General features: G+C 71.0%; 101 protein-coding genes, 2 tRNA genes and 1 riboswitch (1 of these 104 running past the window's edge). Of the genes, 59 read left to right on the forward strand and 44 right to left on the reverse strand.

Features of this window, described 5'->3' with window-relative positions:
- Positions 1 to 152: 152 nt before the first annotated feature.
- On the forward strand, positions 153 to 884 hold the full coding sequence (locus RAN62_RS31235) for an AIM24 family protein (protein WP_305788414.1): 732 nt from the start codon (positions 153 to 155) through the stop codon (positions 882 to 884).
- 132 nt (positions 885 to 1016) lie between these two features.
- On the opposite strand, the gene RAN62_RS31240 is transcribed toward RAN62_RS31235, so the two are convergent.
- Positions 1017 to 1358, reverse strand: coding sequence for a metallopeptidase family protein (locus RAN62_RS31240; RefSeq protein ID WP_305788637.1), 342 nt, complete (start codon positions 1356 to 1358; stop codon positions 1017 to 1019).
- 181 nt (positions 1359 to 1539) lie between these two features.
- Positions 1540 to 1968 carry an OsmC family protein gene (locus RAN62_RS31245; protein WP_305788415.1) on the reverse strand — a complete coding sequence of 143 codons (429 nt, stop codon included), beginning with the start codon at positions 1966 to 1968 and terminating at the stop codon, positions 1540 to 1542.
- A gap of 66 nt (positions 1969 to 2034) precedes the next feature.
- Between RAN62_RS31245 and RAN62_RS31250 the strand changes: the two genes are divergently transcribed.
- From RAN62_RS31250 to RAN62_RS31265, 4 genes are all read left to right on the forward strand, one after another.
- Positions 2035 to 2772, forward strand: coding sequence for a hypothetical protein (locus tag RAN62_RS31250; protein ID WP_305788416.1), 738 nt, complete (start codon positions 2035 to 2037; stop codon positions 2770 to 2772).
- A gap of 34 nt (positions 2773 to 2806) precedes the next feature.
- A complete protein-coding gene (serS, locus tag RAN62_RS31255; protein WP_305788417.1) occupies positions 2807 to 4087 on the forward strand; it encodes a serine--tRNA ligase in 1281 nt (426 codons plus the stop codon).
- A gap of 101 nt (positions 4088 to 4188) precedes the next feature.
- Positions 4189 to 5001, forward strand: a complete 813-nt coding sequence (locus RAN62_RS31260) for a Cof-type HAD-IIB family hydrolase (RefSeq protein WP_305788418.1) — start codon at positions 4189 to 4191, stop codon at positions 4999 to 5001.
- The gene (locus RAN62_RS31265; RefSeq protein ID WP_305788419.1) at positions 5001 to 5813 is read left to right on the forward strand and encodes a Cof-type HAD-IIB family hydrolase; all 813 of its coding nucleotides are present in this window, start codon (positions 5001 to 5003) and stop codon (positions 5811 to 5813) included. Before RAN62_RS31260 ends, RAN62_RS31265 begins: the two co-directional genes overlap by 1 nt.
- Here the strand turns inward: RAN62_RS31265 and RAN62_RS31270 are convergent.
- Together RAN62_RS31270 and ddaH are read right to left on the reverse strand one after the other, a co-directional pair.
- On the reverse strand, positions 5810 to 6367 hold the full coding sequence (locus tag RAN62_RS31270) for a bacterial proteasome activator family protein (RefSeq protein WP_305788420.1): 558 nt from the start codon (positions 6365 to 6367) through the stop codon (positions 5810 to 5812). The two genes, RAN62_RS31265 and RAN62_RS31270, sit on opposite strands and share 4 nt — an antisense overlap.
- 74 nt (positions 6368 to 6441) lie before the next feature.
- Positions 6442 to 7269 carry a dimethylargininase gene (gene ddaH / locus RAN62_RS31275; RefSeq protein WP_305788421.1) on the reverse strand — a complete coding sequence of 276 codons (828 nt, stop codon included), beginning with the start codon at positions 7267 to 7269 and terminating at the stop codon, positions 6442 to 6444.
- Between the two features lie 67 nt (positions 7270 to 7336).
- Here ddaH and RAN62_RS31280 point away from each other — a divergent pair, with 67 nt between their 5' ends.
- Together RAN62_RS31280 and RAN62_RS31285 are read left to right on the forward strand one after the other, a co-directional pair.
- A complete protein-coding gene (locus RAN62_RS31280) occupies positions 7337 to 7789 on the forward strand; it encodes an Lrp/AsnC family transcriptional regulator (protein WP_305788422.1) in 453 nt (150 codons plus the stop codon).
- 155 nt (positions 7790 to 7944) lie between these two features.
- Positions 7945 to 9654 (forward strand): beta-propeller domain-containing protein, encoded by a 1710-nt coding sequence (locus RAN62_RS31285; RefSeq protein ID WP_305788423.1) that lies wholly within the window; start codon positions 7945 to 7947, stop codon positions 9652 to 9654.
- 126 nt (positions 9655 to 9780) lie between these two features.
- Here RAN62_RS31285 and RAN62_RS31290 read toward each other — a convergent pair whose 3' ends face one another.
- From RAN62_RS31290 to mobA, 3 genes are all read right to left on the reverse strand, one after another.
- Positions 9781 to 10866, reverse strand: coding sequence for a T3SS (YopN, CesT) and YbjN peptide-binding chaperone 1 (locus RAN62_RS31290; protein WP_305788424.1), 1086 nt, complete (start codon positions 10864 to 10866; stop codon positions 9781 to 9783).
- Positions 10867 to 11130: 264 nt separating this feature from the next.
- Positions 11131 to 11385 carry a DUF6457 domain-containing protein gene (locus RAN62_RS31295; RefSeq protein ID WP_305788638.1) on the reverse strand — a complete coding sequence of 85 codons (255 nt, stop codon included), beginning with the start codon at positions 11383 to 11385 and terminating at the stop codon, positions 11131 to 11133.
- The gene (gene mobA / locus RAN62_RS31300; RefSeq protein ID WP_305788425.1) at positions 11382 to 11984 is read right to left on the reverse strand and encodes a molybdenum cofactor guanylyltransferase; all 603 of its coding nucleotides are present in this window, start codon (positions 11982 to 11984) and stop codon (positions 11382 to 11384) included. The genes RAN62_RS31295 and mobA overlap by 4 nt, the downstream gene beginning before the upstream one ends.
- Positions 11985 to 12359: 375 nt before the next feature.
- On the opposite strand from mobA, the gene fdhD reads away from it, so the two are divergent.
- Positions 12360 to 13187, forward strand: a complete 828-nt coding sequence (gene fdhD, locus RAN62_RS31305; RefSeq protein ID WP_305788426.1) for a formate dehydrogenase accessory sulfurtransferase FdhD — start codon at positions 12360 to 12362, stop codon at positions 13185 to 13187.
- A 104-nt stretch (positions 13188 to 13291) separates the two neighbouring features.
- Positions 13292 to 14965, forward strand: a complete 1674-nt coding sequence (locus RAN62_RS31310) for an alkaline phosphatase D family protein (RefSeq protein ID WP_305788427.1) — start codon at positions 13292 to 13294, stop codon at positions 14963 to 14965.
- Here the strand turns inward: RAN62_RS31310 and RAN62_RS31315 are convergent.
- Together RAN62_RS31315 and RAN62_RS31320 are read right to left on the reverse strand one after the other, a co-directional pair.
- Positions 14944 to 16278: a DUF4192 domain-containing protein gene (locus RAN62_RS31315; protein WP_305788428.1), complete on the reverse strand. Its 1335-nt coding sequence runs from the start codon at positions 16276 to 16278 to the stop codon at positions 14944 to 14946. The two genes, RAN62_RS31310 and RAN62_RS31315, sit on opposite strands and share 22 nt — an antisense overlap.
- A 138-nt stretch (positions 16279 to 16416) precedes the next feature.
- On the reverse strand, positions 16417 to 16920 hold the full coding sequence (locus RAN62_RS31320; RefSeq protein WP_305788429.1) for a GNAT family N-acetyltransferase: 504 nt from the start codon (positions 16918 to 16920) through the stop codon (positions 16417 to 16419).
- A gap of 56 nt (positions 16921 to 16976) precedes the next feature.
- On the opposite strand from RAN62_RS31320, the gene RAN62_RS31325 reads away from it, so the two are divergent.
- The 5 genes from RAN62_RS31325 (at position 16977) to RAN62_RS31345 (ending at position 24289) form a co-directional block, all read left to right on the forward strand.
- Positions 16977 to 17858 carry a fructosamine kinase family protein gene (locus RAN62_RS31325; RefSeq protein WP_305788430.1) on the forward strand — a complete coding sequence of 294 codons (882 nt, stop codon included), beginning with the start codon at positions 16977 to 16979 and terminating at the stop codon, positions 17856 to 17858.
- Positions 17859 to 18036: 178 nt separating this feature from the next.
- Complete coding sequence (gene moaA, locus RAN62_RS31330; RefSeq protein ID WP_305788639.1) at positions 18037 to 19080, forward strand: GTP 3',8-cyclase MoaA; 1044 nt, start codon at positions 18037 to 18039, stop codon at positions 19078 to 19080.
- 166 nt (positions 19081 to 19246) lie between these two features.
- The gene (locus RAN62_RS31335; RefSeq protein ID WP_305788431.1) at positions 19247 to 19495 is read left to right on the forward strand and encodes a MoaD/ThiS family protein; all 249 of its coding nucleotides are present in this window, start codon (positions 19247 to 19249) and stop codon (positions 19493 to 19495) included.
- On the forward strand, positions 19492 to 20946 hold the full coding sequence (locus RAN62_RS31340) for a metallophosphoesterase (RefSeq protein WP_438874573.1): 1455 nt from the start codon (positions 19492 to 19494) through the stop codon (positions 20944 to 20946). Before RAN62_RS31335 ends, RAN62_RS31340 begins: the two co-directional genes overlap by 4 nt.
- A gap of 199 nt (positions 20947 to 21145) precedes the next feature.
- Positions 21146 to 24289, forward strand: coding sequence for a UvrD-helicase domain-containing protein (locus RAN62_RS31345; RefSeq protein ID WP_305788432.1), 3144 nt, complete (start codon positions 21146 to 21148; stop codon positions 24287 to 24289).
- Here RAN62_RS31345 and RAN62_RS31350 read toward each other — a convergent pair.
- On the reverse strand, positions 24286 to 24957 hold the full coding sequence (locus RAN62_RS31350) for a prepilin peptidase (RefSeq protein ID WP_305788433.1): 672 nt from the start codon (positions 24955 to 24957) through the stop codon (positions 24286 to 24288). The two genes, RAN62_RS31345 and RAN62_RS31350, sit on opposite strands and share 4 nt — an antisense overlap.
- Before the next feature lie 155 nt (positions 24958 to 25112).
- Here RAN62_RS31350 and RAN62_RS31355 point away from each other — a divergent pair, with 155 nt between their 5' ends.
- The 4 genes from RAN62_RS31355 to RAN62_RS31370 all read left to right on the forward strand — a co-directional run bounded on the left by RAN62_RS31355 (position 25113) and on the right by RAN62_RS31370 (position 29003).
- The gene (locus RAN62_RS31355) at positions 25113 to 25829 is read left to right on the forward strand and encodes an LppU/SCO3897 family protein (protein WP_305788434.1); all 717 of its coding nucleotides are present in this window, start codon (positions 25113 to 25115) and stop codon (positions 25827 to 25829) included.
- A 92-nt stretch (positions 25830 to 25921) separates the two neighbouring features.
- Positions 25922 to 27118, forward strand: coding sequence for an ATP-binding protein (locus tag RAN62_RS31360; protein ID WP_305788435.1), 1197 nt, complete (start codon positions 25922 to 25924; stop codon positions 27116 to 27118).
- 18 nt (positions 27119 to 27136) lie between these two features.
- Positions 27137 to 27679, forward strand: coding sequence for a DoxX family protein (locus RAN62_RS31365; protein WP_305788436.1), 543 nt, complete (start codon positions 27137 to 27139; stop codon positions 27677 to 27679).
- 163 nt (positions 27680 to 27842) lie between these two features.
- The gene (locus RAN62_RS31370) at positions 27843 to 29003 is read left to right on the forward strand and encodes a glycosyltransferase 87 family protein (RefSeq protein ID WP_305788437.1); all 1161 of its coding nucleotides are present in this window, start codon (positions 27843 to 27845) and stop codon (positions 29001 to 29003) included.
- Here RAN62_RS31370 and RAN62_RS31375 read toward each other — a convergent pair.
- The 4 genes from RAN62_RS31375 to moaC are packed head-to-tail and all read right to left on the reverse strand — an operon-like array spanning position 28990 to position 31593.
- Positions 28990 to 29415 carry a molybdenum cofactor biosynthesis protein MoaE gene (locus RAN62_RS31375; protein WP_305788438.1) on the reverse strand — a complete coding sequence of 142 codons (426 nt, stop codon included), beginning with the start codon at positions 29413 to 29415 and terminating at the stop codon, positions 28990 to 28992. The two genes, RAN62_RS31370 and RAN62_RS31375, sit on opposite strands and share 14 nt — an antisense overlap.
- A complete protein-coding gene (locus RAN62_RS31380; RefSeq protein ID WP_305788439.1) occupies positions 29412 to 30635 on the reverse strand; it encodes a molybdopterin molybdotransferase MoeA in 1224 nt (407 codons plus the stop codon). Before RAN62_RS31380 ends, RAN62_RS31375 begins: the two co-directional genes overlap by 4 nt.
- The gene (locus RAN62_RS31385) at positions 30632 to 31117 is read right to left on the reverse strand and encodes a MogA/MoaB family molybdenum cofactor biosynthesis protein (RefSeq protein ID WP_305788440.1); all 486 of its coding nucleotides are present in this window, start codon (positions 31115 to 31117) and stop codon (positions 30632 to 30634) included. Before RAN62_RS31385 ends, RAN62_RS31380 begins: the two co-directional genes overlap by 4 nt.
- The gene (moaC, locus tag RAN62_RS31390; RefSeq protein ID WP_305788441.1) at positions 31114 to 31593 is read right to left on the reverse strand and encodes a cyclic pyranopterin monophosphate synthase MoaC; all 480 of its coding nucleotides are present in this window, start codon (positions 31591 to 31593) and stop codon (positions 31114 to 31116) included. Before moaC ends, RAN62_RS31385 begins: the two co-directional genes overlap by 4 nt.
- A gap of 585 nt (positions 31594 to 32178) precedes the next feature.
- Here moaC and RAN62_RS31395 point away from each other — a divergent pair.
- Genes RAN62_RS31395 through RAN62_RS31410 form a run of 4 tightly spaced genes read left to right on the forward strand, consistent with a single transcriptional unit; the run spans position 32179 to position 37060 of the window.
- Entirely contained in the window at positions 32179 to 34686 is a 2508-nt protein-coding gene (locus tag RAN62_RS31395) for a putative bifunctional diguanylate cyclase/phosphodiesterase (RefSeq protein WP_305788442.1), read from the forward strand.
- A gap of 23 nt (positions 34687 to 34709) precedes the next feature.
- The gene (locus RAN62_RS31400; protein ID WP_305788443.1) at positions 34710 to 35930 is read left to right on the forward strand and encodes a glycosyltransferase 87 family protein; all 1221 of its coding nucleotides are present in this window, start codon (positions 34710 to 34712) and stop codon (positions 35928 to 35930) included.
- A 1-nt stretch (position 35931) separates the two neighbouring features.
- Positions 35932 to 36348 carry a TFIIB-type zinc ribbon-containing protein gene (locus RAN62_RS31405; protein WP_305788444.1) on the forward strand — a complete coding sequence of 139 codons (417 nt, stop codon included), beginning with the start codon at positions 35932 to 35934 and terminating at the stop codon, positions 36346 to 36348.
- 52 nt (positions 36349 to 36400) lie between these two features.
- Positions 36401 to 37060 carry a maleylpyruvate isomerase N-terminal domain-containing protein gene (locus RAN62_RS31410; protein ID WP_305788445.1) on the forward strand — a complete coding sequence of 220 codons (660 nt, stop codon included), beginning with the start codon at positions 36401 to 36403 and terminating at the stop codon, positions 37058 to 37060.
- A 91-nt stretch (positions 37061 to 37151) separates the two neighbouring features.
- On the opposite strand, the gene RAN62_RS31415 is transcribed toward RAN62_RS31410, so the two are convergent.
- Positions 37152 to 38381: an SUKH-3 domain-containing protein gene (locus RAN62_RS31415; RefSeq protein WP_305788446.1), complete on the reverse strand. Its 1230-nt coding sequence runs from the start codon at positions 38379 to 38381 to the stop codon at positions 37152 to 37154.
- A 136-nt stretch (positions 38382 to 38517) separates the two neighbouring features.
- Here RAN62_RS31415 and RAN62_RS31420 point away from each other — a divergent pair, with 136 nt between their 5' ends.
- From RAN62_RS31420 to RAN62_RS31435, 4 genes are read left to right on the forward strand one after another with little or no spacing between them, the layout of a single operon-like run.
- Positions 38518 to 38904: a YbaB/EbfC family nucleoid-associated protein gene (locus RAN62_RS31420; protein WP_305788447.1), complete on the forward strand. Its 387-nt coding sequence runs from the start codon at positions 38518 to 38520 to the stop codon at positions 38902 to 38904.
- The gene (locus RAN62_RS31425) at positions 38901 to 39230 is read left to right on the forward strand and encodes a hypothetical protein (RefSeq protein WP_305788448.1); all 330 of its coding nucleotides are present in this window, start codon (positions 38901 to 38903) and stop codon (positions 39228 to 39230) included. Before RAN62_RS31420 ends, RAN62_RS31425 begins: the two co-directional genes overlap by 4 nt.
- On the forward strand, positions 39227 to 43939 hold the full coding sequence (locus RAN62_RS31430) for a toxin glutamine deamidase domain-containing protein (RefSeq protein WP_305788449.1): 4713 nt from the start codon (positions 39227 to 39229) through the stop codon (positions 43937 to 43939). The genes RAN62_RS31425 and RAN62_RS31430 overlap by 4 nt, the downstream gene beginning before the upstream one ends.
- Positions 43926 to 44405 carry a hypothetical protein gene (locus tag RAN62_RS31435; RefSeq protein WP_305788450.1) on the forward strand — a complete coding sequence of 160 codons (480 nt, stop codon included), beginning with the start codon at positions 43926 to 43928 and terminating at the stop codon, positions 44403 to 44405. Before RAN62_RS31430 ends, RAN62_RS31435 begins: the two co-directional genes overlap by 14 nt.
- Here RAN62_RS31435 and dnaB read toward each other — a convergent pair.
- The gene (dnaB, locus tag RAN62_RS31440) at positions 44402 to 45835 is read right to left on the reverse strand and encodes a replicative DNA helicase (RefSeq protein ID WP_305788451.1); all 1434 of its coding nucleotides are present in this window, start codon (positions 45833 to 45835) and stop codon (positions 44402 to 44404) included. The two genes, RAN62_RS31435 and dnaB, sit on opposite strands and share 4 nt — an antisense overlap.
- 618 nt (positions 45836 to 46453) lie before the next feature.
- Between dnaB and RAN62_RS31445 the strand changes: the two genes are divergently transcribed.
- On the forward strand, positions 46454 to 51001 hold the full coding sequence (locus RAN62_RS31445; RefSeq protein WP_305788452.1) for a hypothetical protein: 4548 nt from the start codon (positions 46454 to 46456) through the stop codon (positions 50999 to 51001).
- A gap of 100 nt (positions 51002 to 51101) precedes the next feature.
- Here RAN62_RS31445 and rplI read toward each other — a convergent pair whose 3' ends face one another.
- From rplI to RAN62_RS31470, 5 genes are all read right to left on the reverse strand, one after another.
- Positions 51102 to 51551, reverse strand: coding sequence for a 50S ribosomal protein L9 (rplI, locus tag RAN62_RS31450; protein WP_305788453.1), 450 nt, complete (start codon positions 51549 to 51551; stop codon positions 51102 to 51104).
- Between the two features lie 14 nt (positions 51552 to 51565).
- On the reverse strand, positions 51566 to 51805 hold the full coding sequence (rpsR, locus tag RAN62_RS31455; protein WP_007073789.1) for a 30S ribosomal protein S18: 240 nt from the start codon (positions 51803 to 51805) through the stop codon (positions 51566 to 51568).
- A gap of 78 nt (positions 51806 to 51883) precedes the next feature.
- Positions 51884 to 52429 (reverse strand): single-stranded DNA-binding protein, encoded by a 546-nt coding sequence (locus RAN62_RS31460; protein WP_305788454.1) that lies wholly within the window; start codon positions 52427 to 52429, stop codon positions 51884 to 51886.
- A 67-nt stretch (positions 52430 to 52496) separates the two neighbouring features.
- Positions 52497 to 52787, reverse strand: coding sequence for a 30S ribosomal protein S6 (gene rpsF, locus RAN62_RS31465; RefSeq protein WP_225254282.1), 291 nt, complete (start codon positions 52785 to 52787; stop codon positions 52497 to 52499).
- Between the two features lie 289 nt (positions 52788 to 53076).
- The gene (locus RAN62_RS31470) at positions 53077 to 54066 is read right to left on the reverse strand and encodes a hypothetical protein (RefSeq protein ID WP_305788455.1); all 990 of its coding nucleotides are present in this window, start codon (positions 54064 to 54066) and stop codon (positions 53077 to 53079) included.
- Positions 54067 to 54189: 123 nt separating this feature from the next.
- Here RAN62_RS31470 and RAN62_RS31475 point away from each other — a divergent pair, with 123 nt between their 5' ends.
- Both RAN62_RS31475 and RAN62_RS31480 read left to right on the forward strand, forming a co-directional pair.
- Positions 54190 to 54966 (forward strand): deoxyribonuclease IV, encoded by a 777-nt coding sequence (locus RAN62_RS31475; RefSeq protein WP_305788456.1) that lies wholly within the window; start codon positions 54190 to 54192, stop codon positions 54964 to 54966.
- A 441-nt stretch (positions 54967 to 55407) separates the two neighbouring features.
- Positions 55408 to 57945, forward strand: coding sequence for a hypothetical protein (locus tag RAN62_RS31480; RefSeq protein ID WP_305788457.1), 2538 nt, complete (start codon positions 55408 to 55410; stop codon positions 57943 to 57945).
- A 16-nt stretch (positions 57946 to 57961) separates the two neighbouring features.
- Here RAN62_RS31480 and RAN62_RS31485 read toward each other — a convergent pair whose 3' ends face one another.
- The 3 genes from RAN62_RS31485 to RAN62_RS31495 all read right to left on the reverse strand — a co-directional run bounded on the left by RAN62_RS31485 (position 57962) and on the right by RAN62_RS31495 (position 63021).
- Positions 57962 to 59443, reverse strand: a complete 1482-nt coding sequence (locus RAN62_RS31485) for a glycosyltransferase family 87 protein (protein ID WP_305788458.1) — start codon at positions 59441 to 59443, stop codon at positions 57962 to 57964.
- A 140-nt stretch (positions 59444 to 59583) separates the two neighbouring features.
- Complete coding sequence (locus RAN62_RS31490; protein ID WP_305788459.1) at positions 59584 to 62175, reverse strand: transglycosylase domain-containing protein; 2592 nt, start codon at positions 62173 to 62175, stop codon at positions 59584 to 59586.
- A gap of 375 nt (positions 62176 to 62550) precedes the next feature.
- The gene (locus RAN62_RS31495; RefSeq protein ID WP_305788460.1) at positions 62551 to 63021 is read right to left on the reverse strand and encodes a DUF5318 domain-containing protein; all 471 of its coding nucleotides are present in this window, start codon (positions 63019 to 63021) and stop codon (positions 62551 to 62553) included.
- A 154-nt stretch (positions 63022 to 63175) separates the two neighbouring features.
- Here RAN62_RS31495 and RAN62_RS31500 point away from each other — a divergent pair, with 154 nt between their 5' ends.
- Both RAN62_RS31500 and RAN62_RS31505 read left to right on the forward strand, forming a co-directional pair.
- The gene (locus tag RAN62_RS31500) at positions 63176 to 63829 is read left to right on the forward strand and encodes a PadR family transcriptional regulator (protein WP_305788461.1); all 654 of its coding nucleotides are present in this window, start codon (positions 63176 to 63178) and stop codon (positions 63827 to 63829) included.
- Positions 63830 to 63849: 20 nt separating this feature from the next.
- A complete protein-coding gene (locus tag RAN62_RS31505; protein WP_305788462.1) occupies positions 63850 to 64929 on the forward strand; it encodes an inositol-3-phosphate synthase in 1080 nt (359 codons plus the stop codon).
- Positions 64930 to 65197: 268 nt separating this feature from the next.
- Here RAN62_RS31505 and RAN62_RS31510 read toward each other — a convergent pair whose 3' ends face one another.
- Together RAN62_RS31510 and RAN62_RS31515 are read right to left on the reverse strand one after the other, a co-directional pair.
- Entirely contained in the window at positions 65198 to 65677 is a 480-nt protein-coding gene (locus RAN62_RS31510; protein ID WP_438874579.1) for a methylated-DNA--[protein]-cysteine S-methyltransferase, read from the reverse strand.
- Positions 65678 to 65781: 104 nt separating this feature from the next.
- Positions 65782 to 67212 (reverse strand): CCA tRNA nucleotidyltransferase, encoded by a 1431-nt coding sequence (locus RAN62_RS31515; protein WP_305788464.1) that lies wholly within the window; start codon positions 67210 to 67212, stop codon positions 65782 to 65784.
- Between the two features lie 57 nt (positions 67213 to 67269).
- Between RAN62_RS31515 and RAN62_RS31520 the strand changes: the two genes are divergently transcribed.
- From RAN62_RS31520 to RAN62_RS31555, 8 genes are all read left to right on the forward strand, one after another.
- Positions 67270 to 68160 carry a hypothetical protein gene (locus RAN62_RS31520; protein WP_305788465.1) on the forward strand — a complete coding sequence of 297 codons (891 nt, stop codon included), beginning with the start codon at positions 67270 to 67272 and terminating at the stop codon, positions 68158 to 68160.
- A gap of 189 nt (positions 68161 to 68349) precedes the next feature.
- Complete coding sequence (gene murJ / locus RAN62_RS31525; protein ID WP_438874580.1) at positions 68350 to 70113, forward strand: murein biosynthesis integral membrane protein MurJ; 1764 nt, start codon at positions 68350 to 68352, stop codon at positions 70111 to 70113.
- Between the two features lie 117 nt (positions 70114 to 70230).
- The gene (locus RAN62_RS31530) at positions 70231 to 71847 is read left to right on the forward strand and encodes a protein kinase family protein (protein ID WP_305788467.1); all 1617 of its coding nucleotides are present in this window, start codon (positions 70231 to 70233) and stop codon (positions 71845 to 71847) included.
- Positions 71848 to 72153: 306 nt separating this feature from the next.
- Positions 72154 to 72885: an RNA polymerase sigma factor SigM gene (sigM, locus tag RAN62_RS31535; protein ID WP_305788468.1), complete on the forward strand. Its 732-nt coding sequence runs from the start codon at positions 72154 to 72156 to the stop codon at positions 72883 to 72885.
- Entirely contained in the window at positions 72882 to 73859 is a 978-nt protein-coding gene (locus RAN62_RS31540; protein ID WP_305788469.1) for an RsmA family anti-sigma factor, read from the forward strand. The genes sigM and RAN62_RS31540 overlap by 4 nt, the downstream gene beginning before the upstream one ends.
- Before the next feature lie 139 nt (positions 73860 to 73998).
- On the forward strand, positions 73999 to 74958 hold the full coding sequence (trxB, locus tag RAN62_RS31545; protein ID WP_305788470.1) for a thioredoxin-disulfide reductase: 960 nt from the start codon (positions 73999 to 74001) through the stop codon (positions 74956 to 74958).
- A 91-nt stretch (positions 74959 to 75049) separates the two neighbouring features.
- A complete protein-coding gene (trxA, locus tag RAN62_RS31550) occupies positions 75050 to 75373 on the forward strand; it encodes a thioredoxin (protein ID WP_305788471.1) in 324 nt (107 codons plus the stop codon).
- 341 nt (positions 75374 to 75714) lie between these two features.
- Entirely contained in the window at positions 75715 to 76866 is a 1152-nt protein-coding gene (locus tag RAN62_RS31555; protein ID WP_305788472.1) for an N-acetylmuramoyl-L-alanine amidase, read from the forward strand.
- A 188-nt stretch (positions 76867 to 77054) separates the two neighbouring features.
- Here the strand turns inward: RAN62_RS31555 and RAN62_RS31560 are convergent, their stop codons facing one another.
- Both RAN62_RS31560 and RAN62_RS31565 read right to left on the reverse strand, forming a co-directional pair.
- Positions 77055 to 77369, reverse strand: coding sequence for a DMT family transporter (locus tag RAN62_RS31560; protein ID WP_305788473.1), 315 nt, complete (start codon positions 77367 to 77369; stop codon positions 77055 to 77057).
- A 19-nt stretch (positions 77370 to 77388) separates the two neighbouring features.
- Positions 77389 to 77456: riboswitch (guanidine-III (ykkC-III) riboswitch) on the reverse strand.
- A gap of 70 nt (positions 77457 to 77526) precedes the next feature.
- On the reverse strand, positions 77527 to 78192 hold the full coding sequence (locus RAN62_RS31565) for a GNAT family N-acetyltransferase (RefSeq protein WP_305788474.1): 666 nt from the start codon (positions 78190 to 78192) through the stop codon (positions 77527 to 77529).
- A 244-nt stretch (positions 78193 to 78436) separates the two neighbouring features.
- Between RAN62_RS31565 and RAN62_RS31570 the strand changes: the two genes are divergently transcribed.
- Complete coding sequence (locus RAN62_RS31570; protein ID WP_305788475.1) at positions 78437 to 79726, forward strand: aminotransferase-like domain-containing protein; 1290 nt, start codon at positions 78437 to 78439, stop codon at positions 79724 to 79726.
- 8 nt (positions 79727 to 79734) lie between these two features.
- On the forward strand, positions 79735 to 80697 hold the full coding sequence (locus RAN62_RS31575) for a D-alanine--D-alanine ligase family protein (RefSeq protein ID WP_438874574.1): 963 nt from the start codon (positions 79735 to 79737) through the stop codon (positions 80695 to 80697).
- A gap of 60 nt (positions 80698 to 80757) precedes the next feature.
- Here the strand turns inward: RAN62_RS31575 and RAN62_RS31580 are convergent, their stop codons facing one another.
- The 9 genes from RAN62_RS31580 to rpmH form a co-directional block, all read right to left on the reverse strand.
- Positions 80758 to 81531, reverse strand: coding sequence for a hypothetical protein (locus tag RAN62_RS31580; protein WP_305788477.1), 774 nt, complete (start codon positions 81529 to 81531; stop codon positions 80758 to 80760).
- A gap of 1361 nt (positions 81532 to 82892) precedes the next feature.
- Positions 82893 to 83948: a ParB/RepB/Spo0J family partition protein gene (locus RAN62_RS31585; RefSeq protein WP_305788478.1), complete on the reverse strand. Its 1056-nt coding sequence runs from the start codon at positions 83946 to 83948 to the stop codon at positions 82893 to 82895.
- Positions 83945 to 84886 (reverse strand): ParA family protein, encoded by a 942-nt coding sequence (locus RAN62_RS31590; protein ID WP_438874581.1) that lies wholly within the window; start codon positions 84884 to 84886, stop codon positions 83945 to 83947. Before RAN62_RS31590 ends, RAN62_RS31585 begins: the two co-directional genes overlap by 4 nt.
- 837 nt (positions 84887 to 85723) lie before the next feature.
- Complete coding sequence (gene rsmG / locus RAN62_RS31595) at positions 85724 to 86611, reverse strand: 16S rRNA (guanine(527)-N(7))-methyltransferase RsmG (protein WP_438874575.1); 888 nt, start codon at positions 86609 to 86611, stop codon at positions 85724 to 85726.
- A 176-nt stretch (positions 86612 to 86787) separates the two neighbouring features.
- Positions 86788 to 87297: a Jag family protein gene (locus tag RAN62_RS31600; RefSeq protein WP_438874582.1), complete on the reverse strand. Its 510-nt coding sequence runs from the start codon at positions 87295 to 87297 to the stop codon at positions 86788 to 86790.
- Between the two features lie 203 nt (positions 87298 to 87500).
- Positions 87501 to 88526 carry a membrane protein insertase YidC gene (gene yidC, locus RAN62_RS31605; protein WP_305788481.1) on the reverse strand — a complete coding sequence of 342 codons (1026 nt, stop codon included), beginning with the start codon at positions 88524 to 88526 and terminating at the stop codon, positions 87501 to 87503.
- Between the two features lies 1 nt (position 88527).
- On the reverse strand, positions 88528 to 88785 hold the full coding sequence (gene yidD, locus RAN62_RS31610; RefSeq protein WP_305788482.1) for a membrane protein insertion efficiency factor YidD: 258 nt from the start codon (positions 88783 to 88785) through the stop codon (positions 88528 to 88530).
- Positions 88782 to 89138, reverse strand: a complete 357-nt coding sequence (gene rnpA, locus RAN62_RS31615; protein ID WP_305788483.1) for a ribonuclease P protein component — start codon at positions 89136 to 89138, stop codon at positions 88782 to 88784. The genes yidD and rnpA overlap by 4 nt, the downstream gene beginning before the upstream one ends.
- Positions 89139 to 89173: 35 nt before the next feature.
- A complete protein-coding gene (gene rpmH, locus RAN62_RS31620) occupies positions 89174 to 89311 on the reverse strand; it encodes a 50S ribosomal protein L34 (protein WP_305788484.1) in 138 nt (45 codons plus the stop codon).
- A gap of 611 nt (positions 89312 to 89922) precedes the next feature.
- Here rpmH and dnaA point away from each other — a divergent pair.
- The 5 genes from dnaA to RAN62_RS31645 all read left to right on the forward strand — a co-directional run bounded on the left by dnaA (position 89923) and on the right by RAN62_RS31645 (position 97385).
- Positions 89923 to 91719: a chromosomal replication initiator protein DnaA gene (gene dnaA, locus RAN62_RS31625; RefSeq protein ID WP_305788485.1), complete on the forward strand. Its 1797-nt coding sequence runs from the start codon at positions 89923 to 89925 to the stop codon at positions 91717 to 91719.
- Between the two features lie 1928 nt (positions 91720 to 93647).
- Complete coding sequence (gene dnaN / locus RAN62_RS31630; protein ID WP_305788486.1) at positions 93648 to 94781, forward strand: DNA polymerase III subunit beta; 1134 nt, start codon at positions 93648 to 93650, stop codon at positions 94779 to 94781.
- Positions 94782 to 94819: 38 nt separating this feature from the next.
- The gene (gene gnd / locus RAN62_RS31635; protein ID WP_305788487.1) at positions 94820 to 95692 is read left to right on the forward strand and encodes a phosphogluconate dehydrogenase (NAD(+)-dependent, decarboxylating); all 873 of its coding nucleotides are present in this window, start codon (positions 94820 to 94822) and stop codon (positions 95690 to 95692) included.
- A gap of 3 nt (positions 95693 to 95695) precedes the next feature.
- On the forward strand, positions 95696 to 96823 hold the full coding sequence (gene recF / locus RAN62_RS31640) for a DNA replication/repair protein RecF (protein WP_305788488.1): 1128 nt from the start codon (positions 95696 to 95698) through the stop codon (positions 96821 to 96823).
- The gene (locus RAN62_RS31645; protein ID WP_438874576.1) at positions 96816 to 97385 is read left to right on the forward strand and encodes a DciA family protein; all 570 of its coding nucleotides are present in this window, start codon (positions 96816 to 96818) and stop codon (positions 97383 to 97385) included. The genes recF and RAN62_RS31645 overlap by 8 nt, the downstream gene beginning before the upstream one ends.
- A 6-nt stretch (positions 97386 to 97391) precedes the next feature.
- On the opposite strand, the gene RAN62_RS31650 is transcribed toward RAN62_RS31645, so the two are convergent.
- A complete protein-coding gene (locus tag RAN62_RS31650; protein ID WP_305788489.1) occupies positions 97392 to 97958 on the reverse strand; it encodes a hypothetical protein in 567 nt (188 codons plus the stop codon).
- A 616-nt stretch (positions 97959 to 98574) separates the two neighbouring features.
- Between RAN62_RS31650 and gyrB the strand changes: the two genes are divergently transcribed.
- From gyrB to RAN62_RS31680, 6 genes are all read left to right on the forward strand, one after another.
- The gene (gene gyrB, locus RAN62_RS31655) at positions 98575 to 100524 is read left to right on the forward strand and encodes a DNA topoisomerase (ATP-hydrolyzing) subunit B (RefSeq protein ID WP_305788490.1); all 1950 of its coding nucleotides are present in this window, start codon (positions 98575 to 98577) and stop codon (positions 100522 to 100524) included.
- Positions 100525 to 100661: 137 nt separating this feature from the next.
- On the forward strand, positions 100662 to 103172 hold the full coding sequence (gyrA, locus tag RAN62_RS31660) for a DNA gyrase subunit A (protein WP_305788491.1): 2511 nt from the start codon (positions 100662 to 100664) through the stop codon (positions 103170 to 103172).
- 3 nt (positions 103173 to 103175) lie between these two features.
- Complete coding sequence (locus RAN62_RS31665; protein ID WP_305788492.1) at positions 103176 to 104048, forward strand: DUF3566 domain-containing protein; 873 nt, start codon at positions 103176 to 103178, stop codon at positions 104046 to 104048.
- A 404-nt stretch (positions 104049 to 104452) separates the two neighbouring features.
- A tRNA-Ile gene (locus RAN62_RS31670) sits at positions 104453 to 104529 on the forward strand.
- A 37-nt stretch (positions 104530 to 104566) separates the two neighbouring features.
- Positions 104567 to 104695, forward strand: coding sequence for a DLW-39 family protein (locus RAN62_RS31675; protein WP_305788493.1), 129 nt, complete (start codon positions 104567 to 104569; stop codon positions 104693 to 104695).
- 41 nt (positions 104696 to 104736) lie between these two features.
- Positions 104737 to 104809, forward strand: a tRNA-Ala gene (locus RAN62_RS31680).
- Positions 104810 to 105367: 558 nt separating this feature from the next.
- On the opposite strand, the gene RAN62_RS31685 is transcribed toward RAN62_RS31680, so the two are convergent.
- Positions 105368 to 106108 (reverse strand): SDR family NAD(P)-dependent oxidoreductase, encoded by a 741-nt coding sequence (locus tag RAN62_RS31685; protein WP_305788494.1) that lies wholly within the window; start codon positions 106106 to 106108, stop codon positions 105368 to 105370.
- Between the two features lie 144 nt (positions 106109 to 106252).
- On the opposite strand from RAN62_RS31685, the gene RAN62_RS31690 reads away from it, so the two are divergent.
- The 4 genes from RAN62_RS31690 (at position 106253) to RAN62_RS31705 (ending at position 109236) form a co-directional block, all read left to right on the forward strand.
- Positions 106253 to 106834: a TetR/AcrR family transcriptional regulator gene (locus tag RAN62_RS31690; protein WP_305788495.1), complete on the forward strand. Its 582-nt coding sequence runs from the start codon at positions 106253 to 106255 to the stop codon at positions 106832 to 106834.
- A gap of 9 nt (positions 106835 to 106843) precedes the next feature.
- Positions 106844 to 107386, forward strand: a complete 543-nt coding sequence (locus RAN62_RS31695; RefSeq protein ID WP_305788496.1) for a GNAT family N-acetyltransferase — start codon at positions 106844 to 106846, stop codon at positions 107384 to 107386.
- Between the two features lie 103 nt (positions 107387 to 107489).
- Complete coding sequence (locus RAN62_RS31700; RefSeq protein WP_305788497.1) at positions 107490 to 108764, forward strand: class I SAM-dependent methyltransferase; 1275 nt, start codon at positions 107490 to 107492, stop codon at positions 108762 to 108764.
- A 70-nt stretch (positions 108765 to 108834) separates the two neighbouring features.
- On the forward strand, positions 108835 to 109236 hold the full coding sequence (locus tag RAN62_RS31705) for an NUDIX domain-containing protein (RefSeq protein ID WP_305788498.1): 402 nt from the start codon (positions 108835 to 108837) through the stop codon (positions 109234 to 109236).
- 23 nt (positions 109237 to 109259) lie between these two features.
- On the opposite strand, the gene RAN62_RS31710 is transcribed toward RAN62_RS31705, so the two are convergent.
- Positions 109260 to 109868 (reverse strand): hypothetical protein, encoded by a 609-nt coding sequence (locus RAN62_RS31710; RefSeq protein ID WP_305788499.1) that lies wholly within the window; start codon positions 109866 to 109868, stop codon positions 109260 to 109262.
- A gap of 108 nt (positions 109869 to 109976) precedes the next feature.
- Here RAN62_RS31710 and RAN62_RS31715 point away from each other — a divergent pair, with 108 nt between their 5' ends.
- Positions 109977 to 110537, forward strand: a complete 561-nt coding sequence (locus RAN62_RS31715; protein WP_305788500.1) for a YbaK/EbsC family protein — start codon at positions 109977 to 109979, stop codon at positions 110535 to 110537.
- 37 nt (positions 110538 to 110574) lie between these two features.
- On the opposite strand, the gene RAN62_RS31720 is transcribed toward RAN62_RS31715, so the two are convergent.
- From RAN62_RS31720 to RAN62_RS31735, 4 genes are all read right to left on the reverse strand, one after another.
- Entirely contained in the window at positions 110575 to 111216 is a 642-nt protein-coding gene (locus RAN62_RS31720) for a DsbA family oxidoreductase (protein ID WP_305788501.1), read from the reverse strand.
- On the reverse strand, positions 111213 to 111662 hold the full coding sequence (locus RAN62_RS31725) for a SufE family protein (RefSeq protein WP_305788502.1): 450 nt from the start codon (positions 111660 to 111662) through the stop codon (positions 111213 to 111215). The genes RAN62_RS31720 and RAN62_RS31725 overlap by 4 nt, the downstream gene beginning before the upstream one ends.
- A 294-nt stretch (positions 111663 to 111956) precedes the next feature.
- Entirely contained in the window at positions 111957 to 112349 is a 393-nt protein-coding gene (locus RAN62_RS31730) for a CBS domain-containing protein (protein WP_305788503.1), read from the reverse strand.
- Between the two features lie 186 nt (positions 112350 to 112535).
- On the reverse strand, positions 112536 to 114260 hold the full coding sequence (locus RAN62_RS31735) for a proline--tRNA ligase (RefSeq protein WP_305788504.1): 1725 nt from the start codon (positions 114258 to 114260) through the stop codon (positions 112536 to 112538).
- Between the two features lie 158 nt (positions 114261 to 114418).
- On the opposite strand from RAN62_RS31735, the gene RAN62_RS31740 reads away from it, so the two are divergent.
- Both RAN62_RS31740 and RAN62_RS31745 read left to right on the forward strand, forming a co-directional pair.
- Positions 114419 to 115192, forward strand: a complete 774-nt coding sequence (locus RAN62_RS31740; protein WP_305788505.1) for an SGNH/GDSL hydrolase family protein — start codon at positions 114419 to 114421, stop codon at positions 115190 to 115192.
- A gap of 5 nt (positions 115193 to 115197) precedes the next feature.
- Positions 115198 to 115343: the 5' portion of a sulfurtransferase gene (locus RAN62_RS31745; RefSeq protein WP_305788506.1), read on the forward strand. The gene runs 754 nt beyond the window's last position; only the first 146 of its 900 coding nucleotides appear in the window; it begins with the start codon at positions 115198 to 115200; its stop codon lies beyond the right edge, outside the window.

The raw sequence follows: 115343 nt of genomic DNA on the forward strand, positions 1-115343 counted from the left end.
GCCAGCACGCCGGCGGCCACCCGGTCCGCCAGCACGCCGGCGGTCGATCGGCGCCGGTCAGCGGGCCTGGGCGCTCGGTGCGGGGCGCGCCTCAGCTGCGGGAACATTGCTTGTGCTCCGTACCATGAAGACCCACTTCACAGGAGGACTCGATGCGCAGCGAACTGTTCTCGGCCGACAACCTCGAGAAGGAATCGGCCCAGCCCGGCCTTCGGCTCCAGAACTCCAAGCTGCTCAAGGCCGAGCTGAACGGCGAGTTCATGGCTCGCGTCGGCTCGATGGTCGCCTATCAGGGGCAGGTGCAGTTCGAGGCGCTCGGCTCGGGCGGCCTCGGCAAGTTCCTCAAGCAGAAGCTGACCGGTGAGGGCGTGCCGCTGATGCGCGTCCGCGGCCAGGGTGACGTGTTCCTCGCCGAGAACGCCGCCGACATCCACCTCATCGACCTCGAGCCCGGCGACGGCCTGTCCATCAACGGCGCGAACGTGCTGGCCTTCGACTCGACGCTCAACTACGACATCAAGATGGTCCAGGGCGTGGGCGCGGCCTCGAACGCGGGCCTGTTCAACTGCGTCTTCACCGGGCACGGCCGGATCGCGGTCACGACCAAGGGCACCCCGGTGGTGCTGACGGTCGACCAGCCGACGTACGTGGACCCGCAGGCGGCGATCTGCTGGTCGGCGAACCTGCAGACGGGCTATCACCGGGGCGAGCAGTTCGGCCTGGGCACGCTGCTCGGGCGCACGACGGGCGAGCGCTTCACGATGAGCTTCTCGGGTCAGGGCTTCGTCGTCGTCCAGCCCTCCGAGGAGCCCCCGGGCGGTCTGGCCGGCGCCGCGGGCGGTCAGCAGCAGAGCGGCGGCCTGCTCAACAACCTCTTCGACTGACGCGACGGACAGGCTGACGCGACAGGCAGGCTGACGCCACAAGGCGGGCTGACGCGACAGGCAGGCTGACGCCACAAGGCGGGCTGACGTCGCGAGCAGGCTGACGTCACGGGGCGGGCTGACTCCCGCGAGTCAGCCCCAGCCCAGCTCGTGCAGGCGGTGGTCGTCGATGCCGAAGTGGTGGGCGATCTCGTGGACCACAGTGATCGCGACCTCGTCGATGACGTCGGCCTCGGTGTCGCAGACGGCGAGCGTCGGCAGGCGATAGATGGTGATCCGGTCGGGCAGCACGCCGGCGTAGTCCCACCCGCGGCTGGTGAGGTCGGTGCCCTCGTAGAGGCCGAGCAGGCCCAGGCTGCCGTCCGGTGGCAGGTCCTCGACGAGGATGACCACGTTGTTCATCATCTTGAGCAGCTCGGGCGGGACCTCGTCGAGGGCCTCGCCGACGAACTCCTCGAACCGCTCTCGGCTCATCTCGACCGGCACGCGACCATTGTGCTCTTCCGTCCTGCCGCGCTGCCATCCGTGCGAACCCGCATCCACGGGTGCCCTCCCAGCGCGCAATCGCGGTCGCACTCCCAGCCCGCATCGGCGGGGCCGCGAACGGCGGCGCGCCGGCCGGTGAGCCCGGACCGGCGCGCGAGGAGCGGGAAGCTCAGGAAAGCGTGGCGTGCAGCGAGATCTGCGCGCCCGGCGCGAGGAGCCGGGAGATCGGGCAGTTCTCCTTGGCGTCCGCGGCGATCTTCTGGAAGGTGTCGTTGTCGACGCCGGGGACCTCGCCGACCGTCTCGAGCTCGATGCGGGTCACGCCGAAGCCCGCGTCGTTCTTGTCCAGGTGCACCCGGGCGATGGTGTCCACCGACGTCGGCGTGAAGCCGGCGTCGCTCAGCGCCTTCGAGAACGCCATCGAGAAGCAGCCGGCGTGCGCGGCGCCGATGAGCTCCTCGGGGTTGGTGCCCTCACCTTCCTCGAAACGGGACTTGAAGGAGTAATTCCCCGTGATCCCGCCCTTACCGGTCTTGATCGTCCCGGAGCCCTCGGTCAGGTTGCCCGTCCAGCGGGCGGAAGCTTTGCTAATAGGCATACTCGGAACGCTAGTCCATCTCTCCGGCACTGGCCGGGCGACCGCGCGCAGGCGATTATTGTTCGCATGTCGCAGCCCGAGGAAGCGGTCATCGAGTTCGGCCCGGCGGAGTCCGCCGGCGAGCCGGACCAGCAGCGCCGCCGCGACGTCGGTGGCTTTCTCGCCGGTCTCGGCCGCGACCGCCGCGTGGTGCCGCTGACCGCCGGGCTCGGCGCGCTCGCCCTCTTCGCGTCGCTGGTCTCCGAGTGGCAGGTCACCTCGTTCGACGGCCGGTTGCTCCAGGACGGCGCGGCCGGCGCCCGGCCGTTCTCGACCACGGTGGCCGAGGTCACCGGCTGGGGCCCGGCCTATCTCGTCGGCCTCTTCCTGATGGTCACGGCCGTCGTCCTCGCCCTCTTCGGACCAGCCTCCGGCCGCCCGTACGCCCGCCTCGCCGCGCTCAGCACGGGCGGCGTCCTCTTCGTCGTGGTTGCGGCCGCCTACTCGGCGCTGTCGGACACGTCGCAGGTGATCACCGAGTTCCAGTCGGTCATCGGATTCGAGGAGCCGGAGATGGGCGTCGACGTCGGCCGGGGCGTGTGGTGCGCGCTGGTCGGCGTGGTGCTGGTGACCGTGGCCGCGTACCTGTCGGGGCGGGCCTCGGAGCCCGCCGCGGAGGAGAAGCGACCGAGGCGCCGGCCGCACGTGGAGGCGGAGGACGACCCCCGGCCGGAGACGCCGTTCGAGCTGGAGGTCACGGCGGCCAAGCCGTGGCAGGTGACGGGCGACAGCCGGGACAAACCCGGTGAGGGGATATCGGGATGAGAGCCGGGCACCCGCGCCGGTAGGCTCATCAATCGTGATTGACCTGCGACTGCTTCGCGAAGACCCCGAGCTGTTCCGTGCCGGCCAGCGGCGGCGCGGCGAGTCCCCCGACAAGGTCGACGAGCTGCTGCGCGCCGACGAGTCGCGGCGGGCCGCCACTCAGCGCTTCGAGTCGCTGCGGGCGGAGCAGAAATCGCTGGGCAAGCAGGTCTCCAAGGCGTCCGGCGACGAGCGGGCGGCGTTGCTGGCCCGCACCAAGGAGCTGGCCGGCGAGGTCAAGAGGGCGGAGGCCGAGACCACCGCGGCCGACGAGGCGTTGCGCAAGGCCCACCTGGCCGTGCCCAACCTGGTGCAGGAGGGCGTGCCCGAGGGCGGCGAGGACGACTTCGTCGTGCTGCGCGAGGTCGGCGCGATCCCGGCCATCGACAACCCGAAGGACCACCTCGAGATCGGCGAGGCGCTGCGGGCGATCGACACCGAGCGCGGCGCCAAGGTGTCGGGCTCGCGGTTCTACTTCCTGACCGGCGTGGGCGCGCTGCTGCAGCTCGCGCTGTTCAACATGGCGATCGCCCAGGCGGTGGAGCACGGCTTCACCCCGTCGATCACGCCGTCGCTGGTCCGGCCCGAGTCCATGGAGGGTACGGGCTTCCTGGGCGCCCACGCGAGCGAGGTCTACCGGCTCGAGGCCGACGACCTGTTCCTGGTGGGCACGTCGGAGGTGCCACTGGCGTCCTACCACTCCAACGAGATCCTCGACCTGTCGAACGGGCCGGAGCGGTTCGCGGGCTGGTCGACGTGTTACCGCCGTGAGGCCGGCTCGCACGGCAAGGACGTGCGGGGCATCCTGCGCGTGCACCAGTTCGACAAGGTCGAGATGTTCTCCTTCTGCCGGCCGGAGGACGCCGTGGCGGAGCACGAGCGGCTCGTCGCCATGGAGGAGGAGATGCTGGCCAAGGTCGAGATCCCCTACCGGGTGATCGACGTGGCGACCGGTGACCTCGGCTCGAGCGCGTCGCGCAAGTTCGACTGCGAGGCGTGGGTGCCGTCGCAGGGGCGCTACCGCGAGGTGACGTCGACCTCGAACTGCACGACCTTCCAGGCGCGGCGGCTCAACATCCGCTACCGCGACGAGGACGGCAAGCCGCAGACCGCCGCGACGCTCAACGGGACGCTCGCCACGACCCGCTGGCTGATTCCGATCCTCGAGAACCACCAGCAGCCGGACGGCTCGGTGCGGGTCCCCAAGGCCCTGCAGCCATTCCTCGGCGGCCGCGAGATTCTGGAACCGACGACGAAGCTTGCCGCTAACGCGTGATACACCAACCGGCTACCAGAAGTCATAGCTGCTGGTAGCCGGTTCGGTGTACCGTTTTCCTTCCGCCCTCCGCGGGGGTTCCGCACCCTCGGAGGTTCTCGATGACCCGACCCGGCCTGCCGAAGCTCATCGCCACCGATCTCGACGGCACGCTCGTGCGCAGCGATGACACCGTCTCCGCGTACACCCATGCAGTGCTGGACCGGGTCCGGGCCGCCGGCATCCGCGTCGTGGGCGCCACCGGCCGTGGTCCGCGGCTGACCGAGCTGACCCGCAACGACATCCGGGACGCCGACTTCCTGGTGCTGGCGCAGGGCGGCTGGGTCATCGACCAGCAGGAGTCCCGGTTGCTGCGCAGCGCCCGGCTGCCCGGCCGCGACCTGGCCCGCGCGTTGCAGGCGCTGGAGGCCGAGGTCGGTCCGCTTTCGGTCATGGTCGAGGCGCTCGATCACGACGACGCGCCGCTCTGGGGCGATTACGACCCGACGTGGCGCTATCCGGTGACGGTCGAGCCGCGTACCCGGGATGAATGTCTGACCTCGGACGTCATCAAGGCGTTCGCCCGATCGTTCGAGCGCGACGTCGACGATCTGCTCGCGGCCGCCCGCCGGGTCGTGCCACCGCACGTGGCGTCGGTCACCCAGGCCGGCCTGAACTACGTCGAGATCTGCCCGCCCGAGGTCGACAAGGGCACCGGGCTGGCGGTCGTCGCCCAGGCGGTCGGCGTGGACCCGGCCGACGTGCTGGTCTTCGGCGACATGCCCAACGACCTGCCGATGTTCGCGTGGGCGGGGTGGAGCCGGGTCGCCGTCGCCAACGCCCACCCGGAGCTGCTCGCGGTCGCCGACGAGGTGACGCTGACCAACGACGAGGACGGGGTGGCGGTCTACCTGGACAAGCTACTGTCGAAGTGATGCAGAAACCGTTTCGCCTCGTCGCCTCGGACATCGACGGCACCCTGATCCGCAGCGACGGCACGCTCAGCCCGCGCACCATCGACGTGCTCGACCGGCTGCACGCCGACGACGTGCCCACCGTCCTCGTGACGGGTCGTCCCGTGCGCTGGTTGCGCCAGCTCTACGACCAGATGGCCGAGCCGCTGCCCGCGGTCTGCGCCAACGGCGCCGTGGTCTACGACCCCGACACCGACACCATCCTCCGGGCGGCGCCGATCTCCACCGAGCTCCTGCTCGACGTGACCGCGCGGCTGCGCGAGGCCGTGCCCGACGTCGCCCTGGCCGTCGAGGTCGAGGACGGCCGCAGCTTCTGGCACGAGCCGGCCTGGCCGCTGCACTGGGACGGCAAGCTGGAAGGGGTCCGCGTCATCGGCACCCCGGACGAGCTGACCAGCGTGCCGGCCGTGAAGCTGCTGGCGCGCTCGGCCCACCACCAGCCCGACGAGTTCGTGGAGCTGGTGAGCCGGACGCTCGGCACGGTGGTCGAGGCGACGCACTCCTCCACGTCGGCGCTGGTCGAGATCTCGGCGGCGGGCGTCACCAAGGCCGCCGGGCTCGCGTGGCTGTGCGAGCAGCGCGGCCTCACCGCCGCCGATGTTGTGGCCTTCGGCGACATGCCGAACGACCTGCCCTTGCTGACGTGGGCAGGCCGCTCGGTGGCCATGGGCAACGCGCATCCCGCCGTCAAGGAGATCGCCGACGAGATCGGGCTCACGAACGACGAGGACGGCGTGGCCGCGTACCTCGAGAAGGTTTTTGATCTGGCCTAGAGGTATTGGCCCGTGTTGCCCTCGGCACCGCCCGGGGCGGTCATGCCGGGGATGATGCCGTTGGGGCCGACCGGGAGCGCCGGGCGGCCGCCGGGGCCGCGCATCTGCTCGAGCTGCAGCCGGGCCGCCATCTGCTGGGCGACCAGTGCGGCCTGGATGCCGTGGAAGAGCCCCTCGAGCCAGCCGACCAGCTGGGCCTGGGCGATCCGCAGCTCACCCTCGCTCGGCGGCGTCTCGCCCTCGAACGGCAGCGACAGCCGCTCGAGCTCCTCGCGCAGCTCGGGCGCCAGGCCGTCCTCCAGCTCCTTGATCGAGCGCTGGTGGATCTCCCGCAGCCGGCCGCGGCTGGCCTCGTCGAGCGGCGCCGCGCGGACCTCCTCGAGCAGCTGCTTGATCATGCTGCCGATCCGCATGACCTTGGCGGGCTGCTCGATCTGGTTGCCGGGCTCCTCGGGCTTCATGCTCCCGTCGGACTCCACCGTGCCCATCGGACGGCCGTCCGGGCCCACCACGATGACGGACTCTTCCTGCTTGCCTTCGGTGTCGTCGCTCATGCGAACCATTTTCTCTCGCCCGCGCTCGTCCGGCCCGTGCGGGGCGCCCCCGCTCATCCAGCCCAGGCGGGCGGTCACCTTCTGAGCTCGGCCACCACGCACTTGACGCTGCCGCCGCCCCGCTTGAGCTCACCGAGATCCACGTGCACCGGGCTGTAACCGGCATCACGCACCTTCGCGCCGAACGCCGTCGCCTCGGTGTTGAGGATCACGTGCCGGCCGTCGCTGACCAGGTTGAGCGCGAACGCCTCGGCGTCGGCCCGATCGGCGAGGACGGCGTCGGGGAAGAGCTGGGCGAGGACGCGCTGCGAGGCGGGCGAGAAGGCCTCCGGGAAGTACGCGACGTGCCGGTCGTCGAGCGCCGCGAGGGCCGTGTCGAGGTGGTAGAAGGCGGGGTCGACCAGGCGGAGCGACACCACCGGGCGGCCCAGGACCTCTTGCGCTTCGGCGTGGGCGGCCGGGTCCGTACGGAATCCGTAGCCGGCCAGGATCATGCCGCCGTAAGCCCCGGGAAGGTACGCGAAGTCGCCCTCGCCCTCGTTGACGTGCACAGGGGACGCGTACGACCAGGTGTCGGCCGTGTAGAAGAGGCGATGCGCCTCGGCCTCGTCCGTGCGCTGCGGATAACGGAACCGCGCGCCGTAGACGGTGCCGTCGACGGAGAAGGCGCCGTTGGCCGCGTAGACCATGTCGGGCAGCCCGGGGCGCGCGTCGAGCACGTGCACGGTGTGACCGAGGTCGACGAGCGTGTCGCGCAGGAGCGTCCACTGCTTGCCCGCGAGGCCGGCGTCGACCGGCACGGTGACGTCCATCCACGGATTGATGACGTAGTCGACCGTGAAGTGGTCGGGCGGACACATGAGATATGTCCGCATACGCGGCAACCGCTCGGTCTGGCTCATGAGGTACAGGGTAGGTACGCTGGGACGGGCGAAACAGCTCTTTCTCTTGCCCGCTGGAGGCGAATCGTTGCGTATGGACGCCGTGGACCAGCGAATCGTTGCGCACCTCGTGGCGGATGCCCGGGCGTCGTACGCGGAAATCGGGGCGAAGGTCTCCCTTTCGGCGCCGGCGGTCAAGCGCCGCGTCGACCGGCTGCGGGCCGACGGGGTGATCAAGGGATTCACCGCGGTCATTGACCCGGCCGCCGTGGGCTGGACGACGGAGGCCTTTGTCGAGCTGTTCTGCACCGGGCGCACGACTCCGGCCCAGCTCACTGTGGCGACGCGGCGGCACCCGGAGGTGGTGGGCGCGTACACGGTGTCGGGCGAGGCGGACGCGCTCGTGCACCTGCGGGCGGCGGACATCGGACACTTGGAGCAGGCGCTGGAGCGGTTGCGGGCGGAGCCGTTCGTGACGTCGACGCGAAGCATGGTGGTGCTGTCGCGGCTGGTCGAGACGCCGACGTCGGTGCCGCTCTAGGGGAACCGCGGGGCGCGGCGGTGCGTCCCACCCCCATGTCACGCCGTCACGTGTTCTGCGCCACCGCAATCGCCGTCGCGCTTCCGCTCGCCGGCTGCACATCGTCGACGCCCGCTCCCCTGCCCACTCCTTCATCCTCTTCGTCACAGGGGGAGATGCGACTCGTCTCGTACGACTCGTGCGAGCAGCTGGAGAAGGACTTCAAGCAAGCGGCGAAGGCCAGCGTCGGGCCTTACGGGTTTCCGGGCGCGGGGGGCGTACCGGAAGTGGCGGTCGAGCGTGGCGGGGCCCGGACCATGGCGGACGCCGCCGCCGTGCCCGCGTCGGGTTTCTCGCAGACCAACAACCATGAGGTGGACGCCGACGAGCCCGACATCGTCAAGACGGACGGCCGGCGCATAGTCACGGTCTCCGGCTCCACGTTGCGGGTCGTGGACGCGGCGGCCAGGAAGCAGACGGCCTCGCTCGACCTGGGCATTCGCGGGTACGGGAACGAGCCGACGCTGCTGCTGTCCGGCGACACCGCGCTGGTGCTGTCGACGGAGGTGGGCGACGGCGGGCTGATCGATCGAAAAGTCGGTCTGCCACTCGCTGGGCGCAGCGTGCTGTTGCTCGTGTCACTGACCGGGGCGCCGCGGATCGTCAGTCGCTGGCAGGGTGACGGCCGGCTGATCGACGCCCGGCTCACCGGCAGCGCCGCACGCGTGGTGCTGCGGTCGGCACCGCGGATCAAGTTCCGGGACTCGGGTGAGATCGGCGACAACCGGAAGGCCATCGAGCAGGCGGATGTCAGCGCGTGGTTGCCGTCGTGGACAGTGACGACGGGGAGCGAGACGGCGCAGGGCCGGGCCGACTGTTCGCGGGTCACGCGGCCGCCGTCGTTCTCGGGCGGGTCACTGGTCAGCATCCTGACGTTCGATCTGTCGCAGCCCACGCTGGGCAGCGGCGACGCGGTCACGGTGGCGGCGGACAGCGACACGGTCTATGCCACAGGCAGCAGCATGTATGTGGCAAGCGACGATCGATGGCGGCTCACGGCCGCGATGGGTCGCGCCGATTTGCCGGTACGCGAACAGACTGCGATCCACCAGTTCACGCTCAGCGGCTCTGCGCCGCCGGCGTACTCGGCGTCCGGCAAAGTCCCCGGATATCTCGTCAACCAGTACGCCCTGTCCGAATGGGACGGTCGACTGCGGGTGGCGACAACGGCGGCGGACGTCTCCGCTGTGCGGGTGCTGGCCGCTCAGGACGGCAAGCTGACGCAGGTCGGAGTGGTCAACGGGCTTGGGCAGGGCGAGCGCATCTACTCGGTGCGGTTCATGGGGCCGGTCGGATATGTCGTGACTTTCCGGCAGACGGATCCGCTCTACACGGTCGACCTGAGCGATCCCGCCCAGCCCCGGGTGACCGGCGAGCTGAAGATCACCGGCTACTCCGCGCATCTCCAGCCCGCGGGCGAGGGCAGGCTGATCGGTGTCGGTCAGGAGGCGGACACGTCCGGGCGGGTGTCGGGGACGCAGGTGTCGCTTTTCGACGTACGCAACCCCGGGGCCCCGCGGCGCCTCGCCCAGCACCAGGTGCCCGGCGGCCAGTCGGAGGCCGAGTGGGACCCGCACGCGCTGCTGTGGTGGCCGGCTTCGCACCTGCTGGTCCTGCCGGTCTCGTCCGTCACCGAGGGCCGGTCGACGGAGGGTGCGCTGGCGCTACGCGTGACCGACCAAGCCGTCACGGAGGTGGGCCTGGTGAGCCGCCCGGGCGTACGCCGATCGCTCGTCGTCGGCGACGTGCTCTGGACCGTCACCGACGCCGGGCTGCAGGCCTCGGCGCTCGCCACCCTCGACGAGCTCGCCTGGCTGCCCGCCTGATCGATTCGCTCGCTCGATCTCCAGCGGCGCCGCTGCTCTTACCTCACCGGCGCCGGGTGCCTCTCACCTTCACCGGCGCCGGATGCTTTTCGCTGCGCCGGTGCCGGTTGCTCGTGCGGGCGGCGTCTACAGGTACATGCCGGGGCGGTGGTTGTCCGTCGACTCGGGCGCCTTGGCCGGAGCGGGCTTGTCACCCTCGCCGAAGAAGCGCTTGCCGCCGAACTCGCCGTGCAGCCGGTCGTCGAGCTCGTCCGCGAGGCCGGTCATGACCTGGACGGCGAGCATGAGGTGGGTGGCCTGGAAGTTCCGGCCGAAGACCGGGATCGAGGCCCACACCGTGTCCTGCGCGCAGTAGAGGCGGCCGATCGGCATGCGGTTGGTCAGCTCGGACAGCTTCACGTAGAGCTGCTCGGTCGGCTCGACCTCGGTCAGGATCGGCGAGAAGACGTCCACCAGCGGCGGATTGTCGCGCACCCGGACGAAGACCATCGCCGAGCCGGCCCGGATGCCGATGTCGCCGTCGGTGTCCACCTGCAGCTGGTCGACGGTCGTCTTGGACATGGTCGCGACCACGGTGCGTACCCGCTCTTCGAGCGGCACCTCCTCCGCCGCGTTGGCCAGCGCCGCGGAGAGCAGGCCGTCCTCGTCGAGGTCGTCGAGGTTCAGCTCCTCGTCGATGCTCGGCTCGTGACGCGCGGTGGCCAGCGGCGCCGTGTCGATCGGCTCGTCCTCCTCGTCGTGCACCAGGTACACGAGGAAGGCCGGGTGCGGCGCACCGTACACATCGCGCAGCGTCCGCGACACCACCGTGGCGAATTGGTTCGCCCCGCCCGTGGTCGTCCGCAACCCGAACGAGTCCCCCGACCCGGGCAGCACCCCGGGCGGCGACCAGCCGAGCGCGACCAGGTCCGCGACGGCCGACCGATCCATCCTGTAGCCCTCAGGCAGCCCGCCGTTGCCGACCGCCAGCGCCTCGACCACCCCGTCGGGCAGAATCCGGATGCTCACCGAATAGACGGCCGTGCCGGTGCCCGACGCCGTCGGGTCCAGCGTGATGTCGATGTAGGCCCCCGGCCCGAGCGTCGGCAGCAGCCCGGCCAGGGCGCCGGCGAACTCGCGCCACGCCTCCGTGACCTTGGCCCGCAGATCGGCCGTGGTGGGCTCGTCGAGAAAAATGCCCTCGGGCTGGTCGGCCGGGTTGTCCGCCGTCATGATCGCACCTCCGCCCCGTCACCCTATCGAGCCCGCCGCACGCCCACCGGCCCCGTCTCATTCCCGACGCGGGTTGTTCCCGTTTGCACGGATTCAGCCCGCCGCCGGAGCCTTCGCCTCAGCGGATCAGGCGCATCCAGTCCACAGCCGGAGCCTTGACCTCGGCGGGCCACGCGGAATCAGTCCGCCGCCGGAGCCTTCGCCTCGACAGAGCAGGCGATCTCAGTCCGCTTCCGAAGCCTTCGCCTCGACAGACCATGCAGTTCAGTCCGCGGCCGGAGTCTTGGCCTCGGCGGGCCAGGCGGTGGCGAGGGCGGACAGCCGGGCGGCGGCCTCGGCGGGGTCGGCGCCGCGACCCACGGCCAGGCCCAGCAGGTACGCCGTCACGGGCGCGCCGGGACGCACCACGTTGTGGGCAACGTCGCGAGCCACGTCGAGGATGAGGTCACGCCGGACGTCTTCCGGGGCGAGGCCCAGCTCGGCGGCCGCCGCCCCGAGCCACTCGTCGAGGACATTCACCTCGCCCACTCCTCCGCCGTACGCAGATCGTCGTCGGTGTCGCAGTCGAACCACGGCGGTGGGCCGGGGCGCCGCCACGAGACCTCGATGAAGTTCAGATGGGTGAGCAGGGCGTGCATCGGCGCGCCCTGCAGGCTGCCCCGTTCGTCGGCGAGCCGGATGAGCGCTTCGCGCAGGGCGGGCGTGCGCCAGACCCCGCACAACGACTGTCGCCGGCCCTCCGCGTCACGGTAGACCGCGCCCTGCATCATCGGCGCCGACTCGACGGTGAGGCGCAACACGTCCATCGCCTCGCCGGTCAGCAACGGCAGGTCCGCGGCGAGCAGAGCGGTGAAGCTGACGTGCTCGGGCACCAGGGCGAGCCCCGCCGCGGTGGCCGCCACGGGGCCGCCACCGGGTGGCTGCTCGCTCGTCGACGCCACCTCGACGGGCAGGTCCGGCGGCACCCGGCCGACCACCACGCGGGGGTCGGCATCGTGCACCGCGGCCAGCACCCGGGTCAGCATCGACTGGCCGGCGACCGGGATGGTGGGCTTGTCCGCCCCACCCATCCGACGCGCCGCACCGCCGGCCAGCACCACCGCCGCGAATCCCCCCACGCACGTACCGTATCCCGCCGAGCCCGCGAGCGTGACCGCTGCCATCCCGGCGCGCGCTGTTTCCGGCTTGTTCTGCCAGCTCAGCATGCTCTCGCACGGTTTTGTGACGATGCCCGGCACACCGGTCCCGTCTCCGCCGTCGCCGCCTCCGTGCCCGTCCACGCCGCCGTTCTCTCGCTCTCCGTCGTTGCCGCTCTCATCTCCGTGTCTGCCCACGCTGCGGCTCTCTCCATCACCGTCGTTGCCTCTCTCGTCTCCGTGTCCGCCCACGCTGCGGCTCTCTCCATCACCGTCGTTGCCGCTTTCGTCTCCGCGGGGGTGCGGGCCGGGCCGCGCGCTGTGCCGTGGGGCGAGCGGGCGGCCTACGCTCGATCCATGGCGCGCACGATGAACCGGCGACCGGTCATGAAGATCAACCTCGACACGACCGCCGAGCCGCGGCGCCGGCCGGACGATCTCGCCGCGGAGGAACCGCTCGAGATCCGGCTGCGCAAGGAGCCGCTCGCCGTGACGATGCGGACGCCCGGGCAGGACATCGATCTGGCGATGGGCTTCCTGCTCACCGAGGGCATCATCCGCGCGTCCGGCGACGTGGTGACCGCTCAGCTGTGCGCCGGCACCGACACTCCGAACACGTACAACGTGGTCGACATCGTGCTCGGCGCCGACGTGCCGCCGCCGGTGACCGACCCGAGCCGGAATTTCTACACCACGAGCTCGTGCGGGGTGTGCGGCAAGGCGAGCATCGACGCCGTCCGGACGCGCTCGCAGTTCGACATAGTCCCGGACACGACCTCCGTCGCCGCCCGGACGCTCGCCGAGCTGCCCGACAAGCTGCGGGCGGCCCAGCGCACCTTCGACCGTACGGGTGGCCTGCACGCGGCCGGCCTCTTCACCGCCGCCGGCGAGCTGGTCGTGCTCCGCGAGGACGTGGGGCGGCACAACGCCGTCGACAAAGTGATCGGCTGGGCGCTGCGCGAGGGCCGGCTCCCGCTGACCGATCATGTCCTGCTCGTGTCGGGACGGGCCAGCTTCGAGCTGACCCAGAAGGCGTGGATGGCGGGCATCCCGGTGCTCGCCGCGGTGTCCGCGCCCAGCACTCTCGCCGCGGAGCTCGCCGACGAGGCCGGCATGACGCTGGTCGGCTTCCTGCGCGGCCCGTCCATGAACGTCTATGCCGGAGCGCAACGCGTAGTGGTCTGATTTCGCTCGGTGTTCCGCCGCCATTAAGCCGCCCCGTGCGCCCGAGACATTCACACTCATGAGGCTCTTCTGCGTCCACAATCCAGGAACGCAGGGAGCTCCGCATGTCGTTGTCACGACGTTCCCTCCTGCTCAGCGGCGCCGCGGCCGGTCTCGCGGCGGCCGCCGTGCCGTCGGGAGCCACCGCTGCCACTGTCTGGCCGTTGACCTCGACCACCCGGTATCGAGGCCCGCTGCGCACCAACCCCTTCACCCTCGGCGTGGCGTCCGGTGACCCCGCGTCCGACGGTTTCGTTCTCTGGACGCGACTGGCGACCGCGCCGCTCGCCGATGACGGGCTCGGCGGGATGCCCGGCCGGGACGTGCCGGTCCAGTGGGAGCTGGCCGCGGACGAACGCTTCCGCAAGGTGGTTCGGCGTGGTGTCACCGTGGCCCGGGCGTCCGCCGCGCACTCCGTACATGTGGAACTGACCGGCCTTCTCCCGGCGCGCGAGTACTTCTATCGGTTCAAGGCCGAGCGCTATGTGTCGCCGGTCGGCCGCACACGCACCGCGCCGCCCCGGTGGGCGATGCCCGCCGCGCTCGCGATGTCCTTCGTCTCCTGCTCCCAGTACGAGCACGGGTACTTCACCGCCTACCGCCGTCTGGCCGAGGACGAGCCGGACCTGGTCCTGCACCTCGGCGACTACCAGTACGAATACGCGCCCGGCACCTACACCGTCCCGGGCGGCAACCCTCGTGATCACCAGGGTCCGGAGACCGTCACCCTGGCCAACTACCGTCAGCGCCACGCCCAGTACAAGACGGACGCCGACCTGCAGGCCGCGCACGCCGTCGCTCCGTGGGCCGTGGTGTTCGACGACCACGAGGTCGAGAACAACTGGGCCGACGAGGTGCCGGAGCAGCCGGACCCCAACTTCCTGGCCCGGCGTGCCGCCGCCTTCCAGGCCTATTACGAGAACATGCCGTTGCGCCGCACCTCCGTTCCTCGTGGCATCGACATGCAGCTCTACCGGCGCCTGCACTGGGGCCGGCTGGCCACCTTCCACATGCTCGACACTCGCCAGTTCCGCGACGACCAGGGCTGCGGCGACGGCTACAAGGACTGCCCCGCCGCTCTCGACCCGGCCCGCTCGATCACCGGGCCGGAGCAGGAGCGGTGGCTGCTCGACGGCTTCCACCACTCCTCCGCCCGCTGGGACGTGCTCGGTCAGCAGGTGTTCTTCGGCCAGCGCGACAACAACTCGGGCCCGGCCTCGGTCGTCAGCATGGACTCCTGGGACGGGTACGCGGCCTCACGCGACCGCATCACCCGTGGCTGGATCGACGCGGGCGTCCGCAACCCGGTGGTCCTCACCGGCGACGTCCACGCCCACTGGGCCGACGACCTGAAGCTCGACTGGTCGGATCCCACCTCCCGCACCGTCGGCACGGAACTGGTCTGCTCCTCGATCACCTCCACCGGCGACGGCGCCGACGTGGTGCCGGGCACCCATCCCTGGGCCGCCTGGAACCCGCATCTGCGCTTCTACAACAACCAGCGCGGTTATGTCCGCACCACGATCACGCCGGCGGACCTGACCGCCGACTTCCGCGTTCTGCCCTACGTCACGTCTCCCGGGGCTGCGGCGCACACCCGGGCCACCTTCGTCATCGAGGACCGGGTCCCCGGCCTGCACCAGACGGCGGACAACCCGACGCCCGGGGCTCCGGCGGCCACGATGCGCGCCGGCGACCTGGGCTCGGCGACAGTGCGTCAGGAGACCGAGCGCCCCTGAACCCGGCCTGGTTCCGTCCGCCGGGTGGGGTGCCGGGGTACGTACCGGAACTCCACCCGGCGGTTGGTGCGCTGCCGCGGGCCGACAGTGCGCCGCCGGGTGGGCGCTGTCGTCGGCGCCGAGAACCGGCCTGTGGGAACCTCTGCCGCTGATGCGTCGACGGTCACCGTGACGGGCGGGCCCTCGTCGGGCGGGATTTCTTTTTCGGCTTGTTTGTTTTTCGAGACTGCTTCGTCGGTTGCACCGGGCAGCAGGTCCCGGGCGACCGGGAACTCGGCGGCGAGCGCCTCGAGCACCTCACCGGCCAGCCCCGGGATCTCCGGCCAGCCGTCGAGCATCGCCGGAGGGATCGCCATGGCGAGCACGGTGTGCATGATGCGAGCCATCAGGTAGTCCGGCTCCGCGGCGAGGGCGCGACCCACGGCCACGTTCGCGAGCGCTCCCTGATTGGCTCGCCAGGCCACGAAGGAGAGCAGACCGGCAGGCGCGGCGACATGGGACGTGCTGGTACGGCGGGCGATGTCCGACCAGAAGGCGATCTGCCACTCGTCGACGCCCGTCCGGGTCCACGCGTAGTCGCGTACGCCGGCGTGCTCCAGCAGGAAGACCAGCCAGGCCACCTCGTCGTCGCTCAGCGTGCCGCCGGAGCGGTAACGCTGCTCGGCCTCCTGGACAGCCGTGCGTCCGATGCGGAAGAGGAACTGGTCGAACTCGCTCGCCCGCTCCTCGGCCGAGCCGTGCGGCTGCTCGTCGACCGCCAGGCAGGACTGCTTGAGGAGTCGGGCCAGGGCGCGCACCTCGGCCTTGTCCATGGCGTCGCGGGCCGCCCCGGACACCGGCGCCAGTTGCACCTCCAGATCCTTCCGGCTCGGCAAGGCGACCGCCCCCGCGAAGGTCGCCTCGGCTGCCAGGACGGAGTCGAGCGGCGGGCACGGCCGGCCCTCTGCCGGGCAACAGCCCGGATCGTCACACAGCAGGGACCAGTAGCGCCCCGCGTCGACCCGGAGCTCGTCGAGGACGGGGAGACGCAGGCCGGCGAAGGCTCCGGCGAGGCGCTTGACTGCTGGTGTGACGGGCGTGCTCGGGCCGTACCCGATGAGTAAGACCGCGTCGGGACGGTGCTGGGCGACGGTCGCGGCCACATGCCGGAGGAGGGGCCAGGATTCGCGCTCCGGCAGGTCGATGCGTGTGGTGAAGCCGAGCTGGTGGTCGTAGACGGCAACGACCACCAGGCTGTGCTCCGGATGGAAGCCCACCAGATAGGGGACGAGGCTCAACAGCTCGGAAGGCGAGCTGACGTTCAGCGGTGTCATGGCCGGGAAGCCTGCCCCGGATCCGCCCGTCCTGCCCGGCCCCCTGTGGATAACTCCCGCCTGTGGATAACTCGGGGTCGGCGGCCGCGGATCTGGCAGGCTTCTCGCTCATCGCGGGCCCGTCCGGGCCACCTGACGTCAGGAGCGGAATTGAAGCGTGTGCAACTCCAGACCGTCCTGCTGCCACTCATGTGTCTGGCTGTCGAGGTGCATCGTCAGCTCGATCGACGACACCACGTCATAACCGGCCGCGTGCAGGCTGCGGATCGCCTCCACGTTGCGCGAGGAGGGCGAGATCGTCAGCGACTGCATGCTGCGCTTCTTCGCCTCCTGGGCCACGTGGCGCAGCAGCTTGCGGCCCACGCCCTTGTGGCGGTGGGTCGCCGTCACCACGACGGGCTCCACCTCGCCCGCGCGGCCCCGGATGATCAGGCCCACCAGCCCGACGACACCGTCGTCGGCATGGTCCGCCACCCACAGCCCGCCCAGGTCGAGCCGGGTCAGATACTCCTCGAAACCCGCTCCGCCGTCGTCGGGCCCGTCGCCGTACATGCGGTTGTGCTGCGCGGTCAGCTCGGACCACAGACGGCGGCCGGCGCTGTGGTCGCTGGGCCGGTACGAACGCACCACGACAGGTGTCATGCCGACATTTTGACTCCGAAACGAGCACGCCGTAACCCGAAGTGGAAGATAAGGAGGTGGATCTGGCGTATCTGCGCGCGCACCCGCAGCATCTTTCGACATTTCTCGCCCACCAGCGGATTCGTGAGACCCCGGTGGGCGGCGGCGACGTGTGCGCCGCAACCCGTCTGACCTTGGACGATGGCACCTCGGTCTTCGCGAAGTCGTGGCCCTCGGGCAGCCCGCCCGAGCATTTCTTCCGAACCGAGGCCGCCGGGCTGAAATGGCTCGCCGAGGCCAGTGCGGCGCCTGTTCCGGAAGTGATCTCCGTGACCGATGATCTGCTCGCCCTGGAATGGATCGAGCCGGGCTCGCCGTCCGCGGCGGCAGCGGACCGCTTCGGCCGGGAGCTCGCGGAGGTGCACCGGGCCGGAGCGGAGGGGTTCGGGGCGCCGTGGCCGGGCTTCATCGGGCCGTTGCGCCAGGACAACACGGCGTCCGAGGGTCCGTGGGGCGCTTGGTTCGCGGAGCGGCGACTGCTGCCGTACCTGCGGATGTCGGCTGATCGGGGTGCCCTCGACGCCGGCGACGTCGAGCTGGTGGAGCAGGTGCTGAGCCGGATCGACACGTTCGGCGGGGCCGAGGCGCCGGCGCGACTGCACGGCGACCTGTGGCCGGGCAACGTGCTGTGGGGTGCCGACGGGCGGGCCTGGTTGATCGACCCGGCGGCGCACGGCGGGCATCGGGAGACCGATCTGGCGCAGCTCGCGCTCTTCGGCGGGGCGCCGCATCTTGACCGGATCGTGGCGGCTTATCAGGAGGTGTGGCCATTGTCGGACGGGTGGCAGGGGCGGGTGCCGCTGCATCAGCTTCAGCTTCTGCTGGTGCACACGGCCGCGTTCGGTACAGGATATCGCGGCTCGGTGGTCGCGGCGGCGTCGGCGGCCCTGCGCGGCTGACGGAGCCGGGCGGCCGGACGGCATCGGCGACCCTGCGGAGCTGACGGTGCCCGGGGCGGGGACTTCGTTCATATGTCTTCGGTCGTGAGGAAGGGAGAAAGTAGTGGCTTGCATAACGGCGAAAGAGGCATTCAAGAGCTACTTTCGACCAGTGACCGAGCTTGCTGCGCCCGTGGTGATTCCGCGTGGCGGCGCGCCCAAGGGTGACCCGCGCGCGGGGTTGCTCGCCGACCGGTTCGGGCGGGTGGCGACGGACCTGCGGGTGTCGCTGACCGACCGATGCAATCTGCGGTGCACCTACTGCATGCCGGAGGAGGGGCTCGCGTGGATGCCGAAGCAACAGCAGCTCTCCGACGACGAGGTGGGGCGGCTGCTGCGGGTCGCCGTCGAGCAGCTGGGCGTACGGGAGATCAGGTTCACCGGGGGTGAGCCGCTGATCCGGCGTGGTCTCGTCGGAATCATCGCCGCCGCGGCGGAGTTGCGTCCGCGGCCGAAGCTGTCGATCACCACCAACGGCATCGGCCTGGAGCGGATGGCCGGGGCGCTCCGGGACGCCGGGCTCGACCGGGTGAACGTCTCGCTGGACACGCTGTCGCCCGCTCGCTTCAAGGAGCTGACGCACCGGGACAGGCACGCCGATGTGCTCAAGGGCATGGCGGGGGCGGCCGAGGCGGGTCTGACGCCAGTAAAGATCAATACGGTGCTGATGCGCGGGGTCAATGACGACGAGGCGCCGGAGCTGCTGCGGTTCGCCCTGCAGCACGGCTATGAGCTGCGGTTCATCGAGCAGATGCCGCTCGACGCCCAGCACCAGTGGGACCGGCAGGAGATGGTGACCGCGGCGGCAATCCTGGCGGCGCTGGAGCCGTTCGGGTTGGAGCCTGATTCGGTTTCACGTGGAACAGCGCCCGCCGAAACGTGGCTTGTGCCCGGATATGTCGATGCGGCGGGCAATCCAGCTCGGGTGGGCGTCATCGGCAGCGTGACGCGGCCTTTCTGCGGGGACTGCGATCGGACTCGATTGACGGCGGATGGTCAGGTGCGAAACTGCCTCTTCGCCACCGGCGAGACGGATCTGCGGGGGCTGGTGCGTGGCGGGGGCTCGGATGAGGAGATCGCCGAGGCGTGGCGGGCGGCCATGTGGGGGAAGAAGGCCGGGCACGGCATCGACGACCCCAGCTTCCTGCAGCCGGCCCGCCCCATGTCGGCGATCGGCGGGTGAGCAACGTGGCAAGCACTCGGCACGAACCCGACGTTGAGCAGACTTTCCAGGCAGAGGACGCAGAGAACAGATCGCGGGCGCACGGGGCTGAGCCGATCCGGTGGACCCGCGCCACCTTGAGCGACCTGCGGGCGGGCGGCGTGGGGCGGAGCTGGCGGGTGGGCTGGTGAGCGACTTGGTGCAGGTGCGGTATTTCGCGGGGGCTCGGGCGGCGGCCGGGGTTCGGGAGGAGAGCGTGGGGGCGGGCTCGGTCGACGAGTTGGTCGGGGTGCTTACCGAGCGGCATGGCGAGCGGCTCGCGGTGGTGTTGAAGGCCGCGAGTTTTCTGGTCGACGGGCTGGCCTGCCATGATCGACAGGCGGCGCTGGCCGTCGGGGCGACTGTGGACGTCCTGCCACCGTTTGCTGGGGGTTGAGGTTGTTCGCGTTCGTCGGGCTGATCATCGTCGTCATCGGCCTGATCCACTTCTATCTGTGGAAGCGCCTGGTCAAGGACACGTTCCGCGGGCGCCGGGCGCGGCTGGTCGGCGGCGTGATCGCCTTGGCGCTGGCCGTGCTCGTTCCGGCGACTCTGATCGGTGTGCGGGGCGGGCACGTGAAGTGGCTGGCCTGGCCCGGCTACCTGTGGCTTGCGGTCATGTTCTACCTGCTCGTGATGCTCGCGGTGGTGGAGATTCCGCGGCTCGCAATTGCGCTGTGGATCCGCGCACGGGAGCGCCGGGACAGCAGCGCCGCATCAGGCACGGCGAAGACGACGGCAGCGACGGTTGGGACCGGCGCGGCCGGCCCGGGAACCAGCACGTCCAGCCCGGAGAGCAGCACGACCGACGCGGAAGCCAGCACGGCTAGCGCGAGGACCAGCACGGCCGGCGCGGAAGCCAGCACGGCTAGCGCGAGGACCAGCACGACCGACGCGGGAGCCAGCACGGCCGGTGCGGGGGCCAGCGCAGGCGTCGGGGACGGCGCGGCGCAAGCGAGCGGGGACGGCACGGCGGGGGCGAGCGGGGACGGCGCGCCGCAGACGAGCGGGGACGGCGGGCGGCCGGGGGTTGATCGGCGGCTGGTGCTGGCTCGGGGTGCGGCGATCTTTGCGGGGCTGACGGCGGCGGGGATCACTGGGTACGGGGTGAAGACGGCGCTCGGTGGGCCGCGGCTGGATCGAGTGCGGATGCCGCTGGCGAAGTTGCCCGCGAGCATGGACGGGACGCGGCTGGCCGTGGTTTCGGACATTCATCTCGGGCCGCTGACCGGGGTGCGGCACACCGAGCGGATCGTCGCCGCGATCAACTCGGTCGACGCCGACATCGTGTGCGTGGTCGGGGACCTGGTGGATGGGAGCGTCGCCGAGCTGGGCCGGTTCGCGGAGCCGTTGCGGGGGATCCGGTCGCGGCGGGGGGCCTACTTCGTGACGGGGAACCACGAGTACTACTCGGGCTATCAGGAGTGGGTCGACGAGGTGGCCCGGCTGGGCCTGCGGCCGTTGCGGAACGAGCGGATCGAGCTCGACGGGCTGGACCTCGCCGGGGTCAACGACCTGAACGGCGCCGACGAGGGCGACGCGCCGGACTTCGAGCGGGCGCTGGGTGATCGTGATCCGGCGCGGCCCGTGGTGCTCATGGCGCATCAGCCTCTGGCCGCCAAGGACGCCGCTCCTTACCACGTCGATCTGCAGCTCTCCGGGCACACGCACGGCGGGCAGATGGCGCCGTTCAACCTGCTGGTTCCGTTGCAGCAGCCGGTGACCAGCGGCTTCGGCGAGGTGGACGGCGTCCCGGTCTACGTCACGAACGGCGCCGGCTTCTGGGGGCCGCCGGTGCGGGTCGGCGCGCCGCCCCAGGTCTCCGTCATCGAGCTGCGCACCGCCTGAGAGGAAGGCGACGCGTCGCGACCGCGGACAGCGACCGCGAACAGCGACCGCGGACAGCGACCGCGGACAGCGACCGCGGACAGCGATGGCGAACAGCAACGTGGCTGCGGCGTGGAGGAGGCGAGTCAACAGCGGGTAGGTTATGTCACTTCCTGCGTGGCGACTTCAGGCTTCCCGCGCACTCGTGACAGGATGCAGCGTGCCCTCGGACAGCGCAGGGTCCTCGGTTGCCGCGGACACGTACGTCGCGGATCTGCACATCCACTCCCGCTATTCGCGTGCCTGCAGCCGTGACCTCACCCTTCCCAACCTCGCCTGGTGGGCCCGCCGCAAGGGCATCGCCGTGCTCGGGACCGGCGACTTCACCCACCCCGCGTGGTTCGACCACCTGCGGGAGAGCCTGCGACCCGCCGACGAGCCCGGCCTCTTCCGGCTGAGCCCCGACGCCGAGCAGGACGTCACGCGCCGCCTTCCGGGCTCGCTCCAGCAGTCCGAGGCCGCCCGGTTCATGCTGAGCGTCGAGATCTCGACGATCTACAAGCGCGACGACCGTACGCGGAAGGTGCACCACCTCGTCTACCTGCCCGACTTCGCCGCGGCCACCCGGTTCAACACCGCGCTGGGCCGGGTCGGGAACCTCACCGCCGACGGGCGGCCGATCCTCGGGCTGGACTCGCGCGACCTGCTGGAGATCGTGCTCGAGGCGAGTCCCGACGGCTATCTCGTCCCGGCGCACATCTGGACGCCGTGGTTCTCGGCGCTGGGCTCCAAGTCCGGCTTCGACGCGATCGCCGACTGCTACGCCGACCTGGCCGAGCACATCACGGCCGTCGAGACCGGGCTCTCCTCCGACCCGGAGATGAACTGGCGGGTCTCCAGCCTCGACCGCTACCGGCTGGTGTCCAACTCGGACGCCCACTCGCCCCAGGCGCTCGCCCGGGAAGCCACCCTTTTCACCGGTAGGCCGGATTATCACGCGATCAAGGACGGGCACACCCTCGCGGGGACCATCGAGTTCTTCCCGGAGGAGGGCAAGTATCACGCCGACGGGCACCGCGCGTGCGGCGTGAACTGGGAGCCGGCCCGGACCCGGGAGCACGGCGGCCGCTGCCCCGAGTGCGGCAAGCCGCTGACCGTCGGGGTCCTGAGCCGCGTCGAGGATCTCGCTGACCGGGAGAGCAAGCCCCGCCAGGAGTCCGTCGAGCACCTCATCCAGCTCGCCGAGATCCTGGGCGAGATCAACGGCGTCGGCCCGAAGTCGAAGACCGTCGAGGGCCAGCTCAACCATCTCGTCGCCCAGCTCGGCCCCGAGCTGGACATCCTGCGCAAGGTCCCGGTGGACGACATCGGGCAGCACGGCGGCGACAACCTGCGCGAGGCGATCACCCGATTGCGGCGCGGTCAGGTGCGGCGCGTGCCGGGCTACGACGGCGAGTACGGCGTGATCACGCTCTTCGAGCCGGGTGAGCTGCGCAACGCGGCCAGCGCCCCGCAGACGGAGACGCTGTTCGACCTGCCGAAGCAGCGCACACAACCCGCCCCCGAGAAGAAGACCAAGCCGGCGAAGAAAGCCGCGCCCCGGAAGGCCGCTCCGCCTCCGCCGATCCCGCAGCCCGCGTCGCCGCACGAGCCGTTCGAGCCGATGCTGGCCGGGATGGAGGAGGTCGGCACCGGCCTGCTCGACCGGCTGGACGCGATGCAGCGCGTGGCCGCGTCGGCGCCCGGCGGGCCGCTGCTCATCGTCGCCGGCCCCGGCACGGGCAAGACCCGTACGCTCACCCACCGCATCGCCTACCTGTGCGCCGAGATGAGCGTCTTCCCGCACCGCTGCCTGGCGATCACGTTCACCCGCCGCGCCGCCGAGGAGATGCGCGAGCGCCTCGACGCGCTGATGGGCGAGTCGGCGCAGGACATCACCGTCGGCACCTTCCACGCGGTCGGGCTGACCATCCTCAAGGAGAACGCCAAGGCCGCCGGGCTGGGCCCGGGCTGGCGGATCGCCGACGACGCCGAGCGGGCGGCGGCGCGCGAGGAGGCCGGCGAGGACGACGGGGCCTACATCAAGCTGCTGCGCCAGCAGGATCTCGTCGACCTGGACGACCTGCTCACGGTGCCTGTGGCGCTGCTGCGGGACGACCCGGCGCTGGTCGAGCGGTACCGCAAGCAGTGGCAGTGGATCTTCGTCGACGAGTACCAGGACGTCGACGAGACCCAGTACGAGCTGCTGCGTCTGCTCAGCCCCGCGGACGGCAACCTGTGCGCGATCGGCGACCCCGACCAGGCGATCTACTCGTTCCGGGGCGCGGACGTGGGCTACTTCCTGCGCTTCAACGAGGACTTCACCGACGCCCGGCTGGTGCGGCTGACCCGCAACTACCGGTCGTCGGCGCCGATCCTGGCCGCGGCCGTGCAGGCGATCGCCCCGTCGTCGCTGGTCAGCGGGCGGCGCCTGGATCCCGCGCGGGTCAATCCGGAGTCGCCGCTGCTGGGCCGCTACTACGCGGCGAGCGTCGCGGACGAGGCCGACTTCGTCGTGCGGACCGTGGACGAGCTGGTCGGCGGGCTCTCGCACCGATCGCTCGACTCGGGCCGGGTCGATGCGCGCGCGGTGGCCCCGGGATCGTTGTCCTTCTCGGACATCGCGGTGCTCTACCGTACGGACTCGCAGTCGCAGGCCGTCGTCGACGCGCTGTCGCGGGCCGGCGTACCTGTGCAGAAGCGGTCGCACAACCGCCTGCGGGACCGGCCCGGCGTGCAGGTGCTCGCGCGGGAGCTGCGCCACGCCGGCGGGCAGGGCACGCTCGCCGCGCGTGTCAAGGCCGCGTCGCAGGCTCTGGCCCAGCGGTACGCCGCCCCGACGCTCGACGCCGACACGGTCGCCCCGGAGGACATCTGGACCGCGGCCGACCTGCTCCTGCCGCTGGCCCAGCGGATGGGCGACGACCGGGAGCGCTTCCTCGCCGAGATCGCCACCGGAGCCGAAGTCGACGCCCTCGACCCGCGCGCCGAAGCGGTGAACCTGCTCACGTTGCACGCCGCCAAGGGCCTCGAGTTCCCGGTCGTGTTCCTGATCGGCTGCGAGGACGGGCTGCTGCCGCTGCGCTGGCCGGGCAGCACGCCGTCGGACGACGAGCTGGCCGAGGAGCGTCGCCTGTTCTTCGTGGGGCTGACCCGCGCGCAGGACCGCCTCTATTTGAGCCACGCGGCGCGGCGCTTCCGGCACGGCAAGGAGCGCGACCAGGCGCCGAGCCCGTTCTTCGACGCGATCGACGCCGGGCTCTTCGAGCGGATGGGCAACACGGCGCCCGCCCGCCCGAAGGACCGCCAGCTGCGCCTGATCTAGACCGCCAGCCCGACGACGGCCCCGGCCAGCAGCGCCGGGCCGAACGGCAACGACCGCACCCGGCGGGTGATCCACAGGCCCACGGCGATCGGCCCGTTGATCAGGTGCGGGGCGATCAGGCCCACCGCCACGGCCGGCCAGCCCGCGAAGCCGAGCACGAAGCCCAGCACGGTGGCCAGCTTCACGTCGCCCAGGCCCAGGCCACGGCCGGGGAGCAGAGCGATCATCAGGTACGCCGTCCCGGTCAGCGCCGCCGCGAGAAGCGCCCGGGGCACGTCTCCCGGGGCGAGCGCGGCCAGCGGCGACGTCAGAAGCGCCAGGAGCGCGACGAGTCGATCGGGCAGCCGGCGACATCGCACGTCCACCACGGCCAGCAACACCCCGAGCACCGTGGCGGGCAAAAGCACGACGAGCAGCGGTGAAGCACCCAGAGCGGCGGCGAGCGCACTCGCGGTGAGCGCCCCGGCGCTCACTGTCCACACGGGTGCTTCGCGGCAGGAACACGACGCTCCGGCGCGTACCCAGGAAGGGGTGGGGGTGTGGCAGTGCGCGCAGGCGGCGCGGACGGGAGCGTGCCGGGGGACGGCCAGGCGATGCGCGACACGCGGGACGAAGGCCGCGGCGGCACCGCCGAAGACCGCCGCGCCGATAACGAGGGGGAGCGACATGGGCAGCGACGGTATCCCCGTGCGGGCGACCTTGACCCGTCCGGAAGCCGACACTCGGCGCGACTTGCCGTCCCGCGCGCGCGATTCCGGGAGGGTTTGTCCCCAGCCCGCACGCTACGGTGGCCTACAGCGAATCCGCCCTGGAGGAAAGTCCGATGTCGCAGAACGGCCCGTACCCCGGCCAGGGCTGGCCGGCCGGGGGACCGCCGGGCGCCGGCGAGCCCTATGCGGCACCCGCCGACCCGTGGGGTGCCGCCGACCCGCCGGATCCCTCCTGGGGCGCCCGGCCCCACTCCGTGCCGCCCGACCCGCCCGTCTACGACCCACCGGCCTATGACCCGGCGGCGTTCGGCCCCCCGCAGCCGGCCTATCCCGCCGCGCCGCTCAACACGCCGCCGCCGTGGCAGCAGCCGCCGCCTCCGCCCCGGCGCCGCCGCAACGCGCCGATCGTGGCGCTCGTGGTCGTGCTCGGCCTGCTGATCTGCGGTGGCCTGGGCACCACGGCCTATCTGGTGAGTCGCACGGACAAGCCCAGCGTCGGCGCCACCGGCGAGTCCGCGGCGCCGTCCGGACCGCCGACCCGGGGCGCGGCCGTGCCCGACCCGGCGACCAGCCAGGACGCCCGCTTCGTCGGCAAGGGACAGTGCGTCCGCAACCAGGGTGACGCCGATGACAGCCCCGACCTCAAGATCGTGCCGTGCGCCAGCGGGACGTACGAGGTGCTCAAGCGCGTCGACGGCCGCACGACCGGGGAGCCGGACGCCGAGAGCAAGTGCAGCAAGGTGGCGAACTACACGAAGTGGTACTTCTACGACAGCGAGCTGGACAGCCTCGACTTCGTGCTGTGCCTCCGCGAGTATCCCGCTAAATAGCGTCGTCTAGCTTCAGAGCTAGAAAGCGCTAGACGATGCTCGACGAGCGCGTATCTAGCGATACAGCTAGATGGCCCGATACGGTGCAATGCGTGGATCCGGTCCGGAACCCGTACGCCCCCGGCGCCGGCCAGCGCCCGCCCGAGCTGGCCGGACGCGGCCGCGAGCTGGACGCCTTCGACATCGTGCTGGAACGCGTGGCCCGCGGCCGCCCCGAGCGCAGCCTCGTCCTGACCGGCCTGCGCGGCGTCGGCAAGACCGTCCTGCTCAACACCCTGCGCAGCGCGGCGATCGGGCGCCTCTGGGGCACCGGCAAGATCGAGGCGCGCCCCGACCAGTCGTTGCGCCGCCCGGTCACGGCCGCGCTGCACATGGCGATCCGCGAGCTCGCGCCGCACCACCGCAACCCCGACCGGGTGGACGAGGTGCTGGCCGTGCTCAAGGCGTTCGCGCTGCGGTCCAACGACGCGAACGCCAAGCTGCGCGACCGCTGGACGCCCGGCATCGACGTGCCGCCCGCGCGGGGCCGGGCCGACTCCGGCGACATCGAGATCGACCTGGTCGAGCTGTTCACCGACGCCGCGTCGCTGGCCACCGACGTCGGCACCGGCATCGCGCTGTTCATCGACGAGATGCAGGACCTCGGCCCCGCCGACGTGTCGGCCCTCTGTGCCGCCTGTCACGAGTTGTCGCAGCTGGGCGCGCCCCTGATCGTGGTCGGGGCCGGTCTGCCACACCTGCCGGCCGTCCTGTCCGCGGCGAAGTCCTACTCGGAGCGGCTCTTCCGCTATCAGCGCATCGACCGGCTCGACCGGGTGGCGGCCGACCTCGCCCTGGGTGCGCCGGCCGCGCGCGAGGACGTCAAGTACGAGCCCAAGGCGCTGGACCTGCTCTACGAGAAGTCGGGCGGCTATCCGTACTTCGTGCAGGCCTACGGGAAGGCGACCTGGGACCACGCTCCGACGTCGCCGGTGACCGCGGAGGACGTACGCGTGGCCGCGCCCGAGGCCGAGGCCGAGCTGGCCGTGGGCTTCTTCGGCTCCCGCTACGAACGGGCGACGCCGGCCGAACGCGAGTACATGCGCGCCATGGCCGCTTTGTCGGTCTCCGACGACATGGACGCCGCGGTCGCCACGTCCGAGATAGCTTCCTCACTGTCACGCCGCCCCGCGAGCCTGTCCCCGGCCCGGGACGCCCTGATCAAGAAGGGTCTGATCTATTCCGGCGAGCGCGGCACGGTGGCGTTCACCGTGCCGCACTTCGGCCGTTATCTGCGTACGCAGCCCTGACCCGGGTATAACGACTTCATGAAGCCCGTACGCGCCGCCGCCCGCGCCATGCTCGGCGCGATCTTCGTGATCAACGGAGTTCGTGTCGCCATCGACCCCGACTCCCGTGTCCCCGCCGCCAAGCGGGTCACCGACCGGGCCGCTCCCCTGATCGAGCGCGTCGACCCGCGCCTGCCCAGTGACGCGCGCTCGCTCACCCGCCTCAAGGCCGGCGCCGACGTGGTGGCCGGCGCGCTGCTCGCCACGGGCCACCTGACCCGGCCGGCCGCGGCGGTGCTGGCGGCGGGCCTCATCCCGACCACGGTCGCCGGGCACCCGTTCTGGTCGGCGCCCAAGGACGAGCGGCGTCAGCAGGAGACCCACTTCTTCAAGAACCTGGGTCTGCTCGGCGGGCTGCTGCTCGCGGCCGCCGACACCGAGGGCCGGCCCAACCTGCGCTACCGGACCAGCCACGCGCTCGAGCGTTCGCAGCAGTCCGCGCGGCGGGCGGTGCGCACGGCCCGGCGCGAGGCCCGGATCGCCGCCCGCTCGGCCGCCGCGGCCCGCAAGCTCCCCGGCTGACAAACGGCAGGCGAGCCGGCGACGAAGACGACGGCCGGGCGTGAAAGCCCGGCCGTCAGAACGGGTCAGCGCACCGGCTGATCTTTTTTGTAGATCACCAAACGACCCCCACGGCGTTTAACCAGGCAGTAGACCTGGACAAACGAGCCGTCGGAGGTCGGGCATGCCCGCGACGCGGACCCCGGCACACCCGGCGATCGGCCGGTCCGTCGTGGTCACCCTGGCCTGCGCCGGGATCCTGGCCGCGATTGCCACCATCGCCCTGAGGTACGGCTTCAGCACGCTGGCGGTGACCCGCGGCGCCCTGCTGACCGGGCTCGACGGGCTCTACGCCTACCGGGCCCCCGGAAGTCAGCTCGGCACCGACCTGACCCCGCCGGCCGCCCTGCTCACGGCGCCCGCCGCCGTCCTGCCCCTCCCCGTCGCCGGCTGGCTGCTGGCCCTGGCCGGAGTCGCCGCCCTGGCCCTCGCACTCATCAGCCAGGCGGGTCCGATCGCCCGGCGGCACGGCCGGCGCCCGTGGCCGGTGGTCCTCGCCGTGGGCGCCCTGGGCCTCACCCTCGAGCCGATCCGCGCCGTGCTCGGCCTGGGCACGCTCGACCTGCTCGTGTACGGCCTGATCAGCGCCGACCTGGTGGCCCTGCACCACTCGGCCCGGACGAGACGCTGGGCCGGCGTGGGCATCGGCCTGGCCACGGCGTTGTCGGTGAGCTCGGTGTTCTTCCTTGGCTACCTGCTGCTCACCCGGCGGCATCGGGCCGCCCTCACCGCCGTCGCCACCGCGCTCGGCGCCGGACTGCTCGCCGCGGCCGTGATGCCGCACGCGACCATGGCGTGGGCGAGCGACGTGCTGTGGCGCATCGACCGCACCGGGCCGGTGGAGTGGGTCGGCAACCAGTCCCTCGCCGGCGTCCTCGCCCGCGTCTACGCCTCCAGCACCACTCCGGTGCTGCTGTGGTTGTCGTTCGCGCTGGTGATCATCGCGGTCGGGATGATCCGGGCCCGGGCGGCCCACGCGGACGGCGACGAGCTGGCCGCCTTCACGCTGGTCGGGTTGATCGCGGCGGCCACAGGACCGGTGAGCGGCACGCACGAGCTGGTGTGGGTGCTGCCCGCGATGCTGGTGCTCTGCGATCTGGCCGCCCGTCACCCGCGCCCCGCCGCCAGTGTCGCGGCCTGGTCGGCGGGGACGTTGTTCCTGCTCTTCGTGCTGGCTCCGATGTGGAGCGTGCCGGGGCAGGTCGCCCGGAACTCGTACGCGCTGAGTCTGGTCCTGCTGATCAATCTGCTGCCGTGGCGGAGACCACCGCTCAGGGGCAGTTGACCCACTCGTCGGTGCCGTCGGTGAAGACCTGGCGCTTCCAGATCGGCAGCCGCGCCTTCGCCTCGTCGACGAGCCGGGCGCACGCCGCGAACGCCGCCGCCCGGTGGGCCGTGCTCACGGCGGCGACCAGGGCGACGTCCCCGATCCGCAGGGCGCCGACCCGGTGCGAGACCGCGACGGCGTACACGTCGGGGTCGGCGGCGATCTCCTCCGCGACCTCGCGCAGGACCGCGGCGGCCGTGGGATGCCCCTCATATTCCAGCTCGGTGACGCCGCGGCCGTGATCGTGGTCGCGGACGACGCCCTGGAAGGAGACGACGGCGCCGGCGCGCGGGTCGGCCACCGCCTTCTCGTGGGCGGCGAGGTCGAGGGCCACGTCCCCGACCTCGGCGATGCGGACGGTGTCGGTCATGAGCGCTCTCCGGGGAACAGCGGGAGGGGCAGGAAGCCGGTCGTCTCACCGGCGGCGGCCTGCGCGTCGGGCCGGACGACGACGAAGCCGTCCGCCCGGGCCAGCCCGCGCAGCATCGACGACGCGACGTGACCGACCGGGGTGGCGCGCCCGGCGTCGTCGAGCGCGGCGAGGGCGAGGTGGGTGTAGGCGCCGCGACCGGGCACCGGGGCGGTCACCTCGACCCGGCGCAGCGTCGGCAGGGAACGGCCGGACAGCCCGGCGAGCAGCGGCGCCACGAGCGAGACCAGCGCGATCACGGCGGACTGGGGGTTGCCCGGCAGACCGGCGAGGAAGCGCGGCCGGCCGTCGGGGCCCGGCACCCGCGCCAGCAGCATCGGGAAGCCGGGGCGCACGGCGACGGTGTTGACGACGTATTCCGCGCCGAGCCGGGCGAGCGCCGGGTGGAGATGGTCGACCGGCCCGTGCATGGTGCCGCCGGTCGTGCACACCACGTCGGCGACGGCCAGCCCCTGCTCGATCGCCGCCACGTGCGCGTCGAGCGTGTCCTGCACCGGCCCATGCACGGCGCCGGCGTCCACAGTGGCTCCCTCGCGCCGCAGCCAGGCCGGCACCAGGGGGGTCAGGGAGTCGCGCACCCGTCCGGCGCCGGGCGGGCCGCTGGTGAGCAGCTCGTCGCCGAAGACCAGGAGGGCGGCGCGTGGCCGCGGGCGTACGGGAATCGCGTCGTAACCGCACGTCGCGGCCAGCCCCAGCACCGCGGGGTCGACCGGGGTCCCGGCCGGAAGCAGCTCCTCGCCCCGGGCCGCTTCGTCGCCGGGCAGCCGCCACTCGGGCTGCGGCCGGGGCTTCCCGCTGACCAGGCCGGCGGCGTCCCGAGTCGACTCCTCGACGCGCACCAGGGCGGCCGCACCCGCGGGCACCATCGCGCCGGTGGCGATCTCGACGCAGGTGCCCTCCTCGGTGAGCGGCTCGGGAACGCCGCCGGCCAGCACCCGCCCGACGGGGCGCCACGGCGCCGGGCCGCGCACCGCCCACCCGTCGATGCTCGAGGTGGGGAAGGCGGGGAGGTCGGTCAGGGCGACGAGCGGCTCGGCGAGCGTGCGGCCGTCGGCTCCCGCCAGCGGCACGGTCTCGACCGGTCCGGCGGCGGCGCGGCCGGCCTCGAAGGCCAGGGCTTGGGCCTTGTCCCAGTCGACCGGGATGTTCTGTGCGCTCACTGCTCAAGCCTATGGTCGCCGCCGTGGATCTGCTCCACCGTGTGGGCCAGGAGGGGCTTCAGCACCGCCAGCCCGTCCTTCGCCCCGCCGGTCGACCCGGGCAGGTTGACGATCAGCGTGCGGCCGGCGACCCCGGCGAGACCCCGGGAGAGGGCGGCCGACGGCACCTTGTCCCGGCTGTACGCGCGGACGGCCTCGGCAATCCCCGGAATCTCGAAGTCGAGCAGCGGCCGGGTGGCCTCGGGGGTGCGGTCGGTCGGCGTGACGCCGGTGCCGCCGCTGGTCAGCACCACGTCGAAGCCCTCCGCCACGGCCGCGCGCAGCGCCTCGGCCACCGGCTCGCCGTCCGGCACCACGACCGGGCCGGGGTCGACCTCACAGCCGAGCTCGCGCAGGCCGGCGACGAGCCGGGGGCCGCTGGTGTCCTCGTAGACCCCCGCGGCGGCCCGGTTGGAGGCGACGATCACGCGGGCGCGCATCACGGGCGCTCCCACAGACCGGTCTTGCCGCCCTCCTTGCGCAGCACCCGGACGGCCTCGATGCTGGCGGCCGGGTCGATGGCCTTGACCATGTCGACGAGCGCGAGGCCGGCGGTCGCCACCGCGGTCAGCGCCTCCATCTCGACGCCGGTGCGGTCGGCCGTCTTCGTCGTCGCGACGATGTCGACCCCGGTGTCGGTGATCGTGAGGTCGACCGAGACGCCGTGGAGCCCGATCGGGTGGCACAGCGGGATGATCTCCGGGGTGCGCTTGGCGCCCATGATCCCCGCGAGCCGGGCGACGGCCAGAGCGTCGCCCTTGGGCACGCCCTCGCCGCGCAGGAGCGCCACGACCTCGGCGGTGGTGTCGAGCCGGCCCGCCGCGACCGCGCGCCGGGCGCTGACGTCCTTACCGGACACATCGACCATGTGCGCTGCGCCGGCGGCGTCGACATGTGTCAGTTTTTGCGCGTCTGTCACGCTGACAGCTTATCGAGCCGCAAGATGGTCTTGGTTTTCGGCGCGCCGGAACCGCAACCGTTTGTGTTTAAGCGCTCTCTTTCTGTGACCATTTCCCGAGCACAATCCGATGTACGCAGTGAATTGGTCCATAGCGCGCTTTTTGAATGCGGTGTTCCCCCGTCTCCGGGCTTACATTGCATCGTGTCCGGGCACCTGGATTCCAGTTCGCACCCGCGTCGTTTACCTGCCGGAAAGCCCGGCGACCCCGGCGCGGAGTAATTCAGTAGCGGAGCGTTGCGACACCGTTACTTATGGGCACGAAGCAGACAAGACTCGCATTTCGTGAAACGAGCGACAAATCATTGTTGGCACCGCGCCGATCCTTTCCTAGCCTGTTGAGCGGGAAAGGGAAGCCGATCTCCACAAGATTTGCATCGGGCACCCGCCGGAAACGGCAGCCGGCGCCATTCACGAGAAGGAGGTGCGAGATGCGTGACTTCGTCTGGGGCTGAGACCGACACCTCCCGGCCGTCACAGAAAGCTCGGCAGGGATTGACAGCCCGTACGGGCAACGCGCGACCATGGGCTCATGGGGCGCGCGAGATGAACGACGCGAAGGCCGACAGGCAACTCCGGTTGTATGTCGGCCTCGTCGCGTGTGCGGCCGTCGGCTGCCTGGTCTGGGCTGTGTCCCACGCGCCCGGCCTGCCCGCCGGCCGGCTCTTCCTCCCGGCCGCGTGCACCGTCATCATCGCCGTGGCGACGACCCCGCTGATCTGGTTGCGCATCCGCTCCGACAAGCGCGGGCACAACGTGACCTCCGGGGCCATCCTCGTCGCGGTGGCCATGCTCCCCGCCCCGTGGGTGCTCATCTGCACCGCGCTGGGCGTCCTCGCCGGCTTCTCCGGCATCCGTGACCCGTTGAAGTTCACCTTCAACGTGAGCCGGGAGATCGTCGCGACCAGCGCCGCCGTCGGCGCCGCCACGCTCGCCGGCATCCGGCCTCCGGCCACTCTCGTCGTCGACATCCCCCCGCTGTCCGTGCTCGTGCCCGGGCTGCTGCTGGCCGCGGTCGCCTTCGCCGCGATCGACGACCCCGTCGGCAGCCGCGTGGTGTCGCTCGCCACCCGCATGCCGTGGCGGCAGACGCTGCTGCGCAACTTCGACGTCACCGTGGTCCTGCGCGCGACCAACCTGGCCCTGGCGCTGTTGGTCATCCTCGTGGTGGGTTACGCGGAGCTGCTGATCGTCGCCATGGTGCCCACCGTCCTCGCGGTGCAGTTCGCGACGAAGAACAAGGTCCGCCAGCGCGTCGAGCACCAGGCCTGGCAACGGCTCGCGGGCACCGCCGTGCAGCTCAACGCGACCGAGCTGACCGTGGTGCTGCACGCGGCGGTGACGCGTACGCCCGAGCTCTTCTCGGCCGACGAGGCGGAGATCGAGCTGCACGACGTGACCCCGCCCCGGCTGGTCCGCGGAGCCTCCGACCGGCTCAGCTACGAGGGCCCGCGCTCGGAGGCACCGCCCCGGGACGGCGTGTCCATCGAGGAGGTGCTGGAGGCGCCCGACAGCACCCCGATCGGTGTGCTGCGGCTGCGCTTCCGCAAGGCGGTCGGGCTCGACGAGTCGGAACGCTACAAGCTGCAGACCCTGGCGGCGTCACTGTCCACGGCCATCGGCAACGCGCGGGCGTACGCCCAGCTGCGCGCCGTGAGCGCCGAGAACGCCTACGCCGCCGCCCACGACCCGCTGACCGGCCTGGCGAACAGGCGCGAGCTGCTCGAGCACGCCGGCCGGTGCTTCGCCGACCGCGAGGCCGACGGCATGCTGGCCATGCTCCTGATCGACCTCAACCACTTCAAGGAGGTCAACGACACGCTCGGGCACGCCGCCGGCGACGTCGTCCTCCGGGAGGTCGCCCACCGGCTCGAGGAGGTCGCCCAGCCCGGTGACCTGGTCGCCCGGCTCGGCGGCGACGAGTTCGCGGTGCTGCTCACCGGCCTGCCCACGCCGGCCGTCGCCAGCCACCGGGCCGCCACCATGCTGACCGCCCTGGAGCCGCCGATCGTCGTCGACGGCATGCAGCTCAACGTCGAGGCCGCCGGGGGCATCGCGCTCGCGCCCGGCAGCGGCGGCGTGCAGGAGCTCATGCGCCGCGCCGACGTGGCCATGTACCAGGCGAAGCGCGGCGGCCGCGGCACCGCCACCTACGCGCACGCGCACGACACGGCCGACGTCGGGCGCCTGATGCTCGGCGGGGAGCTGCCGCGGGCGGTGGCGGAGCACGAGTTCGTGGTGGACTTCCAGCCGATGGTGGACCTGGGCACCGGCGAGGTGCTCGCGGCCGAGGCGCTGGCCCGCTGGCACCACCCCGAGCACGGCAACCTGACGCCGATGCAGTTCCTCGAGACGGTCGAGCGGTCGGGTCAGCTGCCCGCGTTCGCCGACGCCGTGCTGGAGCAGGCGCTGACGGCCGCCGCGTCGTGGCGGGACGCCGGCTTCGACCTGCCCGTGGCCGTCAACGTGTCGCCGCGCAGCCTGCTCGACCCGACGTTCCCGGGCGCCGTGCTCGACCGGTTGCGGTCGTACGCCGTACCGGCGGATCGGTTGGTCCTGGAACTGGCCGAGACCCTCACGCTGAGCCAGCTCGACGTGGTGGCCCGGGCCCTGCGGGAGCTGCGGGAGGCCGGCGTGCGGCTGGCGCTCGACGACTTCGGCAGCGGGCACTCGTCGCTGTCGCTGCTGTCGCGCATCCCGGTGCACCAGCTGAAGATCGACCGCGAGTTCGTCGCCGGCGTCGAGACCTCGTCCGAGGCCGCCGCGGTCATCCGGTCGACCGTCGACCTGGCCCGCAGCCTGCACCTGGCGGTCGTCGCCGAGGGGGTCGAGAGCGAGCCGCAGCGGCACGCGCTGTGGGAGCTCGGCTGCGTCGCCGGTCAGGGCCACCTCTTCGCCCGGCCCATGCGGGCCCCGCGCCTGCTCGCCACGTTGCAACGCGGGTCCGGCGGCCAGCCCGGCGTGCTGGCCACGCCGCTGCACACGGCCGGTTCCGTCGTCCGTCTCCCGCGTCGCCGCCCGCCTCGTCAGACTCCCGGCGCGTCGCCGGCCTGAGCCGGCCTGCCACACTTGCCTGTGTGAGGCTCCCGGCGCGCATCGACCAGGCCGCCGGCGGGCTCGCCGCCGACGCCGCCCTCTACGCCGTGTCCGCGGCCTTCGCCCTCGTCACCGCCCTGACGTCGACGCTGCTGCCGCACCGCGCCTGGGGAGCCGTGGCCTTCTGGGCGTACCTGGTCGCCTTCGTCGTCGTAGTCGTCCAGCTGGTGCTGCGGCGGCCCGCCTTCCGGCCGGCGTTGACCTGGCTGGTGTGGGGTGGCAGCGCGCTGCTCCCTCTGGTCGTGCAGGCGGTGCAACGCTCCGGCGGGCGCACCGATCGGGCGCAGGAGGAGGTGCTGGTCGCCGAGCACATGGGCGAGCGGCTGGCGCACACCGGGACGCCGTACCTGAGCCGCGACGCGATCGCCGCGCTGCCGTCCGGGGAGCAGTTGCTCGGCTATGCGCCGTACCAGCCGGGCATGGGGATTTTCGGTCTGCCGCGGGCCTGGTTCGGGGCGTCGTGGGTGACCGACGCGCGGGTGTGGTTCGCGCTGGTCACGGCGGGTGCGCTGATCGCGGCGCTGCGTCTGCTGGGACCGCACGTCCGCGCGTTGCAGTTCGCGACCGTGCTGCCGATCTGCGCGCTGACCCTGGCCACGGGCGGTGACGACCTGCCGGTGCTCGCGCTCTGCCTGCTCGCTCTCGCCTGCTGCGCCACCGGCAGGTACGCCGCCGCGGGGCTGGCCGTCGGGGCGGCCGCCGCGCTCAAGCTCTTCGCCTTTCCGGTGCTGGCCGTGCTGGTGGTGCTCGCGTGGCGTACCGGGAATGTGCGGCGGTTCCTGCCCGGCGCGCTCGGCCTGCCCGTCCTGACGCTGCTGCCGGTGTTCGCGGTGGACGCCGGCGCCTTCGTCGAGAACGTGTTCCGCTTCCCGCTCGGCCACGGGGTCGTCACCAGCCCGGCGCAGTCGCCGTTCCCCGGCTATCTGATCTCACAGGCCCCGGGCGGGCGCTATGTCGCGATCGGCCTGCTGGTCGCGGTGGCCCTGGCGATCGCGGTGCTGCTCCTGCGCCGTCCGCCGCGCACGGCTGCCGCCGCGGCCCTCTTCAGCGGGTACGGGCTGCTGGCCGCGATCCTGCTCATGCCGACCACACGCTTCGGCTACCTGCTCTACCCGCTGGCGTTGCTCGTCTGGGCCCCGGCCCTCAGGCAATACACAGCTGTGGACGCACCACGGAGTGACACAGCCTTGTACCGTTTGTGAGATGCAGATGACCTGTCCCAAGTGTCACGGCGAGATGCGGGTCTACGAGCGCAGTGGTGTCACGATCGACCAGTGCACCGAGTGCCGGGGCATCTTCCTCGACCGCGGCGAGCTGGAGAAACTGTTCGACGCCGAGGCCACCTTCAACCGCCAGGCGCAGGCTGCTGCCCCGCCGCGCCCGGCCCAGGCTCCCGGAGCCCCGGGGGCTTACGCGCCGCCGCCCCCGCCCCCGCACGGTGGCGGTTACGCGTCTCCGCCGCCGCCCGCCTACGGCCAGCCGGCTTACGGTCAGCCCGGTTACGGGCAGCCCGCCTACCCGCCGGCGGCTCACGGCGGCTACCACGGGCACTACCGGCAGCGGGGTCACCACGGGCACTACCGGCACCGGAAGAGCTTCCTCAACCAGCTGTTCGACTGAGGCACTCGGACCCGCCCGGTGCCGCCGGGCGGGTCCGTGCTTCGATGCGGCGGTGAGCCTTCCTCCCGGGCCGGATGTGGCCGCTGCGCTCGAGTCCGCTTACACCGGGGTGACCGCGGTCGTCACCGGTCTGAGCGACCGTGATCTGCTGCTGCCGTCGGGCTGTCGGGGGTGGACCGTCGCCGACCTGCTGCTCCACGTGCAGGGTGACGCGCAGCGGGCTCTTGTCGCCCTGCACACGCCCGCCGCCGGCCCGCCGGACGTGGACTTCGTCTCCTACTGGCGCGGCTTTCCCGGCGGCTCGGAGGAGCTCGGGCCCAACGTCCACTGGATCCGGCGCACCGCCGCCGCCTTCCAGCGCCCCGGCGGCATTGTCGAGCTGTGGTCCGACACCGCGCCGGCCGCCGCGCATGCCGCCCGTACGGCGGAATTCGCCGCTTTTGTCGCCACGCAGGGGCATGTGCTGGCCGTGCCCGACTTCCTCGCGACGCTTGTCACCGAGGCCGTCATCCACCATCTCGATCTCGTGGCCGAGCTGCCCGGCGCGCCCGCACCGGCCGACGACGCCGTGGGCATCGCGGTCGCGACCCTGGCCGGCCTGGCCGGGCCGGCGGGGCTGCCCGCGCACTGGACGCCGCTGGAGGCCCTCCGCAAGGCGACGGGCCGTTCGCAGCCGGACGTCGCCGACTCCCGATTCCCCCTGATCGGCTGATCTTTCACCCCGTCCCGTCGTCTTTCACCACGTCCCGTCGTCGTCTTTCACCACGTCCCGTCGTCGTCTTTCACCACGTCCCGTCGGCTTTTCACCACGTCCCGTCGTCGCGGACGCGCTCGGCGGGGCCGTCGCCGGTCAGCAGGCTGATCAGCGCCTCGTCCAGGGTCGCGCCGAGAAACCACTCGCCGCCCTGGTCCAGCGCGAACACCCGGCCCCGCTCGTCGATGGCGATGATCGCGTCGCCCTTGGCCTCCACGCCGAGCGGGAAGAGCGCCACGCCCAGCACCTCGCCGAACTCGCCCAGCACGTCGGCGGTGTGCGCCGCCGCGGCGGGCTCGAGGCTGAGCCAGCGGACCTGCCGGCGGACGCCCGGGCCGCGCACGCCGCAGAAGATCCCGGGGAAGTCGCTGAGCGCCGCCCGCGCCGCCGGGAAGGCCCGGAGCCGATGGCGGGCGCCGGGCACGGCGAGGGCATCGTCGATCATGCCGTCGGCCAGCGCCTCGGCGACGGTCGAGGGCACCGGCCGCCAGCCGCCGTCGGCCAGCACCCCGGCGACCTCCTCGGGGAAGCGTCCGGGCTGGGCGACGTTGCCCGACCAGGGGCGGAACGGCTCGGTCCAGGCCAGGCACGACCACGGCAGCAGCGCGAAGTCGACCAGCACGGTGATGCAGGACTCGCACGGCCGTGCTTCGGCTCCGGCGAGCGGATCGCCCGGTTCGCGGATGAGAAAGGCGCCGAATTCCGCCGTGCGCAACCAGGTGCGCGCCGCCTCGTAGGTGTCACCCTTCCGCAGCCGCCCGGCCTCGTGCAGCACGTCGGACAGGACGATGAGCTCGGCGTGCCGCTCGGCGCCCCGGACCGTCGCGGGCGCGCCCAGCTCGGCGAGCCGCTGCGCGACCAGCGGATGATGGTCGATCGCCTGGTCGCCCTTGGCCCCGCGCGCGGTGAAGAGCCGTCCGTCCACGGTGAGGTGCGCGGCCGTCGTCGGTGCGGCCAGGCGACGCGCGTTGCGCCGCAACTCGACCTGAGGATCGACGGTACGCCGCTGCGCCGCGACGATCGGGCGGCGCTCGCGGTACATCGCGGCGACCACGGCCGGCGGCACCCCGGGAAAGGTGGACAACACGCCGGTCTCGCGGTCGATCACGGTCCGGGCATGGTCACCGGGCAGGGGGCGGACCGATCGGGGCTGGCTCGTCCACACCACGTACCCGAGATCGAATTCGGACACCATGGGCGTGCACTCGTACCCCCGGCGCTCGGTCTCGCGGCGCGCCCAGCCGGCGGCGATCTCCTCGGCCTCCGCTCGCGTGATCATCCCGCTCCTTTGTGGCTCCTCGGTTGAACAATCTGCGCCCGGCCTACGTGTACGCAGTGAAGTTACATAAACACATACAGTGGCAGCGCCCGCTACTGTCAAGTGTGTCGATGGATGGTCCGGCGAGGAGGCGACCATGGCGGAGGCAGCCGACCGGGACGTCAACCGCGCCCTGCGCGCGCGCTTCGACGAGGTCTACGGCGACTACCAGCGGCTCCGGTCCGGGATGGACGATCTTCAGCAGCGCCTGGCCCGCCTGCGCGCGACTGCCCGATCGGCGGACGGGCTGGTCGCGGCCACCGTCGGCGCCCGGGGGCAGCTCGTGGCCCTGGACCTCGATCGGAGCGTCTATCGGGAGCTGCGGCCGGACGAGCTCGCCGACCTGATCGTCACCGTCACGGCGGCCGCCGCCACGAAGGTCGCCGACGAGGTGAAACGGCTGATGGCCGACCACTTCCCGGCGGGCTCGTTCCTGCGGTCCGACGACTTCGGCACCCTGCTCGACCGGCGGGACGCGTCATGACCGAGCTTCAGGTCGACCCGTCGCGGGCGGCGCGGGCCGGCGCTGACCTCGCCGCCTCGGGGGGCCATCTGGAGGCGCTCCGGGCCGGTGCCGGGGCAGAGGTCGCGGCGTTGAGCAACGGCCGCCCCTGGGGCAAGGACGACATCGGGCAGGCGTTCGAGCGCAACTACCGGCCGGCCGAGGAACAGGTGCTGCACGCCTGGGACCTGCTGGGACGGCACGTGGCGGGACTCGGCGACGAGGTGGTCCAGGCCGTCCACGAGGCCTTGGCGGCGGACGATCGGGCTGCGACGGGCGTGCGGCATCCGTACGGGCGCCACCGATGAGCATCCTGCCCAGCCCGATCCCGCATCCGCTCGACTACTGCCCGTTCGATGTGCCGGGGTGGGCGTACGAGGCGCTCGAATGGGTCGTCGGCTTCGACTGGCCGGACGGCAACGAGCGGGCGACCTGGGACGTCGCCGACCAGTGGTACGCGATCACGGGGGTGCTCGGCAACGCTCGTACGGAGTCGGGGGACGCCGCCACGCAGGTGGCCGGCGCGTACACGGGGGTGGGGGGTGCCGCCTTCGGCGAGGCCTGGACGCGGCTCGCGGGGACGCCGGACTCCCCGCTGGAGATTCTGCTGCAGGCCACCGACGAGCTGGCCCGGCTGGTCGACGGCGGCGGGGCCGACATCGAGGCGGCCAAGCTGGAGGCCTGGATCGAGATCGGACTGTTCCTCACCGAGCTCATCGGCATGACCGTCGCCGTTGCCCTGACCCTGGGCGCTGCCTCCCCGGCGGCGGGTGGCCTCATCGCGGCGACCCGGCTGGCCATCCAGCAGATCTTCAAGCGCCTGGTCGAGCAGATGGGCCGCAAGGCGATCAAGCAGACCGTCAAGGCGGCCGGGCAGCGGGCGGTCAAGCAGCTCACGAGCCGGGAGGGGCTCAAGCACCTCGGGCGCGAGGCGCTGGACGAGGGCTTCGACGAGACGCGCGAGGAGCTGGCGACCAACGGGGGGATCCAGGCCTATCAGGCGCAGGGGAGCCGGGTCGACGGGGTGGATCTGGGGCAGCTGGGGCGGGCGGGGCTCGGGGGGTTCGCGGGCGGGTTCGCAGCCAGTGGGGCCTATGCGGGCGGGCGGCACGGGGTCACGCGGGGGGCGGCGGCGGAGGTCTTCGGGGAGGTCGGCGGGTCGGCTGTCAACGGGGGGCTGCCTGATCCGGAGTCTTTGGCGAAGGCGGCGAGCTCGGGGGGTGCGGGGTCGGCGCTGTCTTCCGGGGTGTCGTCGTCCCTGTTGGACAAAACGGGCAAGCTGGCGTCGCTGCTAGGGGAGCCGGGCTCGGTGCTGCCGCAGTCTCCGGGCGTGGCCAGTCCTTCGCCGTCACCTGCCGATCCGTCGCCCGATCTGCCATCAATTCCTTCGGCGTCTCCTTCGGCGCCCTCTTCGCCCACCCTTTCGCCAGCTGCTTCCCCAGAGCCTTCGCCCGGCTCCCCGCCGGCTGTCTCCCCCGCCCTTTCCCCTTTGCCCGCTTCCCCCGCCTCTTCCCCTTCGCCCGCTTCCCCTTCGCCCTCTTCCCCTTCGCCCGCTTCTCCGTCGGCTCCTTCGCCCACCCTTTCCCCGGACCCGTCGCCGGCGTCGTCGACCGCTTCGCCGGTTGAGCCTTCGCGCGCCTTGCCGGCGGATCTCTCCTCGAGGCCGACTGTTGATGCCCCTTCGCCGGCGGCCTCGTCCCACGAGCCTTCGCACGGTCTCCCCGTCGACACGACGCCGGCGCCCTCGCCTCCTCCGGTTGCGCCGTCCTCGTTGTCTTCGGCGCCGGTGACCTCCTCGGCACCCGACCTCTCTGTGCTCGACACCTCGTCGGCCACTACTGCCGGCGCGACTTCTTCCTTCGTCGCGGCGCCCGGTGCGGCGAGCGTGGTCGGGGGCTTCGGGGCGCTGTCGCCGGGGCTGGACCCGCCGGCGCCCGGGACGGGACGGCACGTTCGGGCGCCACGGCACCGGGCTTCGTCCGTACCCCGGCATCGGGATCTCGGGCGACCGGCGCAAGCCGGGCCGACCGGTCCCCAACCGCCCGGCCGGTCCGAAATAGACAGCTACGTACGCTTCGCCCGCGAGCAACGTGCGGCATACGCCCAATTCCGCAAGCGGGACACCATCGAACGCCTCGAGGAGAAGGCCCGCGCCGAACGCGCCCGCGCCCGCCGCGCCCGCCGATCAGCCTTCGTCGCCCGGGCGTTTCGCCTCAACCCCGCGCTCGCGGACTCGCACGCCGCCCTCGTCGCCGAAGCCACCGCGATCGCCGACCGGGCCGAGGGCGAGGCCCGCATCCTGCGCGACCCCGGCTACTCCCCGGACGAGGGCGCCACGATCACGGTCGACCCCCAGGACTGGCACCTGGCCAACCGCGACGGCGGCCGGCTCGCCCCCGGGCCCGTCTCCCTCGGCCCTGTGTCCATGCTCACCGGCACCGACGACCCGCCGTCGATCGTGGGCACCCGCCGCTACGGCGAGTTCGGCGGCCTGCGTCCCCCGCTGGCCCAGCACCAGCTCGACCTCGAACAAGCCCTCCCCCGCCACCCGTCCGGCGCACCCCTGCGCGCGGCCGATCCCCGCTCGGCGTACTTCCAGCTGCTCAACGACGGTGGCCCGGCCGCCGACCCCACCCGCGGCATCAACTGCCAGGACTGCGTCTTGTCCTTCTTCGACACGTACGTCCACGGCCGCCCCCGCGTCTCCGCCCCTCGCACCTTCGACGCCTACAAGGACGGCGACCCCCAGCGCCCCCTCTACGGCGAGAGCAACGGCCCCGAACGAGTCGAACAAGCCACCGGCGGCCGCCTCCAGTCCCTCTGCCGCGCCGACAAGATCCAGGACGACCCGGTCCGCGCCCAGCAGCAGGTCGCCGACGCCCTCGGCCAGGTCGCCGAGCACCTCCGCACCGGCGGCCACGGCTCCTTCGCCTTCCTCATGAACCTCTGGGAAAGCGGCTCCTCCCACGCCTGGGCCGCCGTCAACCACCACGGCGAAATCCTCTTCGTCGACCCCCAGTCCGGCCTGGTCGCCACCCCCGGCACCTCCCTCTACGGCCACCGCGGCGTCGCCGACCCCGCCAACCTCGTCGCCCTCGACGCCCTCGTCGTCGACGCCCAGGGCCGCCCCCTCCCCTTCCCCGGCAAACCCGACGGCTGGTGGCACCCCCGCACCACGCCCCCGCCCCCACAAACCCCTCACACCCCCGCCGCCCCGGCCCCGCACGCGCCCGCCGCCTCAGCCCCGGCCGCCCCCGCCTCCGCGCCCGAGCCGCCCAACGTCGCGGCCATCACCTCTGACGACGTCGACGTCCGAGCACTCGAGGACCGTCTCCTCCAGTCCCTCGACGAAAGCCATCGCGATCAGCTCGACACATCCGTCCGGAAAGCCACCAAGATCGCCAGGCGTCTCCGGCCCGATTTGGACGTCGTCACCTCCGCCCTCGGCGGCGCCGTCGAGCTGGCCGGAACCGACCACTCCGTCAAATCAGCGCGATCCCTGGCTCGGGCCTATGCGACCGAGCAAGGACCCGAACGCCCCGGCCTCGACCACTTCCTGAGGACGACAAAGGACCGCGTGCGCTTCGCGATCAAACTTCCGGAGCAGGGGTACGCCAACACAGTCGAGGGCGCGATCGACGTCCTCCGCCGCCTGAACCACCGGACGACTCGGCTCGTGAACTTCTGGCAAGGCAACGGGCGGCACAACGGACTGAACGCCACGGTGGTGGACGCATCGGACTTCGGCTTCGAGGTGCAGTTCCCCACTGCCTTGTCGTGGGCCGCGAGTGAGCGTACGCATCAGGCGTACGAGGTCCTCCGCCTGCCAACCGCTGCCTACGCCGCCCATGTCGACGCGTTCCTTCGCATTGTCGCCGTCAACAAGGAACTGGACCTCGTGGCGCATCAACCGGACAAGCTACACCGGCTCGCGATCACCAAGACCGTGAACTCGACGTTCGCCTCATGGGTGGCAGCGCGGCCGGCGGCGTGGAGAGCCTATCTTCGGGCCTTGAGCGACAACGACGTCACCTTCGACGACATATTGGCGCGCCACGCTCTGACCCGAGCCGATGTTCTCCCGAGCGAGACGCCGAAAGGTGAGGACGACCATGACGGAATTCGGCTACCAGACAATCACCAAGGCGGACGCAACCGAGGCGGTGACCAGCGTGATCGCCTACGAGATCCAGGTGACCCGGCCGCTGCGAGCCGTTCTGTGGAGCGCTCCGCGCCAGGCGTGGATTTACGCCCCGGCAGTGGCGGGAGCCTACCTCTACGACCCGGACTACCAGGACAGGAGCCTGCCGATCGACCGCGGGACGGCGGAGGAGATAGCCCTCCTCATCCTGCCGACGCCCCTACCAAGCGAGGAAACCCTGACGGCGATGTTCGAGGAGGGGGAAAAGAACGGCTGGGACTGGGGCCCGCCGGAGAACCGGACCACGGCCCCGGCGAATTGATCAAGACCCACAATGGAACGATCCGCGCCAATACCCGGCTCGGCCAGACCCGCGGCTCCCTGGGCGCGGCGTTCGAGATCGGCGCCCATTACCTCGACACGTACGACCACATCAAGGAAGTGAAATCGGCACTCCTGCTGGGGCGCCGGTACGACGTCCGCGCACTCCGAACGGCTCATGGCCGGAGGGACGGGCGGGGCAACCCGGATTTCCTGGTACGGGTGGATCCCGCCGACGAGGGGTCCTTCGGTGACTTCAAGCGACTCGACCCGCCGGATCCCCAGGAAGCCGAACAATCCAAGCTGTCCCGCGGAGTCAGCAAGCAACTGCGATTGGCGCTGGCACAGGATGCGCGGATGCACGTGGCGGTGGTGGACGGGCGTGACGCGGGCCTGGGCACTATTGATGCCGTGCGAGGAATTCGCCGGGCGCTCGGAGTCTGGGCACTGGCTGGTCGTCCGGTGCGCCCGGAGGATCGGATGATTGTCTTCACTGCCAACGACCAGTGGGTCATATGGCGAGGCGACACAGGAGAAATCAGTGTCAGTACGTGAGCAGATCTTCATACGGACCGACCGGAAACCGGCCGAGATCGCCGGCGTGATCGCCACCTTGGTCAATGGCCGGACGGAGGTGTCGAACGATGACACATGGCTGTTGGTCTCGATCGGCACGCTACTGCCGGACTCGGACCTCCGATCGGCCGAGTTCGGCGGTCCCGTCCTGCCCTATGTGGCTGACCCTCCGTTCCAGCCCGGCGAGTTCGAAGCCACAGACGCTTACAACGTCGAGGTTCGGCTGTGGTTGGCCGGCGCACGCAACGAGGCTCTCGAAGCGGCCGCGGCCGACCAGATCTTCGCGGTAGTGGCCCGGATGGAGGTCGCCGCCGTCCAGGTACGCAGGGACGACAAGCTCATCCGGGCCGTCCTGCCCGGTCGCGCTCCGTACGACTTCCCGGCCGGCACGCTGATCTACGAGACCGACCGGGACAGGTGGAACGGATACGTGCTCGAGGCCTAGACGACCGCCATGTCGACGAAGCGGGACAGGTGGAGCTGGGCCGCGACGGTGATGGTGTCGGTGGCGCCGTTTCGGTGTTTGGCGACGATGAAGTCGGCTTCGCCGGCTCGGGGGGATTCCTTGTCGTAGTAGTCGTCGCGGTGCAGGAGGATGACGACGTCGGCGTCCTGCTCGATGGAGCCGGACTCACGCAGGTCGGACAGCTGCGGGCGCTTGTCGGTGCGCTGCTCGGGGCCACGGTTCAGCTGGCTCACGCCGATGACCGGGCACTCGATCTCCTTGGCGAGGAGCTTGAGGCCTCGGGAGAGCTCGGAGACCTCCTGCTGGCGGCTCTCGGTCTTCTTCGGGGAGCTCATCAGCTGGAGATAGTCGATGACCAGCAGCTTGAGGTTGTGGCGCTGCTTGAGGCGGCGGGCCTTGGCCCGGATCTCCATGAGGTTCATGTTCGGCGTGTCGTCGACGAAGATCGGGGCCTCGCTGATCTCGCCCATGCGGCGGGCCAGCTTGGTCCAGTCGTCGTCGGAGAGCTGGCCGGAGCGCAGGGTGTGCAGGGGCACGCGGGCTTCCGCCGAGAGCAGTCGCATGACCATCTCGATCTTGCTCATCTCCAGGGAGAAGATGGCGCTGGCGTGGTTGTGCCGGATGGCCGCGTTACGGGCGAAGTCCATGCTCGCGGTGGACTTGCCGAGACCCGGGCGGCCCGCGACGATGATCAGCTGGCCGGGGTGCAGACCGCTGAGCAGCCGGTCGAGGTCGGCGAAACCGGTCGGGACACCGCTCATCTGTCCGCCCGCGGCGCCGACGGCCTCGATCTCGTCGAGGGTGGGCTGGAGCATGTCGCCGAGCGCCGCGTAGTCCTCGCTGACGCGCTTCTCGGTGACGTCGTAGATCGCCTGGGAGGCCAGGTCGACGATGTCGTCCACGTCGCGGCCGCCGTTGCCGCCGGCGCCGTAGCCGAGCTGGGTGATCTTGGTGCCGGCCTCGACGAGACGCCGCAGGATGGCGCGCTCGGAGACGATGCGGGCGTAATAGGAGGCGTTGGCCGCGGTGGGCACGCTCTCGACCAGGGTGTGCAGATAGGGCACGCCGCCGATGCGCTGCAGGTCGCCCGAGTCGACCAGGGCGGCGGCCACCGTCACGGCGTCGGCCGGCTCGCCGCGGCCGTAGAGGTCGAGGATGACGTCGAAGATCGTCGAGTGGTTGGGCCGGTAGAAGTCGTGGGTCTTGAGGATCTCGACCACGTCGGCCACGGCGTCCTTGGACAGCAGCATGCCGCCCAGCACGCTCTGCTCCGCGGCGATGTCCTGGGGCGGGGTCTTGTCGAAGCCGCCACCCTCCCGCGGCGGCTGCCCCTGGCCCTGACCCTGGCCCGGCGGCTTGCCGTTGGACTGCGAGCGGGCCTCCGGCCGCGCGTCATCGGTGATCGACACCCCGACCTCTCCCTCCTGCCCATCCCCGTGCCCGCACCCGAACGGCACGAACCTCACCCGCACCCCAAGCGGCGCGAGCCCGCACCCGAAACGGCGCGAGCCGCACCCGAAGCGGCGTGAACCACGCCGAACAGCACGAACCGTGCTCGCACGAGCACGATCTGTCCCCGACGACGAACCGGCGGGAAAGACCGCACCGGCCCGGCACGAAGCCCCGAGTAGATCAAACAACGCGGGTACGACACTTTCGGGTGACGACACCCCCGCCCGAGTGATCCAAGCCACGAGATTTCTCGGCGAGCCCGCCGATCGTCGCTGTGACCTCGCCGAATCGGCCCATGGGCGTGATCCGGCGCGGCTAACGATACGAAGCCGCACGTCATCGGCCCAAACGACGCGGTGGACAGCGCTCGGGACAACCTGTGGACAACGCGGCCGCGCCTGTGTGCAGCCCTGTGCACAGCCTGTGTATAACTCCTGGGGACGCTCCGTGTCGTACCCCTCTGAGCTGCGGTTTTGTCGTCCCCAGCATGTGGAGAAAACAAAAAGGTGCGGCCCGTGACGAAGCCATCGCGTCAGGGCGTTGCAGAACCGGGAAAGGCACGTCACGCTTTCCAGGTGGACCAACGGGAGTGGGACTACGGCGCCCGCCTGCCGCGCGAGAGGAGCGCGTCGGACCCTTGGTCACCCTCGCAGCGCCCGGAAAGTCCCGATTCTTCCGGAGCCGCCGAGCCCGGCGCGCCCGTCTGGGGCACCGGCTCGGTGACCGACACGGGCAGCATGCAGCCCATTCCCGAGGCTGTCGCGTGGTCGCTGCGCGCGGAGGCCTGGGCGCAAAATGAGGACCAGGCCGTCGAGCGCTCCAGCTCCGGCACGGTCAGCCGGTGGTCCGAGGTCGCCGCCACGGGCCGCCCGGCCGTTCCCGCGGAGGGCTTCGGCTGGCGCACGTCGACGTCGGAGTGGCGCGCGACGAGCGAGACCGGCCGCTGGCGGCAGACCACCGAGTGGCGCTCGGCGTCGGGCACCTCCGGCTGGCGCACGACCACCGAGGCGTGGCAGGCCGGCCAGGACGCCGAGTCGTTCCCGCCGGTGCCCCCGCCCGGTCCCGCGGCGACCGACCCGCCCAACCGCCTTCCCGCCATCTCGGGCACCGCCTGGCCGACCCCCGAGACCGACGCCGCCCCCAGCTGGCGGGCCGGCGACGACATCCCCAGCTGGCGCTCCGGCGACGACACACCCAGCTGGCGCCAGAGCGGGTCCGCCACCGGGCCGAGCGGGCCCGACGCCACGCCCAGCTGGCGCCAGGACGCCACGCCGAGCTGGCAGCGCGAGGCGAGCGAGACGACACCGAGCTGGCAGTCGGCCGCCGACTCCTCCGGCCGCCCGGCGCCCGCCGATGCCACGCCCAGCTGGCAGCGCGCGGCCGACCCGACGCCGAGCTGGCAGAGCCCGGCCGATCCGATCTCCGCGCGCCCCGGCGACGCTCCGGGCTGGTCGCGGGGGGAGGAGACGCCCAGCTGGCGGCGTACCCCTGATCCGACGCCGAGTTGGCAGAGCCCGGCGCCGGCGTCCGGTCTGCCGCAGTCGAGCCGCTCGGAGCGTCCGTCCTGGGACGCGCGGCCGAGCTGGCAGTCCGCCGACGCGCCGCAGCAGCCGTCGTGGGCGGACGACGGCCGGCACTACGTTCGCGAGGACGACCGCGCGCAGTGGCGCCGCGAGTCGGCCGCGGGGCAGGCCGGCCTGGATGCCGGGTCGCGCTCGGCGGGCCGCCGCCGGGCCCCGGAGCCAGGATCCAGGACCACCGGGGGTACGGGCTGGAGCACCCGTTCCGACGCCGACAACTGGGCCGGGCACACCGACACCGGCAGCATCCCCGCCTATCAGGACCCGCTGTCGGACACCGGCAGCTGGCGCCGGGACAGCACCGACCCGGCCGACCGCTGGCGCACCTCGCCGGAGTCCACCGACCGCCGCGACGACCCCGCCGACCGCCGTCGCCGCGCCGATGAGCCGTCCGACAGCTGGCGGATGAGCACGACCACCGACAGCTGGCAGAGCTCGCCCTCGGAGAGCCGCGCTTCGGAAAGCTGGCAGAGACCCGCGTCGGAAAGCCCGGCTTCGGAGAGCTGGCGCAGCGCCGACGAGTCCCGGGGCGGTCAGCGCCGCGCGGACCGCTGGCGGGGCAGCGACCCGGCCGGCTCCGCGGAGGGCTGGCGGGGCGGCGACCCGCCCGCGCCCTCGGGACCGGCCGACGGCTGGCGCAGCGGCGACCAGTCCCGCGACTCCGGCTGGGGCGACAACGGCCCGTGGCGGCGCGACCCCGATCCGGCGCCACCCGTCGACCCGTGGGCGCAGAGTGCCACGGAGACCGGCGTCATCCCGCTGCCGCTGCAGCCGCGTACGCCCTCCGACACCGGCTCGTGGGATCGCGATCAAGACGGACGGCGCTCGCGCTCCGACCGCGACGACACCGGCTCTTGGCGCGACGGTGCGCCCTCCGACACCGGCTCGTGGCGGCGCGACCAAGCCGGACCCGGCCCGGTCTCCGACACCGGCTCGTGGCGACGCGACCAGCCGCGCCCGGACGCGGTCGCCGACACAGGTTCCTGGAGCCGCGACCAGGACCCCTCCAGCACCGGTTCGTGGCGCCGTGATCAGGATCGGTCAGATCCGAACTCGTGGCGCCGCGATCAGGACCGCCCCGACACCGGCTCCTGGCGCCGCGATCAAGACCCGTCGGACCCGGCCTCCCGGCGCCGTGGCCAGGACGACGCCGATTCCGGTTCGTGGCGCCGGCGTGAGCTGGAGTCCGGAGCGCCGCAGAGCCCGTCCGACACCGGCTCGTGGCGCGGACCCGGCGCGCCGCTGAGCCCCGCCGACACCGGCTCCTGGCGCGGACGGCAGCCCGGCGACTCGAACGGCTGGCGTGGCCGCGAGCTCGAGTCCGGCACGCCCCAAGGCCCCGCCGACACCGGAAGCCGGCGTCGCCGCGAGCTCGAAGGCCCCGCGGACGGCGGCCGGCGCCGGCGCGAGCTCGAGTCCGGCGCGCCCCAGAGCCCCGCGGACACCGGCTCCTGGCGAGGCCCCGCCACGCCGCAGAGCCCGTCCGACACAGGTTCCTGGCGCAGCGACACCACTTCGCGCTCCTGGCAAGAGCGGTCCGACGCGGGCTCTTGGCAAGACCGGCCCGATCCCGCTTCCTGGCAGCGTGGGGACGACGACCGTCAGCCCGACGGCCGCCCGGGCCGCCAGCGTGGCCCCGAGCCACAGCGCGACCCCCGCCGTGGCCCCGAGCCACAGCGCGACCCCCGCCGTGGCCCCGAGCCACAGCGCGACCCCCGCCGCGGTCCCGAAACTCAGCGCGAACCCCGCCGTGGCCTCGACGCCCAGCGCGGCGCGGGCATGCCACCCCGCCGCGACAGCCGCGACTACGCCCGCCGCCGCGAGCCCGACACCAGCTGGCAGCGCGAGCTCGAAACGGCGGCGTGGGACCGCGATCACGAGTCGGACGTGTGGCTCCGCGACGCCGACACCGGCCAGTGGCACCGCGCCACCGCCGAGGACGACGAAGACGACGAGGACGACCGAGGCGATTCACGCCCTCGGCGCCGTCGCCGTGCCCAGGGCCCGCCGCCGAACGGCCCGCTGGCCCTGGAAAGCGGTCGCCCGACCACACCCGACGACTGGCGCGACCGGAGCCCGCGCGGCGCCGAAGCCAGCCGCGCTGACGACCCCCGGGCCGACAACTGGCGCGATCAGGACGCACGCGGCGCAGACCGTGACGGAGATCTCCGGGTGGGCCGCCGCCGCGCCCCCGACACACGCCCCTTCGAGCTCGAAGCCGGCCCCTCCGCCCGCCGCGACGCGACCATGCCCGACGGCCCCGCCGAGGATCCTTGGGAGCAGGCGCCCCCGGCCCCGGGCAGCCGTCCCGACGCCGCCCGCCCCGTCTCCGGCCTGCCGAACCGGCCGGTCTCCGGGATGCCCGACCGCCCCGTGTCCGGCCTGCCGGATCGCCCGATCTCCGGGATGCCGGACGCCCCGACCTCGGGCGTACCCGGCCGGCCGGTCTCCTCCACCCCGGCCACCCGCCCGGTCTCCTCCACTCCGGCCACCCGCCCGGTCTCCTCAGCCCCGGCCGCCCGCCGCCTGGACGAACCCACCGCGCGCCGCCAAGACGACGCCGCCACCCGCCGCCCAGAAAGTCCCGCCGCTCGCCGTCAGGAAAACCCCCGGCAGGACGGCCCCGCCGACTGGCGCACCGACACCCAGTCCGGCTCCTGGCGCCCGGGCGCTCAGGCCGAGGCGCAGGCCGAGAGCTGGCGCAACCAACTCCGCGCCGAGCAGGGCGAGCCGCCCCTGACCCGTACTCCGGACGCCGTCACCGAGATCATCCAGCGCACCGACGAGCCGGCCCCCTGGCTGCAGGCCGAGCGTGAGCAGGCCCGCGGCCGCGGCGGCGAGGACGGCGGCTCGGGCTCGGCCGGCTATCGCGAAGGCAACACGACGGACTGGCGCCGGGAGCTCAAGGCGGAGAGCAATCTCGCCGAGGGAGAGTCGCGCCGCTTCGGGACCAGTGACTTCGTACCCTTCCGCGCGCCCTCGCAGGAGCCGGTCGCCGCCGCGGCAGCGCGAGTCCCGGAGCCGGTCTCCGCCCCGGCGGCCGGCGGGGCGGCCGCCGCCACGGGCCTGATGCCGCGCACCGGACCCAGCTGGCAGGACCCGCCGGACACCGAGTGGCCGCCACGCGGCGCTGTCATGACGTCGCCGACCGGTGCCTACGAGCGCCGGCCTGTGAGCACTCTCACGTCCGCGTCGGCCCGGCAGAACGACCTCTTGGAGCCTGAGGAGGAGCTCGAAGAGGACACCGGCGGCCCGCTCGCCGCGGTCGGTTACACCGTCGTCTGGTACGGAGTCCCCGTCGTCCTCTTCGTCGCCTACATGCTGATCGTCAACGGCGCCCAGCAGGGCCAGGCCGTCGACACGCTGATCAAGGCGGCGCCTCAGTTCGCGCTCTCGCTGGTCCTGAGCATGCTCGTGGCAGTGGGCCTCCGCTGGGCGAGCGGCTCCTGGAAGGCAGCCAGCGTCGGCCTCGCCTCGGCCGTCGTCGGCGGCGGTCTCGCCACGGTTCTGACCTCGGCCATCACCGGCAATTCACTCAGCTGACGAGGAAAACCGCCCAGGGCCGCGAGAACCCAGAGCCCGCAACACAAAAGCGCGCCACCCCCGAAGGGGCGACGCGCTCTCGCGTAGACCGAAAACAGCCTTACTTCGCGGCGACCACGTTCACGGGGAACGAGGCGGTCACCTCGGGGTGCAGCTTGACCTGGACCTTGTAGCTGCCCGTGGTCTTGATGTGGGCCGGCAGCTCGAGGCGGCGCCGGTCCAGGGACGGACCGCCGGCGGCCTTGACGGCGTCGACGATCTCGGCCGGGGTGATCGAGCCGAACAGGCGGCCGCCATTGCCGGAGCGCGCGGTCAGCGTGACCTTGATGCCCTCGAGCTGGCCCTTGACCTCGTTGGCCTGGCCCAGGTCGCGGATCTCGCGGGCCTCGCGGGCCCGGCGGATGATCGTGACCTGCTTCTCGGCGCCCTTGCTCCACTTGATCGCGAAGCCCTGCGGCAGCAGGTAGTTACGGCCGTAGCCGTCCTTGACCTCGACGATGTCGCCGGGGGTGCCGAGGCCCGACACCTCCTGGGTGAGGATGATCTTCATTGTCGTGCCTCCCCTCAGCGAGCCGTCGCGGTGTACGGCAGGAGCGCCATCTCACGGGCGTTCTTCACCGCACGGGCGATCTGCCGCTGCTGCTGCGAGGTCACACCCGTGACCCGGCGAGCGCGGATCTTGCCGCGGTCGGAGATGAACTTCCGCAGGAGAGCGGTGTCCTTGTAGTCGATGTAGGTGATCCCGTCCTTGTCGAGCGGGTTCACCTTCTTCTTCGGCTTGCGAAGCGCCGCAGCCTTAGCCATTGCTCTTACTCCTGAACTCGGGAAGCCCGGTGGGGCTGGGTGAGCCCGATGCGGGGCGGAAGCCGCCCCGCGCAGGGCTTAGAAGGGAGGCTCGTCGTCGAAGGAGGAGCTGCCGCCGCCGGAGCGGTTGCTGTTCCCGGCCGGTGCCGCCGTCGCCCACGGGTCGTCGAAGCTCGACGAGTTGCCGCCGCCTCCGCCGCCACCGCCGGACTGCCGGCCGCCACCACCGCCGCCGAAGCCGCCTCCGCCGCCACCGGACCGGCTCATCTTCTGGACCTTCGCCGTGGCGTACCGCAGCGACGGACCGATCTCGTCGACCTCGAGCTCGTACACGGTGCGCTTCTCGCCCTCGCGGGTCTCGTAAGACCGCTGGCGCAGCCGGCCCTGCACGATCACGCGAGCGCCACGCTGCAGCGACTCGGCGACGTGCTCGGCGGCGTCACGCCAGATGTTGCACGCGAGGAAGAGTGGCTCGCCGTCTTTCCACTCGTTGGACTGCCGGTCCAAGGTCCGCGGCGTCGAGGCGATGCGGAACTTGGCGACCGCCGCACCCGAAGGGGTGAAGCGCAGCTCAGGGTCGTCGGTCAGGTTGCCGACGACCGTGATGGTGGTTTCTCCTGCCATGATCTTCTCCTCGCCGCTGGCGTCGTTCGTCGGAAAGGCTCTCAGACCCCTACGACAAAACGAAGCGTCAGCGGGTCTCCGGCCGGATGACCTTGGTCCGCAGGATGGACTCGTTCAGCCGCAGCTGCCGGTCCAGCTCCGCCACGGCCTCGGGCGTGGCCTGAAGGTCGACGACGGCGTAGATGCCCTCGGCCTTCTTGTTGATCTCGTACGACAGGCGCCGGCGGCCCCAGACGTCGAGCTTCTCCACCGAGCCGCCCGCGGTCCGGATCACGTTGAGGTACGTGTCGAGAGACGGGGCGACGGTGCGCTCCTCGAGCGAAGGGTCGAGGATCACCATGAGTTCGTAATGACGCAAGACGTTCTCACCTCCTGTGGGCTGAGCGGCCACGGGATTTCCGTGGCAGGAGGTCTTGTGTCTCCGCAGAAAGAAACCGTGGGAGAGATGCCCCACGGCCAACTCCTGCGAACCGAGCCAGCATACCCGGGGCTGACCAGGCAACCAAAAAGAGAACCCCGTCCGGGGACGGGGTTCTCTTCTGGAAAGCCGCGGGGCGCCCGGTCCGCATTCGCTGGGTGGGACCTGGGGAGGAACGACCACACCGATGAGGTTGGAACGGCCGCCCCGCGGAGCTTGTAGCGATAGTCTACGCGACGTTCGCCCGAGATGCACGTTGCGACACAAATGCCCGAATCGCGGCGGCTCCGACGCCGACCACGAAGACCGCGGCGACCACTCCGAGCAGGCCGTTCGGACGGGACTCGCGCATCGGCCGCACCGCGGCGACGGGCTCAGCGGCCGCGACCTCGTGCACGGGGGCGGCTGCTGCCGCGGGTGCGGCTTCCGTCGTCACAGGCACACCCGTCTCCTGTACGTCCACCAGCTCCGGCTGGTCCACGCCCGGTGACAGCCCCGGCATACCGTCCGGGAGCTGGGTGATGACCGGTGCGCCCGCGGTGGCCGTACCCGGAATGGTCCTGGTCCTGGGCTTGACGGCCCCGGGCTGCGCGACGCCGCCCAACGGCAGTGCGGGAACGGCGTGTCGCGTGGAGGCCGATTCACGGCCGGCGGGCCGGGGTGCTGCGGGGCGAGCCCGGCCGGGACGCTGCGGCCGGGCGGTGGGAGCACCACCCGCCGGTACGGCCGAAGTCGTCGGCGTGTCGGATTTCGGCGGCGTGGTGGGCAACTCGCCCGCGTCGTCGTCCGTCGGCTCCGGATCGGGCAGCGCCGGCCCCGAGGCCGAGGGGCTCGCCGTCACCATCACGGGCGTGGCCGGGTCCGAGACAGCACAATTGGGGTCGAGCATCACAGCGGTGGTGCCGCGGCGGAAGACCACCTCGGTCGCACCGTTCTCCGGCACAGTGCCCTTCGACGAGCCGTTGAGCATGAGCTCGGCACCATAACCGGTGCGGTTGATCACACGGACGGTGCTTTCCGCGGGTACGGTCATCGACTCGATCGACGGCGTGGACTCGCAGGACAGCCCGAGCATGCCACCGCCGTTGCCGAACACGACCTGACGGCCCGTGGCCTCGATCTGCCCGGCGCTCGCCGTGCCCGTGGTGACCACCGCCGCCCCGAGCAGGAACCCGCCCAGGAGCAGCCCGGTCGTCCGGTGTCGGACTTGGCGTGACATGTAACCATCTCCCCGGTCTGTAACGATCCGGTCGAATAACGACACCTCGTCCGACGTGGTGACGCTTTCGTATCGACCCGGCGAGGCGGGGTGCGCGTCGTACCCACGTCGTAGGCTCGGTCCATGCGCATCGGAGCCCATGTCGATCCCGCCGAGCCCCTCGCCGCCGCTGCCGCCCGTCAGGCCGATGCGGTGCAGTTCTTCCTGGCCGATCCCCAGGGGTGGAAGTCGCCCGTCGAGCGGCCCGACGCCGAGGCCCTGCGGTCGTCCGATGTGGACATCTATGTGCACGCGCCCTATGTGATCAATGTCGCCACGTTGAACAATCGGATCCGCATCCCGAGCCGCAAGCTGCTGCTGACCCACGCCCGCGCGGCCGCGGCCATCGGCGCCCGCGCCCTGATCGTGCACGGCGGCCACGTCAACGCCGGCGACGACATCGCGGTGGGCTTCGACAACTGGCGCAAGACCTTCGCCTATGCGGAGAAGGAGGGCGGCCTCCCCCTCCCGGTCCTCATCGAGAACACCGCCGGCGGCGACCACGCCATGGCCCGCCGCTTCGACAACCTGGCCCGCCTCTGGGAGGCCGTCGGCGAGTTCGGCGCCGGGTTCTGCCTCGACACCTGTCACGCCCACGCCGGCGGCGAGGAGCTGCTGGGCATTGTGGACAGGGTCAAGGCCATCACCGGCCGCATCGACCTCATCCACGCCAACGACTCGAAGGACACCTTCGACTCGGGCCGCGACCGGCACGACAACCTCGGCAATGGCAAGATCGATCCGGACTTGGTGGTGGCGGTCATCCGCGCCTCCGGCGCCCCGGCCATCGTCGAGACGCCCGGCGGCGCCGAGGGCCAGGCCGCCGACATCGCTCTGCTCCGCGAGCGGGCCGGCAGCTGAGCCCCGCCCGGCCCGCCACCAGCCGACCCGGCGCGACGAGGGAGCGGAATGACCACCGATCAGCCGCACACCGGCACCGGCTCACCCGGCCCGGCCGACCACCCCACCCCGCCGGCCGCCCCACCCGGCCCCGCGTCCACGCCGGCACCCGCACCCCGATCCGCGGCCACGACGCCGCCCTCACCCGCTCCCGGAGCCACGCCAGCGCCCGGCCCGGCAGCCACGCCGGCACCCTCACCTGGCACCGCGGCCACGCCGGCGCCTCCGACTGAGTCCGGATCCCAGGTCGCCTCGACGGCGCCAAGTGCCGAAAGCACCGGACGTCTCGGCCGAGCAGCCCGCCGCGCCCGCCGGGCCATCCCCACCCAGCGCAGCCCGCAGCACCTCCGCGGCAAGGAGAGCAAGCGCACAGCCGAAGGGCGGACCGCGCTCCGCCCCGCCGTGCCCGCCCCGCCCACCACAACCACCAAGACGGACCCGTCCCCGGCGCCGGCCACCGACACAAAGCGCGCCGCCGCGAAGACCACCGACGCCGCCGGCAATCCCGTCGGCAGCGCCACCAAGGCCACTGATGCCGCCGGCATCACGACCGCCGCCGACGCCGACTCGGCAAAGGCTGCCGACGCGGCTCGCGACTCCGCCGCCAGCAGTGCGAAGGCCCCTGCCGAGCCCGCCGCCAGCACCGCGGAGACCGCCACCGAGCCGGCCCGCCGAGCGAGCACCATCACCAAGCCCGCCCCTGGCAACTCGACGAAGGACGACTCAACCGCTGACGCCGCGGAGAAAGCCGACGGAAGCGAAGCCGGCTCCCGCAAGCGCAAGCGCCCCGAGCTGCCGTCCACCCGGCCGCCGGGCGCGCCGCCGGACCCGTGGACCGCGTTCGCGCAGACAGGTGAGCGTCCGCCGAGCCGGTGGCGCCGGGGCACCCGCCGGGCAGGCCGTGTTCTCCGTCACGAGTACGCCATCGTCATCTACGGCTCGCTGCTCCTCGCCGTCGCGTTGACGTGGCCGGCGCTGCGCTACCCGTTGCACACCGTGCCGCAGGACATCTATGACCCGGCGCGCCAGGCGTGGCAGGTCGCGTGGGCGGGGCACGTCCTGATCACCGAGCCGGCGCGGTTGTGGCAGGGCAACGCCTTCTTCCCCGAGCACTACAGCTATGCCTTCGGCGACAGTCTTCTCGGCTATGCCCCGTTCGGCATCCTCGGCTCCGGCCCCGGCGCCGCGATCCTGCGCTACAACATCCTCTTCGTGCTGGCCCACGCCCTGCTGGCCATCGGCGGCTATGCCCTGATCCGGCAGCTCGGCTCCGGCCGCACGGGCGCCATTGTCGGCGCGATCGCCTTCGCCTACGCGCCGTGGCGGCTCGCGCAGGAGGGCCACCTCGACATCATCTCGGCCGGCGGCATCCCGTTGGCGCTGGCGATGCTGCTCCGGGGGCACGGCTACTCCCTGCGGCACGGCTTTCGTCCCGAACGCCGCCGCGTCGGCTGGGCCGTGGCCGGCTGGGCGGTGGCCATCTGGCAGATCACGCTCGGCTTCTCGCTCGGCCTCCCCTTCGCGTACGCCCTCCTGGCCCTAGCCCTCACCACCGCCATCGCCCTCCTCGTCCGCCGCCTGCGCCAAGGACAAGCAAGCGCACCAGGACGAGCAAGCGCACGAGGACGAGCAGAAGCACGAGGACAAGCAAGCGCACGAGACAGCCGGCAAGACGCCCGGGCAGATCAGGCGGAGAGGCCCACCGAGGCCCCGCAGACGCCAGCGGCGAGAAGGACCTGGGGCGCCATGCTGCCCTGGCGCCGGCAAAGACAGCACCAGCCCGCCGCCCGCACCATGCAGGACACGCTCGTCGACCAGCCCGGCCACATGGTCGTCCTGCGCGAACGCCCCAACCTCGAAGAGAACCCAGCGAACGGCGCCACGAACGACGAGACAGCCCCAGCACCTGCCGCGAACGCCGCGGAGCGCCAACCACGCGGCCCCGTACTCGGCTGGCGCCTGCTCCTCACCGACCTCCTCGGCTTCCTCATCATGGCCGGGGTCGGTGCCCTCATCGCCCTGCCCTATCTGCGTGTCGGCGACACCGCGCCCGCCGGGACCGAGATCTCCTTCTTCTCCCCGCCGGTCCAGTCCCTGCTCATCGGCCCGGCCGAGTCTCGCATCTGGGGCGCCGCGCACGCCGACGTCCGCAACGCCCTGGCCTGGCCCGCCGAGATGTCCCTGCTGCCGGGATTCGCCCTCTACGCCCTCGCGCTCGCCGGGCTCGTCTTCTCCGTCTGGCGCTGGTGGCAGCGGCTCGTCCTGCTCGCCGGCGCGGTGGTGACGACGGTCCTCGCCCTGGGCACGACGGTCTTCGACGGCAAGTGGACCTACCTGCCGCTCTTCGGGCACTTTCCTTCGTCGCTGGGCCTGCGCATCCCCGGCCGCCTCATGCTCTGGGTGACCCTGCTGCTGGCGATCCTGGCCGCAGGCGCCGTGGCCGAGTTCGTCCGCCGGGTCGAGCAGTTCGCCGCCAGCCGGCGCTTCCCGCCCTGGCCGGGCCCGTGGCTGCGGCTGGCGACGTTCGTGCCCATTCTGCTCGTGGCGGTCGAGGGCTGGAACGCGACCGCCCACCCCGTCGTGCCCGCCCAGCCCGCGGCCATGCGCACCGTGTCCGGGCCGATGCTGGTCCTGCCCACGGCGGAGTTGAGCGATCAGACGATCATGCTGTGGTCGACGTCGCGCTTCCAGCAGGTGGCCAACGGCAGCGGCGGGTTCGCACCGGCCCGGCAGGTGGAGCTGCGCCGCGCGGTGGCCGGCTTCCCGGACGCCGCCAGCATCGACTACCTGCGCAAGCTGGGCATCGGCACGGTGCTGCTGCTCCGCCCGCAGGCCGTCGGCACGCCGTGGGAGCGCGCCGGCGACCTGCCGGTGGACAACTTCGGCATCACTCGCCAGGACCTCGACGAGAACGCGGTGATCTTCCGGCTGGACAGCTGACGGCCCCGACGGAGGGTCAGCTGCTGGTGACAGGCCCACGCAGCCGGAAGGCCTGCCGCAACCGCGCAACCCAGGGCGCATCCGGCGTCCCCTCCAACTCCCCGCCGTCCGGGTCGTCGGCATAGCTGGACCGCACCACGTCCAGCTCCGGCCGCCAGATCTCCCGCACGACCAGCCCCGCCAGCACCGCCACAGTGATCAGCCGCAGACTCGACGCCAGAACGAACGTTCCCTCCGGAATCACCGGCTTCCCCCCGGCCCCGAGCAACTCCGCGTAGAACGCCGTGAAGTAGCCGAACTCCGCCACCGTCCACGCGATGATCGCGCCCCACCGCGGCCGGGCCAGCACGATCAACGGGAGCAGCCAGAGCACGTACTGCTGGGACCACACCTTGCTGAAGATCAGGAACGCGGCGACCACGAGGAACGCCAGCTGGGAGAGCCGCGGGCGGCGCGGGGCCAGCAGGCACAGGACGCCGATCGCGGCGCAGGCCAGGATTGTCAGCCCGTACGTCACGTAGTTGAGCGTGTGCACATGATCGCTCAACCACTGGAACGGCCCCTGGTCACCCGCGGCCCCGCTGTTCCACTTGGAGTCGAGGAACCGGCCGATGTACCAGAGGGTGCCCCAGTCGATGGGCCGCGTGTCGTTGAGTTCGAAGAAGCGATTCCAGCTTTCCCGGTACGCGAAGAAGACGGGCAGATTAGCGGCCAGCCACGCGATCACGGCCCCGCCCAGCGCCAGGAAGAACGCCTGCAGCCGCCGTGATCTCAGGCCCAGCACCAGCAGCGGCCCGAGAATGAACAGTGGCCACAGTTTCGCGGCGCCGCCCAGCCCGAGCAGCAGGCCGGCGAGGATCGGCTGCTTCCGAGCCCACGCGTAGAGCCCGAACATGGCCAGCGCGATCGCCAGGAAGTCCCAGTTGACGGTCGCCGTCACGAGCAGGATCGGTGACAGCGCGAAGATGGCCGCGTCCCAGGGGCGCCGGCGGCGCAAGGCGAGGATGACCGCGGCGGACGCGACGGCCAGGATCGACAGCACCAGGGCGTTGGCGTTGTAGAACCACTTGCCCTGGTTGATCCCGGGGTGGCTCTCGCCGTAGGAGTGGATCGGCAGCCCGAGCGCCCCCATGAAATAGCCGGTGAGCACCGGGTATTCGACGGGGTGGTCGCGGTAGGGAACCTTGCCCTCGTTGAGGCCCTCGGCGTAGTAGAGCGCCAGCACGTCGGTGTAGCAGAACCGCGTGTATTGGACGTTCTTCTGCCAGTCGCCGTCCTGGCAGGGCGACTTCTGCACCCAGCTGAAGGCGAGCGTCAGGCAGACGAGCGCGATGATGATCCGCGGCGCCGTCCAGAAGCGGTTGCGCCGGGTGCCGGGGGACACCGCGTGACTGCCGACCGGTCCCCCGATCGCCTGGGCGAGGCCACGGATGAAACCGTCCGACTGGGCCGGTGAATCGATCGGCTCGGTCTCCGACGACGACGAAGGCGCGCTCATGACTGGCATCATGCCCCATCAGCCCCGGTGACGGTCGTCCACCACAGCCGAACCAAGCGGCCGCGTCACCGATCGCAACGAGAAGCGCCCGCCGCCCCGATGCTCCGGGGGTGCGGGCGCTCACTCGTCAGGCTCGGACGTCAGCCGCCGTCGGGCGTGGTCCCGGTGCCGTTGAACGGGAAGCCGGTGTTCCCCTCGTTCCCGTCGTCACCGTCGTCGCCGTCGTCGTTGTTCTGGTCGTCGTTGTTGCCGTTGTCGTTGTTCCCCTGGTCACCGTTGTTCTGGTCACCCTGGTTGCCCTGGTTCTGATCCTGGTTCTGGTTCTGGTTGTTGTCGCACTGCTGGAAGAGCTGGCAGTTGGGGTCGACCTGGGTGTTCTCCGGCGCGGGAGGCGGGGGCGGCGGCGCGGCCTTGCCGTTCGCGTACTCGCTGTCCGGGTTGCCGGTCCGCTCGCGCTCGGGGAAGTCTTCCTTCTTCATGTCGAGCGCCTCGGTCACGGACTCGATGAAGTCTTCCCAGATCTGCGCCGGCGTGCCGGAGCCGAACATGTCCTTCTCGCCGCCCTTTTCCTTGAGGGCGAGACGGTTGGTGGCACCACCGACCCAGACCGTGGCCGCCAGCTGCGGGATGCCGCCGACGAACCAGGTGTCACCGCTGCCGTTCTTGCTCTTGCGGCCCTTCGGGTCCTGGTACTCCCAGGTGCCGGACTTGGCGATCGCCTCGCGGCCGTCCTCGAGCGTGTTCTTCGCGTGCTCGGGGATTTTGGCCATGACGCCCTCGAGGTCGGACATCTGGGCCTTGTCGAAGACCTGCTTGCCGTCCTTGCCGAGCTCGCTCTTGAAGTTGACGAACTTGCCCGTGTTCTCGTCCATCTTCTTGACGGACTTGATGAAGTGGGCCTCGTGCCGCTCGCCCTGGTTCACGATCGTGGCGACACCCTCGGCGTGCTCCAGCGGCAGCACCCGGAACTGCCCGAAGGCGACCTCCTCGGAGAAGTTCTTGTCCCAGGTGGAGGCGTCGGTCTTCTCCAGGTCGATGATCTTGCCGTCGTTGTTGACCAGGTGCTTGAGGCCGGCGTCCTTGGCCGCCTGGACGACCTTGGAGACGCCGATGCCGTCGGCGATCCAGTAGAACGGGAAGTTGTACGACTGGATGGTCGCTTCCTCGAGCGAGCATCGCTCGATGCCACCGCCGCCGTTGCAGACCGCGCTGTCCTCGGCGCCCGCGTTGCTGATCCGCTCGCCGCGCTTGTTCGGCAGCTTGCCGTCCCACCGCGTGTCGAACGAGATGCCCTCGCGCAGGCCGGCCGCCAGCGTGTAGATCTTGAACGTCGAGCCGGGGGACTGGCCGGCGCCGCTCAGGCCGGTGCCCGTGCCGTTGAGGTAGGACCCGTAGTCCGTGCCCTCCGGATTGTCACCGCCGTAATAGCCCAGCACCCGGCCGGTCTTGGGATCGATGCCGATCACCGCGGCCTGGTACGTCTTCGGCAGATCGCTCATCGGCGAGGCCTTGCTCTTGCGCGAGCCGGCCTTCTCCGCCGCCGCCTGCACCTTCTGGTTGATCGTGGTGGTGATCTGCAGGCCACCCTTGGCGAACTCGCTCTCCGAGATGCCCATCTCGGCCAGCTCGGCCTTGACGTGCCGCAGGATGATGCCGCTCGCGGAACCGGTCTTGCAGGTCTTGCAGGTGTTGGAGCTGGCCGGCTTGACCGTCGGGTACTTGCGGGCGTTGTAGACGTCCTGGGTGATCCAGCCCATCTCCACCATGTTCTTCATGGTGTATTCCCAGCGGTCCTTGGCGTCCGGCAGGTTGATGCGCGGGTTGTAGCCCTTGTGCCCGCCCGGGGTCGGCTCCGGCTGCTTGATGATCGACGCCAGCACCGCCGCCTCGTAGGGCGTGACGGCGTTCTTCTCGCCCGCCGGCGTCAGCACCGACTTGCCGAAGTAGCCCTTGGCCGCCGCCTCGATGCCGTTGTATCCGTCGCCCAGGTAGATGTAGTTGAGGTAGAACCCCATGACCTGGTCTTTGGAGTACGTCGAGTCGAGCTTGCGGGCGATGACCGCCTCCCGCAGCTTCCGGTTGTAGCTGATCTCCTTGAGATCGGCCGCGTGCCGGGCGTACTGCTGGGTGATCGTCGAGGCACCCTGCTGGCTGCCGCCGGTGAAGTTGTTCCACGCGGCGCGGGCGATGCCCTTCATGTCGATGCCGTTGTGGTCGTAGTAGTTCTTGTCCTCCGCGGCGGCGACCGCGTGCTCCACGACCTTGTTGATCTTGGCTTCCGGCACCACCGTGCGGTTCTGGTCGCCGAGGCGGGCGAACTCCGCGCCGCCGGAGTAGAGAATGACGTTCGACTGGTCCTCGGTCTTCGGCGTGGGCAGCACCACGTCGTCGAAGAAGTAGGTGCCCGCGACCGTGCCCGCACCGAGCAGGATCACCAGGACCGCCGCGGCGGCCGTGATGATGTTGGTGCGGCGGCGCTTCTTGGCGGCCTTGTTGAGGATCTTGGCGGCGCTGCCCTTGCGGCCGTTGCCGTCGTGGGGGTCCGGCAGCCCGCCGCCGCCGACGGCCGGCGAGACCGGGCGCACGGCCGCGCGCGCGACAGAGGCGCGACCGCCGTTGGCGACCGGCGCGGCGGCGCCGACCGAGGCGCGGCCACCGACCGCGGCGGCGCCGACCGACGCCCGCCCGGGGCTCACGGAGGCGCGGCCCGGGCTGACCGAGGCCGCACCCACCGACGCCGACCCGACGGAGGCGGCGCCGCGGGGGGCCGCCGATCCACCGACGCTCGCCCGGCCGCCGCTGGAGCGCCGGTAAGCATCGGGAGCGGGCCGCTGGTCGTCGTCAGGCGGTGGAGCAGAGGACGGCCCGGGCACATTGGCCCGGGCACGCGCAGACTGCGGATCGCCGTACGAGTTCATTCGGTTACACCTACCGGTCGCGGTGGCTCGCCCCGGAAACCCTGGAGGGGCTTCCCGGGGCGGGGCCACGGGCGGACGTTCGGGGCTGCGTCCGCGCAGCCGCCCTGTCGGATGTCAAGAATGACCGATTACAGCGCTGGATGCCCGTGTCGGTCCGGATCGTGTCCACGTTAGCGATGTTGGGAGCGGTCACTCGCCGCCCTCCCACCGGTGTGACGACGACCCTGTCTCGCGGTGGCGGCCCGAGGCGGACGCGACGGCAGCCGCCACGCCCTGGTCCAGTTCGTCAGCTGTCAGTGCGTCCCGGCCGAGCAGGAACTGCTCGATCAGGTGGTTCCACGAGCACGACTGGCACACCTCGACCACGAAGACTTGAAACTCACGCAGCGTCATCGCCAGCACCGGCAGCTCCGTGAGCTTCCGGGCCTGACCGGCGGACTGCTTGAGCTCGTCGCCGTAGATGTAGTGCACCAGCGTGAGGTTGTCGCGCCGGCAGACCGGACACCTGTCCTCGGTGGGCTCGCCGTGGAAGCGAGCTGCGTTTTTGAGGTAGGGCGAGGCGTCACAGACCTCGAGCGTCCCGATCTTCCCGTTGTGCAGGTCACGCAGCAGCGCTCGCTTCTGTAGCGAGTAGTCGACGATCTGCCGCTGCGTGCGCATGGCGAAGAGAGTACGCGGTCCGCCGCCGAAGAGCGACCGCCATCACGCAGCGTGGCGTGGCGACTGCCCAGCGCCCGGACCCTTGCCAAGCATGTCGGTCCGATCTACGGTTGCGATGTATCGGCCCGATACATCGCTCGCAGGGAGGTGCCCGATGCTTGAACTGGCGATCCTCGGTCTCCTCCAGGAAGCCCCCATGCACGGCTACGAGCTGCGCAAGGAGCTGGCGGCGAAGCTCGGCACGCTGCGCGCCGCGATCAGCTACGGCACGCTCTATCCCACGCTCAAGCGGCTGCTGCTGGCCGGCTTCATCACCGAGCAGGGCCCGGGCAGTGACATCCCGCCGCCGATGACCAGCAAGCGCGGCCGGATCGTCTACAAGATCACCGCCGACGGCAAGGAGCGCTTCGCCGCCCTGCTCGCCGCGGCCGGGCCCGAGACCTACGACGACGCCGGCTTCGGCGTGCACTTCACCTTCTTCTCCCGCACCGACCGCGCCACCCGGCTGCGCATCCTCGAGGGCCGGCGGCGGCGCATCGAGGAGCGGCGGGAGGGGCTGCGGGAGATGCTCGCCCGGGCCGGCGACCGGCTGGACGCCTACACGCTCGAGCTGCAGCGCCACGGCCTCGACTCGGCCGACCGCGAGGTCCGCTGGCTGGAGGAGCTGATCACCCGGGAGCGCTCCGGGACCACCCCCGCCGTGACCGCCACCGCCCCGGTGGAGGACACAGAGAAGAAGACTTCCCCGGCCGGTCCGGCCGCGGAGGCACCCCCCGTGAAACCGGCTCCGCACCTGGACCGGCCGTGATGAACAAGGAGGCAAACGCGATGGGCTCCGTCCGCGTCGCCATCGTCGGTGTGGGTAACTGCGCCTCGTCCCTCGTGCAGGGCGTGGAGTACTACCGCAACGCCGACCCCAGTGACCGCGTCCCGGGTCTCATGCACGTGACCTTCGGCGACTACCACGTCTCCGACGTGCAGTTCGTCGCGGCGTTCGATGTGGACGCCAAGAAGGTCGGCATGGACCTCGCGGAGGCGATCAACGCCAGCGAGAACAACACGATCAAGCTGACCGACGTGCCCCCGACCGGCGTCAGCGTCCAGCGTGGACCGACCTTCGACGGCCTCGGCACCTACTACCGCGAGATCATCGAGGAGTCGACGGCCGAGGTCGTCGACGTGGTGCAGGCCCTGCGTGACGCCGAGGTCGACGTCGTCGTCTCCTACCTGCCGGTGGGCTCCGAGGAGGCCGACAAGTTCTACGCGCAGGCCGCGATCGACGCCGGCTGCGCGTTCGTCAACGCCCTGCCGGTCTTCATCGCCTCCGACCCGGTCTGGGCCCAGAAGTTCACCGACGCGGGCCTCCCGATCGTCGGCGACGACATCAAGAGCCAGGTCGGCGCGACGATCGTGCACCGCGCGCTCGCGAAGCTGTTCGAGGACCGCGGCGTGGAGCTGCTGCGCACCTACCAGCTCAACTTCGGCGGCAACATGGACTTCATGAACATGCTGGAGCGCAACCGCCTGGTCTCCAAGAAGATCTCGAAGACCCAGTCGGTCACCAGCCAGATCCCGCACGAGATGGTCAAGAGCGACGTGCACATCGGCCCGTCGGACCACGTGCCGTGGCTCGACGACCGCAAGTGGGCCTACATCCGGCTCGAGGGCCGCAGCTTCGGCGACACCCCGCTGAACGCCGAGCTCAAGCTCGAGGTGTGGGACTCCCCGAACTCGGCCGGCGTCATCATCGACGCCGTGCGCGCCGCGAAGATCGCCAAGGACCGCGGCATCGGCGGCCCGATCCTCTCCGCGAGCTCCTACTTCATGAAGAGCCCGCCGGTGCAGTACAACGACCACGACGCCAAGGCGTCCGTCGAGGCCTTCATCAAGGGCGAGATCGAGCGCTGACACCCCGTCCAACCACCCCGCCGCCACCCGAACAGGACTGAAGGCGGAGCCTCTGTCCAACCACCCCGCCGCCACCCGAACGGGACTGAAGGCGGAGCTCGACAAAGAAGGTCCGGGCCGTTGGTCCGGGCCTTCTTTCCCGTGTACGCCCCCAGCCCGCACACCTCACGCCCGGCGACCGCCACCGCCCGGCCCGCGCCCTGCCCCGCCGGCCCGCCCGGCCCGCCGTGAGACCGCGGCATGGACGTCGGCCCGCACGTGATCATCGTCACGTCCACAGCCGCTCCAGCGTCACCCGCGCCTCCAGCTCGAGCAGTCGCCGCTTGCGCTCCAGCCCGCCACCGAAGCCGACCATCTTCCCGCCGGCCCCGACCACTCGATGACACGGCACGAGCACCGGCACCGGGTTCTGATTGCAGGCCGCCCCCACCGCCCGAGCCGCCCCGGGCTCACCGAGCGCGGTCGCGATGGCGCCATAGGTGACCATTTCCCCGTACGGAATCCGCGCGATCTCCCCCCACACGGCCCGCTCGAAGGCCGATCCTCCCCGCATCTCGACCGTCGAGGTGAAATCCGTCACTGTCCCGGCGAAGTAGCCGGCGAGCTCCTCGACGACGGCGACCGCAGCACCGGGCGGCGGCGAAGGTGGCCCGGACACGCCGAACCGCACGCCCACGACGACGTCGCCCTCCAGCTCCACGCCGAGCGGCCCGATCGGCGACTCCACCACCACTCTCATGCCGGCCATTCTCCGCCGGGGGTGTGACACGAACGCGCCAAACGGAGCCACGCCCGCGAGCAAAGCAGCCACGCATCCGAGCGGACAGGACATGCGGCCACGCATCCGAGCGCTCAGGCGGTGTGGCCGTGCTCCCGCGCCCACCGCAGCAGCTCCGCCTCGGCCTCGTCCCGGTCCAGCGGGCCCCGGTCGAGGCGCAACTCCTTGAGGTGCCGCCACGCCTGACCCACGATCGGACCCGGCGGGACCCCGAGCAGCTCCATGATCGCGTTGCCGTCCAGGTCGGGGCGGACCCGGGCGAGGTCCTCCTCGGCCTCGATGCGCGCGATCCGCTCCTCCAGCGCGTCGTAGTCCGCCGAGAGGTTGGCGGCCTTGCGCTTGTTGCGCGTCGTGCAGTCGGAGCGGGTCAGCTTGTGCAGGCGGGGGAGCAGGGGCCCGGCGTCGGTCACGTAGCGGCGCACCGCCGAGTCCGTCCACTCGCCCCGGCCGTACCCGTAGAAGCGCAGGTGGAGATGCACCAGCTGGACCACCTCGGTGGTCACGTCCTTGGGGTAACGCATCGCCTTCATGCGCTGCTTGGTCATCCGGGCGCCGACGACCTCGTGGTGGTGGAAGCTGACCCGGCCGTCGCGGCCGACGGCCTTGGTCGCCGGCTTGCCGACGTCGTGCATGAGCGCCGCCATGCGCAGGACGAGGTCGGGGCCCGCGCCGGCCTCCAGGCGCACGGCGTTCTGCACGACGATCAGCGTGTGCTCGTAGACGTCCTTGTGCTGGGCGTGCTCGTCGATCTCCAGCTTGAGCCCGGTGAGCTCGGGCAGGAAGCGGTCGGCGAGCCCGGTGTCGACGAGCAGGCGCAGGCCGGCCACGGGGTCGGCGCCGCAGAGCAGTTTGGTGAACTCGTCGCGGATCCGCTCGACCGTGATCCGGTCGAGGTCGGCCGCCATCGCGGTCATCGCCGCGAGTGTGGCCGGATCCACAGTGAACTTCAGCTTGGCGACGAACCGGGCCGCCCGCAGCATCCGAAGTGGATCATCACCGAAGGACTCCTCCGGGCGCGACGGCGTGCGGATCAGCTGCGCCGCCAGGTCGGCCACGCCCCCGTACGGGTCGGTGAACTCGTGCCCCGGCAGGCTGACCGCCATCGCGTTGATCGTGAAGTCGCGCCGGCGCAGGTCGTCGAGGAGATTGTCGCCGTACTCCACGACCGGGTTGCGGCTGACGCCGTCGTAGGCCTCGGCGCGGAAGGTGGTGATCTCGAGCCGCAGCCCGTCCTTCTGCACGCCGATCGTGCCGAACTCGCGCCCGGTCTCCCAGATCGCGTCGGCCCAGCCCTTGACCAGGGCGAGCGTCTGCTCGGGCCGGGCGTCGGTGCAGAAGTCCAGGTCGTCGCCGAGGTTGCCGAGCAGGGCGTCGCGCACCGAGCCGCCCACCAGGTGCAACTCATGGCCGGCGGCGCCGAAACGGCGCCCCAGCTCGTCGGCTACCGGGGAGACCCGCAGCAGCTCCTGGACGGCGGTGCGCTGGGCCGAACTCAACTCAGACATGGGGTTACCAGGGTATCGGTCGTGGCGGCATCCGGGCGCAGCGGGCAGGATGGGAGCGTGCCCGTACCCGAGGCGCTACTCCGCCTCAGCGAGGATCCCGGTTTCTGGTCCTTCCTGCGGGCGGAGGGTGGCGCGATCCCCGACCCCGAGCCGACCGGCCTGCGCGTGTCCTTCCCGGTGACCGGCGGCTACGGCCTGGTGCTCGATCTCGACCTGGTCACCGGCGAGCAGACGCTGGGTCTGCGCGGCCCCGCGACCAGCGAGCCGATGCAGCTCGGCTGGGCCGACGCGGGCGGCCCGCGACCGGCCGCGCTGCGCTGGGACGAGCTCGAGGTGTGTGCCCGCGTGATCGCGCTCGAGGACCCGACCCTGCCGCATCCCGGGTTGGTGGTGGCGCTGCTGGCCCCGTTCGCGCCGGTCACGCCGGACGACGACGTGGACACGGTCGCGGCGGTGCGCGAGGCCGCCTACCGGTCGCTGCGCCGCGAGGTGCCGCCCGTCGAGCCGAGCGGTCCGGAGCAGGCGCCGCTGCCGCTCTTCGCGGCCGACGAGTGGTGGCCCCGCCCGCCGGAGCCGTCGCCGCTAGTCCTCGACGAGGCCGCGATCGCGGCCTACAGCAGCCCGGCCCCGGTGGAGCGCCAGGTCCGCGGCAACTCCCGCTTCCCGCGGGAGCAGCTGACCGAGCTGGTACGCCTGGCCGCCCGCCGCCTCGGCCGGGTGCCCGAGGAGGAGGGGTACGAGCAGGTGCGCCCGCTGGCCCGGCAGATCACGGTCAGTGGGGATCTGCGCACCGTCGATGCGCTCGTCCGGATCCTGACCGAGGCCGGCTGCGACCACCCGACCGTGCTCGACGCGCTGAGCGAGCCCCTCGTGCCGATCGAGGCGTGCTGGATGGTCGAGACACTGGCGGGGGCCGTGCCGGGCACGCTGCTCCGCCGTCACGTCTGAGCACCTTCCCCGTAGGGTGGCGTCTGTGTTCGTACCCCTGGGGAGGTCTCGGTGAGCGGCGGCCTGTACCGCAGCGCGCACGCCACGCCTGACGGTGAGCCGGAGGAGGTGGGCGGGGCGTTCCACGTGCCCGTCGACAGCACCGGCACGATCCCGACGGCCGCCGGCGACCAGGCGTTGCCCCCAGAAGTGATCCCGCCCACACCGATCGAGTCGTCGGGCGGCGGCACGGTCTACGGCAGCCGCACGGCCAACCGGTCGGAAGGCGCGGTCTACGGCGGGCCGGCGGTCCACGACGAGTTCGCGCCCGAGGCTGTTCCGGACGCCGCTCCCGAGACTCCGGCTTCGGAGGAGCGGTCCACCGCCGGCAACAGCCTGATCATGGCGATCGGCAGCTTCGTGAGCCGGATCATCGGCTTCGTGCGCAACGCCCTGATCGGCATGGCGCTGGGCTCGGCGGTCGGCAACGCGTACACGGCGGCGCAGTTCCTCCCCGGGCAGATCTACGAGCTGCTGCTCGGCGGCATCCTGTCCAGCGTCCTGATCCCGCTGCTGGTGCGCCGGCGCAAGGAGGATCCGGACGGTGGCGAGCTCTTCACCCAGCGGCTGCTGACCTTCGCGGTCGTGTCGCTCGGCATCGCGACGGTCCTGGTCACCGTGGCCGCACCGGTGATCACCGCGATCCAGTCCAGCAGCGACTCCAGCGGCGATTATCGCGACCTGGTGACGTCCCTGGCGTACCTGATCCTGCCGATCATCTTCTTCACCGGCCTCTCCGCGCTGATCGCGGCGGTGCTCAACGTGCGCGGCCACTTCGCCGCGCCGATGTGGGCGCCGATCCTCAACAGCCTGGTCATCATCGCGGCCTGCGGCATCTTCCTGGTGGCCTTCAACACCGACGGGCTCAGCCCGGCGACGATGACCTCCGGTCAGATCCTGGTCATCGGTGGCGGCACCCTGCTGGGCATCGTGGCGCAGACGGCCGGTCTGCTCCCGGCGCTGCGCAAGGTCGGCTTCTCCTGGAAGTGGCGCTGGTCGCCGCGCGAGCTGGGTCTCAGCGAGATCGGCAAGCTCGCCGGCTGGATGCTCTGCTACGTCGTCGCCAACCAGATCGCCGTCTTCCTCGTGGTGCGCGTGCTCAGCGGCGTGGCGGAGGGCGACACGGCGAGCGTCCTGGCGTTCAACAACGTCTACCTGCTGACCATGATGGCCCACGGCATCATCGGCGTCTCGGTGATGACCGCGCTGCTGCCCAAGATGAGCGCCGCCGCGGCCGACGGCCGGTACGCCGACGTGAGCGCCGATCTGAGCCGCGGCATCCGGCTGGTCACCACGGCGCTCGCCCCGGTCACGGTCGCCTTCTACGTGCTCGGCAAGCCCATCGCGGTGACGCTCTTCCAGGGCGGCAATTACACGTACGAAGCGGCGTGGGCCACCGGTGACGTCCTGGCGACGGCGGCGCTCGTGGTGATCCCGCTGTCGGTGAGCTACCTGTGCACGTACACCTTCTATTCCCTGCAGGGCAACAAGACGGTGGCGCTGATCAACCTGCCGGTCGTGGCCGTACGCATCCTCGGCTACATCGTCCTGGCCGAGGTCCTGTCGTCGACGCTCGCCGCGGCGGGCATGACCGCCGCCAACGCCATCTCCTATCTCCTCTCCGCGATCATCTCGCTCACCGTGCTGCGGCGGCGGATCGGCCGGCTCAATCTCGGTACGGTTGGCAAGGCCCTGCTGAAAGTCCTGGTGGCCGCCGCGATCGCCGCCGTGGCCGGCGTGCTGGTTGTCAAGCTGCTCCCCGGCGGCGACACGCCCGACCGGATCGCCGCCCTGGTTCAGCTCGTCGCCGGCGGTGCCGTGATCGTGCTGACCTACCTGGTGTCCGCTACGCTGCTGAGAGTTCACGAGGTCAGCCAGGTCGTCGGCACGGTGCGGCGCAAGCTCGGCCGCTGATCTTTTCGCTGATCCTTGTGGACATCCGGCCGCACACCCGCTGAACAGCTGATTCTCCCGCACCGATCGGACCGGTCGGCCCAGGCAGCACGCCTCGCCCGAGGGCCGCGCCCGGGGATGACCGTGGGGGTTCGGCGCCCGGACGGGTATGGTCGGGGACGACAGTGCGGACTCACCGAGGGAGGACGGGTGACCCAGGTCGGCGAAGGCCACGAGACCGCGGCCGACGAGGCCGGGCCGGTCATGACCTTCGGTGCACCCACCGTCGGTGAGATCCTGGCCGAGCGGTACAGGCTCGAGGAGCACGTCAACAACGACAGTGCCGGTCGGCAGGTCTGGCGGGGCATCGACGTCATCCTCCGGCGGCCCGTCGCGGTCGTGCTGCGCTATCCGGGCGGCGAGTCCGCGACCGAGATGCTGCAGGCGGCGGTCGACGCGAGCCGCGTGATCCACCCCAGTCTCGTCGGGGTCTACGACGCCATCGACGAGGGCCAGCGGTCCTACGTCGTGCGCGAGTGGGTCGACGGCGAGGCGCTGCGCGAGGTGATCTCCCGGGAGGGCCCGCTCGAGCCGGGCCGGGCCGTCACGATCGCCCACGCCCTGGCCGACGCGCTCACCGCCGTCCACGCCACCGGCATGGTCCACGGCAACGTGCACCCCGGCACGACGCTCATCGGCGACGACGGCCGCGTGGTGCTGGCCGACGCCCGGGCCGACTCCGCCGACAGCACCGAGTCCGACATCCGCTCGGTCGGCGGCATTCTCTACTACGCGCTGACCGGCACCTGGCCGCACGCCGAGCTCGGCTCCCGGCCCGCCCTGCCCGACGCCGTCCGCGACGGCAACGGCGAGCTGGTCCCGCCGCGGCAGGCCCGCGCGGGCATCCCGGCCTACCTCGACGACCTCACCATGGACCTGCTCGACAAGCGGGTCGCGGCCCCCGAGTCCGAGGCGCTCGCCACCGAGCTGTCCCGGCTGACCGAGGCCGAGGAGGAGTTCGAAGAGGTCGGCCCGCTGCGCTTCACCCAGGGCACCTCGGCCGAGCCGGTCCGCAGCACCCGCAAGATCTTCCTCGGCGTGGCCGCCCTCGCGGTCATCGCCGTGATCGGCCTGGTCTTCGGCATCCGCGCCATCAGCAACTCCGGCGGCGACGACCCGAGCCAGACCACCCAGGCCGGCACGTCGACGGGCGGCGAGGGCACCGGCCAGACCGACCCCGCCACGGGAGCGGCCGAGGCGGCGCCAAAGGCGTTCAAGCTCACCGCCGACATGGTGCGCATCGTCGATCCCCCGAAGAGCGACCGGGCCAACACCGGCGACGCGAAATACACGATCGACGACGACTCCGACACCGTGTGGAAGACCCAGGGCTTCAACCAGGCCAACTTCGGCAACCAGAAGCCGGGCATGGGCGTCCTGATCAACCTCAAGGCGCCGAAGCACGTCACCGATGTCCGCGTGCAGACCTCGGTGCCGGGCGTCACCATGGACGTGCGGATCGGCACCAACGATCCGGGCGACAACTGGGACGGCGACAAGAAGATCGTCGACACGTACAAGAAGCTCACCGACGAAGACACCGAGCCGACCAACGGGACGAACGAGATCTTCACCGGGTTCGAGCCGGACCAGACCTACCAGTACATCCTGGTCTGGCTGACCAAGCTGCCGGCCGACGACGACGGTCGCTACCGCGTGAGCGTCGAGAACATCGCCGTCTACGGCACCGACTGACCACCGCCGGCCGGACCGCCCCGCGTGAGGCGATCCGGCCGACCCGTGCCGGCAGCCTCCGAGGGCGCCTAGCACGGGCGTTGATATCAGGCGTACATGCCGGCCTCGAACCGAGGTGCCGTAGCCACCGGTCCAGTCGATCTCCAGACGATAGGTCGTTCCGTCCGCGACATTGCTGGCGACGACGAACGGTCCGTAGCTCGATGTCTCTCGGAGTGAGGCTTTAAATCCTCTCTGTAATCGCATACGTTGCAGACGCGCATGGGCACCACTACTCAAGGTGCCGTCGTCGGCTAGATTGCTGACGTGTCCACCCGTAGCGAGCACAGCGGCACGGAGCATTCCGGCCCGAGCGACGCCGAGCTGCTGCGGGCCCATGTCGAGGGCGATCCGGTGGCCTTCGCCGAGCTGGTCCGGCGGCATCGCGACCGGCTGTGGGCGGTGGCCCTGCGGACGATCGGCGACCGCGAGGAGGCGGCCGACGCGGTGCAGGACGCGCTGTTGTCCGCCCATCGGGCCGCCGCTCGATTCCGCGGCGACTCGGCGGTCACCACCTGGCTGCACCGGATCGTGGTCAACTCGTGCCTCGACCGCATCCGCCGGCGGCAGGCCCATCCGACGGTTCCGCTGCCGGACGGCCGGTCCACCGACGACGGCGGAGTGGGGACGGGCCCCGAGCCGGTCGCGCCCGCGCATGATCATGACACCGCGCTCGTCGTCCGGGCGGCGCTGGCCGAGCTGCCCGCCGAGCAGCGGGCGGCCCTCGTGCTCGTCGACGTCCAGGGGTACGCGGTCGCGGAGGCGGCGGAGATCCTCGGAGTCGCCGAGGGCACGATCAAGAGCCGCTGCGCGCGGGGCCGGGCACGGATGGCGCTCGCGCTCCAGCACTTGAAGACCGGGTCGGACATCGTTGGAGATACACGTCACGATGGGAACCGGGGCGACCGCCGGAGCGTCTCACCGAGGTCCGCCGCGTCGGTGACGTCGCGGACGGCCGGGCCCGGGACAGGTCCGGACGGCAGAGAGGATCGGTCGTGACCGGGGCAGAGTTCAGCGAGGTCGACTTCGACCGGCTGGCCGACTATGTCGGCGGCGCGCTGGACGGCACGCCCGAGGAGGCCGTCGTCGAGCGCCTGGTGGCTGCCGATCCAGCCTGGCAGGAGGCGTACGCACAGCTGACCGCCGCCACGGCCGGCGTCACGATGTCACTGCGGTCGTGGGGCGCCGAGCCCGCGCCGATGCCCGAGGACGTGGTGGCGCGGCTGGACGCGGCTCTTTCTTCCTCCGGCGACTCGCTTCCCGGCTCGGCTTCTGCTGACTCGGTCGGCGCCGGGGCGGATCCGGGCGGAGCGGGGGCTGCGCCGGGCGACGCCGGGACGGGGGCTGCGCCGGAGCGGCACCTGGTGGCCGTACCGGATGGGGAAGAGCGACCCACGACGGCCCGGAAGCGGGCCCGGCGGTTGCGGTGGGCCGCGCCGATCGGAGTGGCCGCCGCGGTGATCGCGTTCCTGGGAGTCGGCGTCGACCGGTTCACGACGTCCGGCGCCGCGGACGACTCGGGCGAGGCCCCGGTCGCCGGCGCGGCCGAGGGGCTGTCGGCGGCGATTCCGCAGATGGTGGAGTCCGGCGTCGACTACTCGGAGCAGACCCTGGCCGCCACCGGCTCTCTCCCGCAGACCCTGGCGAGTTCCGGCTCCTCGCCGCAGATCATGGCGGCGCCGGGGGAGGAGTCGGTGCGCTCGTCGAAGGCGCTGCCGGACGCCGGGGCGACGGAGGCCCTCGATCGGTTGCGGGTGCGGGATGCCCTGCTGGCGTGTCTGGAGGTCATTGCGCAAGAGAACGGCGGCGGGCCGATCAGCGCGCAGACGGCCGACTTCGCGCGCTATGCCGGGGCGCCGGCCGTGATCGTGCACTTCACCGCGGCCAACGGGAGCTGGGCCTGGGCCGTCGGACCGGAGTGCGGATCGCCCGGCTCCGGCTCCGGCAAGCTCGCATCCGTCCGGGTAGGCTGACCGGATACCCGCGCGCCGTGAGGCGGCCCACTATGCCGCGTCCCACATGCCGCGTCGCGGGGGAACATTGCTTGCCTACCATGACGTTCTAGCGTGCGATGTCGCCGGAAGTCGGCGAGACCAGACTGAGGAGTCGGCAGTGGACGAGGTCCGCAACCTGATCATCATCGGCTCGGGGCCGTCCGGTTACACCGCGGCGCTCTACGCGGCCCGGGCCAACCTGAAGCCGCTGGTCATCGAGGGTGTGCAGTCCGGTGGCGCGCTGATGACCACCACCGAGGTGGAGAACTTCCCGGGTCACCCCGACGGGATCATGGGCCCCGAGCTCATGGACAACATGCGCAAGCAGGCCGAGAAGTTCGGCGCCGAGTTCATCACCGACGACGTGACGCGCGTCGAGCTGACCGACAAGCCGACCGCCGCCGGCACCGAGGGCCTCAAGACGGTCTGGGTCGGTGAGAAGGAATACTTCGCCCGCGCGGTCATCCTCTCCACGGGCTCCGCGTGGCGGCCGCTGGGCGTGCCCGGCGAGCAGGAGCTGCTCGGCCACGGTGTCTCGTCCTGTGCGACCTGTGACGGCTTCTTCTTCCGCAACCACAACATCATCGTGGTGGGCGGCGGCGACTCCGCGATGGAGGAGGCCACCTTCCTGACCCGCTTCGCCGAGACGGTGACGATCGTGCACCGCCGCGACTCGTTCCGGGCGAGCAAGGTCATGCAGCTCCGCGCGCTCAACAACCCGAAGATCAAGGTCGAGTGGAACTCCACGGTCGACGAGATCCTCGGCGACGACGGCAAGGTCGTCGGCGCCCGCCTCAGGAACGTCGAGACCGGCGAGACCAAGGTCCTCGACGTCACCGGCGTCTTCGTCGCGATCGGCCACGACCCGCGCAGCGAGCTGTTCAAGGGTCAGGTCGAGCTCGACGACGAGGGCTACGTCAAGGTCGACGCCCCGAGCACCCGCACCAACATCCCCGGCGTATTCGCCGCCGGCGACCTGGTGGACCACACCTACCGTCAGGCGATCACGGCCTCCGGCACCGGCTGTGCCGCCGCGCTGGACGCCGAGCGGTTCATCGCCTCGTTCATCGAGCTGTAAGTAGCGTCACCCGGTCGCCCGCGAGCGGCCGGGTAACCACACCCCATCAGGCTTCGGAAACACCAGGCAGAGCAGTAACCAGGAGGTTCCAGTGGGAGCAAATCAGGCCGTCACCGACGCCACGTTCACGAGTGACGTGCTGCAGTCCGACAAGGTCGTCCTTGTCGACTTCTGGGCCGAATGGTGCGCGCCATGCAAGAAGGTCGACCCGCTCCTGCAGGAGATCGCCGCCGAGATGGGCGACAAGGTCAAGATTGTGAAGCTCAACATCGACGAGAACCCGGAGACGGCCCGCGCCTACCGCGTGATGTCGGTTCCGACGCTGACCCTCTTCAAGGGCGGCGAGCCGGTCAACTCGGTCGCCGGGGCGAAGCCCAAGGGCGCGCTGGTCAACTTCATCGAGTCGGCGCTCTGACTCCAGTTCCGCGTGACGCCTCGCATCCGGTTCGGGTGCGGGGCGTTGCTTTTTCCGTACGGCGTCGGTCTGCGCGTCTTCTTCCGCACGCGGCGGCCCGGCGGCAGCTCTTCGGGCGACGTGATCATGGGCCGTACGACCGCTGCCGGAAGCTCGCCCGCCCGGCATACCGTCTTGAGCGACGCCTTTCACTTCGCTCCGTGAGGGCACTGTGCCCTCGCGTTACTCGATCGTGATTCGACGCACGGAGCGGGCATCGATGCCGGGCCGTGCCGGGTACCACGGAGTAGGCTCCGGAAGTTGCCCTCCTGCCATCCCCCCGAGTTGTTAGGGAGCCGCACGTGCGCTCGATCCGACGTGGAGACACCGGTCCGGCCGTCGAGGAGATCCGGTCGATCCTGGTGACTCTGGAGTTGCTGGAGACCGGGGGCCCCGAGTTCGACGACGCCACGGAAACCGCCGTGCGCGCCTTCCAGCAGAGCCGCGGTCTCGGCGTGGACGGCATCGTCGGCACCGAGACCTGGGCCACCCTCGACGGTGCCCGGTGGAAGCTCGGCGCGCGCACGCTGTTCCACTCGGTGCCCACGTTCCTGGTCGGTGAGGACGTGCGTGCCCTCCAGGAGCGCCTGCTCGAGATGGGCTTCGACACCGGCCGGGCCGACGGGATCTACGGGCCCCGCACCGCCCGGGCCGTCGCCCAGTTCCAGCGCGAGGTCGGCCTCACCCCCGACGGCTCGTGCGGCCCGCAGACCCTCAAGGCGCTGCGCCGGCTCGGCCGCAAGGTCGTCGGCGGCCGTCCGAACTGGCTGCGTGAGGCCGAGGCGTTCCGCCAGTCCGGCTCCAGCCTGGTCGGCAAGACGATCGTCATCGATCCCGGCCACGGCGGCGCGGAGGACCTGGGTGTCGTCGTGCCGGACGGGCAGCTCCGCTGGACCGAGGCCGACCTGGTCTTCGACATCGCCACCCGGCTCGAGGGCCGTCTCGCCGCCGCGGGCATGCGCGTCCACCTGACCCGCGGCCCGGCGCCCGCCCAGCCCATGACCGGCCAGGAGCGGGCAGCCCTCGCCAACAGTCTCGGCGCCGACCTGCTCATCTCGCTGCACCTCGACGGCAACGACCACGCGGCCGCCGAGGGCGTGGCGACCTATCACTACGGCACCGGCAACGGCGCCACCTCCACGGTGGGGGAGCGCCTGGCCAACCTCGTGCAACGCGAGGTCGTCGTCCGCACCGGCATGCAGGACTGCCGCATTCACGCCAAGACGTGGGAGCTGCTCCGCCTCACCCGGATGCCGGCCGTCCGGGTCGACCTCGGCTATCTGACCTCGCCGACGGACCGCGAGCGCCTGATCGACCCGGCGTTCCGCGAGCAGATCGTCGAGGCCGTGCTCGCCGCGGTCCAGCGCATGTACTACCCCGTCGAGGCCGACGTCCCGACCGGCTCGATCGACGTCCGCCAGCTGCGGCTCGCACTGGCCTCGCGCAACAGCTGATCCCGTACGCCCACCGCGGCCGGCCATGCGAGTCATGGCCGGCCGTTTCCGTGTCGCCGCGCGCACGGAGTCGGCGCACTGAGCGCCACGCGCGTGATGAGGTCGGCGCGTCCCAGCGGCCCGGCGCGACGGGAGGTGCCGCACCAACCGTCAGCGCGATGCGGCGCGAATGGACAGGGGCCTCGGCGTCAGTGGAAGAACTTGAGGCCCACGACGCCACTCACTACGAGCAACAGGCACAGGACGCGCGGCAGGCTGGCGGACTCGCCGAGGGCCAGCATGCCGACCAGTGCCGTGCCGACCGCGCCGATGCCGACCCAGACGGCGTAGCCGGTGCCCACGGGGATGCTGCGCATCGCGTAACCGAGGCCGGCCATGCTGAGCACCAGGGCGACGCCGAAGACGGCGGTGGGGAGCGGGCGGGAGAACCCCGAGCTCCGGTCGAGCGCGATCGCCCAGACGGTCTCGAGCATCCCGGAAACGATGAGAACGAGCCATGCCATGACAGACGCCTCCCTCAGCGGGGCGGTCGTCTTGTCAGGCCGGGTACGACACGCAACTCGTCCGGGGCAGCCACAGCGCGGCGCCATCTCCAAGGCTAGCCCTCCGGCGGCCGATGGCCACCCCGAGTTGCCGAAGTCACCACGGGGCCCCCGCCGCTCAGCTCGGCGTCGACGTGGTCGCCGGGGCCGGCCGGACCGGGCGCAGCAGCGTCTCCGGGCTCATCGAGCCGAGCAGCTTCTCCAGCGCGTACTCGACGTCCGACTTCCAGGACAGCGCCGTGCGCAGCTCGAGCCGCAGCCGGGGGTAGCGCGGATGCGGCCGGACCGTCTTGAAGCCGACCGACAGGAAGAAGTCGACCGGGGCGACGCAGCCCTCCTCGCCCTCGCTCGCCTCGCCGAACTTCTGGTCGCCGAAGGCCTCGATCGCCTTGATGCCGCGCTTGGTGAGATCGCGGGCGACGCCCTGGACGAGCATGCGGCCGATGCCCCCGCCGGCGAAGGCCGGGACGACATGGGCGATCATCAGCAGCGCGGCGTCGGCGCTGACGGGGGAGGTGGGGAAGGCCATCGACCTCGGCACGTACGCGGGCGGGGCGAACATCACAAACCCGGCCGGCATGCCGTCGACGTAGGCCAGCTTGCCGCACGAGCCCCACTCGAGCAGCGTCTGGGAAACCCACGCCTCCTTCTCGAGGCCGGGGTCGCCGCTGGCGCAGGCGCGCTCGGCGGACACCGGATCCAGCTCCCAGTAGACGCAGCCCCGGCACGGCCGGGGGAGGTCCTCGAGGGTGTCGAGGGTCAGATTGACCAGGCGTCGCGACATCGCGGGTCCCCAGGATCTCGGTGAGCTGTCGAAATGTGCCGAAGGGGAATCCTACGCGCTTCGAGGGCCACGGGCACGGGATTGGCACTCTGGCGGGGGGCGTTGCCTTCAAACCTGTTCGGGTGGTGGGCGGGGCGGTTGGATGGGTGTCCCGCTCGGTGAACAACCCGCCCGATTGCATAAGTCTGACGTCTACCCTGGGTCGGAGATGGTGTCCCTTCCATGTTTGCCGAGGTGAAGCCGCATGTCCGGAACCACCCAAGATGATTACACCGATCGCTACGCGCGCCGGGTCCGGGGGATGACGACCTCCGAGATCCGCGCTCTCTTCGCCGTCGCCAGCCGGCCGGAGGTGGTGTCGCTGGCCGGTGGGTCGCCCTACATCGCCGCGCTGCCGCTCGACGCGGTCGGCGAGATGATGGGCAGGCTCGCGGCCGAGTCGGGGGCGACGACCCTGCAGTACGGCATCGGGCAGGGCACGATCGAGCTCCGCGAGCGCATCTGCGAGGTCATGGAGCTCTCCGGCATCAAGGCGTCCCCGGACGACGTGGTCGTGACCGTCGGCGGGCAGCAGGCGCTCGATCTGGTGGCCCGGCTGTTCCTGGACCCGGGTGACGTGGTGCTCGCCGAGGGGCCGACCTACGTCGGCGCACTCGGCGTGTTCCAGGCCGCCCAGGCTCAGGTGCGGCACGTGGCCATGGACGCCGACGGACTGATCCCCGAGGCACTCGAGGCAGCGATCAGGGAGGCAGGTGGACGGGCCAAATATCTCTACACGATCCCCACCTTCCAGAACCCGGCCGGCGTCACGCTGTCCGAGGAGCGCCGGGAGATCGTCCTCGACATCTGCGAGCGGCACGGGCTGCTGGTGGTGGAGGACGACCCCTACGGCACGCTCAGCTTCGAGGGCGATGCGCCACGCCCGCTGCGGGCCCGGCGACGGGACGGTGTGTTGTACCTGAGCACGTTCTCCAAGACGTTCGCACCGGGGCTGCGGGTCGGATGGATCCTGGCCCCCCATGCCGTACGCGAGAAGCTCGTCATGGCCTCCGAAGCCAACATTCTCTGCCCGAGCGCGTTCGCCCAGCACGCCGTGACGCAGTATCTGTCGACCATGCCGTGGCGCGAGCAGATCAAGTCGTACCGCGAGATCTATCGCGAGCGCCGCGACGCCATGCTCGACGCGCTGGAGGATCTCATGCCGCCGGGCACCACGTGGACCCGTCCGAACGGCGGGCTCTTCGTGTGGGCGACCCTCCCCGAGGGCCTCGACGCCAAGGCGATGATGCCGCGGGCCATCGCGGCGCGGGTGGCGTACGTGCCGGGCACCGGGTTCTACGCCGACGGCACGGGCACGGGCCACATGCGGCTCAACTACTCGTTCCCGTCGCCCGAGCGCATCCGGGAAGGCATCCGCCGCCTGTCCGGCGTCATGGAGCAGGAGCTCGCCATGCGCGCGGTCTTCGGCCCGACGACCCCCCACCGCCGCCGGGGCCGGGCCGCCGCGGACACTCCTGGTCCCGACTTGGCATGATCAATCCCATGGGTACGCCTTCCGATGCGCACGTTCTCGTCCTGGCCGGCGGCCTCTCGTACGAGCGGGATGTCTCGCTCAAGTCGGGACGCCGGATCCTCGACACTCTGCGGGCCGCCGGCTTGTCCGCCGAGTTGCGTGACGCCGACGTGTCGCTGCTGCCCACTCTGCGCGAGGACCCGCCGGACGCCGTGGTGATCGCCCTCCACGGCGCCACCGGTGAGGACGGGTCGCTGCGGGGGGTGCTCGACCTGTGCGGGATCCCGTACGTCGGCTGTTCCGCGACCGCGTCCCGCCTCGCGTGGGACAAGCCGTCGGCCAAGTCGGTGCTGCGCGAGCAAGGCATCCGTACGCCGGACTGGGTGGCCCTGCCCCACGACCGCTTCTCGGAGCTCGGGGCGGTCGCCGTGCTCGACCGCATCGAGGAGCGGCTCGGGCTGCCGCTGATGGTGAAGCCCGCGCAGGGCGGTTCGGGTCTGGGCGCCTCCGCCGTACGCGAGTCGCCGGCGCTGTCCGCGGCGATGGTCGGCTGCTTCGCCTACGACTCGACCGCGCTGGTCGAGAAATACGTCACCGGCATGGACGTCGCGGTGACCGTGGTGGACCTGGGGGAGGGGCCGTTCGCGCTGCCGGCCGTGGAGATCGTGCCGAGGAACGGGGTGTACGACTACGCCGCCCGGTACACGGCCGGGCTCACCACGTGGCACACTCCCGCCCGGTTGTCGCCCGCGGTGGCGTCGTCGGTGGCTGCCACGGCGCTCGCGGCGCACAAGGCGCTGGGGCTTCGGGATCTGTCGCGGGTCGACCTGATCGTCGACGAGCGCGGCGAGGCGTACGTGCTGGAGGTCAGCGTGTCGCCGGGGATGACCGAGACGTCGCTGGTGCCGCTGGCGGCCGAGGCGGCGGGCCTGGATTTCGGGGCGATGCTGGCCGGGCTGGTGTCGCGGGCGATTGATCGCGGGGCTTCGTAGTTCTGGTTTGTTGCGTGAGGGCGGGCTGCTTGTGCGGCCCGCCCTCTTTGTTTCGTCGGGTCAGGTGGCCGGGGTCTGGCCCGGCTCCCGGCTCCGGGCTTCCGGCTGCTGCGGAATGGTGACCGGCGGCTCGGGCGACGTCTCGGCCAAGTTGTCGATGGCCGATCCGTAGGTGACCGGGGCGACGGTGTCGTCCGGGCTCTTGTTCGTCTCGGCGGTCGCCCACGGCGGCTGATCGGTGAAGGTGGCCGGCGACTCCCATTGGATGTGCGCCGGCTCGGCGATCGCCTGGCCGCCGAACTCGGCCAGCCACGCGGCGACGAGTGCCAGGTTCTCGCGCCACTGGTGCTCGGGGATGACCGGCAAAATGTCGTCCCAGAGCGCCAGGAAGGTGCCGCGGAGTTGGAGCATCCCGTGCGGGCGCGCCAGGAACCACATGTGCAGATGCGCGGAGCCGTCACCCCACCGATTCACGTGAACCCGGGCCACCCCGTCGAGGGAGCGGATCGCCCGCTCGAGCCGGACCGTCATGACGCCGAGTTCCGCGGCGAGCAGGTTGGGCAGATCGCCGAGATCGAGGTGCGACCGGCACTCGAGAATCAGCACGGCCGGCAGTCCGGTGGGCCGGTCCATGCCCCGGACGCGCCATCGTTCACTGACCCAGATGTACGCGTCGTCCGGCGTGCTGCAGGCCACGCAGTCGGCGGCGTCCTCGCCGCTCCGGGCCGGCTCGACGGCGACGGGCTCTTTCAGCGGCTTGACCCGGAGGTCACCTTCGAAGGGAAAGGACGGCCACCGGGTGAAGTCCGGCAGCGAGGGGGCATCGTCGGGCACGAGGCTGACCCTAGTGCAGGACGAAGACCATGTCCCGGGTCAATTTCCGCCCGGCCGGCCCAACGACGATCGGCATTGTTCCGGCTTGGACGCCGCCCGCCCGTCACGCCCTGCTCACCCCGGCCGACGTTGAAGTCGATCACCGTCGGCGGGCTCATCCCCATCCCGCCAAAGTTATCCACAGAAGTTATCCACAGCCCCCACCGTTTCACGTGAAACACGACGTCGCAGGCCGGTTAGCCCTGTGGATACCGCCGTGGAAACCCACCCGCCGCCGTCTCCGTTTCACGTGAAACCGACTACGTCGGTAACTGTCCCCAACCACAACACACAGCTTGTGGATACTCCCCGCCTTAGATGTCCCCGCAACACCTAGCCGTGCGCGCGGCCCGCACTTCCTGTCGCGCGCTGACGATTGACCGCGCGTCAGGCCATCGACCTCGCCTCGGACGCCATCGATCCGACCGTTGACGTTAGTTGCTCCACATCGTCGAATGCGACGACCCTCGCACGCCCCGGAAACGGCTCCGACCCGAAGATCCAGAGCTTCCCAAACCTCAGGAGAATCGTTCTGACAGAACCGAGTTCGTCTCGACGTCCAAGCCGCCCCGCCCTCCGTTCACGTGAAACGGAGGCGTGGCCCAAGACATGATCCGTTGTGCCGGCCACTAAGCGGTTTCACGTGAAACGGGCCACCACGCGTGATTGTGAGGATCGTTGGCACCGGCGTGTTGGCTTGGAACACGAGAGGACTTCCGGCGAAGATCGGCACCCTGATCCGCCCCGACAAACGCGACCGCCTCGGAAGACCTCATCCACGTTGACGTCAGGAAAATCGGCCGACTACGCGACGACGGCGCCGGGCGCGTCCACGGCCGTGGCAGCGCGCCGCACACGGCATCCACCGCACGGACCGCGTCATGACTGACAACGTCCAGTCCTCCCGCCGCAGCATCGCCGGGCGCAATGCCCTGCACAGCCTCGGCGCCGAATCAGGCTTCACGTGTCAACAACAGACAGAAACTGATCTAGATGATCAGGTCTCATGTTCGAGGGGCTGGATCGGGCTTTTCGGGCGTCCGGAATGGCCGGCGCCCTGGATCTCGATCACGGCGAAATCCCAGGAGAATCGTTCTGACAGAACCGGCGATGCGGCCGAAGACGCGTCTAAAGTGACCGGGGCGCCGGCATCGAGCCGCCGAAGCCACCATCGTGAGCCCCGGCGGCGACTCCCGAGACCGGCCGAGCGAGGGGGACCGGCGCATGAAGAAGGCACGCGACCCGCCAGATCACGTGCCTTGCTTGTCTTCGTTCTGTGGGGGAGCAGCCGCCGCCACAAATGCCCGCCCGCCAGGCCGGCCTCAGTCGCCCGTGTTCGCGCCTTCTTCTTCCACGCCGATCATCCCCACGATGCGCTCGAGGTCGTCGACCGTGGCGAACTCGATCGTGATCTTGCCCTTGTTCCGGCCGATGTCGACCTTGACCCGGGTGTCGAAGCGGTCCGACAGCCGCTCCGCCAAGTCGTTGAGAGCGGGGGCGTGGACCTTGGCCCGCCGCGCCGGGGCCGACTTCTTCGCGGGCCCGTCCGCCACGGCGAGCTGCACCAGCTCCTCCGTCGCGCGCACCGAGAGGCCCTCGGCCACGATCCGCAGCGCCAGCCGTTCCTGGGCCTCGGAGTCGTCCAGGCCGAGCAGCGCCCGGGCGTGACCGGCCGACAGGATGCCCGCCGCGACGCGACGCTGGACCGGCGCCGGGAGGTTCATGAGGCGGATCGTGTTGGATATCTGCGGCCGGCTCCGGCCGATGCGCCGGGCCAGCTCCTCGTGCGTGGCGCCGAACTCCTCGAGCAGCTGCTGGTACGCGGCCGCCTCTTCCAGCGGGTTCAGGTTGGCGCGGTGGATGTTCTCGAGAAGGGCGTCCCGGAGCATGGCGTCGTCGCGGGTCTCGCGGATGATCGCCGGGATCGACTCCTTGCCGACGGCCTGGGCGGCGCGCCAGCGGCGTTCGCCCATGACGAGCTCGTACGAGCCGTCGCCGATATCCCGCACCACGATCGGCTGGAGGAAACCGACCTCCTCGATCGACGTCTTGAGCTCCTCCAGCGCCTCCTCGTCGAAGACGTGCCGGGGCTGCTTCGGGTTCGGCACGATCGACCCGACCGGCAGCTCGGCGAAGCGCGCACCGGGCACCGGCGCCAGCCCGTCATCGGGAGCAGCCGCCGTCGGCTCAGCGGGCGGCGTCGCCGGGGCCGGGGTCGGCGCGACGGGCGCCGGTTCGGACGCGGCAGCGGGAGCGGAATCACCAGCGGCCGGCGCGACGTATTGCGCGGGCACCGGCTCCTCGGCGCTCGGCGGTGGGGCAGTGGGGATCAGGGCCCCCAGGCCGCGGCCGAGGCCACCCCGTGGACGGTTCTTCATGCCGTGCCTCCCGCGTTGACCCCACGCATAGCGATCTCCAGGGCGGCCTCGAAGTAGCTGGTGGCGCCCCTTGATCCCGGATCGTAGGTCATCACGGACTGGCCGTAGCTCGGCGCCTCCGACACTCGCACGTTGCGGGGAATCACCGCCTCGAGCACCTTGGAGCCGAAGTGGTTGCGCACGTCCTGCTCGACCGCGTCGGCCAGGCGGGTCCGCCGGTCATACATGGTCAGCAGGATCGTCGAGACGTCGAGCGTCGGGTTCAGGTGCTGCCGGACCAGGTTGATGTTGTTGATCAGCTGGTTCAGACCCTCCAGCGCGTAGTACTCGCACTGGATCGGGATCAGCACTTCCTGCGCCGCGCAGAGGGCGTTGACCGTCAGGAGGCCGAGCGACGGCGGGCAGTCGATGAAGACGTAGTCGAACTTCTCGGGGTGGGCGTTGATCGCCCGTGCCAGCCGGGACTCGCGGGCGACGACCGACACCAGCTCGATCTCGGCGCCGGCGAGGTCGATCGTCGCCGGGACGCAGAAGAGGTTGGGGATGCCCTCGACCGGCTGCGCCACCTCGGCGATCGGCACATTGTCGATGAGGCAGTCGTAGACGTCGGGCACGCCGGCATGGTGCGGCACGTTCAGCCCGGTCGACGCGTTGCCCTGCGGGTCGAGGTCCACCACCAGAACCCGGTTGCCGTGAAGCGCCAGCGCCACGGCCAGGTTCACGGTCGTGGTCGTCTTGCCGACGCCGCCCTTCTGGTTGGCGACGCAGATGACGCGCGGGTGGGCCGGCCGCGGCATGGTGATCTCGCCGCTCGGATTGAGGATCTGCACAGCTCGCAACGCTTCCATGGCGAGGGGCGGGTAGTCCTCATCCCCGGTCGGCGTTTCACGTGAAACATGCTCGTCCGCCGCGCCCTCTTCGGCCGGGGGCGCGCTCACTGCCGCGGGGGAGGGGACGTCGGTCGACAAAGCCGGTACGACCGCCGAGCCGGAAACCGGAGCAACAGCGGGAGCCGTACGAGGCGCCGGGGCGGGATGGCGCGCATCAACGGTCACGCCGTCCGTGGTCGGTACGGGCGTCCCGTACACCTGACCCTGGCTGCTCCGGGGCTGCGGCACGTTCTGCTCCCCGTTGTTGAAGGTCACCGTCAAACTCACACTCCGATCGGCATCGCCGTAGGGCTCGGTTTCACGTGAAACACCGTCCCACCCGGGGTCGCCGTCGGGGCCCCTGCCATGCTCATGCACCGTTTTATCCCTGCCTGGTTGGATGGAGTCGGCACCGCGAGCGTGCGGTCCGGCAGGAAACGGCTGCGCTGTGATCGCGCCCGCCGTCCGGTCCACACTATCGACGCGCGGCCAGCCTACGGCCGCTGGACGAACCGTGCCACGCTTGTCCGCCTGATGAGTTGAGAGAGACAGATTTCCGGGTGACTCGAAGACCATGAATCCGGGCACCCGCCCGAGTCGACCGCCGTACCTCTTGATTCTCCCGCACGGCCACCCGGTCCCCGACACCACCCTCGTGGTCCGCGAGGCGTCCGCTGCAAGGTCGGTGGCGAGCTCTGCGGCACGCTTTACGACCGCCGCGGCAGAAGAAGCAGCAGCCGCGGCAGGAGAAGCGCCAGCCGTGGCAGGAGAAGCGCCAGCCGCAGTAGGAGAAGCGCCAGCCGCAGTAGGAGAAACGCCAGCCGCCGAGCCGGACTCCATCCGGCCCGGCGGGGGAGCGGACCGCGCGTTCCTACCCGTACGTCGACGCGCGCCCCGCTTGCCCATCTAGCCCCTCCGCGATCTCCTCTTCCCGGAGCCGCGCCCGGCATCACCGGAGCGGTCGGGACCGGACCCGCGTCCCCCGGCACCGGAGGCGCGGCCCGAACCAGCCGCCCGTCCGGACGGCTTCGGCCGTGGCGCCACAACGGCTCGCTCCCGCACGATCTCCACGATCGTGGTCGGTGGATCGATCAGGCCGGCCCCGCAGAGCCGGACGACCGGGTCACCCCCGCCGAGCGCCGCGACCGCGTCACGGTGCTCGGCCACCTCCTCCGCGGCCGAGGCGCCCTTGAGCGCCAGCAGCCGGCCACCGACGGCGGCCAGGGGGAGGCACCAACCGGCGAGCCGGTCCAGCGGTGCCACCGCTCGGGCGGTGACGACGTCGACCGGGGCGGGGGGCCCTCCGGCAACGTCTTCGGCACGACCCCGGACGACCGTCACGGTCGACTCGAGGCCCAGCGCCGTCACCGCCTCGGACAGAAAAGCGGTCCGTCGTGCCAGCGGCTCGACCAGCGTGATCGTCAGATCCGGCCGGGCCACTGCCAGCACGATACCGGGCAAACCGGCACCAGACCCGACGTCGATCACCGACGCCCCGGAAGGGATCATTTCCGACACGACAGCGCAGTTGATCAGGTGACGTTCCCAGACTCGGGGCGCCTCGCGGGGCCCGATGAGCCCGCGCACGACGCCCTCGGTCACGAGCAGCTCGGCGTACCGCCCGGCCAGCTCCAGACGCTCTCCGAAGACCTCTTCGGCCGCCGCCCGATGCTCCGGGGGAGGGGACAGCACGTCAGCCCCGGCAACCACAGGAAGGTCCGAGCGGTCAGGGAGATCAGCGTCAGGAGCCCTCCGGGGGACAGGGCCACCGGCACGCCCGGGGAAGGATCGCATCGGCACAGCCCGCCGGCCCCCCGTCGACCCGGAACCACGCGCGGCTCCACCACGGGAACCGGGCGCTGAACCCGTACCGGAAGAGGAAGGCTGGGAAGAACGGCCGGGAGAAGCAGACGGCCCGGGCGCCGAAGCACCCGGGCCGTGCTCCCCCGCGCCGAAGCGGGGATCGGTCATCAGCTCGCCGGCCGGACCACGATGCGGCGGTTGGGCTCGACGCCCTCGGACTCGCTCTCCACGCCCGAGATCGCGTTGACGACGTCGTGCACGCACTTGCGCTCGAAGGCCGACATCGGCTCGAGGCGCACCGCGTCACCGTGCTCCTTGACCTTCTCGACGGCGTTGCGGGCCACCGCGGTGAGCTCCTTGCGCCGGGTCGCGCGGTAGCCGCCGATGTCGAGCAGCAGCCGGCTCGGGGAACCGGTCGCGCGGAAGATGGCGAGACGGGTCAGCTCCTGGAGCGCCTCCAGGGTGGCGCCGCGCTGACCCACGAGGGGCTGGAGACGGCCGCCGACGACCTCGACCATGGGCCGGCCCGCGGAGACGAGCTCGTCGATGTCGCCGTCGTAGTCGAGGATGTCCAGCAGACCCTCGATGTAGTCGGCCGCGACCTCGCTCTGCGCGAACAGCTCCGAGTCGGAGGTCACGGTCTCGGACTTCTTCGTTTCCTCGCTACCGGACTCCACGGGAGTGGCGGCAGCCGTCTCCTCGGCGCTGGGAGTACTGGTGTCGGTCACGGTCTCATCTCCGTACTGTCGGGCCGGACCTGCTCGGTCCGCTGTTTCCCACCCCGGCGGGAACCGTCGCCGGCGGCGGGGAGGTCTGTGTCGCCACCACCCTGATCAGGGTCGCGCGCGGCCCGGGCGAAAACGCCCGGACCGCCGCAGCGTCATCCCTTGGGTTTGTTGGCGGGGCGAGCGCCCTTCTTCGGGTTCACCGGCTTGGCCCCCGGCTTGGGCGCGAGCGCCTTGGTGTCGACGACAGGGCTCTTGACCTCGGGCTCGGCCTGCTTGCGGCCGAAGAGGCCCCGGCTCGCGGGCTGCACCGGGCCCTTGGCGCCGTTCTTGCCGGCCGTGGTGGCGGTCCGGGCCGCCGCCGAGCCGGTCTTCGCACCCGCGGTCTGCGGCGGCGGGAACTTGCGGAGCACCCACTGCTGCTGGGCCAGGCTGAAGGCGTTGTTGGTGACCCAGTAGATGACGACGCCGATGGGGAACAGCGTGCCGGAGACGAGCAGCGACAGCGGGATGCCGTAGAGCATCAGGCGCTGGATCATCTTCTGCTGCGGGTCCTCGGCCCAGCCGGTCTTGAGGATCATCTGGCGGCTGGTGAGATAGGTCGTCGCCATCATCGTGAGGACCAGGATGGCCGCGATGACCTTGACCGCGGCGCCGTTGGTCGCGCCCAGCCGGGCGAGCTCCTCGCTCGAGGAGCCGAACTGCGCCGGCAGCGGGGCGCCGAAGAGCGCGGCGTGGGTGGCGTCGTTGAACTTCTCCGCCGACCAGCCGTAGAGGGTGGGCTGGCCGTTGTCCGGGCTCAGGCGGCGCAGGACGTGGAAGAGACCCAGGAAGACGGGGATCTGCAAGAACATCGGGAGGCAGCCCATGAGCGGGTTGGCCTTCTCGGTCTTGTAGAGCTCCATCATCTCCTTCTGGAGCGTCTCCCGGTCGCCCTTGTGCTTCTCCTGCAGCTCCTTGACCTTGGGCTGCAGCGCCTGCATGGCCCGCTGGCTCTTGATCTGCTTGACGAAGACGGGGAAGAGGATGACGCGCAGCGTCACGACCAGGAAGACGATGGACAGGATCCAGGCCCAGTTGGTGCCGAGGACCCGGCCGTCGGAGATTCCGATGGTGTCCCAGAGGTCATGCCAGCGCAGGAGGATCCACGAAATGGCGTAGTAGATCCAGTCGAGACTCAACTTATGCTCCAGTCACATCGGCAGGACGGTGACGGATCGGGTCGGGCACGGGGTCGTACCCTCCGGGGTGGAAGGGGTGGCACCGCAGCAGCCGCCAGACCGTGAGGCCGGTCCCGTGGAGCGCGCCGTGCTTGGCGAGCGCCTCGACGGCGTACGCACTGCACGAGGGATAGAACCGGCAGCGGGCCGGCAGTGCCGGGCTTATCCAACGACGGTACGCGACGACCGCCGCCGTCAGCAGGCGGGCAAGGGGTGTCATCGTGGCCGCCGGGGTCGCTGGGCCGCGGCGAGCGCGGCGTCGAGGTCGGTGCCGAGCGTCTCGAAGGACGCCTCGGCCGCCGCGGGCAGGGCGCGCACGACCACGGTGGCGCCGGCGGGCAGCTCGCCGAGCCGGGGCCGGACCAGGTGGCGCAGGCGGCGGCGGACCTTGTTGCGGATCACCGCGTTGCCCACGGCCTTGGACACGACAAAGCCGGCGCGTGCCTGGGAGGCGTGCGCCGGCTCGTCGAGAAGGAAATGAACCACCACCGTGCCGCGACCGGCCCGGCGGCCACCACGGACCGCTGCGGCGAAGTCCGTGCTGCGCCGCAGTCGCTGCGCGGCGGCCAGCACGATCTACCTGGGCATCCGGCCCGCCGGCTGTCGGCTCAGGCCGACAGCTTGGCGCGGCCCTTGGAGCGACGGGTGGAGAGGATGGCGCGACCGGCACGGGTGCGCATGCGCAGCCGGAAGCCGTGGGTCTTGGCGCGCCGGCGGTTGTTCGGCTGGTAGGTGCGCTTGCTCACGTCAGAACTCCGTCTTCGTACTCCGCCGCGTCTAACGACGGCCAGGGGGCATCAGCTGCAAGACGCCACTTTATCAGAACGCGGCGGAGCAACCGCTCGACCCTACGCAGGGCACCTGCGGTGGTCAACTATCCGACGGGCGGCGCGTCGCCCCGGATGGGGTACCGTCCGTCACTCGGGCCGGGGTCGGTGCGTACGGAGTGAATCTTTTCGTGCCAGGTCTGCCCGGGGTGGGTACCGCCGGTTGATGAGGGGACTGCGACGCTGTTAGCGTGCCCGTTTGCTGGTCTTCAGCGCCACCGCCGACAGCCGGGCACCACGGCCCCGCAGAACCGGACGAGGCGGTGAATCGTTCGGCACGGTGAGCCTGTTTTCCCGCGCCAGCACAGGCTCCGGGAAGTCTGCCGACCATCCGGCCGGGGAGCGACCGCCGACAAGTGCACAGGTTGTGGATAACCTGTGGACAAGCCGGTGGAGCCGTGCACGTGCAGCACGTCCGACGTGCTGGGCTGGGGGGAAGCCGGTCCGTCGCCCGACTGGGTGAGGGCAGGCCTGAGGCGGGACGATCAAGGCCGTCGGTGGAAACCGGTGGCGATGGGGGTGGCGCGGCGGTGGCCGACACGGTCGACCTGGGCGAGGTCTGGGCTGCGGCTACGGACGAGCTGGTGGACGAGATCGCGTCCGCGCAGCAGCGTGCGTACCTGCGCCTCACCCGCCTGCGCGCCATAGTGGAAGACACGGCGCTGCTCTCCGTCCCCGACACCTACACGCGGGACGTCATCGAGTCCCGGCTCCGGCTCGCGATCACCGAGGCCCTGTCGCGCCGGCTCGGCCGTCCGATCCAGGTCGCCGTCACGGTGCGGCCTCCGGAGGACGGGTCCGGCCGCCCCGGCACGGTCTACGGCACGCCGCCGCCCGAGCCCGCCGCGCAGCCACCCGCCCACTATGCGGAGCCCCCGGCGCCGATGTATCCCGATCGTTATCCACAGCCCTCCGCCTACCAGGACTATCCGGCGGAGGAGGGTCCGACCGGGTCGGCCCAGGTTCCGTACAGCCGGAATGTGCCCGCCGCCCGCGACGGGGGCCAGGAGGCTCTTTTCGCCGCGCCACTGCCCATGGCCGAGCCCGCGATAAGCGCCTTCACCGAGGAAAAGCCGGCCGAGGCGCCGCGGCCGCGCCCGACCTTCGCCGAGAACAACAGCGACGGTCACCGCATGGCGACCGAGCCCGCCCAGCTGCGGGACAACCAGCGCCGCCCCGACGAGCGCCCGCCGCTCGATCGGCAGGAGGACACGCTGTCGATGCGCGGCGACAACGGCCCCGGCCGGTCCCCGCTCGCGGGCCCGGCGGTCAGCCCGCGCCCCGGCGCCAACGACGGCGGCAACCGGCTCAACCCGAAGTACATGTTCGAGACGTTCGTCATCGGCTCGTCCAACCGCTTCGCGCACGCCGCCTCGGTCGCGGTGGCGGAGTCGCCGGCCAAGGCGTACAACCCGCTCTTCATCTACGGCAGCTCCGGCCTGGGCAAGACGCACCTGCTCCACGCGATCGGCCACTATGCGACCACGCTCGGCCACGCCCGCAGTGTGCGCTACGTCTCCACCGAAGAGTTCACCAACGACTTCATCAACAGCCTGCGCGACGACAAGACCCAGGCCTTTCAGCGCCGTTACCGCGACGTCGACATCCTCCTGATCGACGACATCCAGTTCCTGGAAAATCGCGAGCGCACGCAGGAGGAGTTCTTCCACACGTTCAACACGCTCCACAACGCCAACAAGCAGATCGTCATCAGCTCGGACCGCTCCCCGCGCCAGCTGGCCACCCTCGAGGACCGCATGCGCACCCGCTTCGAGTGGGGCTTGCTCGCGGACATCCAGCCGCCCGACCTCGAGACCCGCATCGCGATCCTGCAGAAGAAGGCCGCCCAGGAGCGCATGTTCGCCCCGGACGACGTCCTCGAGTTCATCGCGAGCCGCGTCTCCAACTCCATCCGCGAGCTCGAGGGCGCCCTCATCCGGGTGACGGCCTTCGCCAGCCTGACCCGCTCCCCGGTCCAGCTCAGCCTGGCCGAGGAGGTCCTCCGCGACTTCATGCCCGACGGCGCCGGCCCCGAGATCACCGCCGACCAGATCATGGCCTCCACTGCTGACTATTTCGGCGTCTCCCTGGAGGACCTGCGTGGCCACTCCCGCAGCCGCGTCCTGGTCAACGCCCGCCAGGTCGCCATGTACCTCTGCCGCGAACTGACCGAGCTCTCCCTCCCTCGCATCGGGCAGGCCTTCGGCGGCCGCGACCACACCACGGTCATGCACGCCGACCGCAAGATCCGCCAGCACATGGCCGAGCGGCGGTCGCTCTACAACCAGATCGCCGAGCTCACCAACCGCATCAAGCAGAACACCTGACCTCTCTCGCAGGTCCCGAGGCCCGGTGCATTGTGCGGCTGCTCGGCGCGATGCGAGCGTCCTGGTGGACTTTGCGAGGCGGCGCCAGGTGCATGCAGATCAAACCCACACTGCCGATGTACGCCCAAGGGGCCCACAAAAGCACCCCCTCTGCACGCATCGTCAGACGGATGCCCGTAGCCACTCCAGGCCGTTGGCGACCATCCGGGCTGAGGCTGCCGGGTCAAGCACAGCATCCCCCACTTCCCAAGCCAGCTCCTTGCTCACCGCGCCACCCCGGGCCGACTGAGTCCAAGCCGCACGCCCCGTCCTCGCACCGCGCCGCACAGCACTCGCACCGGCCGCCCTCAACAGACGTCGCTCACCAAGGCCGTCCCGCGACAACCGCCCTCCACAGCCCGCCGCTCAACTCGGCACACGTGTCGCACACCCGCCGACAGCCCCCGCCCTCACACACCCGCCGACAGCGCCCGCCCTCCTACACCCGCCGGCAGCGCCCGTCCTCGCCAAGGCGGCGCCCACGGCAAGAGCCCCGCCACGACGGCGACAGTGACGGTCTCGTGGCGGTGTCAGCGACGGTGTCAGCGGCGGCGACCATCCGACCCAGGGTCCGATCCGGGCCGGGCTGACGGTGGTCGCCGTGGAGACGCGGTGACGCGGAGACGTGGAGACGTGGTGACGCGGTGACGCGGTGACGCAGTGACGCGGGGTGTGGCAGGCGACGGGCGTGACGAGCCGAATCCGGTGCCTGTGCACAACCCTCTGACCTGGGGCGAACCGCATATCCACCGCGTTACCCACCGACTTATCCACAGGTTCGCCCACAAGGCGAGGCCACCCAGACCCGACGACGGCGTCATTCACAGGCGGTCGGTCATCCACGTCGCGGCCGGTTTGTCAACGTCGGAACGGAACCGTTTCGTGCCAACGTTATCCACACTAATCCACAGGCATCCACAGGCTCTGTCCCCAATCGGTGGACAACTTGACACCCCGCTACCCCCAGATGTGGATAACCCCTGGGGAAATCGATGTGGACAATCACGAAGGGTGATATTCGTGTCCCCACCCTGTGGACGCCTGTGGATTTCCTGTTGAAGGTTCTGGGGACAACGAACCTGTACCGTCCCGGCGTCTTCCACAGACCTGGGTACAACCCCGGTGGATAAGCGGTGGATAACCGGTGGACAGCGGTGGACAACTTCGACCAGTCACGTGACTGTGGACGCAGACGGGGGTTTCTCCCCCGCTCATCCACATGTGAATCACCGGTGGATAACTCTCTGACCAGCACAAACGTGAGTTCTCCACAGTATGCACAGGACCGATGATTACGACTGTTCTCTCTCTCGGAAAATCTAAGAACCAATCATCTGCGTTGTGGATGGTGTGGCGGAGCCGCTGACGGCTCGATCCACACCAAGGTTCAGAGCCAAGAGGCACCGAGATCCAGAGCCAGGAGCACCAAGAGCCGGAGCGGCCCGCACCGGACCAGAGCAAGCCAGGCCGGGGAAGTCAGATCCGAGCAAGCAAGACCTGAGCGAGCAAGACCTGAGCGAGCAAGACCTGAGCAAGCACCGAGCACGGGGAAGCAAGCACCAGATCCGAAGCAGCAGGCACCGGCGCGAGAAAGCAACCACCTGTACCCAAAGGCGGCGAACGTCAGACTGAGGCAACCGAGCCGAAGCACCTGACGCCGACCGGACACACCAGCACCACCGGCACCAAGCCAGGAGTAAGAAGCACCGAAGACCACGAAGCGCCGGGACCGACCAGAGACCGACAGATCCCGGCGCGGACACACACCAGCACCGGTGCCCACAGGCACCCGGGGGGCGGCCGGACGCGGAGCCACCGCCCGCCATAGAGTTTCAGTGGCCGTATCTGCACAGCGGGTTCGACGAGGAAAGTGACGCGGAGGGCATGGCATGAAGTTCCGGGTGGAGCGAGACGTACTCGCCGACGCCGTGGCGTGGACGGCCAAGAGCCTTCCCAGCCGCCCGTCGGTGCCTGTGCTGGCAGGCGTCATGCTGCGGGTGACAGACAGCACCCTGCAGGTGTCGGGCTTCGACTACGAGGTCTCCAGCCAGGTGACCGTGGACGTGCAGGCCGACGCCGACGGGGCCGCCCTGGTCTCCGGGCGCCTGCTCGCCGAGATCACCAAGGCGCTGCCGGCCAAGCCGGTGGACATCGCCGCGGTCGGCTCCCACCTCGAGCTCGTGTGCGGCAGCGCGCGGTTCACCCTTCCGGTGATGCCCGTCGAGGACTACCCGACGCTGCCGGAGATGCCCTCCAGCACCGGCACGGTCGACGCGCAGGCCTTCGCGTCCGCCGTCTCCCAGGTGGCGATCGCCGCCGGCCGGGACGAGACGCTGCCGATGCTCACCGGCGTCCGGGTGGAGCTCGACGGCACGACGATGACGATGCTGGCCACCGACCGCTACCGGCTGGCCATGCGCGAGATCGAGTGGAACCCGGGCGACGGCGAGATCAGCCTCAACGCGCTCATCCCGGCGAAGACGCTCAACGACACCGCCAAGGCGATGGGTCCTGTCGGCGGCGCGGTCACGCTGGCGCTGAGCCAGGGCAACGCGGGCGAGGGCATGGTCGGTTTCGCGGGTGGTGCACGGCGCACGACGAGCCGGCTGCTCGACGGGGCCAACTATCCGCCGGTGCGGTCGATCTTCCCGGCCAGCTCCAACTCGCAGGCCGTGGTGAGCGTCTCGGCGCTCGTCGAGGTCGTCCGGCGCGTGGCCCTGGTCGCCGAGCGGACCACCCCGGTGCTGCTCAGTTTCAGCGAGGATGGCCTGGTGGTGGAGGCCGGCGGCACCGAGGAGGCGCGCGCCAGCGAGGCCATGGAGGCCGCCTTCACCGGTGAGGCGCTGACGATCGGCTTCAACCCGCAGTACCTGATCGACGGTTTGCAGAACCTCGGGGCCCCGAGCGCCGTACTCTCTTTTGTCGACGCTTTCAAGCCTGCTGTGATCTCCCCCGCAGACGAGGACGGCCAAATCGTGCCCGGATATCGCTATCTGATCATGCCTATTCGGGTAACTCGCTGATACTGGGCCTGAAGAACACTCATCTAGGGGGAAACACCATGCAGCTCGGCCTCATCGGGCTCGGCCGGATGGGCGGCAACATGCGCGAACGTCTGCGCGCCGCCGGTCACGAGGTTGTGGGCTTCGACCACAACCCGGACATCTCCGACGCCACGAGCCTCGCCGACATGGTCGGAAAGCTTGCTGCGCCGCGCGTGGTCTGGACCATGGTCCCGGCCGGCAAGATCACTGAGGACACGATCAACGAGCTCGCCGACCTCCTCGAGGCCGGTGACGTGATCATCGACGGTGGCAACTCCAAGTTCACCGACGACAAGCCGCGTGCCGAGCGGCTGGCCACCAAGGGCATCGGCTACATGGACTGTGGCGTCTCCGGCGGTGTCTGGGGTGCCCAGAACGGCTACGCCCTGATGGTCGGCGGCGAGGCCGAGGACGTCGCGAAGGCGCAGCCGATCTTCGACGCGCTCAAGCCGGCCGGCGAGTTCGGCTTCGCCCACGCGGGCAGCGTCGGCTCCGGCCACTACGCCAAGATGATCCACAACGGCATCGAGTACGCGATGATGCAGGCGTACGCCGAGGGCTACGAGATCCTCAAGGCCGCCGAGTACGTCGAGGACGTCCCCGCGGTCATCAAGAGCTGGCGCGAGGGCTCGGTCGTCAAGTCCTGGCTGCTCGACCTCTTCGACCGCGCGCTCGACGAGGACCCGGAGCTGGCGAACATCCGCGGCTACGCGGAGGACACCGGCGAGGGCCGCTGGACCGTTGACGAGGCCGTGCGTCTCGCCGTGCCGGCCAACGCCATCGCCGCGTCGCTGTTCGCGCGCTTCCAGTCGCGGCAGGACGACTCGCCGGCCATGAAGGCGATCGCCGCGCTGCGCAACCAGTTCGGCGGCCACGCCGTCAAGCGCTGATCCATGTACGTTCGCCGGGTCGAGCTCACCACCTTCCGTTCGTACGAGCGGGCCGTTGTTGATCTCGACCCCGGCGTCACCGTGCTGGTCGGTCAGAACGGCATGGGCAAGACGAACCTGATCGAAGCCCTGGGCTATGTGGCCACTCTGGACAGTCACCGGGTGGCCACGGACGCGCCGCTGGTCAAGGCCGGGGCGAGCTCGGCGGTGATCCGCTGCGCGATCGTCCACGACGGACGCGAGCTGCTGGTCGAGCTGGAGATCGTGCCGGGCAAGGCCAACCGGGCCCGGCTCAACCGCTCGCCCGTACGCCGCTCGCGGGAGATCCTCGGCGCCCTGCGCATGGTGCTCTTCGCCCCCGAGGACCTCGAGCTCGTCCGCGGTGACCCTTCCGAGCGGCGCCGCTACCTCGACGATCTCCTCGTGGCCCGCCAGCCCCGCTACGCCGGGGTGCGCGCCGATTACGACCGGGTCGTGAAGCAACGCAACGCGCTGCTCCGGACGGCGTACCTCACTCGCAAGGTCGGCGGCACGCGCGGCCAGGACCTCTCCACGCTCGCCGTCTGGGACCAGCACCTCGCCCATCACGGCGCCGAGCTGCTGGCCGGCCGCATCGAGCTAGTCGCCGCGCTGGGACCCCACCTGACCAAGGCGTACGACGCGGTGGCCGCCGGGCGCGCGTCGGCCACGATTGCGTACGCGTCACGCCTGGGCGACGGCCTGGCGCCGGACCGCCCGGCGCTCGAGGCGGCACTGCTCGCCTCGCTGGCCGAGCGGCGGCAGAACGAGATCGAACGCGGCGTGACCCTGGTGGGCCCGCATCGCGACGACCTCACCCTGGCGCTCGGCGACCTGCCGGCCAAGGGGTACGCGAGCCACGGCGAGTCCTGGTCGTTCGCACTCGCGCTCCGCCTCGCGGCGTACGACCTCCTGCGCACCGACGGCATCGAGCCGGTCCTGGTCCTCGACGACGTGTTCGCCGAGCTCGACTCGGGTCGGCGTGAGCGCCTCGCCGCCCTGGTCGCCGACGCTGCCCAGTTGCTCGTGACCTGTGCCGTGCCGGAGGATGTGCCGGCGGCCCTCCAGGGCGCCCGCTACGACGTCGGACCAGGAACGGTGACCCGTGTCTGAGGACAGCCCCGAAAAGCCGTCAGCGGACGCCTCGGCGGGCGGCGCGCCCACGGACGGTGCACCGGCCGGTCCTCAGCTGGCCCGGGCGGTGCTGGACGCCGCGCTCGCCAAGCGCCGGCTCGCGCAACAGCAGCCCCGGCGGCGTACAGGGGAAGGCGAGGGTGAGGGCAGGCGCCTGCGCGGCTATTCCGGGCCGGGTCCGGACCCGCGCGACCCGCAGCTCTTCGGCGTGATGCTGGAGCGCCTGATGCGGCAGCGCGGCTGGCAGAAGCCGGCCGCGGAGGCCACCGTCTTCGGCGCCTGGGAGAAGGTCGTCGGCGAGGACATCGCCAAGCACAGCCGTCCGGTCAAGCTCGAGGACGGCGTGCTGACCGTCGAGGCGGAATCCACCGCCTGGGCGACCCAGCTGCGCATGCTGACCGCCCGGCTGCTCAAGAGCATCGCGGCCGAGGTGGGCCACAATGTCGTCCAGCGGCTCAACATCCACGGCCCGTCGGCGCCGTCGTGGAGCCGCGGTCCCCGCCGGGTGCAGGGGCGAGGACCGCGGGACACGTACGGCTGACAGCTCTCAGTAGTCCGCGAAGATCGCGTAGCCCCGGTCGGCGCAGCGGCGGTAGAAGCCGGCCAGGATCGCCAGCTCGGTGCGGGCGAAGGTCCAGTGCGGGGGGTTGCCCGCCTCGTCGCGCAGGGAGTCGAGCCGCTGCTCCAGCCACCGCAGCTGCTGCTCGGGGAGGCGCCCGGCACCGACCGCGGCCCGCATCACGCCCGACACCGTGTCAAAGGTGACCAGGTCCCCGTACGGCTGATGGCCCTCCACGAACCGCTCCAGCCCGCCGGCGATCCAGGCGCAGCCGTCCGGGTCGATGACCGGGTCCTCGTCCTCGGCCGCCGCGTCGGTGGCGTAGAGCACGCCCTCGAGGCCCAGGAGCAGATCGACCAGCTCCGTGTACGCCGTCGCGCGCACCGTGCCCGTCTTGGCGATGTGCAGCGCGAGCGCCCCCGTCGGCGCGGCGATGTCCGGCGCGTCCGCGACGGCGCCGAAGTCGACGAACTCCGCGGGCGCGACCGGATCGTAGAACCGGTTGGTGCGCGGCCAGTGCACGGCCACGTTGTCCAGCCCCTTGTCGTGCGCCATGGGGCCCATCCTTCCTCGACCTGCCGGGTGCGTCGCCCGGCGGGAGGCCCCGCGGCGCGGGACGCGGGTGGCCCCGCCGGTCGCGGGACGTCCGGCCATGGCCCGGCCCGCGCGGGGCGAGGTTACGACACTTGCGCCCGCCGGTGCGAGGCAGCGTCCCGGTGGCGCGGGGTGTCGCAGCGCGTGTCGTCGGCGTCGCGGTGGGCGCTGCCGGACGTCACCGGCCGGAAGGTACGCCGTTGCGCAGCGGCCGCATTCCGTGTAGGGGGACTCGCGGGAACGGCCCTGCGGGGCGCTACGGCAATCTGAGGCGCCCGTACGAGGGTGCCGGACCCTCAACAACTCGCCCGGACGGAGTAGAATCGACGGAGACCGGGAAAGTCTCCTGCGGGCCGGGTCGCTGATTTCGGCGGTCCTTCGTCACGCTACGCGATTTTTCCAGCCGATCACGATCCGCGGGACGTCCGCGGCGACCGGCGCGCTCGGCTCCACCGGTGGTCCGCACCCTTCCCGCGGCTCGCTTCTGTGGTTCGCCCTGCCCGCCGGCGGCCGCGCCCATGTCCCGCCAACCCCGTGGCCGGGCCCGGCCGGGTCCGGTGCGAGAAAGTGGCCGAGGGTGGCAGAGAATCAGGAATACGGTGCCGGATCCATCACCGTGCTCGAAGGCCTCGAGGCGGTTCGCAAGCGTCCCGGTATGTACATCGGCTCCACCGGCGAGCGTGGCCTGCACCACTTGGTCTGGGAGGTCGTGGACAACGCCGTCGACGAGGCGCTCGCGGGCTTCTGCGACAACATCGACGTGATCCTGCTGCCGGACGGCGGCGTCTCCGTCACCGACAACGGCCGTGGCTTCCCGGTCGACCTGCACCCCAAGCTCAAGAAGCCGGGTGTCGAGGTCGCGCTGACCGTGCTGCACGCCGGCGGCAAGTTCGACGGCAAGGCCTACGCGGTCTCCGGCGGCCTGCACGGCGTCGGCGTCTCCGTCGTGAACGCGCTCTCCACCCGCATGGCCGTCGAGATCCACAAGGACGGCTTCGTCTGGCGCCAGAAGTACAACGCGAGCAAGCCCGACGAGCTGATCAAGGGCGAGACCACCACGACCACCGGGTCGACGGTGCAGTTCTGGCCGGACGCGACGATCTTCGAGACGGTCGAGTTCGACTACCAGACGATCTACCGCCGGCTGCAGGAGATGGCCTTCCTCAACAAGGGCCTGACCATCAACCTGGTCGACCAGCGCCCCGAGTCCGCGGACGAGGAGGGCAAGCCGCGCCAGGTCACCTTCATGTACGAGAACGGCATCGCCGACTTCGTGCGCCACCTCAACAACACCAAGACCCCGGTGCACAAGTCCGTGATCGAGTTCGAGGCCGAGGCGCCCGAGGAGGGCATGGCCCTCGAGATCGCGATGCAGTGGAACGAGTCCTACGGCGAGTCGGTCTACACCTTCGCCAACCGGATCAACACCCACGAGGGCGGCACGCACGAAGAGGGCTTCCGCGCGGCGCTGACCAACACCATCAACCGGTACGGCGCGGAGAAGAAGTTCCTCAAGAGCGACGAGAAGCTCTCGGGCGAGGACATCCGCGAGGGGCTCGCCGCGATCATCTCGGTGACCCTGGCCAACCCGCAGTTCGAGGGTCAGACGAAGACGAAGCTCGGCAACACCGCGATGAAGAGCTTTGTGCAGAAGATCGCGAACGAGCAGATCGCCGACTGGTTCGACCGCAACCCGGCCGAGGCCAAGACGATCATCACCAAGGCGTCGCAGGCGGCCCGGGCCCGGATCGCCGCCCAGCAGGCCCGCAAGCTGGCCCGCCGCAAGTCGCTGCTCGAGTCCGGCTCGATGCCGGGCAAGCTGGCCGACTGCCAGTCGACCGACCCGCGCGAGTCGGAGCTCTTCATCGTCGAGGGCGACTCGGCCGGTGGCTCGGCCAAGCAGGGCCGCAACAGCCGGATCCAGGCGATCCTCCCGATCCGCGGCAAGATCCTCAACGTGGAGAAGGCCCGCATCGACCGGGTCCTCAAGAACAACGAGGTCCAGGCGCTGATCACGGCGGCCGGCACCGGCATCCACGACGACTTCGACATCGCCAAGCTGCGCTATCACAAGATCGTGCTGATGGCGGACGCCGACGTCGACGGCCAGCACATCCAGACGCTGCTGCTGACGCTGCTGTTCCGTTTCATGCGCCCGCTGGTCGAGCAGGGCCACGTCTACCTGGCCGCCCCGCCGCTTTACAAGATCAAGTGGAACAAGCGCGGGGACGACGCCCAGTACGCGTACTCCGACCGGGAGCGCGACGGCCTCATCGCACTGCGCCAGCAGAAGAAGCCGAACGCCAAGCCGGACGACATCCAGCGGTTCAAGGGTCTCGGCGAGATGAACTTCCACGAGCTGTGGGACACGACCATGGACCCGGCGACCCGGACGCTGCGCCAGGTCACGCTCGACGACGCCGCGGTCGCGGACGAGCTGTTCAGCGTGCTGATGGGCGAGGACGTCGACGCCCGGCGCTCCTTCATCCAGCGCAACGCCAAGGACGTCCGCTTCCTGGACATCTGAGCCTCGCGGTGACGGCGTCGTGAGACGCCGTCACCCAGGGTTATGCACAGCGAACAGGCACTTTCCACAGCGTTATCCACAGCTAAATGCGTGCTTCAAGCCCTAATGTCGGGTTTGACCGTGAGTAAGGGTTGACTGTGACGGATACTCCCGAGAACCCCGCCGAGGAGCCTCAGGACGCCACCGGCGGCGGCGTCGGCCAGCGCGTCGAGCCGGTCGGCCTCGAGGTCGAGATGCAGCGCTCGTACCTCGACTATGCGATGAGCGTCATCGTGGGCCGCGCGCTGCCCGACGTCCGCGACGGCCTCAAGCCGGTGCACCGCAAGATCCTTTTCGCGATGTACGACTCGGGCTTCCGCCCGGACCGCGGCTACGTCAAGTGCGCCCGCGTCGTCGGCGACGTGATGGGCAACTACCACCCGCACGGCGACTCGTCGATCTACGACGCGCTGGTGCGGATGGGGCAGCCCTGGTCGCTGCGCTACCCGCTGATCGACGGCAACGGCAACTTCGGCTCGCCGGGCAACGACCCGCCGGCCGCCATGCGCTACACCGAGTCGAAGCTCTCGCCGCTCGCCATGGAGATGCTGCGGGACATCGACGAGGACACCGTCGACATGCAGGACAACTACGACGGCCGGGCCAAGGAGCCCACGATCCTGCCGGCGCGGTTCCCCAACCTGCTCGTCAACGGCTCCGAGGGCATCGCGGTCGGCATGGCCACCAAGATCCCGCCGCACAACCTGCGCGAGATCGCCGCCGCCGTCCAGTGGTGCCTCGACAACCCGGAGGCCGACGAGGCCACCACGCTCGACGCGCTCATGGAGCTCGTCAAGGGCCCGGACTTCCCGACCAAGGGCCTGATCGTCGGGCAGTCGGCGATCAACGACGCGTACCGGACCGGCCGGGGCGCCATCCGCATGCGTGCCGTGGTCGAGATGGAGGAGGACGCGCGCGGCCGGCCGCAGCTCGTCGTCACCGAGCTGCCCTACCAGGTCAACCCGGACAACCTCGCCGAGCGCGTCGCCGAGCTGGTGAAGGAGGGCAAGCTCACCGGCATCGCCGACATCAAGGACGAGTCCTCCGGCCGTACGGGCATGCGGTTGATCATCGTCCTCAAGCGCGACGCGATCGCCAAGGTCGTGCTGAACAACCTCTACAAGCACACGCAGCTGCAGGAGACGTTCGGCGCCAACATGCTCGCGCTGGTCGACGGCGTGCCGCGCACGCTCAACCTGGCGCAGTTCATCCGTTACTACGTCGAGCACCAGATCGAGGTCATCCGCCGGCGGACCGCCTACCGCCTGCGCAAGGCCGAGGAGCGCGCGCACATCCTGCGCGGCCTGGTCAAGGCGCTCGACATGCTCGACGAGGTCATCGCCCTCATCCGGCGCTCGCCCACGGTCGAGGACTCGCGCCAAGGCCTGATGCAGCTGCTCGAGGTCGACGAGGTCCAGGCCAACGCGATCCTCGACATGCAGCTCCGCCGGCTCGCGGCCCTGGAGCGGCAGAAGATCATCGACGAGCTCGGCCGGATCGAGATCGAGATCGCCGACCTCAAGGACATCCTCGCGAAGCCGGAGCGGCAGCGGGCGATCGTCTCCGAGGAGCTGGCCGAGATCGTCAACCGCTTCGGTGACGACCGGCTCACCCAGATCATCCCGTTCGACGGCGAGGTCTCGATGGAGGACCTCATCGCGCGCGAGGACGTTGTGGTGACGATCACACGCACCGGCTACGCGAAGCGCACCAAGATCGATCTTTACCGCTCCCAGAAGCGCGGCGGCAAGGGTGTGAGCGGCGCGACCCTGCGCCAGGACGACATCGTCAGCCACTTCTTCGTCATCTCGACGCACTCGTGGATCCTGTTCTTCACGAACAAGGGACGGGTCTACCGCGCCAAGGCGTACGAGCTGCCGGAGGCCATGCGCTCGGCCAAGGGCCAGCACGTCGCCAACCTGCTCGCCTTCCAGCCGGACGAGCACATCGCACAGGTCATCCAGATCCCGAACTACGAGGTCGAGCCCTACCTTGTGCTCGCCACCAAGAATGGGCTCGTGAAGAAGACCCGCCTCACCGAGTTTGACTCCAACCGCAGTGGTGGCATCATCGCCATCAACCTGCGGGAGGATGACGAATTGGTGGGCGCCGCGCTGGCCGCTGGAGAGAACGACCTGCTCCTGGTGTCGAAGAAGGCCCAGGCGATCCGGTTCAACGCGACCGACGAGGCGCTGCGGCCGATGGGGCGGGCGACCTCCGGTGTGATCGGCATGCGCTTCGGCGAGGCCGACGAGCTCCTCGCGATGGAGGTGGTTCGCGAGGGCATGGACGTTTTGGTGGCCACCAACGGCGGGTATGCGAAGCGGACGCCGATCGAGGAGTATCCCGTCCAGGGGCGGGGAGGTAAGGGCGTGCTGACCGCCAAGATCACTGAGCGACGGGGTGGTCTGGTCGGGGCGCTGGTCATCGACCCGGAGGACGAGCTGTTTGCCATCACCAGCAATGGTGGTGTCATTCGGACTCCCGTGAAGCCTGTACGGCGCACGCGGGATCGGAACACAATGGGGGTCAAGCTGATGGACCTCCCAGAAGGTGTAACCATCGTGGCGCTTGCTCGCAATGCCGACGAGCCTGACGAACAGGACTAGTTGATGCCGGAGACACAGGCGAAGTCGGGGGGTCCGGGGTCCTCGGCGACTCCCGCCGGCGCGGAGCCGAAGAAAGACGGCGCCGCGCCGAGCGGACGGGAGCCCGCGGGCCGGGCGACGGTCCCCGCCGATGCGCCGTCCCCGCCGAAGTTCACGCGCGCGCCGGGGATGGCTCCGCCGCCGGGTGAGCCGTCAGCCGACGGCGACGGCAAGGCCGACGCCAAACGACCGGGCACCCCGGTGAAGGGATCGGCCTCGGTGGGCTCTGCCTCCGTGCCGATCGTCACCAAGGGCAGCGGCGGCAAGCCCGCGGCGGCGCAGACCGGCCGGGCCAATGTCACCCCGCCGCCGGCGAACCCCGTGACGGCGCCTCAGCGCCCCGCCACGGGCTCGAAGCCGGGCCAGGGCGGTCAGGCCGGGGGCGCGGCGGCTGTCGGTGCCGCACGGGTCTCTGAGGCCGTGCGGTCGGCGCGCTCGACGGTGTCGTCGGCCGCGGGGCGCGGGCCCAGGCGGGCCCGGCTCAACCTCAAGCGGATCGACCCGTGGTCCGTGATGAAGTTCGCCTTCGCCGTCTCCGTCGTCCTGTTCATCGTGGTCGTCGTGGCCACGTCGGTGCTTTACCTGGCCCTCGACGCCATGGGCGTCTGGGGCGAGGTCAACAACAGCCTCCAGACGCTGGTCAACACCACCGGTGGCGACGCGAACGCCGGCTCCGGCTTCCGCATCACCGCCTGGGGCGTCATCGGCACGTCGATGCTCATCGGTGCGGTCAACGTGGTCCTCTTCACCGCCTTGGCCACGCTGGGCGCGTTCATCTACAACGTGTGCGCCGACCTGGTCGGCGGCGTCGAGCTGACGCTGGCCGAGCGGGACTGAGCCGCCGGCTTCTGAACCGTGCGCGCCCGGGCGTCGCCGATGCCCGGGCCGGTCTGCGGCCGTCATGCCTCCTTGCGGGGGTGTGGCGGCCGCTTCCTCGTTTCTCGGTCGGCTGTGCTTCGTCTCTCAGCCTGTGTCGGGGGCGCTATGTCCGGTCGTCGCGGTGGCTCAACGTTCCCCACGGGCATGCGTGACGGGCCTCACGGAGAAGGGTGTCCCCGAGGCGTGAATCGCTTGGACGAGCGTTCGGGGCAGGCGGTAATCTGGTCCCCGCCGGTTCCCGGAAGCGGCCCACCGATCTCGTCGGCGGGCGGCTGACCCGGGGCTCGGGGGAGCGGCCCGGCCGCCGACCCCCGATTTGGGAGCCGCCCGGCGGGTGCGGTAACCTTCGGTGTCGCTGATGCGGGGCTATAGCTCAGTCGGTTAGAGCGCAGAGCTGATAACTCTGAGGTCGCTGGTTCGATTCCAGCTAGCCCCACCAAGCACGTCTCCCACCGCACATCAAAGGGGACCGGCCCATGCTGAAGAAGCTGCTGATCATCGCCGGACTCGCCGGTGCGGCCGCCCTGGTCGTCAAGAAGGTCAAGGCCTCCAGCGACGAGCGCGCCCTCTGGCACGAGGCCACCACCGCCCCTGATCTGCGCTAGATCCGCATCGCCCCTGGTCCGCGCTCGACCAGCACCGTCGCGGGGCCCTAGCTCAACTGGCAGAGCACCGCCTTTGCAAGGCGGGGGTTAGGGGTTCAAGTCCCCTGGGCTCCACAGAAACCGGATGGCCTCTGGCTGCGATCATCGCGAGCCGGGGCCATTTCTGCATCCAGCGCCAAGAGCCCGCAGCACCTGCTCGCCGCCACACTCGCTGGCTCTGATCCGCTGGCCCTTGATTCGCTGGCCATGAGCCGCTGGCCATCGCTAGTTGGTCACCACCCGCTGGCCATCGCTAGTTGGTCACCACGCGCCGCCGCCTCGGCTCACCACTCTCTGGCGGCCGTGTTTACCTTCCGGCCATCGCTCATCGGCTGTCGCGTCCCGGCGACCGTGCCTGCCTTCCGGCTGTCGCGTCCCGGCGACCGTGGCGCCCGCTCGTCGCAACGCCTGCTGACTGCTGCGCCCGCCCGCGCCGCGCCCATCTACCGCCGGCTGCCGCCTCCTGCTGCCACACCTGTCGGCGCCGCGCCCTATCGCCACTCCCGGATCCGCGCCCGCCGGCCGCGCTGCTGACCGCCGCGCTGCTGACCTCTGCGTCCGGCGGCGCCTCCAACGGGGGCTGGTGATGCGACGACGGGTGCCCTACCGAGGTGGGGCACCCGTGAGAAGACCTCAGCGGGCGATGTAGCCGCCGTCGACGAAAAGCTCGGCGCCGGTGACGAAGGAGGCTTCGTCGCTGGCCAGGAAGAGGATGGCGGCGGCTACTTCTTCGGGGCGGCCGACCCGGCCGAGCGGGGTGGTGGCGACGTAGGGCGCCTGGTCCGTGTCGCCCATCATCGGGGTTTCGATGAAGCCGGGGTGGACGCTGTTGACGCGGATGCCCAGCGGGGCCCATTCCACGGCGACGTTCTTGGTGAGGGTGCGGACGGCGCCCTTGGCCGCGTGGTACGCGGGGGAGACGCCGAAGCCGCCGGACGCGCCGAAGATCGAGCTGGTGTTGACCACGGCGGCGGCGGGGGAGGCCTTGAGCAGGGGTGCGGCGGCCTTCGTGCCGAGGAAGACGCTGGTCTGCGTGACGGCGACGACCTTCTCGTAGAGGGCGAGGGTCGTGTCCTCGATGGTGTCCGCGTGGCCGAGGCCGGCGTTGTTGACGAGGATGTCGAGCCCGCCGAACTTCTCTTCGACGGCGGCGACAGCCTGCGCCCACGCGGCCTCGTCGGTGACGTCGAGGTGCAGGTAGAGCGCCTGGCCGCCGTTCTTCTCGATCTCGGCGGCGACGTCGGCGCCCGGGATGTCCTGGACGTCGGCCACCACGACCTTGGCGCCCTCGCGGGCCATGAGGAGGGCCGTCTGCTTGCCGATGCCGCTGGCGCCGCCGGTCACGAGTGCGATCTTGCCGTTCAACCGAGTCATCACGGGTGTCCCTTCACGAGGTGGATACTTAGACGATACGTCTCGTATCGACTAGCGACGCATGTGATGTGGGTCGCTGTGGACGGCGCGAGCGGCCCTGATGAGCTGGGATGACAACGATCAGGAAGAACGGCGGGAGCACAGGTGGCCGTACAGGGAAATCGCCCGAGGTCAGGTCCCAAGCGGGACCCGCACGCCCAGCAGGCGGCGCTCGCCGCGGCCGAGGAGCTGTTGACCGAGATCGGTTATCACCGCGTGACGATGGAGCGCATCGCCGAGCGGTCCGGCGTGGCGAAGATGACGCTGTACCGCTGGTGGCCCAACAAGGCCGCGGTCATCACGGACGCCGTGCGGGATCGGCTGGCGCCGGCTTCGACGCCCGACACCGGTTCGGTCGCCGAGGATGCCCGGGAGCAGCTCGCGGCGCTGATGACGACGCTGACCAGGTACGGCGACGCGAGCGTCACGGCCGCGGCGATGAGCTCGCGCGGCGAGGCGGGCCGGGAGGACCTGCGCGACATCCTGCACCCGTGGTACGAGAGCTTCACCACGTTGCTCGATCGCGGCATCGAGCGACGACAATTGCCGGACCGGTTTCCGGTCACGCTGACCGCCCACGCCTGGCTGGGATACGTGATTTACCGCGTCGTCTTTCTCCAGGAGGACATTGTCCCGGCGGATCTGGCGGCGCTCGTCGAGCAGTCGGCGGGGGCCGGAAACCGATAGGCTGCCGCCGTGTTCGCTATAGATCTCGGTGATGGCGCTCAGCTCCGGACCTTGGAGCCGTGGCAAGCGGAGGAGTTCTTCGCGCACATGGAACGCGCGCGGGAAACCGTCGACCCGTGGATCCCGTGGGCGTCGGTGAGCCACGACCTGCACTCGGCCCGCAACACCTTGCAGCGGTACGCGGACAAGCAGGCCACCGACACCGCCCGGCTCTTCGGCATCTGGCTCGACGGGGTGCTGGTCGGCGGCACGATGTTCGTGTCCTTCGACGTGAAGTCCGGGGTGTGCGAGGTCGGCGTCTGGCTGGAGCCGGCCGGTCGGGGCCGTGGCCTGATCACGCGGGCTGTCCGGAAGCTGATCGACTATGCGTTCGTCGAGCGCGGGATGTTCCGGGTCGAGTGGATCTGCCGTCCCGACAACCACGCGAGCAGCAACGTCGCGAAGCGTCTCGGGATGAGCCTGGACGGGGTGCTGCGCGGGAACTACGTACACCAAGGTGTGCGTTACGACTCGGAGATCTGGTCCGTCACCGCGCCGGAGTGGGCCCGCTGAGCTGGGCGTCTGCTCCGTCACAATGATCGTTGCGTCACTTCACGGATGAAGCTGCCCGGAGGATATTTAGCGGTACTAACCACCTTTCCCCCCGGGAGGTGCGATGACCACCGCACACAAGCTGATCGACCTGCTGGAGAACCTGCTCCAGGCACCGCTGCCCGTCCGGCTCCGGGCCTGGGACGGCTCGGAGGCGGGCCCGCCGGACGCCCCGGTGCTCGTCGTCCGGCATCGGCGCGCGCTGCGCCGGCTCATGTGGCAGCCGACCGAGCTGGGACTGGCCCGCGCGTACGTGTCGGGGGATCTTGATGTCGAGGGTGACCTCTACGACGCGCTGCGCCGGCTCGCCACGCTGATCTGGGGCAGCGGGCCGGACGCCCGGGCGCTGCCCAAGGCCACCGTGCTCGCGGAACTCGTGCGCCTCGGCATCGTCGGACCGCAGCCCAAGCCGCCTGCGGAGGAGATCGCGATGCAGGGTACGCGGCACAGCAAGCGCCGCGACCGGCAAGCCATCAGTCACCACTACGACGTGGGCAACGACTTCTACCGGATCGTGCTCGGGGAGAGCATGGTCTATTCGTGCGCCTACTGGACCGGAGACAGTCCCGAGTACGGACTTGCCGACGCCCAGCGCGACAAGCTCGACCTCATCTGCCGCAAGCTCGAGCTCAAGCCCGGGATGCGGCTGCTCGACGTCGGGTGCGGCTGGGGCAGTCTGGCTCTGCACGCCGCCCGTGAGTACGGGGTCGACGTGGTCGGCATCACGCTCTCCACGGAACAGGCTGACTACGCGCGGAAGCAGATCGCCGAGGCGGGGCTGACGGCCCACGTCGAGATCCGGGTGCAGGACTATCGCGACGTGGAGGACGGCCCGTTCGACGCGATCTCGAGCGTCGGGATGGCGGAGCACGTGGGCACCGGCCCGTACGCGGACTATGCCGCCATCCTCTTCGCCCTGCTCAAGCCGGGTGGCCGCCTGCTCAATCACCAGATCGCCGCGCTGCACCCCGAGCCGGCCCCGGCGCGCAAGCAGCGGTCGTTCATCGACGCCTACGTCTTCCCCGACGGGGAACTGGCGCCCGTCGGCACCACTGCCACCCTGCTGGAAGAGGCAGGATTCGAGGTGCGGGACGTGCAGGCGCTGCGCGAGCACTACGCACGTACCCTCCGGGCCTGGGTGGCGAATCTGGAGGACGACTGGTCGACCGCTGTGCGGCTCACCACGCCCGGCCGGGCTCGCGTCTGGCGCCTCTACATGGCGGCGTCAGCCATCGCGTTCGAGCAGGCCAGGATCGGTGTGAACCAGATCTTGTGCGTGAAGACAAAACGCGACGGTACGAGTGACATGGCTCTCACCCGCGCGGGATGGCTGGCTTGACGCGAGCCGTTCGCACGCGCGTACCCGTTCCGTTGCGCATTCACAGCGTTCTTGTGAGTAGCCTTCACTCGTGAATGGACGGAGACGAGCAGCTGCCATCATCCTTCGTGATCGGCGGGTGCTGATGGTGCACGAGCGCAGCCGGCGCGAGGGCAGCCGGGAGTGGTGGACGCTGCCCGGCGGCGGCATCGACCCCGGCGAGACCCCCGAGGATGCCGTACGCCGCGAGGTGCTGGAAGAGGTCGGACTCGTCGTCAAGGAAGCGCGGTACGTCCAGGACGTGCAGTACCCGTCGGGGCTCACGTCGGTGTTCCTGTGCACCGTCGGCGACGAGGAACCGCAGCTCGGGCCGCATCTCGGGGGTCCGGAGCCGGTCGGGATCGACTGGGTGCCGCTGCCCGACCTCAAGCCGGGCGACCCGACGCTGGTGGCGGTGCCGCCGATGATCGTGGCGTTCCCGCTGCCGGAGTGACGGCCCGCCGCTGGAGTGACCGCTCAGGCGGATTCGGCGGGCACCTTGGCGGGCTGGGCCTCGTCGGTGGCCGGCGTGGGCGTGGGTTCGGCCGGCACGTGTGCGGTCCGCGCCGGCGGCTGAACGACTTCGGCTGACGCGGGCGCCGGCGGCTGCGTGACTGTGGGCGTCGACGGGCGGGTGGCTGTGGGCGTCGATGGGCGGGTGACTGTGGGCGTCGGCGGGTGGGTGACGGCCGGCGCCGGGGACGGGGTGGCTTCCGTCGGCTCGGGCGGGGCGTCGGCGATCGTGCGGCAGCGCTCGGCGACGAAGTAGGCGCAGCTCACGGCGTACCCGAGAGTGAGCAGGAGGCCGACGGCCCGGACCGATGCGGGCGCCACGGCCAGCAGCGTCGCGATGAGCGCGCCACTCGACCAGCTCGCGAGCAGGACCGTGTTGACCGTGTCCTGCGCCGCCCAGCCGTCGACGTTGCGGCGGCGCGCCTGCCGGCGGATCTCGGTCAGAAGCGCGTGGCTCATGCCGACGGTGAGCATGCCCAGCAGCACGGTGGCGAAGACGGAGTGAGTGCCCCCGGCGACGGCCGCGACCGCGGTGCCCCCGGCGAGCAGGGCGAGACCACTGACCGTGCCCACGCGCGCGCTTCGTCTCTCCCTCACATCTATTGACAGTCGGCAAGATCGGGCCCGGCCTGAGGAGCCGGCGGGTGACTCGATTGGTTCCCGCGCCCGAATCGGGGGAGGATGACGGGCGTGTTCGGATCACTGAAGCTGGAACCCGCGATCAGCCGGCTCGATCTCCTGGCCCCGCCAGTGGCGGCCGCCCTGCAGGTGTGGCCGGCGGAGGCGCCGATCGACGGCGATCAGGTGATGGTCGCGCCGATCGACGCCGAGCTGGCCGACACGGCGGCCTTCTGCGACGCGTATGACGTCGGCCTCGAAGAATCGGCGAACTGTGTGATCGTCGCGGGCAAGCGCGGCGAGGTCACGCGGTATGCGGCATGTGTCGTGCTCGCGACCACCCGGGCCGACGTCAACGGCATCGTGCGGCGGCATCTCGACGCGCGCAAGGCCAGCTTCGCCCCGATGGACGAGGCGGTCCGGCTGAGCGGCATGGAGTACGGCGGCATCACGCCGATCGGCCTCCCCAAGGACTGGCCGGTGCTCGTGGACTCCCGCGTGATCGCTACGCCGCACGTCATCATCGGGTCGGGCCTGCGGGGCAGCAAGATCGCGATCGCCGGACCGGCTCTGGGGGCGCTGCCGGGGGCGGAAGTGATCGAGGGGCTCGCGCGCGAGGCATAAGCCGCTCACGCTTGTCGATGTTGTTTCACGTGGAACCTCATCGAGCGGTGTCGACGGCCTCCCGGCGCATGATCTCTTCGAGGGCCGATCGCAGGACTGTCGTCTCCTGGGCGCCCTGGACCACGAACTTCCGGTCGATCACGAACGTCGGCACGCTGGTGATGCCGAGCTCGCGCGCCTCGGCGAGGTCGGCGTTCACGGCTTCCGTTCCGGTGGGCGAGGCGAGGTAGGCGAGCGCGGCCGCCTCGTCCAGCCCGACGGCCCCGGCCAGCCGGGCCAGCTCGGCGTGCGAACCGATGTCGATGCCCTGCTCGAAGTGGGCCCGCTGCAACGTCTCGATCATCAACAGTTGCAGGTCCTGCCCGGCGGCCCACGCGACGAGCCGGTGCGCGTCGAAGGTGTTGGCGGCGACGGCCCGATCGAAGTCCAGGACCAGCCCGTCGGCCGCGGCCAGCTCCGTCACCTGCGCCAGCATCTGCCCGGCGCGCTCGGTGTCCCCCACCTTGGCGACCATCGCGGCCCGCAGCGGGACTCCCGGTGGCACGGGGGCCGGATCCAGCTGGTACGCCCGGCCGGTGATCGTCACCTCGCCCGGAAAGTCGCGCAGGACAGTCTCCAGCCGGTGCTTGCCCAGGTAACACCACGGGCAGACCACATCGAACCAGAGCTCAATGTTCATACCCGGGACTCCGCGTTGCCGGCCGTGTGGTCACGGATCTGGCGCTTGAGCCGGGCCAGGATCGCCGTCCCGCCCCGGATGCGCAGCGGGCTGATCGCCGTGGCGAGACCCATCCTGGCGTACAGGTCGTCGGGGACCGCGAGGATCTCCGTCGCCTTGGCGCCCTCGAGCCCCTCCGCGAGAATGCCGGCGAAGGCCCGGGTGGTCGGCGCCTCGGGCGGGCAGTCGAACCAGGTCTGCACGGTGTCGTCGCCGTGCACCTCCGCCCGGAGGAAGAACTGGGTCTGGCACTCGGGCACCTGCTCCATGCCCTCGTGCCCGCGCAGCTCCTCCGGCAGCGGGGGAACAGCGTCGGAGAACTCCAGCAGCATCTCGAGCACCACCTCGCGCGGGGCGGAGGCGAACTCGTCGACGATTTCGGCCAGCTTCGGCGGCATGTCGCTCACGTGGGAGACCCTACGTCGCCGTCGCCCGCGCGGCCCGTCTTCCGGGCGGCCGACTCGATCTTGCAGCGCCCGGGCCCTCGCTCTGCTGCCGCCCCGGCGGTCGTGCGGCGGTGGCGCGGTGGTGGCGCGGCGGCGGCGATGGCGTGGCGGTGGTGGCGCGGCGGCGGCGATGGCGCGGCGGCGGCAGCGGTGGTGCGGCGGCGGCAGCGGTGGTGCGGTGGGCGGTGCAGGGAGCGAGGCGACGGATGCGGGCAGTGTCGACCGCGCGCCGGCTGTGGAGAGGAGGAGCTGGAATCAGGCCGAAGCCGTGGACGGCGCCAAGGCGATGTCGCTCAGGCTCAGGATGCCGACGACCTTGCGATCGGAGTCACAGACGAGCAGCCGCCGCACGCCGCGCTCGCGCATGGCCCGCACCGCCTCCTCCACAGTGGCCGCCTGCTCCACCATGATCAGCTCGTGCGAGGCGATCGACGCGAGCGTGGTCGTGCGAGGCGGCAACCCCTCGGCGACCGCCCGCACCACGATGTCCCGGTCGGTCACCATGCCGGACATGGTCGGCCCGTGGGTCACCACGATGTCCCCGATGCCCTGGTCGCGCATGGCCTGGGCGGCCTCGTCGAGCGTCGTCTCGCCCGGGAGATAGACGACCCGCCGGGTCATCACGTCCGCCACCGCTGTCCTGGCCATGGCCGTCACCTCCCGTTTCCGAGCCCGCCCCGACGGTGAGGCGGTACCCGGCTCATCCATCGATTACACCGCGCCCGGCCCCCGTCGCCCACCGTGGAGCCGATCGAGCGACTCTCGTCGCACACAGAGTGGGACGACGCGTTGAACCATCGGAGATCCGCTCGGCCCGGCGCTCCCCGAGGCGGGTCACATGGCCAACGCTCCGGCCACCTCGGTGAGCTTCACGTCTTGGCGCTCGCCGGTGCGGCGGTCGCGCACTTCCGCGTACCCCTCGCTCCATCGGCGCCCGACCACGACGGCGCGCGGGATGCCGATCAGCTCCGCGTCGGTGAACTTGACCCCGGCGGACAGCTGCTGACGGTCGTCGACCAGCACTCGCAGCCCGGCTGCCGCCAGCTCCTCCGCGAGCGCCACTGCCGCCGCGATCTGCCCGTCCTTGCCCGCGCCGATCACGTGCACGTCGGCGGGCGCCACCTCGGCGGGCCACACGAGACCGCGCTCGTCGTGGTGCTGCTCGGCCACCGCGGCGACCGCCCGGGAGACGCCGATGCCGTAACACCCCATTGTCGGGCGCACGGGTTTGCCGTCGGCACCCAGCACGTCGACCCCGAACACGTCCGTATAGCGCCGACCCAGCTGGAAGATGTGCGCCAGCTCGATGCCGCGCCGCATCGTGAGCGTCCCCTCGCCGCACTGCGGGCAGGGGTCGCCGGCCCGCACCTCGGCCGCCTCGATCGTGCCGTCGGGAGTGAAGTCGCGGCCGGCCACCACGGACGTCGCGTGCCGGCCTGGCTCGTTGGCGCCGGTGAGCCAGGCGCTGCCGGGCACCACACGGGGATCGGCCAGATAGCGGATGGAGATGCCCTGCGGCCCGATGTAGCCCCGGACCAGGTCGGGCCGCGCCGCGAAGCCGTCGAACATGCTGACCGTGGCGGGGGCGACGGACGCCTCGAGCCGCTTGAGGTCCACCTCGCGGTCGCCGGGCACCCCGATGGCCACCACTTCGTCCTCCCGGCCGGGGTGGTGCAGCGTCACGACGACGTTTTTGAGGGTGTCGGCGGCCGTCCAGTCCGTGCGGCCCTCGAGCGCCCGGGCGTTGGCCAGCTCGACGAGCGCCGCGATCGTGGGCGTCTCGGGAGTGTCGTGCACGGTGAGCGGCCCGTGCTCGCGCTCCGCCAGCTCGGGCACGGGTGTGACGACGGCCTCGGTGTTGGCGGCATAGTCACAAGCCGTGCAGCCGACGAACGTGTCCTCGCCCACGTCGGCCACGGCCAGGAACTCCTCGGACGCCGAGCCGCCCATCGCCCCGGACACGGCTGCGACCACGGCGTACTCGAGGCCGAGCCGCTCGAAGACGCGCTGATAGGCGGCGCGATGCCGGGCGTACGCCGCAGTCAGTCCTTCGTCCGTGAGATCGAAGGAGTAGGCGTCCTTCATGAGGAACTCACGGCCGCGCAGCAGCCCGGCGCGGGGCCTGGCCTCGTCGCGGAACTTTGTCTGGACCTGGAAGAGCACGAGCGGGAAGTCGCGGTAGGAGCTGGTCATCTCCTGCACGAGCAGGGTGAACATCTCCTCGTGCGTGGGCGCGAGCAGATGGTCGGCTCCGCGCCGGTCCTGGAGCGTGAAGATGTCGGCGCCGTATTCCGTCCAGCGGCCGCTCGTGTCATAGGGCTCGCGGGGCAACAGGGCGGGGAAGGCGACCTCCTGGCCCCCGACGGCGGCCATCTCCGCGCGGATGATCGCGGTGATCCGGTCGAGCACCAGCTTGCCGAGCGGCAGCCACGTGTATCCGCCCGGCGCCGCGCGACGGATGTAACCGGCCCGGAGCAGCAGCCGATGGCTCGGCACCTCCGCCTCGGCCGGCTCCTCGCGCAGGGTCTTGAGCAGCATGGTGGACATTCGCGTCAGCATGGGGGCGATCCTAGGAGCCTCCGCCGACCGGAACACCCGGTTATCCACAGGATCCCTGCGCCATACAGATTGTCGCCCTAATCACGGTGCCTTTCCGCCCCGCACGGTGGAAAACTGCGAGTGACTCAAACGTGAGGGGACGTTCAGGGAGGCGGGCCATGACCTGGAAAAACTTCGTGGCGATGGGGGACAGCTTCACCGAGGGCCTCAACGACGACTATCCCGACGGCAGCTATCGCGGGTGGGCCGACCTGGTCGCCGCGCGCCTGGCCGTCGAGGCCGGCCCCGATTTCGGGTACGCGAACCTCGCCGTCCGCGGCAAGCTGCTCGACCAGGTTCTCGCCGACCAGCTGGAGCCGGCGCTCGCCATGCGCCCGAGTCTCGTGAGCTTCGCCGCCGGGGGCAACGACGTGCTGCGGCCCAAAGTCGACCCGGTGTCGCTGGTCCGCCGGATCGACCCGGTGATCGGGCGGCTGCGCGAGGCCGGCGCCGACGTGATCCTGTTCCGCTTCGCCGACGTCACGGCACACCTGCCGGGCCAGCGCATCATGGGCCCCCGGGCCGCGGTGCTCAACGACGGCGCGACCGAGCTGGCGGCCAAGCACGGCGCCCACGTGATCGATCTCTTCGGCGACGACGCCTTCCACAACCCGGCGCTGTGGAGCTCCGACCGCCTGCACCTCTCCGCCGCGGGCCACCGCCGGGTCGCGGGTCACGTGCTCAACGCGCTCGGCGTCGGCGTCGACGAGGACTGGTTGCTCGTGCCGCCGATGCCCGCCCCGACGCCGTGGCTGATGGCCCGCCGCGCCGATCTCCGCTGGGCCGGCCAGCACCTCGCGCCGTGGATCCGACGGCGGCTCACCGGGGCGTCGTCCGGCGACCTGGTTGCGGCAAAGCGTCCCGAGCTGGGGCCGATCGACGCGATAGCGTGAGTGCCATGTCCATTGCGAACGATCCGGCACCCGCCCTGCAGGCCTACGCCCACCCCGACAAGCTGGTCACGACCGAGTGGCTCGCCGCCAACCTGGGCACGCCCGGCCTGGTGGTCGTCGAGTCGGACGAGGACGTGCTGCTCTACGACAC

The organism is Symbioplanes lichenis (genome assembly GCF_030709675.1).
Classification (GTDB): Bacteria; Actinomycetota; Actinomycetes; order Mycobacteriales; family Micromonosporaceae; genus Actinoplanes; species Actinoplanes lichenis.

Bases quoted from the DNA above. Each gene is read 5' to 3' on its own strand.
- RAN62_RS31235 (WP_305788414.1), top strand. From the start codon at position 153: ATGCGCAGCGAACTGTTCTCGGCCGACAACCTCGAGAAGGAATCGGCC.
- RAN62_RS31240 (WP_305788637.1), bottom strand. From the start codon at position 1,358: ATGAGCCGAGAGCGGTTCGAGGAGTTCGTCGGCGAGGCCCTCGACGAG.
- RAN62_RS31245 (WP_305788415.1), bottom strand. From the start codon at position 1,968: ATGCCTATTAGCAAAGCTTCCGCCCGCTGGACGGGCAACCTGACCGAG.
- RAN62_RS31250 (WP_305788416.1), top strand. From the start codon at position 2,035: ATGTCGCAGCCCGAGGAAGCGGTCATCGAGTTCGGCCCGGCGGAGTCC.
- RAN62_RS31260 (WP_305788418.1), top strand. From the start codon at position 4,189: ATGACCCGACCCGGCCTGCCGAAGCTCATCGCCACCGATCTCGACGGC.
- RAN62_RS31265 (WP_305788419.1), top strand. From the start codon at position 5,001: ATGCAGAAACCGTTTCGCCTCGTCGCCTCGGACATCGACGGCACCCTG.
- RAN62_RS31270 (WP_305788420.1), bottom strand. From the start codon at position 6,367: ATGAGCGACGACACCGAAGGCAAGCAGGAAGAGTCCGTCATCGTGGTG.
- ddaH (WP_305788421.1), bottom strand. From the start codon at position 7,269: ATGAGCCAGACCGAGCGGTTGCCGCGTATGCGGACATATCTCATGTGT.
- RAN62_RS31285 (WP_305788423.1), top strand. From the start codon at position 7,945: ATGCGACTCGTCTCGTACGACTCGTGCGAGCAGCTGGAGAAGGACTTC.
- RAN62_RS31290 (WP_305788424.1), bottom strand. From the start codon at position 10,866: ATGACGGCGGACAACCCGGCCGACCAGCCCGAGGGCATTTTTCTCGAC.
- fdhD (WP_305788426.1), top strand. From the start codon at position 12,360: ATGGCGCGCACGATGAACCGGCGACCGGTCATGAAGATCAACCTCGAC.
- RAN62_RS31310 (WP_305788427.1), top strand. From the start codon at position 13,292: ATGTCGTTGTCACGACGTTCCCTCCTGCTCAGCGGCGCCGCGGCCGGT.
- RAN62_RS31315 (WP_305788428.1), bottom strand. From the start codon at position 16,278: ATGACACCGCTGAACGTCAGCTCGCCTTCCGAGCTGTTGAGCCTCGTC.
- RAN62_RS31320 (WP_305788429.1), bottom strand. From the start codon at position 16,920: ATGACACCTGTCGTGGTGCGTTCGTACCGGCCCAGCGACCACAGCGCC.
- RAN62_RS31350 (WP_305788433.1), bottom strand. From the start codon at position 24,957: ATGTCGCTCCCCCTCGTTATCGGCGCGGCGGTCTTCGGCGGTGCCGCC.
- RAN62_RS31355 (WP_305788434.1), top strand. From the start codon at position 25,113: ATGTCGCAGAACGGCCCGTACCCCGGCCAGGGCTGGCCGGCCGGGGGA.
- RAN62_RS31365 (WP_305788436.1), top strand. From the start codon at position 27,137: ATGAAGCCCGTACGCGCCGCCGCCCGCGCCATGCTCGGCGCGATCTTC.
- RAN62_RS31370 (WP_305788437.1), top strand. From the start codon at position 27,843: ATGCCCGCGACGCGGACCCCGGCACACCCGGCGATCGGCCGGTCCGTC.
- RAN62_RS31375 (WP_305788438.1), bottom strand. From the start codon at position 29,415: ATGACCGACACCGTCCGCATCGCCGAGGTCGGGGACGTGGCCCTCGAC.
- RAN62_RS31395 (WP_305788442.1), top strand. From the start codon at position 32,179: ATGAACGACGCGAAGGCCGACAGGCAACTCCGGTTGTATGTCGGCCTC.
- RAN62_RS31405 (WP_305788444.1), top strand. From the start codon at position 35,932: ATGCAGATGACCTGTCCCAAGTGTCACGGCGAGATGCGGGTCTACGAG.
- RAN62_RS31415 (WP_305788446.1), bottom strand. From the start codon at position 38,381: ATGATCACGCGAGCGGAGGCCGAGGAGATCGCCGCCGGCTGGGCGCGC.
- RAN62_RS31420 (WP_305788447.1), top strand. From the start codon at position 38,518: ATGGCGGAGGCAGCCGACCGGGACGTCAACCGCGCCCTGCGCGCGCGC.
- RAN62_RS31425 (WP_305788448.1), top strand. From the start codon at position 38,901: ATGACCGAGCTTCAGGTCGACCCGTCGCGGGCGGCGCGGGCCGGCGCT.
- RAN62_RS31430 (WP_305788449.1), top strand. From the start codon at position 39,227: ATGAGCATCCTGCCCAGCCCGATCCCGCATCCGCTCGACTACTGCCCG.
- rplI (WP_305788453.1), bottom strand. From the start codon at position 51,551: ATGAAGATCATCCTCACCCAGGAGGTGTCGGGCCTCGGCACCCCCGGC.
- rpsR (WP_007073789.1), bottom strand. From the start codon at position 51,805: ATGGCTAAGGCTGCGGCGCTTCGCAAGCCGAAGAAGAAGGTGAACCCG.
- RAN62_RS31460 (WP_305788454.1), bottom strand. From the start codon at position 52,429: ATGGCAGGAGAAACCACCATCACGGTCGTCGGCAACCTGACCGACGAC.
- RAN62_RS31470 (WP_305788455.1), bottom strand. From the start codon at position 54,066: ATGTCACGCCAAGTCCGACACCGGACGACCGGGCTGCTCCTGGGCGGG.
- RAN62_RS31475 (WP_305788456.1), top strand. From the start codon at position 54,190: ATGCGCATCGGAGCCCATGTCGATCCCGCCGAGCCCCTCGCCGCCGCT.
- RAN62_RS31485 (WP_305788458.1), bottom strand. From the start codon at position 59,443: ATGAGCGCGCCTTCGTCGTCGTCGGAGACCGAGCCGATCGATTCACCG.
- RAN62_RS31495 (WP_305788460.1), bottom strand. From the start codon at position 63,021: ATGCGCACGCAGCGGCAGATCGTCGACTACTCGCTACAGAAGCGAGCG.
- RAN62_RS31500 (WP_305788461.1), top strand. From the start codon at position 63,176: ATGCTTGAACTGGCGATCCTCGGTCTCCTCCAGGAAGCCCCCATGCAC.
- RAN62_RS31505 (WP_305788462.1), top strand. From the start codon at position 63,850: ATGGGCTCCGTCCGCGTCGCCATCGTCGGTGTGGGTAACTGCGCCTCG.
- RAN62_RS31510 (WP_438874579.1), bottom strand. From the start codon at position 65,677: ATGGCCGGCATGAGAGTGGTGGTGGAGTCGCCGATCGGGCCGCTCGGC.
- RAN62_RS31515 (WP_305788464.1), bottom strand. From the start codon at position 67,212: ATGTCTGAGTTGAGTTCGGCCCAGCGCACCGCCGTCCAGGAGCTGCTG.
- RAN62_RS31530 (WP_305788467.1), top strand. From the start codon at position 70,231: ATGACCGTGGGGGTTCGGCGCCCGGACGGGTATGGTCGGGGACGACAG.
- RAN62_RS31560 (WP_305788473.1), bottom strand. From the start codon at position 77,369: ATGGCATGGCTCGTTCTCATCGTTTCCGGGATGCTCGAGACCGTCTGG.
- RAN62_RS31565 (WP_305788474.1), bottom strand. From the start codon at position 78,192: ATGTCGCGACGCCTGGTCAATCTGACCCTCGACACCCTCGAGGACCTC.
- RAN62_RS31570 (WP_305788475.1), top strand. From the start codon at position 78,437: ATGTCCGGAACCACCCAAGATGATTACACCGATCGCTACGCGCGCCGG.
- RAN62_RS31575 (WP_438874574.1), top strand. From the start codon at position 79,735: ATGGGTACGCCTTCCGATGCGCACGTTCTCGTCCTGGCCGGCGGCCTC.
- RAN62_RS31585 (WP_305788478.1), bottom strand. From the start codon at position 83,948: ATGAAGAACCGTCCACGGGGTGGCCTCGGCCGCGGCCTGGGGGCCCTG.
- rsmG (WP_438874575.1), bottom strand. From the start codon at position 86,611: ATGCGATCCTTCCCCGGGCGTGCCGGTGGCCCTGTCCCCCGGAGGGCT.
- yidD (WP_305788482.1), bottom strand. From the start codon at position 88,785: ATGACACCCCTTGCCCGCCTGCTGACGGCGGCGGTCGTCGCGTACCGT.
- dnaN (WP_305788486.1), top strand. From the start codon at position 93,648: ATGAAGTTCCGGGTGGAGCGAGACGTACTCGCCGACGCCGTGGCGTGG.
- gnd (WP_305788487.1), top strand. From the start codon at position 94,820: ATGCAGCTCGGCCTCATCGGGCTCGGCCGGATGGGCGGCAACATGCGC.
- recF (WP_305788488.1), top strand. From the start codon at position 95,696: ATGTACGTTCGCCGGGTCGAGCTCACCACCTTCCGTTCGTACGAGCGG.
- RAN62_RS31650 (WP_305788489.1), bottom strand. From the start codon at position 97,958: ATGGCGCACGACAAGGGGCTGGACAACGTGGCCGTGCACTGGCCGCGC.
- RAN62_RS31665 (WP_305788492.1), top strand. From the start codon at position 103,176: ATGCCGGAGACACAGGCGAAGTCGGGGGGTCCGGGGTCCTCGGCGACT.
- RAN62_RS31675 (WP_305788493.1), top strand. From the start codon at position 104,567: ATGCTGAAGAAGCTGCTGATCATCGCCGGACTCGCCGGTGCGGCCGCC.
- RAN62_RS31685 (WP_305788494.1), bottom strand. From the start codon at position 106,108: ATGACTCGGTTGAACGGCAAGATCGCACTCGTGACCGGCGGCGCCAGC.
- RAN62_RS31700 (WP_305788497.1), top strand. From the start codon at position 107,490: ATGACCACCGCACACAAGCTGATCGACCTGCTGGAGAACCTGCTCCAG.
- RAN62_RS31715 (WP_305788500.1), top strand. From the start codon at position 109,977: ATGACGGGCGTGTTCGGATCACTGAAGCTGGAACCCGCGATCAGCCGG.
- RAN62_RS31720 (WP_305788501.1), bottom strand. From the start codon at position 111,216: ATGAACATTGAGCTCTGGTTCGATGTGGTCTGCCCGTGGTGTTACCTG.
- RAN62_RS31730 (WP_305788503.1), bottom strand. From the start codon at position 112,349: ATGGCCAGGACAGCGGTGGCGGACGTGATGACCCGGCGGGTCGTCTAT.
- RAN62_RS31735 (WP_305788504.1), bottom strand. From the start codon at position 114,260: ATGCTGACGCGAATGTCCACCATGCTGCTCAAGACCCTGCGCGAGGAG.
- RAN62_RS31740 (WP_305788505.1), top strand. From the start codon at position 114,419: ATGACCTGGAAAAACTTCGTGGCGATGGGGGACAGCTTCACCGAGGGC.